Here is a 115343-nt window from a genome sequence, read left to right on the forward strand (position 1 = left end):
AATATCATCTATCGTGTAAACCCTGATTTTTTGGGCAGTAACGATCATTGGACATCGTTATATATCGATGTTCGCAAATATGTGCCGATGAACCCGGGCAAACCATTGCAGCAAAATACGCTGGCATTTTGGTCGTACCTGTGGACGGCTTTTAATGATAAGGTACCTTACCTCGATCTACCAAGTGTAGGCTGGGATCCTAACAACCGCTCGGGCAGGGGTATCGATCAAAACCGCTACCGTGGCCGCACTTTGTTTTACTTAGAGAGCGAATACCGCAGGGATATTACCGATAATGGACTGCTGGGTTTTGTAGTATTTACCAACGTAAATACGGTTAGCGGTTCGGGTACGCTTTTCAAGTCATGGCATCCGGCTGTGGGTTCGGGTCTGCGGGTTAAGTTCAATAAAGGTACCAGCACCAATATTGGTATTGATTATGGCGTAAGTAAAGGATACAACTCTATCCTGCTGAACATCGGCGAAGCGTTTTAATTTTAAGCGAATATTGACTTACTGTAAATGTTAACCCTAAGCTTAACAGCAATGGGGGCGTAACTTTACACGGCACGCTTACTTTTACCGAATGGCAGTGATAAGCAAGAGTGATGTGGTAAAGGCAACAGGTACAGGTAATTTCCCCGGCTTGGCCTCGCTTTTAATGCGGTTGATCAAAATAGATGCTTTCAACAGCATGATGGAACAAGCCGGTGATTTAGATGGCGTAGCATTTACAAACTTTGTACTCAAGTTTTTAGGTATCACTATAGAGATTGATCCCGTCGATCTTGATAATATACCGAAATCGGGCGCATTTGTGGCGGTTGCCAACCATCCTTACGGCGCTGTCGAATCACTCGCTTTGCTTAATATATTGGTTTCAAACAGGGACGATACCTTGTTTATGGGCAATTTTTTACTGAAACGCGTGCCCAACCTCGCAAACTATATTATCGCCGTAAATCCGTTCGAAGCTATAAGGGACAGTTCCAGCATCAGCGGACTTAAAACTACCCTTGGTAAATTAAAAGAAGGTACGCCTGTAGCTATATTCCCGGCCGGTGAGGTATCTGCATTTGATTTTAAAACCCGTAAGGTGAATGATAGGGAATGGCACCCGGTAGTTGGTAAATTAATTGCCAAAGCTGGTGTGCCCGTGCTGCCTGTATATTTTCATGGTAATAATGGTTTGGGCTTTAGCTTGCTTCGCTATATCCATCCATCACTTCAAACTGCTATGCTGCCTGCCGAATTATTTAACAAGAAAGGATTGGTATTGCGTGTGCGCATCGGTAAGCCTATTTGCCCGCGTGAATCTGTCGCGAATAATGGTTCCGAAAATTTGTTATCCCTCATCCGTACTCAAACCTACGCGCTTAAGGCGGCGGCTTTATAAGCCCGAAGTTTATTTTAGGTTAGTAGATAACTTATTGCTCTTTATCGGCATCGTTGTTTTTATGCGCTTCCTGCTCTTCGGCATCCTTTATCTCCGTTTGGATGATCGCCTTCTCTAATGATTTCTCATCTTTTTGGTTGCGCATAATGAGCCATACCAGCAAGCCAACGGCAAGAACAACAACAACGATAAGCAGGGGGTAATTGATCTCTTCCATGATAGGGTTTCAATTGAGGGTAGACGTCGGGAAGGGATCGAACCTTAAACCTGCTGCCACCCAGCGCCCGACTATGCAGACATCACTATCTGCGGTTTTTCATGTGTTTAACAGGTTTTACTGTTATAACCTGCCAGGGTAAGCAACGTTAATCTCAAATTTGTCGATAAAGAACGGTGGCAGGTTCCCTTGTTGACGGCGCAAAGATAAAATGGCGGTATTAGGCAAATAATAAGGTTATGTTATGAAAAAGCACTGCCCGCAATTATTCGTGCAGTACCAGTATCGCTTTAACCGATTTATTCATCACCTGGTTTATTGTACTACGGGTAAACAAGCTGTACACTACATTATGGTGGTGTTTTACCAGGCAAAGTATATCCGGATCGTGCGATTGAATATATGACATAATCCCTTGGGTAGCGCTGCTGTTTTCAATATAATTAAACTCCAGTTCAGTATGTTTAATCAGATCGCGCAGGCGGGCTTCGCCGGTTTTAAGATGTTTATTGTCTGAACCTTCTTCAACATATAACACCTGCATTTTAGCCGAGCCAAATGCCTGTATCATTTCGTTAAGCGCGTTTACATCAACAGCCGATAAGCGTGTTTCAAAATCGGTTGCCAGGGTGATCATCGGTACTCTGGCAAACTTGCTTTCCATCGGGATGATGAGGGTTGGCATCTTTATTTTATCAACCACCATGGCCGCGTTGCTGCCCACAATGCCGCTAATGCCTGTAGCGCCGGTAATACCCATCACTAACAGGTCAACCTCGTTGGCATCGGTATAGCGGGTGATCACCGTTTTAAGGTAGCCAACATCACATAGCGTAGTTACTTTAACGCTTTCATACGCCGGGTCTTCTGAAAGGGGCTTAACCCATTCTTTCAGCGCCTCTCTTTTATTATTGTAATAGCTCTCTATAAAAATAGCGTTATAGGTGCTGTTGTTAATACCTTCGGTAGGGTGTATGGCATGTATAGCGCATACCTCGCGACCAAGTATGCTGGCCAGCTCCATAGCATAGGCCATAGCGTTCGCGGCACAAGGCGAAAAATCGGTGGCAACAAGTATCTGTTTCATTTTAGGTTATTAAATGAACAAGTGGAAAAACAGGAACAATAAAAATGCTAAAATAATAGCAACCGGCAAAGTAAGTACCCATGCCAGCCCTATACTACGTAAAGTTTGGTTATTAAGGTTGCCTTTACCGCCCGAAGCTACCATAGCGCCCGCTATACCGCTCGATAATACGTGTGTGGTACTCACCGGCAAACCGAAGCCAGTGCTTAAACCAATGGTTGAGGCGGCTACAAGTTCAGATGTTAAGCCCTGCGCGTAATTAAGGTGCTCGTTACCTATCTTTTCGCCAATGGTTACTACAATGCGTTTCCAGCCGATCATGGTGCCAAGCCCCAGCGATATGGAGATGATACCGATCACCCATATCGGCGCAAAATCGGTTACGTGCTGTAATTCGGTTGAGGCCGCTTTTAGTGCTTCTTTTTCTTTGTGTGTAAGTTTCAGGTTGTCATCGGCAGCAAGTGCCTTAATATCTTTAATTACCAGTTCTACCTGTTTACGGTAGCGGTAGGTTTTAGCTACTTCTTTCTCGTTCTTTTCGGCCAGCGATGCTTTAGCCTGTTTAACGGCCGCGGTTAAGGCGATAAGTTCGGCATCGTTATTTGTACCTGCCTTGTCGGCTATAACCTGTTCGGTTTGGTGCAATGCCGCGAATACCTTATCGTTCGCTACGGCATGGTTTACCGCGAAACGTGCGGGTAAGAATGCTATCAGGATCAGCATAAATAAACCTACTCCTTTTTGGCCATCATTACTGCCATGAAAAAAGCTCACCAATGTGCAAGTAGTTACCAGCAATAAACGGATAGCAATAGGCGGACGATCATTTTCGCCTTTAGGGATATGAAACAGCGCGTGCGATTTGGTAACGTGCTTAAGAAACAGCATCAGTAAAGCCGCCACGCCAAAGCCGATAACCGGCGATAGTATAAGCGATGAACCAATTTCGCCTGCTTTTTCCCAGTTAACACCAGGGCCCTGGTAGTAAAAGGTAAAGGCCAAACCGCCGCCAATCATGGCACCTATCATGGTATGCGAACTGGAGCAGGGAATACCGAGGTACCATGTTCCTAAATTCCAGATGATGGATGAAAGCAGTACCGAAAGTACCAGGCAGGCACCCACGCTGATGGGCAAGGTCATCAGTGAATCGAGCGGTACCAGTTTAAGTATGCCCATGGCAACGGTAACACCCCCAAGGCACACCCCTAAAAAGTTCCATAAGCCCGACCATGGAATGGCGTAAGCAGGGCGCAGGGCTTTGGTATATATTACCGTAGCCACCGCGTTAGCGGTATCATGAAAGCCGTTTACAAATTCGAAACCTATAACGGCCAGTATGCAAATAATAAAAACGAATAAAAGGGAACCTCCGAGATCAATATCACCTAAAAACGGAAGCGCTGCCAAAATGGGAGAGTGCATATGTTGAATTAGTGGCGGCAGGCTGTGGTGCCCGTACCGCATTACCAAATAACAACAATACAGTTTGCTTTAATGATAAGCCGGTGTTAGCAATTTGTTACGTTATTGTTTACTTGATGCTAAGTGATATTCAGCAAGTTTCACAGAGAACGAATCGGTTAAGGCAACAGCTTCGGGTGTAACTACATAATAGTTGCCGCTTAATGATAATCCATCGGCAGTTTTTTCAACGGCAATTTTTAAAAAGCCATGCCGGTCGTCGCAATAGGATTGCAGCGTTACATTGTCGAATAAGGGGTTATTCCCCGTGTATTGCGGATTATCGGTTAAAGCAAGAGCGTTTAGTTCGTCAAACCCACCTCCGCCTGCAACAATGTAGGGTACAACTACACCATCCGCATAAATTTTGCGAAAACGCTGGTAGTTGTGCACATGTCCGCTGAACACAACATCGGGTTTAATGCCGGTTTCGGTAAAAATATCTTCCAAAAATTCGATCATTTGCATGCTCGACCCATGGTTGGTATCGGCAGAATAAGGCGCGTGGTGAATGCAGATGATCAAAGCCTTTTCCGGTCTTTCTTCATTCGCGTTAATGAGTTCCTCAATGAACCATGCCTTTTGCTCGGGAGTGATAACACCATACTTAGGCACATTACTATGCAGACCGATGATATTAGCCAGGGGCGATGTCAATGTCCAGTACACATTAGGCTGAACCATGCTCTTGCGGGTTTTGGCCGTATCAAAGGCAATATCACGTGGTTCGGTATCGCAAAACACGGTAGTAAAAGCATCCAGACTGTGGTAAGGAACCGGGTTGGCCGGGTTTATATCCGTATCATGATTGCCCGCTATGGCGAATATCGGCCCCGGGTAACATTTGTACGGAGTAAAAAACTGCTGCTCGTAGTTTTCGGCTTCGCCGTGATGATAAACGATATCGCCTAAATGGTACAAAAACTTAGGCTGATCTTCCGGCAGTTCATTATACTGTTCGGCCATGGCCGCTGCCATTAATGCCTGCATATCGGGGTTGCGTGTACCGCCGGTATCGCCCACCATGTGGAACACGAGTTTTTGGCTGTTTATTTCCGGCTGAACTGTTTCGAGCGATAAATGGTAGGGGTAAGCGCCTGTTGGTGCCGGCAGCGGCTGAAACTTGTAGGTATCATCCGGCTGGTGACGCTTAAAAACAGGTGTTGTATATTTTGATGAAGAAGATATGCCCATATTATGCCGCAAAGTTAACTTATTGATATTAACATGGAGTTAAATCAAATAGTATGCTTGAGGGTGCCTGATTGCTGTATAAAAGTATCTATCCCAATTTTTCTATTTCTTAAAACCTTACGCTCTTAAATTGTGTTAACACCCAGGTTGTTCATGTAAAGAGCTGCCTTAAAACAGATTATGAAATTATTTAAATGTACCAATTGCGGTCAGCTACTATATTTTGAAAACAGCATTTGCGAGTGCTGCAAAAATGCTTTAGGCTTTATTCCGGAAGAATTAACGCTGGTTACACTGGCGCCGGTTAATAACGGTACATATACTTTGTACGCCGGTAAAAAGTCGTTACTGGGTGGTTTGCTCAAAAATAAAAAGCAGGCATACAAATACTGCCAGAATTTTCAGTTTGGTGTTTGTAACTGGCTTATCCCGGCCGAGAGCACCAGCGTTTTTTGCAAGGCCTGCGAACTTAACCACATTGTGCCAAACTTATCCGATCCGGAACATCAGCGTAAATGGCAGCTTATTGAGATAGCCAAACACCGCGTGGTTTATACTTTGATGCAGCTGAAGCTGCCATTGGTTAGCAAATTACAGGATATACAAACCGGCCTTAGCTTCGATTTTTTAACAGATGCCGATGCCATGCAGCGGGTATTAACAGGACACGAGAACGGGCTGATCACCCTTAATATTGATGAGGCCGATGATGATAAGCGCGAACTGTCCCGTAAGGAGATGAACGAACCTTATCGTACGCTTTTAGGGCATTTCAGGCATGAGATAGGCCATTATTATTGGGACAGGCTGATAGATAACAGCCAGTTTATTGACGAATACCGCCAGTTATTTGGTGACGAACGCGAAGATTACGCGCAGGCCCTGCAACGCCATTATAACGAAGGTGATGCGGCCGACTGGAACCTGAACTACATCAGCGCCTATGCCAGCGTGCATTCGTGGGAGGATTGGGCCGAAACATGGGCGCATTACCTGCACATAATTGATACGCTGGAAACCGCTGATGCTTTCGGGATCAGCGTGGCGCCGCGCATTGCCAGCAAAAGCGACCATGCGAACGCCATGATAAAAACCAACCCATACCTACAGCAAAACTTTCAGGAACTGTTGAATATGTGGCTGCCCTTAACCTTCGCCATGAACAGCATGAATCGCAGCATGGGCAATCATGATCTGTATCCGTTTATCATTCAGCCTAAAGTGGTGGAGAAATTGAGCTTTATACACAAGGTGTGTTACGCATCGCGAGTGAATTAGTAACGCTAACGTTGATGTAAGCCGGTAATTTATATGCGGCTTACATCAACATTTACATACATCCGCTGCCCGGCACCGCTGTAAACTATGCCTTTAAGCGGTACCACGTCGGCAAAATCGCGGCCAATGGCGGTACGGATGTGGCGGTCGTTAACGAGCAGGTTATTGGTGGCATCAAACTCCGTCCACCCAACTTCGGGGATGTACAAGGCTATCCACGCGTGCGAAGCATCAGAACCAAATAGTTTTGGCTTGCCCGGCGGCGGCAGGGTTTCAATATATCCGCTTACATAGCGGGCCGCCAGGCCGATAGAGCGCAGGCAGGCTAACGAGAAATGGGCAAAATCCTGGCAAACACCTTTCCTGTGCAGAAAAACCTCTTCCAACTTGGTGCTGATATCGGTAAAGCCGGGTGTGAAATCAAAATCGTTAAATATTCGCGAATTAAGGTCGAGCATGGCATCCATAATTGGCCTACCGGGTGTAAAAGATGTTAAAGCGTACTCCTGTATCCCCGGAATAAACAATACATGGTCTGATTCGAGGTAGAACTGCCTGATGCCGTTTTCGGCGGCAGTGCTGCGCAGCCAGCTTACCACATTTTCCCAGGGCATAGTGTTTTTGGGCACAGTGTTGATCCATACGGGCTCCGCTATTTCAACCTCGCTTTTAATCTCAACACTCAACTTCTGGTGAAACTCTTCTATCGAAAAATAGATGAACTTATTATTGAAAAAGTCTTCCCGCGTAGCCAAAAAATGAGGCTCGGGGTGAATCTGGTAATGCACCTTTTCTACCTGCTGAAAATTATGATCAACCGGAACCTGGTACACCAAATTATGGCATAGCGATGCCGGGAGCTGGTATTCGTACCGGGTAATATGGGTTATCTGATATTTCATAAGCTTCGGTATCTGTTAAGTGGTTACAGGTGCAGGTTTCATAACTCGGGCAGGGTATTATTGCTTTTTACAAAACTGTACTGGCTTTGGGTAGGGCTAAAATAGCTTTCGTATATAATGGTTGATGCCTGCCCCAGCAAATTAATAAGGTGCTGTAAAAAGTGGTTAAGCTCTTTTTTATTATGGTTGTTTATGCCATTTGCCGATACCATTTTGTTTATATCGCACAGCCTTATCATCGTCAGCGCTTCCAAAAGCTTTCTGTGTGCCGGGCTTAAGCCTTCCTCACGATGACTGTCGGGCAGTTGCGAAAGGTGCTCATCTATTTTGGCTATCAGAAAAACTACCGCTTTGGGGTTGTCTTCGTTGATCAGCAATAAATTTAGCACACCCGGCAATTGCAGGGTTGAGCGGTACAGGTAGCGATAGGTAACCAAACTTTCGTTACACATTAATACCAGCTCCAGCAGTTGTTTTTCTACCTCGGGTGCTACGTTGTTAGCCAAAGCCGCCTGTAAAATAATGCAGGTATTGATGGATGACTCCAAGAAACGGCCGATATTAAGCAAGCGCCAGCTGGATGCCCTCGTCATGTTATCGTTATTGAGGCCGATAAAAGCCATGAGTTTGATAATGAACTGATCGAGATGATGGTAGATCTTCCGCAGGTCGTCGCCGTTTTCTTTCATCAGCTCAAACTCTTCGGATATGCTGTCCAAAATACGCCAGGTATCAAGGCTTAAACGGTCGCGCACGGCATAGCCGTTGGTAAGGAACGATTGCAGCGACTGTGCCAGCGAACCCGCCCGCCCGGTTTCAACCGCGAGAGAAAGCAGCTCTTTTTCAGGCTGGCGCAATTTACTCTGATCTGCCGATGCGAAACCCGGAAGGGTGCCCGTTAACGCGCTTAAGCTTTTAAGCAGTATTACAAGGGTTTGGTTGGTTTCGGGATGCACTTCGTCATCGCGCTCATTGTAAATTTTGAGCACTATGCGCATCATGCGTACATTACTTACAGCTCTGTCCAGGTAACGGCCCAGCCAAAACAGGCTTTCGCCGGTGCGGCTCGGTAAAATATTTTTAACCTTCCTTAATATAGGCTGGTTGGTAGTTTGCTTTGTTTGGGCCTGCGGCGATGGACCGAGCACCCAGGTATCTTTACTAATACCGCCCGATTGGTTGGATATAATAAATTCGCCCTTGGTAGGGAAACTGCGCGACAGGCCACCCGGCATTACATGGTAAGTTTGCTTATCCATATCGGCCACAATGTAACTCCTGAAAACCGCGTTGCAGGCCTCCAGGTTATTGCCCACCAGCGATGGTGTGGTGCTAAAGCTTACCACCTCCTGCGCCACGTATAAATACGGACGGGTGTTGATCTCTTTTCTAAGCTCGTCAATCTGTTTGCGGCTTAGCTCGCTGCCTATGTATGGCAAATTTTCGTTGCTGCGGTAAATGGAGCGCACTATCAGGAAGGGCAGGTTGTCCAGTACGTATTTCTTCTCCTTTTCCTGCCCGCACCACCAGGTAGCTACCGATGGTAATATCAGTTCTTCATTCAGCAGGTGTTTGCACAGGCGCGGCAAAAAGGCCATCAGTCCCGGGTTTTCCAATATGCGGCACCCCAGCGGATTAATAATGGTCACCTTTTTTTGCCTTACGGCCTCCATCAAACCAACCACACCTAAGTGTGAATCGCCCATAAACTCAAGCGGATCGCAAAATATATCGTCAACACGCCTCACTATTACGTCAACCTTTTCAAGCCCGCGTAAGGTTTTTAGCCAAACATAGCCATCGCTCACGGTTAAATCTTGCCCAAAGGCGAGGGGGAAACCTAATGAAGATGCAAGGTAAGCGTGTTCAAAATAGGTTTCGTTAGCCGTACCTGGCGATAGCAATACTACCCGCGGGTTTTCTTTATTTTGTAAGGATAGCTTGGTAAGCGTGTTTTTTAATGTTTGATAATACGACGAAATTTTACGCACCTGGTTCTCACGGATCAGGTCGGGGAACACCCTCGTCATGGCGGCCCTGTTTTCCAGCGTATAACCCGCGCCCGATGGTGCATCAGTACGATCGTGCAGTACCCATATTTTGCCCAAAGGGCCACGCACCAGGTCGGCAGAGTATTGCAGCAGTTGAAACTTACCCGGTATCTTTACCTTATCGGCTTGCCTTAAAAACCCCTTGTGCGAAAATATCATCTCAAAGGGAATAAAGCCCTCTTTAATAAGCTTGCGTTCGCCGTAAATATCCGCTAAAATGAGGTTCAGCAGTTCGGCACGCTGTATCAGTCCGCGTTCAATACTTTCCCATTCCTGCTGGCTAAAAACCATCGGCACAGGGTCAAGCTTCCAGGGGCGGTTAATGCCGTCAGGGTCGCTGTATACGTTGTAGGTTACCCCGTTGTCGCGCAGTTCCTGGCTTATTTCCCGGCTGCGCTGCTCCATCTTTTCAATACCCAGCTCATCGTAGGCGTGGGCAAGCTTTTTCCAATGTTCACGTACCACGCCCTCGGGCGCGGCAAGTTCATCAAAAGAAGGTTTGGCCGTATTGCGCCCTTGTTGCAGGTAAGTCTCGATCATTTTCCAAATCTCTCAAATTTCCGTTATAAATTTTTGGCATTTTTATATCGCCTTAAATCCATAGTGTACGGATACTCTGGGCTCACCACCTCATTGGTGATGGTGTATTGCGGCAGTATGTTCATTTTGGTAACAAAACGCCCGCCCGCTGTTGGCTGACTTGTAGCCGGTTCAACAAGGTTAACTGAATGACCAAAATCAAAAAAGCGTGAAATAATGCGCGATTCGGCCTCGTAGCTATTTACCGGGAAGGTATCATAACTACGGCCGCCCGGGTGCGATACATGGTATTGACACGCCGCTATGGATTTCTGCGTCCAGGTATCAAAAAGGTCGAACACCAATGGGGTATCAATACCAATAGTTGGGTGCAATGCCGATGGCGGCTGCCATGCCCGGTAACGTACCCCGGCAATGTATTCGCCCTGTACGCCGGTGCTCTTCAACGGGATTTTCAATCCGTTGCATAAAAAGGTATAGCGCGAATCTGTAAGGCCAGATATTTTTACCTGTATGCGCTCTAAGGATGAATCAACGAAGCGGGCAGTACCCGTGCTCGACATTTCTTCGCCCAGTACATGCCATGGCTCAATGGCCATTTTTATTTCAATGTTGATATCATCAACCTGCAACTCACCCAAAAACGGGAAACGGAAGCTAAAGAACGGCTCGAACCAAGAAATATCAAAGCCATAACCGGCATCGCGCAGGCTGTTAACTACCTCCGTCATGTCTTTATAACAATAATGAGGCAGCAAAAAGCGGTCGTGCAGTTCGGTACCCCAGCGTACCAGTTTATGATTGTACGGCGTTTTCCAAAACCAGGCCAGCAGGGTACGGATCAGCAGGAATTGCACCATGCTCATGCGGTAATGCGGCGGCATATCAAATCCCCTGAATTCCAATATCCCTAAACGGCCACTTGATGAATCGGGCGAGTAAAGTTTATCGATACAAAACTCCGAGCGATGTGTATTGCCCGTAATATCCGTTAAAAAATGACGGAAGATACGGTCGACCAGCCAAAAAGGCACTTCGTTCTCGCTGCGATCGGGCACCTGCTGAAAGGCGATCTCTAACTCGTATAATGTTTCCATACGGCCTTCGTCAACCCTTGGTGCCTGGCTGGTTGGGCCGATGAACTGGGTGGAGAACAGGTACGATAAACAAGGGTGATGCTGCCAGAATGTTATAAAGCTGCGCAGAATATCCGGGCGGCGCAAAAGCGGGCTATCGGCAGGTACTTCGCCACCCAGGGTTACATGGTTACCGCCGCCGGTACCGGTATGGCGGCCGTCGATATTGAATTTTTCGGTAGCGAGTTTTGATTCGGCAGCTTTTTTATAAAGTATCTCGTAATTTTTAGCCAATTCCCGCCAGCTACCAGCCGGGTGAATATTCACCTCGATAACGCCGGGGTCGGGTGTGATCATCATTTTGGTGATGCGGTTATCTGACGGCGGGTCGTAGCCCTCTATCAGCACCGGCATTTTTAGTTTTTCGGCAGTACGCTCAACGGCATTAACGAGGTATAAATAATGTTCAAAATAACTCGTAGGCGGAAAGAAGATGAACAGCTTGCCCTGCCTTACCTCAACCACCAGCGCGGTTTTGAAAATGGTTTTGCTGTTATTAAAGCGGGTGCCGGTTTGTGGTATCAGGTCGGCACCTTCGGGCAGCGCATCAACATCGGCAAATAAGCTTCTTTCGGGTAGTACTTCCTGTTCTTCAGGGTCAAAGTATTGTACCGAATCCAGAGGTAAACGCAAGCCTACCGGTGAGTTGCCCGGCACCAAAAATAGGTTTTGCCTGCGGAACGACCATTTACAACTTTGCCAGTTGCTTTTATCCAGATCCCACTTAATAGGCACAACGTAACCGACAGGTTCGTTAAGCCCGGTATTGAGAAGTTCGGCCAGTTTCTGCCTCTCCAAAGGCGATTTCAGGTCGACCTTAAGCGGATCGATATTTACGGGGGTTTTGCTCTCTTCCCACAAAAAATAGAAAGGGTCTTCGTAAGTAGGGGTAATGTTTTTAGTGTCGATGTGCAGCTCCTGCGTCAGTCCGCGCATAAAGCTTTTGGCATCTTTGGCAGTAAGACCATAATCTTTCGATAGGTCGGCCATCAGTTCATCATTGTTCCACAAAGGCACATTATCCTTACGCCAATAGCAGGCCAGCTTCCAGCGCGGTAGGGGCTCGCCCGGATACCACTTGCCCTGCCCGTATTGCATTAAAGCACCCTCGCCATATTCATTCTTTAACTTATGAAACAGGATGTTTGATAAACGGCGCTTATGCTCACCATCGGCTGCCGAATTCCATTCGGGGGCTTCATTATTATCTATCGATACAAAGGTTGGCTCGCCGCCCATGGTAAGGCGTACGTTGTTGGCCGCAAACTCTTCGTCCACCTTGTCGCCAAGGGTCATTATATCTTCCCATTGCTCATCCGAGAATGGCTTGGTTACCCTCGGTTTTTCTTCAATACGGGTGATGGTATTTTCAAAGTGGAACTCGGTTTCGCATGGCTCGGCCATACCGCTGATAGGCGCGGCACTCTGCGGATCAGGTGTACAGGCCAGCGGGATATGCCCCTCACCGGCAAATAAACCCGAAGTAGGGTCGAGCCCCACCCAGCCCGCGCCGGGTAGGTATACCTCCGTCCAGGCATGCAGGTCAGTAAAATCCTGCTCAGGGCCCGACGGGCCATCTAATGATTTTATATCCGGCTTCAACTGCACCAGGTAACCTGATGCAAAGCGCGCTGCCAGGCCGAAATGCCTCAGCAATTGCACAAACAGCCACGCGGTATCACGGCACGACCCCGATTTTAGTTCCAGCGTTTCCTCACACGATTGTACCCCCGGTTCCATCCTTATATTATAGGAGATCTCCAGGTAAAGCATCCGGTTAAGGGTTACCAAAAAATCCTGGGTGATGGCGTTCTTCTTAAGCAGGTCGCTGGCTTTTTCGGTAAGCTCCATCAACAGCGGACCGCTCTCGGTAATTTCGAGGTAGGGTACGAGGTTCTTTTTTAGCGTTTCTTCATAGTCGAAAGGATAATGGTTGGCGTACTCCTCCACAAAAAAGTCGAAGGGGTTAATCACCACCATATCGGCAATTACTTCAACATCAATAACAAATTCGTTCACCTTCTCAGGGAAAACAATACGGGCCAGGTAATTGCCAAAGGGATCTTGCTGCCAGTTTATAAAATGTTTTTCGGGTAATATTTTAAGAGAGTAGCCTTTTATCATGGTGCGCGAATGCGCAGCGGGCCTTAAACGGATAACTTGCGGTGATAGCGTGATGTGCTTATCGTATTTGTAACTGGTAAAATGACGAATTGCTACTTTTATTGACATAAATAGTGGTTTGTGTTATAAAAATACCCTATTAATAATGAAAAGTGCAATAAACTAATTTGTTTTTTATTGATTTTCAAAACAAATGGTAAAAAATGTACAATTTGTTTACATAAATATCATCTGTGGGATACGTATTGGTGCATAATGCAATACAAATAGTTTACATTTTGTTAATGAAAATAAAATAGTAGCTGAATTTTTTAATTAGTTTGAATTTAAGCATAAATAAATGACTGCATTTTATGAAATGGCATTATAAATTGATGTTTTATTAAAATAATAAATATTAGTAGGGCGGATTAAACGGAAACGTACTATTTGCGTCTATACCGGTATCATTATTAATATTTCGCCTAAATGAAACCTCTCCATCACAAACTCATGGCACTACTGTGCTTATGTTTTACCATATGCTGTAGCCAAAACGCCCAATGCCAAAATGCCGGTATCGAATACGAACCCGTAGGCGGCTACAATGCCTTTAACCAGGGCAAAGGTATAGCGTTGGTACTGCAATACGGTGCCGATATCCCTTTGGATAATCTGAGCGTTAATTACCGTTCAACATCTACATATGGTATCGGGGTTTTAAAAAAGTTAGATGATTTTACAGTCAATTTCAATATTAACTATCATGCTTACCCGATAAAGTGGAGCTCGCGCGGAATGGCGAAAAATACATTTGAGGTGATGGGTTTTTACTTTGGCGGCGCTTATGATAAGCTATTGTCGAACAACTTTAAACTTTACGGTGGGCTCGATCTTGGCGGCTGGATAAAACGGTTTGATGACCTGGTAGATACATCTACCGATTGCGGCTGCGAAACCAATAATGCCAATTACTATTTTGCCCCTAAAACCGGCTTTACTTACCTCATGAACAACAGGATAGGCCTTGGTCTGGAAGCCAAATATAACCTGCTGTTAACCGGGCACGATTATGTAACCGGCGAAAATGGCGGTAAATTATTCAACTCCTTTGCAACCTCGGTTATGATATCTTATCATTTTTAAAACTGCAATATATTGTAAGGCGCAGGGTAGCGATGAACTTACTTACTTATCTCCTGCAACATGCCCGCCGCGTTCTTGTTGTTCGGATCTATAGCCACTGCTTTTTTATAGTTAACCTGCGCGTTGGTTTTATCCTGTTTTTTAAGATAGGCTTCACCTATCAACTCATAACCATAAGCGATATCATCGGGTTTAGCTTGTAAGGCCACGGCAGTTTGAAAAACTTTGATGGCATCATCCATTTTATTGCGGCGCAGCAGGTATTTGCCCGTGCTGATGAGGTCGCCTATCTCAAAGCTAAAATCATAATTATCGTGGTGATTAGCCTTTAGTTCACGGTAATAGTCTAACCCCCGGTCAACATTGGCTAAAGCTTTTTCGCGGATCTCCAGGTAAACAGATTTTTTGGGTACGATAACCGGTTCGTTAGCCAAAGCGGCGAACAGGGCGTTTTTAATGCCATCCACCTTCATCTGCTGGTTATTGGTCATCATTACTACGGTATATCCCCGTTTCAGGTCGCTATACAATAGTGCCTCATAATTACTGTTTGAGCCCTGGTGCCGGTGCCATAGCAGCGTATCACCCGCGAAGCCGGTAGTGCCTATGCTGCTCTCGCCGTTAGGGAAGTTGACGGCCAGTTCTTTAAACGAGGCTTTATCCAGTATTTTGTAATTGTGCAGGTATACCGACCACTGGTAAAGATCTTTAGCCGTTAACCTTACCCAGCCCGTCATTGATTGCAGGTAGGGTGTGGTGCGGAAATCCTGATCGAAGGCTTTGGCCATTAGCGGGCTGCTCACCGGCAGATCAACCACCGCGCCTTTCATACCACAAGGCTTAAATATATTTTTAGTAATGAAATCGGCGTAGGGTTGCCCGCTTACTTTTTTCAACAATGCGCATTTGCAGGTATACATTATAATGATTGTATATGTAGGCGGTCCCCGGTTCAAATTTAAGGGTTTTTAAGCCTTTCAGGTTTGCCCATACCAGGCTGTCACTCTCTGCCGAAGTCGGTTCAAAACCCGGGATGCCGCTGGTATAGGTAATCAGGTGCTTTACCTTTACGGTGCTTGCCCAAGCAGGTAGCTCGGGTAAAAATTTACTGATAGGGTCGTCAAGACTAAGCTTGCCCCGTTGTTTCAGCAATAAAATTGCCGCGCCGTTAAATTCCTTACTCACCGAGCCTATATCAAATTTATATGCGGATGTTAACACATTGGCTTTGCTGCCATCGGCGTAGCCTAAGGATTTTTCATAAATGACCTTTCCGTTTCGCGATACCAGTACGTTGCCGTTAAAGATGCCGCGGGTATGTGCAAGTTGCATAACCGAGTCCAGTTGTTTTTGCACCTGAACCTGCGCATTGGCGCTTATTGAAAGCAATACGGCGACTATTGCCAAAAGATGTTTCCTGATCATACAGTAGAAATATATTACTAAATTAACCTAAAGACACCAAAAACAGGAAAACGTTACAAGGTTTTACTAATCTTCAATTGTCATTAAATTTTAATCTTATTTCTTTTCGGAACGAGTATTCCGTTATGTATCTATATTTGGACTGTTCATTCCTAAATAGAAAAATGACATGAAAAAATTAGCAGATAAAGTAGCAATCGTAACCGGCGCATCCAAAGGGATAGGCGCAGGTATAGCTAAAAGCTTGGCAGCAGAAGGCGCTGCCGTTATAGTAAATTACGCTTCGGCAAAAGAAGGTGCCGAAAAAGTAGTGGCCGACATTGTAGCCGCCGGTGGTAAAGCCGTAGCTGTACAGGCAGATGTTTCTAAAGCAGCTGATGTTGACAGATTATATGCTGAAACCAAAGCCGCGTTTGGCGAGGTTGACGTTTTGGTGAACAATGCCGGTGTTTATGAGTTTGGCGCTATAGAAGCCATTACAGAAGAGCATTTTCACCGCCAGTTCAATACCAACGTATTGGGTTTATTACTGGTAACCCAAGGCGCAGTAAAAAGCTTTGGCGACCGTGGCGGTAGCATTATCAATATCAGTTCAACCGTAACACGTATTACCCCGCCCGAAACCGCTGTTTATACGGCAACCAAAGGCGCGGTAGATTCTATCACCCAGGTATTATCTAAAGAGCTTGGGCCTAAAAAGATCCGTATTAACGCCATCAATCCGGGTATGGTTGAAACTGAAGGTACACATACCGCCGGTTTCATCGGCAGCGATTTTCAGAAACAACTTGAGCAACAGGTTCCACTGGGCCGTATCGGTTTGCCTGAAGATATCGCGCCTATCGCTGTATTTTTGGCCTCAGATGATTCAGGCTGGTTAACCGGCGAAATACTGATTGCCAGCGGCGGTCATCGTTAATCCTGAAAATCCTTAAAAAATCGATAGCTTTGTCCTGAAAAAACAGGACAAAGCTTTTGCTATTTATGGCCAGAACAAAAGAGTTTGATGAAAGTGAAGTGCTCCAGAAGGCGGTAAGCCTGTTTTGGGACAAAGGCTATAACGGAACCTCGATGCAGGATCTGGTGGAAGGACTGGGCATCAGCCGTTCCAGCTTGTACGATACCTTTGGCGATAAGCACCAGCTTTATATTAAGGCGCTCGAAACTTACCAAAAAGGTTATGGCAGCCAGATGTGCGCGTTGATCAGCGAAGCACCATCGGCAAAAGAGGCCATGCGCGCTTTGTTCGATCTTATTGTTAATAACCTACTGGACGACCAGCAACGTAAAGGCTGTTTCTTTGTTAATGCCGGTGTTGAACTGGGCGCGTACGATCAGGAAGTAAGCTCATTGATATGCCAAAATGAGCAGCAGTTAGAACAAACATTTCTAAAAGTAATTCACAAGGGACAGGAAACTGGGGAAATCGATCAGCGTAAAGACCCGCAGGCACTGGCACGTTTCCTGAGTAATACAGTAAAAGGACTACAGGTATCGGTTAAATCAACCACCGACAAAGGTTTTTTTGAAGATGTTATCCGCACGGCGTTGATTACGCTGGATTGAGTTGGGGGGATATTAAGAAGGATATTTATCTTCTATTGCATTGTATTTAATTGCTCAACCATTTCATCCTTAAGTTTTTGGTAATAGCCTGTATAACTTTTTACTATAGCGCCATCTTTATCAATTAAATAAAAGGTGGGGATGCCATCATATGGGAACATTTGTTTCACATCGCTTTCTGTGGTATAGGATAAGTATTTTACCGCGAATTTTTTATCAAATTTATCGATAGCGTCATGTTTGTCAAAAGGGTAAGCACTGATAATGACAAGATCATTGTATTGTGATTTTAATTGATTCATTAACTGGACTGCGTTAACGCAATGCGGACAGCCCAACCCGGTAAAATTTAATAAGACCATTTTACTTTTCATTGCTTCTAAAGTAATGGTTTTACCAGCGGCGTCATATAACTTAATACCCGGTGCTTTGGTGCCTTTGGCCAGCAGTTGATAGGTTTTATGAACCGGCGCTTTGAAATTAGCGGGAACACTGGTTATAGTCAGATCCGGAAACCCGGCAGGGTTTAAACTGTAATTGCTGTAAAGATGCTCCTCTACCCAGCCACCAACTTCGCCATCACCGCCAATACCCCGCACTTTGCTGGTGATGCTGTAAGGTAACAGCGTGTTTTTATTGATCAGCAATTCGGCAAAAGTATAACAATGCTGACCATTAGTTATAGCATCATAAGTAGTAATTCGTGTGTGGCTATAAACTGTATTGTTGATCAGCGTATCCTTCAGGCTTTTAACATATCCCGGTTGCTTAAGGTTTGCGCCAATATATTGCGCCCAGTAAGCTAAAGTACGGGTATGCTGCCCGCTAATGGGTTTGTCGCTTAGTGTGTAAGTAGTGTCGCTCAAGTTAAGGCTGATCAGTTTATTGCCATCGTATGAGGCGGCCATATTTTTGCCGGTGACCTTAAAGTAACCGTTGGTTTTGTTTTCGCGAGTTTTTAAGGTTATGAAGCATTTCATCGTATCGGCAGAGAACTCATTCTGAAAAGACATTTTAGATCTGATAATAACCGTGTAGCTGATATTTTTTGCAGTCTGGAGCTTTTGATACGCTTTTTCCAGTACTTGGGCATCAGCACGTATGGTAATATACGTTATGGATAGGAAAATTAAAAGCCAATGTTTCATAAACTAATTTATTAGGTAAATATACCAGGATTGTGATGCAATGAATGCTAAAGACAAGCATTTAATTATAATGGAAGATTAAATGCTTGTTATTGTAATGAATTTTATAAGTATTTACATAGATTATTTAAAACAGATTGATCTATTGGAAATTCGGAACATAGAATTATAAGCAAAAGTATATTCAGCGTATTGTCGCAGTTATCACCCTACTATTAAAAAAATAAAAACCTTCAAAAATAATTTGATGGCTCTTCAGTAGGGCCCGATGGATTCGAACCTTCGTCCAAAAATGGTATAAGTCAAGCGCTTTATATGCTTAGCTTCTGTTAAATTATCGGCCGGGGGACGAAGCCTGCTGTACCATGTTCCGTAGGTACTTTGATTGATATTAGTTAGGCCTTATACTCCTGTCATGTCCTTCCCATACTTTTTGGTATTAGCCCAATGGATTATTCGATGTTTTTAAAGTTTCTAATCGCTCTCTAATATCTATCTAATCCCATTTTAATATTAAAAAAAAACATACCATTTTTTGAAAATAATTTAAAATAAACGGGTAAAATTCAGAATTTATCCAGTATTCAGCAGGCTTTTGATCATCAACCTGCTTAATGCTGTCGATGTAATCAAAAAATCAGGTAAAAGGATTGAATCTTATTAAAGTAATCCGCTAACTTTATGTTTATGAATGCTAAACCTATCAAAGGTGTTTTTTCTGTAATTGATAGTTTTGCAATAAAAAGCAGAAATGAGTTTTATTTGATAGGTGAATTAACTGAAGGTGAAATAGAATCAACATGGTTTGTTAATATTCCTCTAAATAAATCCTTAAGTATCACCGTCAGAATTAAATCTATCGAAGATGTTGATTTTACACAGGAGAAAGGCCGATACAAATTAATTATTGTTGATAGTGATTCAGAGTCTACAGAATTACTACTCGGACTTAATATCGGAAATGAAACGGTTAACATTACCATTGATGGAGAGGCCTAAAATTTCATGATGAAAAAGCTTTCTTTTTATTGGTTGTATTTCTTTCAACACTAAAATTATTGAACTAATTATTTAGGTGTAATTTTCAAATAACGGCAGGAGTTATAGAAGGGATTTTAGAATACCTATTTTTGATTGAAAATAATACGATAAGCATCATTTAATCAGGTGGTTAATTGAATAAAAAAAGGAGATACTTTTAATTTAGTATCTCCTTTCAGTGGAGCCGGAGGGATTCGAACCCTCGTCCAAACATGGTATAAGGTAAGCTTTCTACATGCTTAGCTTCTGTTAAATTGTCGGGAAGGGGAAGGTCAGTTGCTTACCTGTACCGTCTTCCGTAGGTGCTTTATCTCGCCCGCTGTGCGCACCGTAAGCAGGCCAGTTTCATTTTTCGATGCCCCTGGTGCCGATCCAATGAAACGGAAAACCGGCGGGACAAAAGCTATGCTAATTCTAAATTAGGCAGCTAAGGCGTAGTTATTTTCGCCATTTGAAAGTTTGAGCGTTCAGATTTTAGCGCTAATTCACCCAACGCGCTGCATGCTTACTTACTTATCTCCATCCTGTCAATTCCGGTCGACCCCATTTTTGTATTTGTTGCTTGCCGGGAGCAGTATGCAATTAAATAGACTGCAAATATAGTAAATAAATTACAGTGGACGGTTTGCAGCAGCCGGTTTACATACTTAATATGCGCTAACTGCCAACCATCCACGGTAAAAGTTTATTTTCCTGCTGCCAGTTGCTCACTGTGTATCGTGCGGCCGGGGTATGCTTTCAATGCTTCTTCTAAACAAACGATGGCGGTTTTAAGATCGTCATTGTTTAAAACGTAGGCAAAACGCACCTCGTTGAGGCCGGTATTGGCGCTGCTGTAAAAGCCGGTTGCCGGGGCAAGCATTACGGTTTGGTTGTTGTAGCTAAATTCTTCAAGCAGCCATTGGCAAAACTTGTCGGCATTATCAATAGGCAGTTTAGCCACCACGTAGAATGCGCCGCCGGGATTAGGGCAGTACACGCCTTCAATGTTGTTGAGCGCTTTTACCAGGGTATTGCGCCTGCTGGTATATTCCTTATTTACTTTGGTGAAATATTCATCGGGGGTATCAACTGCTGCTTCACCTGCAATTTGCTCTACCATGCCCGGGCTTAACCTGGCCTGCGCAAATTTAAGGGCAGTGTTCCACACGTTTTTGTTTTTGGTGATGAGGCAGCCTAAACGCGCACCGCATGCACTGTACCGCTTGCTGACGGTATCCATTACAATTACGTGCTCATCTAAACCTTCGAGGTGCATGGGCGATATAAATTCGCGACCATCGTAGCAAAACTCGCGGTAGGCTTCATCGCAAAACAAAAAAAGATCGTACTTTAAGCACAAAGTTTTTAACGCCTCTAACTCTTCGCGGGTATATAAATAACCGGTAGGGTTGTTAGGGCTGCAAATAATAATGGCGCGGGTTTTATCGGTAATCAGTTTCTCAAATTCAGCAATAGGGGGCAGCGCGAAATCATTTTCAATAAAGGCTAATATCGGTTTTACCACTACATCGCTCTGGCTGGCAAAACCGTTGTAGTTGGCGTAAAACGGCTCGGGGATAATCACCTCGTCGCCCGGGTCAAGGCAGGTCATCATGGCAATGGTTATCGCTTCCGATCCACCGGTAGTAACAATGATGTTACCGGCATCAATATTATAGCCTAATTTATTGTAGTACTCCGTAAGCTTTTTACGGTATGATAGCGTGCCCTCTGACGGGGTATAGGCCCAAATATCAAAGTCGATATTTTTAACGGCATTCAGCATGCCTTCGGGCGTTTCAATATCGGGCTGGCCGATGTTTAAGTGGTAAACTTTTTTGCCTTCCTGCTTGGCCTTATCAGCGAAGGGGGTAAGTTTACGAATAGGCGAGGCGGGCATTCTGAGCCCTTTTTGCGAAATTTTTGGCATCTGCAAAGCTATTAAAACAAGTAAAGCAAACGGGTAACAATTTTGCTTATTTACAATTTTATTAATAAAACAACAAAGGGGGCACGAATGTTCGTGCCCCCTTTGTAAGCCCCCTATGCCGGGGCAATAGCATATATAAGGGAAAAGTTATCTGCTTGTAGTTTTCGCTACAACTTCCCCTATGATTATCAGGTTCTTCTGTGGTGTTTTAGCGTTCGAGGTTACAACAATGGTTTTGTTGAACGGCGATACGGCAGCAGCGTTATAAGTGATTTTGATATTGCCTTTAGCGCCTTTTTTAACCGGAGTTTTAGTGTAATCAGCAATAGTGCAACCACAGGTTGGCCTTACGTCTGATAATATCAACGGCTCTTTACCTACGTTGGTAAATTCAAATACGGTTGATACAGGGGTACCTTGCGGAACTTTACCGAAATCGTGTTTTTCTTCAACAAATTTAAATTCCGGTTTAGAGTCGTCTTCGGCCTTGGTATCTTGTGCCGAAGCTGAATATGCGAAGCCGAATATAACCGCGCAAATTAATATCAGTTTTTTCATAGTCATTCTATTGAATTGATTAAACAAATATACTTAATTATTATAAATCAAAAAGCAAATGTTAATTGTTTGAATGTAAATATTGCCAATTACAAAATAGAATTTCATAATTTTACCGCGCTAACAGAATTATATATGCCAGAAACTGCCCTTGATAATACCGGAAAGCCTGATGCTGTTGAACTTAGTTTTGATGATTTCAAAGGCATAGTTATCAATGATTACCGTGTAGGTTACGAAAGCCGACAGGCCAGCTTGCTTGGTCGTCGTGAGGTGCTTACGGGTAAGGCTAAGTTTGGTATTTTTGGCGACGGTAAAGAGGTTGCGCAAATAGCTATGGCCAAGATGTTCCGCAAGGGCGATTGGCGCGCGGGCTATTACCGCGACCAAACCTTTATGTTCGCTACCGGCATGAGCAACCTGAAGGAGTTTTTCGCGCAGCTGTATGCCCACCCCGATGTGGAGAAAGATCCGGCATCAGGCGGCAGGCAAATGAACTGCCACTACGCTACCCGCTTTATCAACCCCGATGGTACCTGGATCAACCAGGCCGAAAACATGAACTGCTCTTCAGATATGTCGACCACGGGCGGGCACATGCCGCGTTTGCTGGGTTTGGCTTATGCCTCAAAACTATACAGGCAAAATCAAGAACTGGCCGGGTTCGATAATTTTTCGGTTAACGGAAACGAGGTAGCTTTCGGTACTTTAGGTAATGGATCTACTTCCGAGGGTTTGTTTTTCGAAACTTTTAATGCGGCCGGCGTATTGCAGGTGCCTATGGCCATCTCTATTTGGGATGATGCTTATGCCATATCGGTACCCGCCAAACTGCAAACCACAAAAGAAGATATATCAGAGGTGCTGCAAGGCTTTCAAAGAATGCCGGGTACCAATGGTTACGAAATATTTAAGGTACGCGGATGGGATTACGTAGCCCTTTGCGAAACCTACGAGCGTGCTATCACGATGTGCCGCGAACAGCATGTGCCGGTATTGATCCACGTTACCGAAATGACACAGCCGCAAGGCCACTCTACTTCGGGCTCGCACGAGCGCTATAAATCAAAAGAGCGTTTGGCCTGGGAAGATGAGTATGATTGCCTGCTGCAAATGCGCCAGTGGATGATCAACTCGGCCATTGCAACTGCCGAGGAAATTGACGAACTGGAAGCTGCTGCCAAAAAGCATGTGCGCGAGTGCCAGCGCGAAGCGTGGAACGAGATCAGCAATGAAATAAAAACTGAACTTGACGAGGCTTCTAAACTCATAGATCAGCTGGCTTTATATTCCGGTAAAAACGAGGAGTTATCGGCTATTACTGCCACTTTACGTGCTTGCATTGATCCGGGTCGTAAGGATATTATGGAAGCCATTCGCAAGGCATTGCGCATTACCGTAACAGAAAATAATGCCGAAAGGCACGAACTGCTGAATTGGTATAATACCGAGAACGCCCGTAATAAAGATCGTTTCAATTCAAAACTGTTCAGCGAATCGCCGCAGTCGCCTTTAAATGTGCCGGTGGTAGCGCCTGAATATGATGAGGATGCTAAATTATTAGATGGCCGCGAAGTATTGAATGCTTGCTTTGATGCCAATTTTGAACGCGATAAAAGAATTGTTGCCTTCGGCGAAGACGTAGGTGCCATTGGCGATGTTAACCAGGGCTTTGCAGGCCTGCAAAATAAATATGGCGATCTGCGCATTACCGATACCGGTATCCGCGAAGCTACCATTATAGGGCAGGGGGTAGGTTTATCTATACGTGGATTAAGGCCGATTGCCGAAATTCAGTACATGGATTATTTGCTGTACTCCATCAACGTATTGAGCGACGATTTGGCCAGCTTAAGCTATCGCACCAGCGGCGGACAAAAAGCGCCTTTGATCGTACGTACCCGTGGCCACAGGTTAGAGGGTATCTGGCATTCGGGCTCACCAATGGGTTTAATACTGAACTCAATGCGTGGTTTACACATTTGCGTTCCGCGTAACATGACACAGGCTGCCGGTATGTACAATACCCTGCTGCGTGGCGAAGAGCCAGCACTGGTAGTAGAGTGCCTCAATGGCTATCGGCTTAAGGAGAAATTACCGGCCAACGTAGGTGAGTTCACTGTTCCTTTAGGTAAGGCCGAAGTATTGAAAGAAGGTAGCGATATTACCGTGGTATCTTACGGTTCAACCCTGCGCATTGTAATGGAAGCGGTAGATGAACTGGAGAAACTGGGTATCAATATAGAAGTGATAGACCCGCAAACGCTGTATCCTTTCGATACCGACAATGCCTGCGGAAAATCATTGGGCAAAACCAATAAACTGCTGGTGGTTGATGAAGATCTTCCGGGAGCAGGCTCTGCCTATATCCTCCAAAAAATAGTAGAAAACCAAAATGGCTACTACCATCTGGATAGTCAGCCACGTACGCTAACAGCTAAAGATCACCGCCCGCCCTACGGTTCCGATGGTGATTACTTCAGCAAACCATCACTGGATGATGTAATAGAAACAGTTTACGGCATGATGAGCGAAAGCAACCCAACCAAGTATCCGGCGATCTATTAATTGGTGAGTGAGTGAGTGAGTGAGTTTTTTAAGATTTCATAATAAATAACTTAGCTATTAATGTGCACTGATGAGTGCGGATTTGATGCTGTGCTTAAATTAAAAATTCCTAATTTCGCCCCGTTTAAAAGCACAAATATTATGGATAGCAACACTTTTTCAACTATATCAACCATCATCAAAGGTCGCCGTACTATTAAGCCCGGCATGATGAATGGTCAAAAAATTCCTAACGGACATATCGCCGCATTATTGGAGCTTGCAGACTGGGCACCAACCCACGGTTACACCGAGCCTTGGCGTTTTGTGATCTACGAAGATCCTACCCAATTTTGCGAAGCACATGCCGAGTTATACAAACAACATACCGCTGCCGAAAATTTTAAGGAAGCTACTTACAACAACCTGAAAACAATTGGCAACAATGCATCGCACGTGGTAATTGCCAGCATGAAACGCGGCAGCAACCCTAACATCCCGGTTGTAGAAGAAGTTGCGGCGGCATCGGCAGCCATACAAAACATTCTGCTTGCAGCAAGCGCGCTAAACATCGGCTCATTCTGGAGCACCGGCGGCATGACGCTTAAACCCGGCCTGAAAGAGTTTTTAGAATTAGGCGAAGAAGACCAGGTATTAGGTCTGCTTTACTTAGGTTATACCGATCAGCATCCCGAAGGTAAAAGAACTACCCCGCTGGAAGCGAAAGTTAAATGGGTTAAATAAAACTGTTTAAATAGTGTTACTTGAAATGCCATGTTTTGGGAGCTATTGCTTCCGGGATATGGCATTTTTGTTTTAGGGAAGATTAATGTAGAATATGTGATACTAATTGATAATCAGTTTGTTATAAAAAATTGTCATTGCGAGGTACGAAGCAATCTCGTCGTTTTCTGAGCTCACTAAATAAACCCGCGTCATTGCCAGCCACAAAGCAATCTCTACTTAGGCTTGAGCTTGTGCTGTTATTAAAGCCAGTCTGCTCATTGCCGCAGGGGCTACTACTTTTGGCTGTGCCCCAAAAGTAGCAAAAACGCAAGTCCAGCAAAAGGCTTCTTTGCCGCACAAGGCCTTACCCTGCAAACCGTTCAGAACTTAGGGCTGGAACTTTTGCCCCATGCTTCGCCGCTCATTCCGCCCCACATGCAACAAGTTCCTATGCCCGCCTTTGCGCTCGTGGCCTCCGCAGTTCTGCCCGCTTTCGCCCGAAGCTGTTTGCTGACGGGGGAAGGAGCCTATCCCCAAGCTGTCATTACGAAACGTAGTGAGGGATATTCTTCATTAAGTAAGTCAGCTGCTTTTATTACTCTCGAATCAAACTATTGGGTAATAAATTTTCTTAAAAATATAAATTCCTGAATTTGCTGTGACATTATTGCTTAATTTTTGCCTATCTTTGTACTATCCAATTCACAACAGCGTTTCTTGCTCAATACCTAAGTCTGTTTGCTTTTATAAATTATTGTAACTAATTTTAAAAGAATATGAAGAAATATTTTTGGTGGATAATCTGTGGTTTCTTGATATGCTCAATAAGCGTTATCAGCTGGAGGCCTGCAAATGCAGTAAAATCAAACATTAAAAACAGTACCAAAACTACTTTTACTACTAAAGAACTTTTCGGCCAGTACATCAGCGATATTTATAATACCGCGCAATTACAGCAAACAGGTATGGATATGGCCGTTCTGCAAAAAGCAATTACAGGCTACATCAATCTTAAACTGGCGCATAAGTTATCATCAAACAGCAGCGTAATTACCGTGGTTGATTTTAACAAACCCAGCCGCGAAAAACGCATGTGGATAGTTGACCTGATCTCCAAAAAATTGCTGCTTAATACCTGGGTATCTCACGGACGAGGCAGCGGCGATGATATGGCTACCAGCTTTTCTAACATTAACCATTCGCATCAAAGCAGTCTTGGTTTTTACGTAACCGACGATATTTATATTGGTAAACACGGTCGTTCGTTAAGATTGGACGGTGTAGATGCCGGTTACAACAGCAGCGCCCGTGCACGTGCCATTGTTGTACACGCCGCCGAATATGTATGCGAAAATACCATTAAGCAAATGGGCAGATTAGGCCGCAGTCAGGGTTGCCCTGCTGTATCGCCCGAAGTATCTGATATGGTGATCAATACCATTAAAGGTAAAAATATGTTGTTCATCACTGGGAAAACTAACAACTATTCATCAAAGTATTTAGATGAAACCCTGGCCGAACACTTCCTGTATCCCGACAGTGCAAGCGTTACCATGGCAAAACTTTAATTTTAAATCCAAACATAACAAAAGAGCCCTTAAGAAAAACTTAAGGGCTCTTTTGTTATTATATGTTTCGCTTGTTAAACGGCCAGCATCTTTTTCATGTGGGCATACAACACAACATCCAAACCATACACATCCGGCCTGAACTGTAACGTACCATCGGCCGCAGGCCAGCAGGTAATATAAGTAAGGTATACCGGGGTTTTGTTGGGTAATGTAATGTTGGTTGGTTCGGGGTTATCCTCCTTCATGTCCTTGGCTATAGTTTGGTATTTATTGCCTTCGCCGAATAATGACAGTGCCAAGTCCTGTGGTTTTTCTAAACGTACGCAGCCATGGCTTACAGCGCGCATGGTTTGTCCGAATGCCAGCTGCGCAGGGGTGTCATGCAAATAAACGCTGCTGCTGTTCTTAAACAGGAATTTGATCTTGCCTAACGAATTATCATCACCGGGGCGTTGTTTAAAATCATATTCGCTTTTTGAAGCGTTAGCCCAGTCGATGGTTTCCGGGTCATCTACCTTTTTACCTCCTTTGTATACATCAATGTTTTTGTTGGATAGGTAATAAGGATCCTGCGCGGCCTCCACCATAATTTCTTTATTGGCTATGCTTTGCGGAATATTCCAAATGGGGTTTACTTGCACACTGTTAATCACGCTATTTAGCTGCGGCGTTTCGCGCGAGAATGGGCGGTCTACCTTATCGCTTTCGTCATACTCCACCAAGGTATTATTGTTATCCATATTACGGCCTTCACCCACACAAACTTTCATATTAAGTGTCGATTTTCCATTCTCCATCACATCAAGCCTGTAATCGGGAATATTTACAACAACATATTTATTGGCGGTAGGCTTGTTCTTCCAACGGAGGCGCTCCAGGCTCACAATCAGGTAACGCTGGGTTTCTTCCTTGCTTATTTCGGGTGCTGTAATGCCTTCGGCCAAGGCCTTTTGCATGAGTTTGTACTGCGGATCTTTAGGCTGTATACTATCCAAATAGTTCTTTAACGCGGTAACCTTTAAGGCGTGCAGCATAGAAGTGCTGTCGGGCCGTTTGGTTTCGGTATAGTAACGGGCATATATTTTACGCGGACTAACCAGGCCATACTGCATGGCATTTGAATACTTGATCAACGAATTGGCTATCGCCAGTTCCAGCTGTGCCATGGTTTCATAAGCATCGTTTACGGTTTTAATACTTTTTTTATCATGAATCTTATCCAACAGGTTTTTCAGTTCAACCGCCTGGAATGTTTCGGGTTTGATGCCATGTTCGTTGGCGCGGCGTAAATAGTCGCTCAATACTTTCAGGTCGCCGTTTTTGAGGTGTTCCATAATCAGCACCGGGTCGTAATCATTACCCGCGTAAAACGAAGCTATGAGTTGTTGATTGCCTAAGGTCGATTTTTTTTCGGCCAGCGCTTTTTCAAATACGGGGGCGAAGCCTTCGGGGGTAACTTCTTTAAAAACTTTATTTTTGGTGATGTGGGCGAGTTCTTTGCCCATATCTGATCTGCTTTTTTTACAACTCTGAAAGGTTAGGGTAAACAGCATGGCCGCCAGTAAAAACAGGAAGCCTTTTTTATTATTTGTATAGCTTATCATAAATGGTAAATATGTTATACCGTGTATAGCAATACCTATACCATATTATAATATGAAGTATAGGTGATATATAATTACATTTAATAAATACTTGGCGCCATAAAGCTTTTTAGCTTTGCAGTATGGCAACCAACAAATTACCCGAAGTATGGCAGCGAGGCCCTGTTGATGGCATTGCGCCGTTGTTACAGCCTGTTGCGCATGCTTTATTGCAGGCACGTGAAGAACTGAACGAACTAATGACCGATTTCCCGGAGGATAAGCTACCGGAAAAACCTGCCGGATTAGCCTCGCCGGCCTTCCATTTGCAACACCTTACGGGAGTGCTCGACCGGCTTTTTACTTACGCTAATAATGAAATGCTTAACGAAGAACAGTTGCAATACCTGGCGGCCGAAGGTAAACTGCCCGAAATACCATACAGTGTTGCCCAACTTACAGCCGCTTTTAATAAACAGGTAGATAAAGCGCTGCAACAGTTGAGTAATACCAATGAAGCAGCGTTAACCGAAGTGAGGTATGTTGGTCGCGCACGTGTACCCTCAACTATGATAGGCCTGTATGTGCACGCTGCCGAGCATACCATGCGCCATTTGGGTCAGTTGCTGGTAACGGTGCGGGTATTGCAGCAGCAGTAAGGCAATCTTTCGACAAGTTACCCATACGTGTTTTTTTTAATGCTTATAAGTGGGTCATCCTGAGCTTGTCGAAGGATCGTGCGCAGAGGCCTTTACCCATGCACCCTTCGACAAGCTCAGGCTGACAGGCTATACGCGTCATTTCACCTTCATAGTTCCCCGGATTTTAAAACTCAGAATGCTCCAATATTATCTACATCAGCAATAGTTGCTTTATCTCCTGATGATTGGTGATCTGGTAATCGGCTTCGGTGGTTTTGTATTTCCTGCCGGGGTCATATAATACGGTCTTTAAACCGATGAGTTTGCCCTCGCTGATCTCCGATTCCGGGTCGTCGCCAACTATCAGTACTTCTTCTTTGCTGTAATTATACTTTTCGAGGATTTCGGTGAAAATATCTTTCTTGGTTTTGCTCGTAGTTTCGGGATCAACAATATAGATCTGCCTGAAATCTTTTTGAATATCCAGCCACTTTACCTTACTGGTTTGCATCCTGATAAAACCAGTGGTCACCAAAAACTTGTCAATCGTAAGGCTTTTAACGTAACGATAATCATCAAAGGCAGAGATAGGCTTATGATAGGTTAATCCGCTGATGAGTGTTTTGGCCTGTTGCACCAGTTCATCGCTAAAACCAAACTGATCGGCAATCTTTTGAAACGGACGGCGGGTTACCTCTTCCTTCGCCAGTTGCTTATCAGTATTGCTGATGGTATCGTCATCGTCGATCAGCTTAAACAGATCGGCAAACAACTCATCCGAAATAGATTTAACCGGATACACGGTATTGTCAAGGTCGTATATTAAGGCACGTATCATGTTATGATAACGTGGTTGAGGGAGGCTTGTTTGAAGTATGTTTAATTTGGGGGAGACTTCAAGAAAATGTCATTTCGAACGAGGTACGAGGAGAAATCTTCTTCGCTATGCCTGTAGCAGACTTGTGCGATGAAGAAGATGTCTCTCTCCGTTCGACATGACATTTTAGGAAGTTCTGAATGTCCTATTATAACACCGATGCCCTATTCCTCAGCAACTGATCGGCAAGCACCAGTGCAGCCATGGCCTCAACAATAGGCACGGCGCGTGGTACCACGCAAGGGTCATGGCGGCCTTTGCCCGATATTTCGGCGGCATCACCGGCACTGTTAATGGTGGCCTGGTTGTGCATAATAGTTGCTACCGGCTTAAATGCCACCCTGAACTCGATAGGCATACCATTGCTGATACCGCCCTGTATACCGCCCGAAAAATTGGTAACGGTTTCTACATTACCTAGGTGGTTCTTTACAAAAATGTCGTTATGTTCTGATCCGCGCATTTCACTGCCCGAAAAGCCCGAACCAAACTCGAAGCCGTGTACCGCGTTAATGCTGAGCATGGCTTTGCCTAAATCGGCATGCAGTTTATCAAATACAGGTTCGCCCAAACCAACCGGAACGCCTTTTACATAGCAGCTAACTTTGCCGCCAACGGTATCGCCATCTTTACGCACGCCATCAATAAAGGCGATCATCTCTTCGGCAGTCGCCGGATCGGCACAGCGTACGATGTTCTTTTCGCGCTCGTCGATAAACTCCTGCACATTGGCAATGCTTACGTTTGGCGCGTCTATTTTGCCTACGCTGCTCACGTGGGCCACTATCTCAATACCTTTCGCTTTTAAAAACAGCTTGGCCAAAGCACCGGCAGCTACACGTGCGGCAGTTTCACGGGCCGATGAACGGCCTCCGCCACGATGATCGCGGATACCGTATTTGGTAAAGTAAGTATAGTCGGCATGCGAAGGGCGAAATACATCCACATTATGACCATAATCCTTTGAACGCTGATCTTCATTAGGGATGATCATGGCGATAGGAGTACCTGTAGTTTTACCCTCAAACACACCCGAAAGAATCTTTACGGTATCGCTCTCTTTACGCTGAGTAGTTATTTTCGACTGGCCCGGCTTGCGCTTATCCAGTTCGGCCTGTATATAGTCAATATCAACCGGTAACTGCGCCGGACAACCGTCAACAATTACACCTATAGCCTCGCCATGCGATTCACCAAATGTTGTTATCTTGAATATTTGTCCGAAGGTATTGCCTGCCATTTTATGTTAGATGTGAGATATTAGATTTGAGTATTGAGATACTGTTTTGTTGTTTGTCATTGCGAGGTACGAAGCAATCTCGTAGTGGTTATCTAACAGAAATGCTTCGTACCTCGCTATGGCAAGTGTTTATTGGTTTATTCTATTTGTCATTTCGAACGTAGTGAGAAATCTTCTTCATGATGCACAACATGCATCCGTAGAGATTGCTTCGTACCTCGCAATGACGGGTTGGGTGTGCTTTACGCTTTTACCTTTATGCTTTCAGCTTTACGCTTTTACCTTCCCGCTTTAAGCTTTCTGCTCCTCTACCACAAACCCTACCTTTTCCAGGTCAGTCCAGAAAGCGGGGTAAGATTTTTCTACCACTTTGGCTTCTTCTACTTCCAGTTGGGGCACTATCTGGGCCAGCGGCGCAAAGGCCATAGCCATACGATGATCCTCGTAGGTGTTGATGAACATGGTTTCGGGGATGAACTTCTCGCTGCAATCCAGCTTGTAAACCTGGCCTTTTTCAATCAGCTTAACACCAATTTTAGCCAGTTCGTTCTGTAATGCTTTGATACGGTCGGTTTCCTTAATTTTTAAGGTTTCGAGCCCGGTAAAGGTAGCTTCGTGTCCTAAAGCGGCACATACAACAATTACAGTCTGCGCCAAATCGGGGCATTCTTTCATGTCGAATATTTTGCGAACAATAGGTTTTACCTCTTTTGTAAGATACACGCCGCCATCCTTAAATTGCGAAGTGATGCCAAAGTTGGCCATGATCTCGGTGATCACGCTATCGCCTTGTAAACTATACGATGTTAAACCCGGCAAAAACAGTTCGGCTTCGTCGGCCAGTGCCGCGATGGCGTACCAGTATGATGCCGCGCTCCAATCCGGTTCAACAGGCAAAGCTGTTTCGCCGAATTCCTGGTTTTCAATGCTGATCACGTTATCAGTCCAGGTATGTTGAATACCCGCCTGTTTTAACATAGCCAAAGTCATTTCCACATAAGGGCGCGATGTTAGGTCGCCCTCAATGTGCAGTTCCAAACCAAGAGGCAAACGGGCAGCAATAAGCAACAGCGCGGTAATATACTGGCTGCTGATATCACCTTTGATACTGATTTCGCGTGTAAGCTGCTCAAAACCACCCTTTATGTTGATAGGAGGGTAGCCCTCTTTTTCCACATAAGTAATATCGGCACCTAACGTTCTTAAGGCATCAGCCAAAATCCCGATTGGTCTTTGTTTCATCCGCTCGCTGCCGGTAAGGATTACCTCACCCGGCTGCAAAGTATAGTAAGCCGTTAAAAAACGCATAGCCGTACCGGCGGGGCCGATGTTGATGAGTTGTCCATGGTCTATAGTCGATGGTCCATGGGCTTCCTCACCAGCCAAAGTTTTTGAATTTTCACTTTTGACTTTTGAATTCAAAATCCCTGCCAGTGTAACCGTATCGGCAGCGTCGGACAGGTTTTTAACCTTTACCCGGCCGCCGCTTAAGGCCTCAATAACGAGTGCGCGGTTGCATTCGCTTTTTGAGCCGGTAAGGTGTATGGTGCCTTTTGCTGTTTTGCCTTGTTTTGTAAGGATGATGTTATGGCTCATTACAATTACACGTGCGTTAATTTCTCTGCCGGTTGTTCTTGTCCTTCGTTAAGTACTTCACCTTGGCGACGGATAGATTCGCTGTGGATCAATTCCAGCAGTTTCTCGGTAAACTCGGCGCTAAGTTTTAAAGCTTTACCATAGTCGGTAGTTTTCTTCAAGATCTCTTCCCAACGGTTAACCTGTAAAATGGTGATGTTGTTATCTTTTTTGTATTTACCAATTTGCTCGGCAATGGTCATACGCTCGGCTACTTTTTGAATAACCAGGTCGTCTATCTTGTCAATTTTGCTGCGCAGTTCTGCCAGTTTATCACTTATAGCAGGGCTTTTAACTTCCGGTTTGCGTAGGGTGATGTTCTCAATAATGTCAACCAAAGCAGCAGGGGTAACCTGTTGTTTAGCGTCGGTCCAGGCTACAGATGGGTCAATGTGCGACTCTATCATTACACCTTGCATATCCAGATCGAATGCTTTTTGAGCTACGTAGCCAATCAGATCGCGGTTACCGGTAATGTGGCTCGGGTCGTTGATGATAGGCAGGTCGGGCGCGTGTGTTTTCAGGCTGATGGCCAGATCCCACATTGGTTCGTTACGGAAAGTTGACGCGCCATGTGATGAGAAACCACGGTGAATAGCCGCCAGTTTAGTAATACCTGCATTGTTGATACGCTCTAAAGCGCCAATCCATAATGAAAGATCGGGGTTAACCGGGTTTTTAACCATTACAGGAACATCATGACCTCTTAAAGCATCAGCAATTTCCTGCACGGTGAAAGGGTTTGCAGTTGAACGCGCGCCTACCCATAAAATATCAACACCTGCGTTTAACGCTTCTTCTACGTGTTTAGCGGTAGCTACCTCAACAGCGGTAGGCAAGCCGGTTTCTTCTTTAGCGCGTTTTAACCACTCTAAACCAATGCTGCCAATACCTTCAAACTCACCCGGACGGGTACGTGGTTTCCAGATACCTGCACGCAGAGCGGTAATTTTACCGGTTTTGGCCAGTAAATGCGCTGTTGCAACTAATTGATCTTCAGTTTCGGCACTGCATGGGCCTGCAATTACCAATGGCTCTTTGCTTAGGTTTAACCATGAACTAAGCGGCTGTATGTTTAAATTTAGTTTCATTTTCTTTTTTATTTAGTCCGGAAGTCGGGAAGACCGAAAGTCCGGAAGTTTACTCTTTTAGTCCGGAAGTCGGTGAAAAACCGAAAGTCCGGAAGTTGATTGTATATTTTGTTAATTAATTGTTTTGTTTTTTCTTCCGGGCTTTCGGTCTTACCGACTCTCGGATGGCTCACCATACTGGTTATTTCCTTCTTTCGGACTTTCCGACTTCCGGTCTTTGCAGACTAAAGATTTTCCTCATATCTCTTATATTCTCCCAGTATGTTAAAGTTGTGCGTGTATTTCAGTATCTGGCGCAGGCTGGCATCGTATTGCTTTTGCTCGGTCCATTCTACATCTACATAAAAATTATATTCGTTGCGTTTACCTAACACGGGCATGCTTTGTATTTTGCTCATGTTAACGCCCTCCTCGGCCAAAATATTAAGCACCTTGGCCAGCGAACCCACCTCGTTACTCACCTGGAAACATAACGACGCTTTGTTGGCCTCAACCTTACCGGCATTATCATGCGTGGTCAATATCAAAAAGCGGGTGAAGTTCTTCTTGTTCGATTCTATGCGACGCTCCAGTATCTCCAATCCGTAAAGCTTCGCCGCTAAGGTGTTGGCAATAGCCACGGTATCGGTCAGTTGCTCCTCGCGGATGCGTTTGGCACAGGCGGCGGTATCGTTACTTTCTATAACCTTAATTTGCGGGTACTCGTCCAAAAAATCAACACACTGGCGTATCGCTATCGGGTGCGACATGGCCACCTTAATATCCTCAAACGCCACGCCCGGCAGCGCCATCAGGTGCAGTTGTATAGGCAGGTAAACCTCGCCCACCACCGGGAAGTTGTAGTTAAGCAACAGCGAATAGTTAGGCAACAGGCTGCCGGCAATGCTGTTTTCAATAGCCATTACCACGTAGTCGGCCTCGCCATTTTTTAGGGCCTCAAAGGTTTGTTTAAAAGAGTTGCATTCAATGGTTTGAATGTCTTCTCCAAAAAACTTGAAGGCCGCCTCTTCGTGAAAAGAAGCGCGTATTCCCTGTATTGCAACTCTTGGTGTTTTGTGTGTCATAAACCCTGTTAAAGCAAAAAGTCCCGGCTTGTTGGGCCGGGACTTTTCAGTTTCTTGTATATGTTTTGGTTATTGCATATCAGTCCCGGCTTGTACTGGTAAAGTAAAAGTAGTAGCCGTAAAAATATGCAGTGTTAAATTTCATTTGTTGTTTTTGTATTGCGCCGTAAATGTACACGTTAAAATGAAAAGTCCAAAATAAAATTTTATTTTTTTGAAATAAAAGAGGAGTAACCAAATTTAATTGGGTGGCAAGCAGTTTTTAGCCGTAGAACAGTATCTTTATTAAGTATAAGTACCACATTGCTATTTTAAATTTCGCTATGTTTAATTATAAGGCCATCGCTTTAATTGTAGGTATCGTAGTGGTTGATGTAGCGGTTTACATATTTTTAGGTATGCTGCTTGTACGGTACGATGATTTTTATACCACCGAAAAAGGCGAATACTGGGAGTGGAGCAGCCTGTCGGACCTGGATAAACTGGTGATTGTGTCCCTCAACCTTTGCAACCTCCTCAACATTGTGCTTATTGCTTCTTTAGCATTCCGTTTTATAAAAAGATTTACCGGCCGCACCCGTATGGATTCGGTCTTATAAGCGATAGCCGATAAGAGTTATTTGGGCGTTGCCTTCGGCCGGGCTTTGCAGGGCTCCGCTTCGCTGCGGTACCTCCTTCGTCGGCACTAAACCCTTCCAATCCCTAACGTGGGGAGGAAATAGGAAAGATATTGCAATGGAAACAATGCTTCGTATCGACAAGTTAAAAACTAATGATTTTTTAGAGATTATTTATTAGTGAAAGGACGTAAAAAATGAATGTGAAAAAATTGATGTGCTTTTTAATTATGTTTCGTTGTTTCAATTCCCCATCTTAAGTAGTATGCGAAAAATGGATCAGTGATATGAAGTGTTCGATCTTCTTTTTCCCAATCCAATACAGGGGTAGAGGATTCATCAGATGACGCGATATTAGACATGTGATCTAAAACCCTTGATATTTCATGCGCTGCTGGCGGTTTTTCAGAAATAATATCTCGCATTTTTGTTCGTAATTCTTCATAATCTACTTTCGCCATTCCTGGTTTTATTTCAGCAAGCGCTTGCAATACTAAACCATAAATATCTGTTTGACGCCCATCTTTTAATGTTCGTTGAATCCTATCTGATCTTTGTCTTGGTCCTTTGCTCAATTTATCAAACATGATTTTGCCCGTGCCAATTGCAACTTTTTTGAATAACATATCCATAGGTGCTTCTTCGATGCTTTTCTCTAATTTTAGTGTCTCATCGATTTGGTTTGCCGAGCACAATTCACGACAGAATTCCTGCATTAAATGTGGACTGCCTATAGCTTCGTTTGCAAAAGAGTCAATTATTTTACTGGATACCTTAACATTAAGTAAAGGAAAACCGATTCGAGCTATTTCACAAAGCTCTTCAAGCTCCCATACTGGAACTTGAATTGTTTCTACTCGTCCTGTCATTTCACGTTCAACTTTTACAGCGTCCAAACGGCGATGAGGAATAGCAAGAAATATAACAGGTGCTCCTTCATAAATAACAGCTTTTAAGGCGCGCACAATATTACCTTGACTTGTTCTAGGTATGTAATGAAAATCATCTATAACTAATGGAGTTTGTCTCTCATTCAGCGCTTCAAGGCATAAGGCCTTGGCTGAACGTTTTGTCGTTTTAGTCACAGAATTGGCGTTTGTTGTACCATCGGTTTTGGAACCATCTATTTTACCCTTTACTGGAAACAAACTAGTTTGAAGACCAGCCCCAATTACAATATTACTATTGTTTGATGTGCTCTGTGTTCTACTTTCGCCGACGCTTAATTCAAGTTGTTCAGCAATATCGTTCCATAAATCTTCCTCAGAGTTGAACGCACCGCCATCAAACCAAACAGATTTCCCTTTTTCAAACACTGTTTTTGTGAGCACTGTTTTTCCCGATTTGGTAGAACCTGTTACCATAACTAACTTACATAAATTATCGTTAGCTTTTCTTAAATGTTTTTCAAGATCAAGTGAGTTTCTAGGATTATACGTGAGTTTTGGGAGTCCTCCCGGAACGAATACTTTATTGGTTCTATGTATATTCTTTTCTTGTGATAAAACTGGCATGCTAAATCTATTATTAACAAATACAAAGTATATGAACTTTGTTTATTAACACGAATATACTTATTACTAAGTTAACTTTTATTCCATATAGGCAAGAGTAACTAATTCAAGCCCACATAATAATCCAGCGCTTCAAAAAGCTCGGGCTGGGTGCAAACGTTGTCTATGTTGAACTGGCCTATTTTGGTTAGCAGGGTGCAGTTCACCTTGCCGTCGAGGTTCTTTTTGTCTTTCAGCATGTAACCGTACATGGCTTCGTAGGCGCTTGGTTTGAGGCGGTATTTAGGGTACAGCTTCATGATAACCTCGCTGATCTCGGTCAGTTCTTCGGCGCTTAAGCCTGTTTTTTTATGGGCCAGGTAGCTCTCGCATATCATGCCCAGCGCAATGGCCTCACCGTGGGTAAGCGGGTTGTTATCGTTCATGAGCGACCATGTTTCAACCGCGTGCCCAATGGTATGGCCAAAATTAAGGCTCTTGCGTATGTTTTGCTCGGTAGGGTCTTCGGTAACTACCTTGTTCTTCAATACTACCGAAGCGTGGATCTGCCCGGCTGATGGCAAACTGAGGTCGCTGTTCTTCAGGTCGGCCCAGTAAGCGGCATCCAGTATCAGGCCGTGTTTCAGCATTTCTGCCAAGCCCGACAGGCGCTGCCTTGGCGATAATGTTTTCAGAAAATCGTACTCAATAAAAACCGCTTTGGGCTGCGCGAAGGTACCGATGATGTTCTTCACGCTATCAACATCAATACCTGTTTTACCACCAACAGAAGCATCAACCTGCGAAAGCAGGGTGGTAGGCATGTGTACAAAATCGATACCGCGCTTGTAGGTTGAGGCCGCGAAACCGCCCATATCGGTAATAACGCCACCACCTAAATTAATGAGCAGGCTTTTACGGTCGGCACCAAAATCTATCAGCATTTTCCATATACCAATGCAAAAGTCGATGTTCTTGCTTTCTTCGCCGGCGTTTATTTCAATGAGGTCGTAATTATCAATTTCGTCTACCTCTTTTTTTATCAGCGGAAAGCAATAGATGCTGGTATGCTCGTCGGTTAAAATAAAAAAACGCGAGTAATTGCCTCTTTTTATAAAGCTGATCAGCTCGGCAATGGTATTATCAAAAAAAATTGGGTAGTGGTCGGTTTGTATCGTATCCATATTAAATCACCTTGATCTTATTGTTCCTGAATTCAACAATATCACCCTGCCTTACCTTCAAACGTTTTCGGTAATCAACTGTGCCATTGTACTTTACTTCACCTTCGGTAACAACAATTTGCGCTTCGCCACCGGTTTGTACCAGGTTGGCGGCCTTTAATAACTGTATCAGCGGAATGTATTCGCCTTCTAATTTAAACTCGATCATGGATAGGCAAAAATAAAGTATTAACTTGATAATGGGTTATGTTAATGCATTTTCTACTTTTGTACCTGATATGACCTCTTCTTCTGTACAAACCACCGGCAGCGCTGCGCCCGGCAGTGAGCTGTCTTTTGATAATACCGAAATCGCTTTTCGGCATTCGTCTAACCGCGACCTTAAACGTGCCTATTGGCTGTTTAAACTCATCAATGTTAACTTTTTGGTTAAAGTAGGCCCGCCTATCACCAATTTTGCCATCAATATAGGTTTACCTATAAAGGGCATTATTAAGGCTACCATTTTCCGCCAGTTTTGCGGTGGCGAAACCATTGCCGAGTGTACGCCAACCATCAAAAACCTGCAATCGGGCGGGGTGGGTACTATTTTAGATTATTCTGTTGAGGGCGAAGATGAAGAGGAAGTGTTTGATAACACGCGCGATGAGATCATCCGCACCATTGTACGTGCCGATGGCGATGCCGCCATACCTATAACCGTATTTAAAATTACGGGCGTAGGCCGTTTTTCGCTTTTGGAGAAACTGGATGCCGAAGAAACCCTGACTGCCGACGAAGAGCAGGAATGGAAAAAAGTGCAGGCACGCGTATTGGCCATTTGCCAAAAAGCTTATGATGCCGGTGTACCGATAATGATAGATGCCGAAGAAAGCTGGATTCAGGAAACCATTGACGGCCTGGCGCTGGATATGATGCGCCGCTTTAACCGGGAAAACATCATCATTTACAATACCTACCAATTATACAGGCACGATAAGCTGGAATCGCTAAAGGCCGACCACGCCATTGCCACTAAAGAAAGCTTTATACTGGGCGCTAAAATTGTGCGCGGCGCCTATATGGAAAAAGAGCGTAAACGTGCCGAAGAACGCGGTTACATATCACCAATACAGCCTAATAAACAGGCTACAGACCGCGATTATGATGAGGCTGTAAAGTACTCGGTACAAAATATTAACAACCTTGCCATAGTGGCCGGCACGCATAATGAGCACAGCTGTCGCCTGCTGGCCGACCTGCTGAATAAGTATAATGTAGACCACAATCATCCGCACATTTATTTCTCACAATTACTCGGTATGAGCGATAATTTGAGTTTTAATTTGGCAAATGCGAGGTATAATGTGGCAAAATATGTACCTTACGGACCAATTAAGGCTGTGTTGCCTTACTTGTTCAGAAGAGCGCAGGAAAATACCGCTATTGCAGGCCAAATGAGCCGTGAGCTTGGGCTTATTGTTAAAGAAACAAAACGCAGAGGTATATAAATCGTTATTCTTTTCGGTACAGGTAACAACGCCGTTTTAATAAAAAATATTACCACACATATCCCCCTGATTAGTTGCCAAAACCGGTAAGGTAGTGATATGTATATTTATGTGCGATTCTATGTCCGAAAGGTTTAAAATTGTTGATTACCAAAGCGCGAGCCCCGAAGTAAAGGCCATCTACGAAGAAACCATGAAGGAAATGGGGATCCCATTTGTGCTGAATTGGTTTAAATGCCAGGGTAACAATGCCACCGTATTACGAGGTAACTGGGAAAAACTGCGTAACACCATGCTGCGTGGTAAAGTGCCTTTCGTTTTAAAACAGCTTATTATTTATAACATATCAAACCTGAAGGGTTGCGATTATTGCTCGCAGGCACATGGCATTATTGCCGATAGCCTGGGTAAATCGCTCACGGGTACTGATGATATTAAGCTCACTGCCGATCTGAACAGCACCTACATCCCATCGTCGTATCGCAAAGCCATAGAGGTAGTTACCAAATGTGCTCTTGCGCCGCGTAATACTACCGATGCTGATTTTGAATCGCTGCGCGATGAAGGTTATAGTTTGGAGGAAGTGCAGGAGCTGATGGCGCTGGCTGATTTGACCAATATGATCAATACCATTGCCGATATATCAGGGATACAGATCGATAATGAACTGGTAGAGCCCCGTTAAGCAGTTATGGAAGCGCTACAGGGGATAATGCAAAACGCAAAAAGACTTCGGTACGAAGCGCTGTCGGCCTTTGCGGCCGACCTTAATAAGGCTGCCAAGTATACCGAAATATGCGATGCCCTGTCGGCCCATATCAAATACATTATCGATTTTTTTCAGTTAAGGCTGCACCATTTCAACAAAGGCGAATCGGGTTGTTTTGAGATGTCGCGCGGGGAATGCGTTTTTTTTAAGCCCCGGCAGGATGGCTTGTGGAAATACGAAATGGAGGTTTTTGAAACCGGCTTGCCCGTTAACTACTTCGGCGATGCCATTCAGGAGCATAAACTGCTGGCCCGGTCGGTGTTTAACAACCCCAAGGTAGCGGCCGTGTATTCACTGCCTGTATCTTATTTTAAAGATCAGAAGATTCTCATCACCATAGCGGTAAAAAGCCAGATCCATTATATCGATATCGACTTTAAGTTTCTGAAATCGATAGCAGACTTGGTGGCCAATAAGTTAATGCAGCTTGATCTGCTTAAAAAAATTGAAAATACCAACAAGGAGCTGAAGGCCAAAAACGCGCAGATCACCAAACTGAACTACGACCTGGAGCAAACGGTGAACCTGCGCACCGCGGAACTAACCAACGCCAACGAGGAGCTCAAAACCCTGTTTTACCGTACCTCGCACGATTTTAGGGCTCCACTTGCCAACATCATGGGTTTGGCCAACATAGCCAAGCTGGTAACAAAAGATAAGGACGCGCTGAACTTATTTGAAAAATGCGAGGAGGTGGCCCACAAAATGGATGCCATGCTATCCAAGCTGAATGTGTTAAGCACCTATTCGTACGAGCACCAAATAAAGCCGGTCGATTTCAGGCAGATATTAAGGGAATTGCGCGCTAAGTTTCAGGACAAGCTGCAAGAAATAGGCGGACGTTTAATTTTTGATATCGTATTGGATGATGAGCACCTCGCCAATCCCGATACTTACGTAACCATACTCGAAAACCTGCTCGAAAACTCCATCAACTATCACAATACCAATCTAATTGTTCAGGTATACATCCTGAGGTACAAGAATGATCTGGTGATCAAATTCAGCGATAACGGACAGGGGATCCCGCTCAAAATAATAGGTAAGATATATGATATGTACTACCGCGGCAATTCCGAATCGACTGGTAGTGGCCTGGGGCTATATGTAGTACGTAAACTGGTACGTTCGCTCCATGGCAACATCTTCGCGCAAAGCAAACCTAAAAAACATACCCACTTTATTATTAAAGTGCCTTTGGTACAGCCGTCTTAAAAAGTCGTGTAATAGCACATCCGGCCTGTAGTTTAGATACACTAACGATGATTGATTTGACGGGTAATTGTAACATCTTTTATTTTATCATCATCGGCAAGCAGCAGTGCTTTACTAATGATCATCGATAAGCCACCATCCCCCTCAAAAGGTAAAAATATATTTTCGGTAAGGTTCTTTTGCGATCTGTCGGCTACTATACAAAGATATTGGTCGTTAGGCTCCATTAATATGTTGGTGCTCCCTAAGTGTATTTTATAGGTTCGTTTTTTACCTTTAATTACCAAAAACTTATCAGTAATGCTGGCAACCGGGGCTATTTTTAGCCGTGGCAATAAGCGCGTAAGTGTTTCCTTCCTGTTTTTGGCAACCTCGGTAAGGTCGCCGAAAGAATAGGAGGTCCAGTAATCGTTGTAGGCCGGTAAGCCGCCATTATCGCGCCAGTTAGGGTCGTTGCCAACGCTGGTTACTCCCACAAAAAGATCAACATCCCGCATCACTTCCGAAAATACGATCACCGGTATATCAGCCAGCGCAACCGTTTCGTTACTACGCATATTAACAAACCTAACCTGATCTGTTGAAACGTAATTAAATATACCGCTTGTGCCCGCTTCTTCTCCAATAACATTAGTCCAATATTGAGCTATGAGGTTATTTTCCGGGAGTTTTATGGTAGCTGTGCCATCGGCACCATTGTCAAACTGGCCCTGTAGCATGTATTGCCAGCCCCTAACTTTAGCCAGGGAGTTAAACTGATGCTGTTTAAGTATATGCCCGGCCATGCGATTGCTATAGTTCCGGGTATTGATCTCCGCGTCTGTAAGCAGGTAAACTTCCCGAAAGGCCTGTTTAATAGGCTGCTGAATTTGCTTATCGATAAAAAAAGCGCGCCATTGCTGCACATCATCAACAGTTGCCGTGGCGGGGTGCCACAAACACACTTCGGTAATGTTGTTTATGGCTAATACATTTTGCTGATAGCCTATCCATTCGCCGTTTAACCAATAGGCGGCCGTTACTCCATCGGCGTGGGTAAGCTGCCATATCAGTTTGTGGCTTATAATTGATATCAGTCCGTGCTGTAAATAGTACTTATCAAAATGCTCCCACAACATGTTTTTGCCTTGCTTAAAGCTAAGGTCTATGCGGTCGCGCTGGGTACTTAAGTTTACCTCGATCTGTTTGGCTGCAAGTTTTATCTCTTTAAGTTGAGCCGGGTACTTTTCTTTTATAAAAGCAGGTTCTGACTTTTGTATGCCGCCATCCTTTTTTTGCCAGGTAAGAGAAACCTTGTCCACTTTTTCAACCTGAATGATGGCCTTGCAGTCATCTATTTCAAAAATACGTGTATTGTTGATCAGGCCAAGGTCGTCAACTGCCAGATCTTCTACCACACTTACAGGTATTGCTCTGTCTGTAGCGGCCTGCACCATATACTTTTCTATAAGCTGTAGTGTGCTGTTCAGTTTGATGCGCACTTTAAGCCGCGACAGGTGCCCTATACCTTCAAGCCCCTCTGCTTTATACAAGGTGAACAGGCTGGCATTACCAATAGCGGTTGACATTTGTCCGTGGCCAGGCAGTTTGCGATAGGCACGTTCGGCTACTAAGGCTACACGTTGCAGCAAAGTGGTGTCTTTAACCGTAGCGCATAACCATATTACGCCTTTAAAGCACTCTGTTGCAGGTGCCGATAAAAAGGTGTAGGTGACATCCGTATACGTTTGGTTGCTGAAAGTGAATGTATGACGGCGCTCTTTTTCTTTAATGGTAAGGAAATGATCAAACCACGTACTTGCTACAACTTTAAACTGATCAGCCCCCAGTTTATTAATTAGCGGCCGGCCCTCGTCGAGGTATTTGTTGCTGGGTTTGGCGCCCGATGCTTTTTTACATAACGAAATTATGGCGTACCAATGCGCTTTGTCTTCATTTGGCAGCCGGGCTACATTTTGGTTGATGAATATGGTTAGTTCATCATCGCCGGGAAACAGCACAGCTTTAAGTGCATCGCCGGGTGTAGTTGGGTTTAAGATAGTGCCAATCTGTTCTGTAAGTTTGCTCTTGTCAAGTTCGGTACAAAAGTCAGCGTCGTTTTTTACTTTGTTTTGCAGCGATTTTAATGCCGACGAAATAGTTTTCGGCAAAGGTGTATCGGTGTATTTTTTTTGAATTTGATTCAAAAAGGCTTTTAAAGGAATTTTTACAGGGTAAGCTGATTTGGTGTTGTAGCGTATGGCGATGTGTATGATTTCGGCGAGGTCATCGTCGTCAAGCTCAAGTTTCATTTTAAACAAAGCCGACAAGATCGATTTCCCCATACTTATCCTGATATATTTTACATTGGTGGATGAAAATGAAGAGTGTGAATTATGGTAATGGGCAATATGCTCAACAAGATAAATGATAAAGGCCGCTTTTTCTTTATTGGTTAGGCGTACTATCTTATCATTAAAGACAGCAAGTTCTGTAACATTTACATTCCACCAGCTCGTTTGGCCAATTTGGTCAGATGCTTCTTTCAATAGTTCACCAAATGCGCTGTCGTTACCTGAATTGTTGGGCAAAAACTGCTTAATAAAACTACCTATGCCCATTACTCAACCTCCAACTAATGGGGTTAGTTTTATAAAGCTAACCGCGCTGTTACTGTTTACAAATACTTGCTCATCTAATGCTTCGGCCTGTTTATTATCGATAAGTACGAAAAAGCCATTTTTTTGGAAGGCATCCAATGCGGCATACACCTGTTTCTCGGCATCAACAAAGGCACGCTGTTTAACACGAAAGCCATTCAGCGCTACTTCCGCGTCTTTGGGTTGTACCAAACCGCGGTATATTTCCGGTAGTTTTTTATTGTATTCGGTAACTTCCGCGTTTACCCGTGCTTCAATAATATCCTTTACGGTTAAATGCTCGGTAGATACAGCTATACTTATCTCGTTAAGTATTTTACCTGCAAAGGTTTCATCGGTGATTTTGAGGCTTATGGTACTCATTTTGCTTTCTGCTAAAAACTTTTTCAAGTTATGAATAGCTTTTTAGTAAAGCAACCGGATTTATGTTAAATATTTGGTGCAACCGTCCTAATAAGCATCATCCTCCAGATAAGTAACGGGTTGTAATTGGCTTAATTCTTCATCGGTAAACAGTCGTGAGTGGATCATGAAGCGGTAGCCGGTCGGTATCTCGATAGAAAAGCTTGAGCCCCGGCCTTTGGTAATGCCTATGGTAAGCTGGGTATGCTGCCAGTATTCAAACTGATCTTTACTCATCCAAAACTCGCACCCGTCAATTTCGCCCAGGCATACATCGCTGCCGCCCAGCTTAAAATCGCCTTTGGCAAAACACATGGGCGATGAGCCATCGCAACAGCCCCCGCTTTGGTGAAACATCAGTTCGCCGAAACGGTCTTTCAAATCTGCTATCAGGTTTGATGCTTCGGGGTTTACCAGTACTCTCTTTATCATGGGGCTGTGCATAATAGTAAAAGGCACATACAAGGAAAATGTTTCCCTGCACGTGCCTTGTCCCTTTTTGTGTTTTTAAAAGAAGCCTAATTTGTTTTTGTTATATGAGATCAGCATATTCTTTGTTTGACGATAATGCGCCAGCATCATCTTGTGGTTTTCGCGTCCGAAACCCGATTTTTTGTATCCGCCGAAAGGCGCATGTGCCGGGTAAGCATGGTAATTATTCACCCAAACACGACCGGCCAGTATAGCGCGGGGCACTTCGTAAATCTCGTGCGCGTCGCGTGTCCATACGCCTGCGCCAAGACCATAAAGGGTATCGTTGGCAATGGCAATGGCTTCTTCGGTAGTTTTAAAGGTGGTAACGCAAGCCACTGGCCCAAAGATCTCTTCCTGAAAAATGCGCATTTTATTGTGGCCTTTAAACAAGGTTGGTTGTATGTAATAGCCACCTTCCAGTTCGCCGTCCAATTTTTTAACATCACCGCCGCAAAGTACTTCGGCGCCTTCTTCCTTACCTATTTTAAGGTACGATTGTATTTTTTCGTACTGATCGTTAGATGCCTGCGCGCCCATCATGGTGCTGCCGTCCAGCGGGTGCCCCATTTTAATGGCGTTGGTGCGTTCTATCACACGGGCTATAAACTTATCGTATATGTTTTCGTGCACCAATATGCGCGACGGACAGGTACAAACCTCACCCTGGTTAAGCGCGAACAGCACCGCCCCTTCAATGGCTTTGTCAAAAAACTCATCATCGGCATCGCCTACAGATTCGAGGAAGATGTTTGGCGACTTACCGCCCAGTTCCATGGTAACCGGTATCAGGTTTTCAGACGCGTACTGCATAATCAGTCGGCCGGTAGTGGTTTCGCCAGTAAACGATACCTTGGCAATGCGTGGCGATGACGCCAGCGGCTTACCTGCTTCGGGCCCGAAACCGGTAACAATGTTTAGCACGCCCGGAGGCAAAATATCACCTATTAGTTCCATCAACACCATAATAGAGGTTGGCGTTTGCTCGGCAGGTTTTACCACACAACAGTTACCGGCGGCAAGTGCAGGAGCTATTTTCCAGGTAGCCATCAGCAGCGGGAAGTTCCAGGGGATGATCTGGCCTACCACACCCAGCGGCTCGTTAAGGCAAATGCTTACGGTAAATTCGTCATGTTCGGATATGCTGCCTTCTTCGGCACGTATAACACCGGCGAAGTAACGGAAGTGGTCAATCACCAGCGGTAAATCGGCGGCGCGGGTTTCGCGGATGGCCTTGCCGTTATCAATGGCTTCTACTACGGCCAGGTATTCGAGGTTGGCCTCAATGGTATCGGCTATTTTATTTAATAGTGATGCCCTGCTTACGGCCGAGGTTTTGCCCCATGTTTTAAACGCCTCGTGCGCGGCATCTAAAGCCAGTTCTACATCATCTTTTCCCGATCTGGCGGCCTGGGTAAATACCTTGCCGTCAATAGGAGATACATTATCAAAATATTCACCTTTAACAGGCGGAACAAATTTGCCGCCAATGAAATTGTCATACCTCGCTTTAAACGAAGGTTTTGCAGGAATGCTCATAATTAGAAATATTTAGTTTTAAATGGTAGTACTAAGGTAGCCGGATGGTTATTGGGGCATTTGCATTATGGTATCAAATGGTAGCACAATGGTGTCAATTTTTTTGAGGTATTGTTTATGCTGATATATATGCCTAATTTGCTTTGAATTATGAGAGGCTATGAATAACAAGAACCTGTTATCACCTATAAACCTGTCTCACAGCAAACAAATACAAACACTGGTAGAAAACCGAAAAGCGTACACGCTTAACCACTGCGAGCTTAACGTTTTTGAGACTTATCAGCGCAGCGAAATGGTGCCCTTAACTTTTAGCGACCTGGTTATTACCAGTATGCTGAGGGGTAAAAAGGTGATGCACCTGTTTGATAAACCCGGCTTTGATTACCTGCCCGGCGAAACGGTGATAGTGCCGCCCAATATTACCATGCGGATTGATTTTCCGGAAGCTACGGCGCATCAGCCATCGCAGTGTACGGCATTGGCCATTAACCAACAGGAGATTGCCAATACGCTCGATTTTTTGAACGAGAATTACCCGCGCGAGGATAGCCGTACCTGGCAACTCAACTATAACCAGTTCCACTTTTTTAATAATTACGAACTGGCGCAGCTCATTAATAAACTCATCCGCATTAGTACCGGGGATGCCCTTACCAAAGATGTACTGGCCAACCTTACCCTGAAGGAATTGCTGATACGTATTATGCAGATGCAAAACCTGCACGATATACAGGATAACCTGCACGAGCTATCCAGCGGCAGCCGCTTTGCCTACGTGCTGGAATACATCAGGGTACATTTAAGCGATAAGCTTAATATTGACGCGCTTAGCCAGATGGCCTTCATGAGCAAGGCCAGTTTTTTCCGGGCGTTTAAGCACGAACTGGGCATATCGCCGGTTGATTATATTATAAAAGAACGTATACAACTGGCCAAGCAACTGATGAATAATCCGAATAACAGCATATCCGAAGCCTGCTTTAAGGCCGGGTTTAATAACCTTAATTATTTTAGCCGCGCATTTAAAAAGGTAGAAGGTATTACCCCGAGTTTGTTTAAAGCGCGTTACAGGGCAGTAGGTTAACCGGGTAATTTTAATTGTGGATTACTGATGGTAAATAATGGTAAAAATTAAAACCATTTTGTGCTATATTGGGTTATCCAATTAGCAATAACAGTACGATTTAGCAATAACAGTACGATCCATTTTTGTTTTTAAACTTATGCCTACTCATTTATTTAACGCCTATATTGATGCCCCCGATGGCACAACACTCGCCGGTCCGGTTACGATGGATAAAGACGAATACCTGTTTGTAAACAAGAACACGGTAGATGATATTTACTTCAACCTCAAAAAAGCTGATGACGGCTGGTATTACTCGGGCGGCCCGGTAACCCACGATGTGCCCAAACAATTTATTGACGAAGTAGGGCGGCAGATAGACGAATATCACGCCCACAAAGATAACCACTAACACGAGAGACAGAACAGGCCATGCTTAAACGTATGGCCTGTTTTGTTTATGAATAATTTACGCTGCGCCGATTTTTATTTAGCGATACTAATGCTAACTATGCATCAGCTTAGCGGGTAATGCTTTGTGTAAAAGATTATACGAATGAAAAGATCTGTCGCTATTGATATGGATGGGGTTTTGGCCGATGTGGAAAGCCACTTTTTTGAATGGTACAAACGCGACTACGGCGTAAGCCTTACCTTGCAGGACATTATCGGCAAAACCGAAGATGATGCCTTTCCCGAAAAAATGGTGATCCGCAAGTTTGCCACTACGCCCGGCTTTTTTACTACTGTGCCCGTAATGCCCGGTGCTATTGAAGCTGTTAAAAAGTTGATGGAAGATTTTGAGGTATACGTGGTATCGGCAGCTATGGAGTTTCCGCAATCGTTAAGTGAAAAGCGGATTTGGTTAACCGAGCATTTTCCGTTCATCAGTTGGCGCAATATTATTTTTTGTGGTGATAAGAGCATCATCAGTACCGATTTTATGATTGACGATCATATCAAAAATCTCGACTATTTTAAGGGTAAAACCATATTGTTCAACGCTTTTCATAATGTAAGCTACCATCACCATACCCGTGCCAATAACTGGGATGAGGTATTGGCGCTGATGCAGGAAAGTCTGCTTTAAGCCTGCCAGTTTACCGGTTAGGCAATAAAGAATATTTATTGCGTTTGTAACAAGGGATGCGGGTAACTGTCTAAACCGCGACTTTTTTTGTCATGCTTAATTGATAAAATAATTGGCTCATTTATTATTGATTATCTTTTATCCAAAATATTCATACCTTGTAACTCAATGGAAGAATACCTGAAATTATTTAAAGACTTTGTGGTTAGTTTGGGCGAAAAGCACCAGGTTGATCCATTATTGCTTGGCTGCCTTTATCTGGTAAGCAAGGTATCTTTAGTATTCTTTTTGGGCTGGTCGCTGAAAAACTTAAGAGCCAAAAAGCCATTCTCAACACAACTCATCATAGCTTCGGTAAGTTTCAGCCTGCCTTATCTTTACCTTATTATCGCCGGTCGTAACCTGTCTGTATGGGTATATGTATTTATCGGGGCGATGTTCGTATACGGTGGCTACTCCATCTGGCGCAAGATCGCTACTAAGGCTGATCCGGCAGATGCTTGATGTCTGTTAATTAAATATTATATACTTGTCATTGCGAGGTACGAAGCAATCTCCTCGCGTTTTAGCTCATTTGCTATTATCGTCGTCATTGCTGTAAAGTACGAAGCAATCTCTACTTAGGTTAAGCTTGTGCTGCAATTAACGTTAGCCTGCTCTTGGGCGCAGTGCCCCATTACTTTTGAGGGCAAAAGTAACAAAACCCTTGTCCAGCAAAAGTCTTCTTTGCCGCACAAGGCCATACCCCGCAAAACAGTCAGAACTTAGGGCTGGAACTTTTGCCCCTCCGCTCATTTCCTCCTCACATGCAACAAGTTCACTATGCCCGCCTTTGCGCTCATGGCCAACACAGTTCTGCCCGTCTTCGCCCGAAGCTCTTTGCTGACGGATGGGCAAGACTTACGAAGTTTTTTAAAAACTTTGTAAGTCTGACTCTAAAAATCACGTCATTGCGAGGCACGAAGCAATCTTTATACTATACAGAGAGGCTCTGCAAGTCGGGGATTGCTTCGTGCCTCGCAATGACGATAGTTGGATAGCGCTGTTAAGAACGCTACGAGAATTGCTTCGTGCCTCACCATAATAAAAATCATATCGCCTATTTTATTATTGTTTAAAAAACACTTAATAGATTTCTATCTAATTCCCCTCTTATTCCTTTTGCTAAATCATATTACCTGCTATTTACCTAAATATAGTATTAGAATACCATAAAATAGTTGTTTTATAAGGTTTTTAAAACCCTTAACATTGTATTATTATAAATCATATATCAAATACTAAGCAGGCAATATTCTTTTATTTAGTTGGTTTTTAGCCAAATAATAATATAAATAATTGTTGAACGCACACTATTAATTCATTGTTTGGCTATTAAAGCATCACCACTATAAACTTTACAGGTTTATTGATCGTGGCGACTCTCTTTTAACAAATCAACCATGCTTTTAATGGCTTGCGTTTTAGCATGTTATTGCTTGTATATTAAAATAAGCGTTGTATTAACACTAATTATTAAAATAAACTATCCTGATTATGGCAGAAAAACGGAGAGCATAGGCATAGCGTAAGGCATTCAAAGAAATGACCATTCCGAATCACAAAATTATTAAGAGAGACATTATATGGAAAAATTATACAAAGCATTAATTTATACTTTAAAAGTACTGCCGGCAACGGTTTTGATCATGCTCAGTTCGGCGGCAATGGCGCAAACCGTGCATGTTGAAGGTTTAGTAAAAGATAAAACCGGTCCGCTGCCGGGCGTATCAGTAATGGTAGAGGGCACAACCAACGGCCGCACTACCGACGTTAACGGTAAATACAAAATAGATATATCTAAAAGCAGTCCGTTAACATTTACATCGGTGGGGTATACCACGCAAAAAATAAACCTTAAAGATTATACACAGCTAAGCAATGGTACCTACGTTGTTGATATCGTCCTTGTGGAAAGCGAAAATTCGCTGAACGAAGTAGCGGTTGTGGCTTACGGTACTCAAAAGAAAGCCAGTTTGGTGAGTTCAATCACTACCATTAATCCTAAAATATTAAAGGGCCCATCAAGTAACTTAACTACCATGCTGGCGGGTGCAATTCCGGGTATGGTGGCTTATCAACGCAGCGGCGAGCCGGGTGCCGATAACGCGCAGTTCTTTATCAGGGGGGTAGGTACATTCGGTGCCGGTAAGGTTGATCCATTGATACTGATAGACGGTATCGAATCAACTACTTACGATCTGTCTCGTTTACAGCCGGATGATATAGCCGGTTTTTCGGTACTTAAAGACGCTACGGCTTCGTCACTATACGGTGCGCGTGGTGCCAACGGTGTTATACTGGTGGTTACCAAAAAAGGTGATCAGGGTAAGGTGAAATTCAACGTTAGGGTTGAGAATTCTATTTCGCAAAACACCAGGAACATAGCTCTTGCCGATAACATTACCTACATGACGCTCGCCAACGAGGGCGTACTTACGCGTGACGCGCTGGGCAGGCTACCTTATTCGCAAAACAAAATTGACCATACGGCCGCGGGCGATGATCCGCTGTTGTATCCTAATAACAACTGGATCGATCTGTTGATTAAAAAGCGCACTAATAACCAGCGTATCAATATGAACGCGAGCGGCGGTAGTGAAAAAGCCAAGTACTACCTGGCCATGACCTACAACATTGATAATGGTATTTTAACCGATAACAAGCTGAACGATTTTAGCAATAACATCAAATTGAGCTCGTACTCGCTGTTATCAAACACTACACTAAACCTAACCAAAACTACAGAGGTGCTGGTTAGTCTTAAAGGACAATTTGATAGTTATAGCGGACCGGTAGGCGGTGGTGCAGCGGTTTTTAACAATGCCTTGTATAGTAACCCGGTAGCATTTCCGGCCATATACCCATCAAGCTTGCTGCCTTATGCAAACCACCCGCTGTTTGGTAATGCGCCAATTGTTGAAGGCGGTAGTGCCATATTTAATAACCCTTACGCGCAGTCTTTATCAGGTTTTCAAACCTCTACCACCAGTACTTTAACAGCGCAAATAAACCTTAATCAAAATTTAGATTCGTTTACCAAAGGTTTATCAGCCAGGGTAATGGCTTATACTACCCGTTTTGCAAACTTTTTTGTAACCCGCCAATATAGCCCTTATTACTACAGATCAAACATAGTAGATGGTCAGTTTGCAGGTTTAACCCTGCTTAACGATGCTTCTCCGGGTAATCCTTTGCCTGCGCCTACTGAGTATCTTACCTATAACCAAAGACCGGAAAGTACAGGTGTTAACGCTATCTCTTATGTTGAGGCGGCTATTAATTACTCGCGCGTATTTAACGAGAAGCACAGCATTGGCGCAATGTTAATTGGTACCATGCGTCAGTTCAATACAGGTAATGCTCCCGAATTGCAATTATCGCTGCCGTCGCGCAACCAGGGCGTATCGGGCCGTTTTACCTATGGCTATGATACCCGTTACCTGGTCGAATTCAACTTTGGTTATAACGGATCGGAGCGTTTTGCCAATAATCACCGCTTTGGTTTCTTTCCTTCGGTAGGTGCCGGCTGGATCGTATCTAACGAGAAATTCTTCGCGGGGCTGCGCAACACTATTGATCAGTTAAAGTTAAGGGCAACTTATGGTTTGGTGGGTAACGATCAGATCGGTTCATCGGTAGACAGGTTCTTTTACTTGTCCCGGGTTACTCTTAACAACGGTAACAGTGGTTCATTCGGTACCAATTTCGTTGATAATCGTCCGGGAGTGGCTATCAGCCGTTATGCGAATCCTAATATTACCTGGGAAGAATCAAGGCAGCTTAACCTGGGTATGGACCTAACCGTTATGCAGAATTTTACCTTAACGCTTGATGCTTACCAGCAGCACCGCAATAACATTTTAATGGTGCGCAGTACTATACCTACCTCAATGGGTTTACAGGCCGATATATCTGCCAATGCCGGTAAGGTATTCAGTAAGGGTATTGATGTGGCTATGGATTATAAAAAGAATTTCAGCAACTCATTCTGGATCCAATCGCGCGGTACGTTCACTTACGCGGTTAACAAGGTGATTAAAAATGAAGAGCCGGAGTACAGCGATAATTTAAAATACCTGTCTCGTGTGGGTTATTCAACTAACCAGGTTTACGGTCTTATTGCCGAACGCTTATTTATTGACGATAAAGATGTGGCCAACTCACCCTTTCAGGATTTTGGCGAATACAAGGCCGGTGATATCAAATACCGCGATATGAACGGCGATGGTAAAGTAACCTCTTCGGATATTGTGCCTATAGGTTATCCGGTAGTGCCTGAAATGATCTTCGGTTTCGGTTTTTCGGTAGGGTATAAAAATTTCGATATCAGCGCGTTCTTCCAGGGCTCGGCACGGTCGGCATTTTTCATCAACCCATCTAACATAACACCATTTTACCTGAACGGCGGTTATCAGAACGGTTTACTTCAAACCATCGCCGATAGTCACTGGTCTGAAGAAAACCGCGACTCTTACGCTTTTTGGCCAAGGTTAAGCAATACCATACAAGGTAACAACGTGCAAACTTCCAGTTGGTGGATGCGTAACGGCTCATTCTTGAGGCTGAAATCGGCCGAGCTGGGTTACAATTTCCCGCAATCGCTGGCCAAGAAAATACACATCGGTAACGGCCGCTTGTATGTTAACGGTTTAAATCTCCTGTCGCTCACAAGCTTCAAATTATGGGACCCTGAAATGGGCGGATCCGGCTTGGGCTACCCAATTCAAAAGGTGTTTAACCTCGGTTTAAGGGTGGAATTGTAAACTTTTTTAAGATAGTTTTATGAAAAAGAATTTTAGTAATAACAAAATATCCGGCCGTTTACAGCAGGTAAGCGGCAAAAGCAAATGGCTGGCGTACGCGCTGTTTGTTTGCATAATAATTCCGGCTTCTTCGTGTAAAAAGTCGTTTTTAGATGTAGTGCCCGATAACGTATCAACCATTGATAACGCTTTCGTATCAAAGGCAGAAGCCGAGAAATACCTGTATACCTGCTACTCTTACCTGCCTACCAATACCGATCCTACCTACAATGTGGGGCTTACGGCCGGTGATGAGGTTTGGGTAGAAGACCCGGCAAATGCTATTCGTTCTACCAACGTATTAAGGTTGCCGCGCGGCGGACAAAGCGCATCAGACCCTATAGCTAACTTTATGAACGGCACACGCGATGCCAGCGCCAATTACAGGGCTATACGCGATTGCAATATTTTTATTGAGAACGTAAGTAACCTAAGTAAGGTGCCCGATCTGGATATTGATACCCGCGACAGGTGGATAGCTGAAGTGAAGTTTTTGAAAGCGTTTTATCATTTTGTATTGTTCAGAGCCTATGGCCCTATCCCTATTATTGATAAGAATCTGGCTATTGATGCCCCGATAGAGGAGATAAGAGTAAAACGCGAACCTGTGGATAAGGTGGTTGATTATATTGCCAACCTATATGATGAGGCTGCCGCTAAATTGCCTTTAACCATTTTAAACAAAGCCAGCGAATTAGGCCGTATCACTAAGCCTGCCGCTTTAGCTATGAAAGCTAAATTATTGGTTACTGCTGCGAGTCCGCTATTTAATGGTAACTCTGATTATGGCTCATTTAAAGATAAAAGCGGTGTGCAACTTATCAGCCCCACTTACAGTGCCGAAAAATGGAAACGTGCGGCTGATGCCTGCAAGGCGGCCATTGACTTATGTGCCGAGCAAAACATAAAACTATACAAGTTCCCTGAACCGCTGATACACCTGAGCGATACCACCATGACGCAAATGAGCATCAGAAATGCGATGAGCGAAAAATGGAATGAAGAATTGATATGGGGCCTTACGGCGAACAACAATATCAATTACAATAACTTCTTCCAGTCGATGTGTGCGGGTATGTATGATTTTGATAACCTTTCGGCCACCAAAACAGCTAACCGCCCGCTGATGGGGCCAACGCTTAAAATGGCCAAGATGTTCTATACCCAAAACGGAGTACCTATTGATGAGGATAAAACGCTTGACTTTACCAATATATCTGAATTGCGCACAGCTAAAGGCGAAGATCGCTTTAATATTAAAGAAGGCGAGGTAACGGCAAGGCTCAATTTCAACAGGGAAAACCGCTACTATGCCGACCTTGGTTTCGACCGCGGGATCTGGTATATGGAGAACAGCAAATCAAAAAGTGATGAAAATACCTTTTGGCTGATGGCCCGTGGTGCCGAGTTAAGCCAGTCGGCAACGGTACCTATAGCTGGGTTTTACATGAAAAAATGTTTGAACTGGCACTTCGAGTGGACATCGGTAACCTATACCAACTACCCATGGCCAGAAATGCGCCTGGCCGATCTGTATTTACTATACGCCGAAGCGCTTAACGAAGCCGAAGGCCCGGGTGGCGATGTGTATACCTACATTAATCGTGTGCGCGAGCGCGCCGGTTTAAAAACAGTGCAGGAAGCATGGACCACCTATAGTACCAGCCCTACAAAATATACTACCAAAGAGGGGATGCGTGCCATTATACAACGAGAGCGCGCGCTGGAGCTTTGTTTTGAAGGCGGTCGTTTTTGGGATTTGCTGCGCTGGAAAGCTGCCGGTAAAGAGTTGAACGCTAACGTTACGGGCTGGTCAATATCTGAAGATACCCCGGAGTTGTACTATCGTGAAATAAGCATATACTCAAGACAGTTTGTAGTACCGCGCGATTATTTGTGGCCTATACGAGAGAGCGATTTGCTTGTTAATCAAAACCTGGTACAAAATCCTAACTGGTAAAATGCGGCTTAATTGAGGTTTTTAACGAAAAATATAGCAAAATGAAAACAATAAAATATATACCTGTACTGGCTGCATTAACCCTGTTGATGCTGTACTCGGGCTGTAAACAGGATAGCATAAATACACCTGCCATAACCAATAAAAACCAGCCGGGGGCGGTATCAAATGTTGAAGTAGTTAATAAGAACGGGGCTGCAACGCTTACGTATTCATTACCATCGAATACCGATCTGTTATACGTAAAAGCGGTTTATGAAACAGGCCCCGGCAAAAAACGTGAGGTAATCGCATCTAACTATATCAATACCTTAACCATTGATGGCTTTGCCGATACGCTGGCTCACGAGGTGCAACTATACGCGGTTAACTCAAGCGAGGTGCTATCCGCGCCGGTAACGGTTACGGTAACGCCATTGGTGGCGCCGTTTATACTGGCTTTCCGCTCGTTAAAGGTAACACCAACTTTTGGCGGATTTAACGTGGTTTGCGCTAACCCAAGTAAGGCCGACTTAAGCATTGTACCTATGGTTGATACCGCGAATAACGGCCAACTGGTGCAACCAGCAGGTATGGAGAATATTTACGGTAAAGGATTAGAAATTAAGAAAGTACAGCGCGGGCAGCCATCGGTTGAACGTACCTATGCCTTTTTTGTACGCGACCGCTGGCTTAACCGTTCGGATACCCTGTTTGTAAAACTTACACCGTTTTACGAAGAGCGTTTTAACAAATCAGAGTGGACAACCTATACGCTGCCAGGCGATGCTACCATACTATATCCCGGTACTACCGATGTGCGTAAGATCTATGATAACGATTATACCTCGGGCTGGCCGAATACCTTGTTCACTGTTGAGGGGGTAGGTACACCGCAAATGGTAACTATCGACCTGGGTAAACAGCGCACCTTCAGCCGCTTTATCATGAATCCTTTTGTTGAATTGGGTAATGTGTATTATGTGCGTGGCAACCCTAAAGATTTTGAAATATGGGGATCAAACAGTCCTAATGTTAGCGGTGCCTTAGATGCCTCATGGACCAAAATTATGACCGTAAATATCGTAAAACCATCGGGCTCGCCTTCGGGCGTTGAAACCGCCGCCGACCAAACTTATGCCCGCGATGGCTGGGAGTTTGATTTTCCGGTAGGGGTAAGCGCTTACAGGTATATACGCATACGCAATTTGCGCAACTGGTCAAACTCTTACTTTATCAGTATGAGTGAGTTTACCTTGTTCGGTAAGTAGTTAATAGTAAATGTTTTATTTAAGTATAATTATGAAACAATATAAAATAACAGTTTGCTACCTGCTGGCATTAATAATGCTGGTGGTAGGTGCCTGTACCAAAATAGATGATTTTAAGGATAAGTTTGCAGCCGGTGGCCCGCTTACCTATCCCGGAAAAATGGATTCGGTAAAGATATATTCGGGCAAAAACAGGGTGCTTTTAAAAGGACTGTTCACCTCCGACCCGAAAATAACCAAGTATAAAGTATACTGGAGCAGTAAGCAGGATTCGGTAGAGATCCCTGTAACCAGAACCAACGGTGTTGATACCGTTAAACTGATCATCCCCAATTTACCGGAAGGCAATATGACCTTTGAGATAAGAACGTATGATAAAGACGGTCATATTTCTATCCCGGTTACGGCTACCGGTAACGTATATAGTACTTTGTATCAAAGCTCGTTAGTTAACCGGGGCGTTGCCAAGGCCGAGGTACAAGCTGATGGTTCGGCGTTAATTAACTGGGCCGATGTAAATGCCAATGCCGGGTTAATATCAATACAAATACGTTATAACGATGCCAAAAATATAGCGCACGATACTATTGTAAAATCAAGGGCTACAGAGTTTACTACCTCGCTGCCCAATTTTAAAGTGGGTAACGGCTTTAGCTATAAAACAGCTTTTAAGCCTGATTCCAGCGCTATCGATACATTTTATGTTGATTTTCAATCGCACACCGTTAAGGCCGAAATTACCAGTATTTACCTGTCAAACGCCAGCAAACCTTTTCAGCGTAACACATTTGACGGCAGGTGGGGTACATTGGCCGCGCCATGGATCACTAACGCTGCCGCTAAAAACAAAGGCGGCGTAAATGGTGGTTATAGTTCAGACGAAGGCGGCGTAATTAACTGGGAAACCTGGGGTAATACCCCTGTAGTAAACGGTATCATTTATCAGCCTACCTCGGCACCGCTTCCTGCCGGAACATACATTGTTTCGTTTGAGGCCTACTCCGAAGTGCAAAATAACTCATCCGTTTACTGTATAGCCGCCGCGGGCGGCAACGGCCTGCCAGTATTGGCCAATTTGAATACCGCTTTGGGTTATGTTGGTATGTATAACAGCATTAACGTAGGCAGCACAGGCCCAAGTACCAAAGAAACCCGAAGCTTTACATTTACACTTGCCGCGCCGCAAGTGGTATCCATTGGCTTTTTGGGCAATATAGTGGGCAATGGTAATCCTGGTAGTTACTTCCAGGTGTTTAATATTAAATTGTTCCAAAATTGATATATAAGCAACAACGCTTTAAATAAATACCTCATCACCACTACAAGCTGCATGTGTACGCATGCGGCTTGTTCACCTCCCGCTTAATGAAAACATTCACCTCCCGTGTTATATACATGAGTGTGCTTTGCTTTGCCCTAAGTTGCAGCAAAAAAGACGGTGTTATTAACCAGTCATCGTCTGGTAATAATCAGCCTGTAAAAACAACTGATAGTGTAACCGTCGCTGTTGATTCTGTTATCAGTGTCACGGCTACAACCGCCAGTGTTTATTGCAAGGTTATTGGTAAAGCCGGTAGCGCCAATGCCGAAAGAGGTTTGTGCTGGAGTCTGGCTGCTAACCCTACTATTACTGATAGCACCGTAAAAGCCTCGCTTGTACAGGGTAATGGCGGCTTTTTAGTTAATATGCTTGGTCTTAAACATGGCAGTACTTACCATGTTCGCGGTTATGTTACTAATGGAGGCAGTGTGAGTTACAGTAAAGATATTGCATTTAAAACTATGATGATGCCTGCCCCAACAGTTGTAACAGGTACCGATTTATTAGCCGGGGCGACTGCCGTATTTGTAACAGGTAAGATCACTTCGGCAGATCAGATCAAAGAATCGGGGATGCTCATCAGCGAAAACCTGCAACCGGCTGTAAGTGATATAAAGGTAACAGGCGATAAAGCCGACAAATCGCTTTTTATCCGCATTAACGATCTGAAACCCAATACCACCTATTATGTGCGTGCTTTTGCCACCAACGAAATGGATGTAACCGGTTATGGCGAAGTTGTTAAACTGACCACCATACCTAAAGGGAACCTTACCTACTATTTAAACGAAGACCCGAATGCCTCACCCACAGTTAAAGAAAACTATACCCGCATACGTGCGGCTTTAGATAAAGCGGTATACTATTACAATAATTACACTTCTATTGAAAAGAAATTGAACGTGTATTATAACCCGGGTATCCCTACCGCCGAAGGTAGTCTTTCCGGCTATATCGGTGTTGGGGCCAATGTAAGTTATCAGCGTACCGGTACCATACTCCACGAAATCGCACATACTTTAGGCGTAGGCCAGCACTGGATGTGGTGGGATGTGCTGATTCGTAATGGGGTGTATCAGGGTAAAAACGGAAACGCCGCCTTGAAATTCCTCACACGCGACCCTAATGCCGAAATACACGGTGACGGACAGCATTTTTGGCCATTCGGTGTTAATGGCGCTTTTGAAGATAGCGGCGATGAGATGCTCTACATTATAAACGTAATGCTGCTGCAAGCGATGAAAGAAGATGGCTTGCCCATTAATTAAGGCTATAACATAAATAAATGTATAAAAAACAAAGCCGCTTTCAAAATATGAAGCGGCTTTACTATTCAATATGCAGACTATCAGCTTGCCCGGCGCAATTGTACGTTGCCGCTGCTAACCATAAAATCTTTCCTGAAGTTTGATGGCGATACGCCTTTATAGCGCAAGAATTGCTTGTTAAAATTAGCCGGGGTATTGTACCCGCACCTCAAGAAAATTTCAGAGATATTTAGTTCCGATTCGATGAGTAGTTTACACGCGAAGCTTAGCCTTATCTCGTTTAAAAATTCGATATAGGTTTTTTTAACGCTCTTTTTAAAGTACTCGCAAAATGCAGGTATGCTCATGCTTACAATAGCGGCCACTTCTTGCAGGGCTATTGGCCGGGTAAATTCTTCAATGGTGAATTTGAATACCTTATCGAGCCTGTCGCGCTGCTGGCTGCAAAAGTTGTTGGTGTCGATGGTGGAGAGTAGCTGGTGCTCACTGTCGCAGGCTATGAGGTTGAGGCAGCAGCACAGGTTAATGATGCGGTCGAAGCCGGTTTGCTGTTCAAGCGCCTTTATAATGCTATAAAGCTGCGTTTTACAAGTATCGCTTACCTTGATGCCGCATTTGGCACGTTCAAACAGGTTCTTGATCTCGGCCGATTCGGGCAGGGATATAAAATCTTCGCCCCAAAAGTTCGATTTAAACTGAACCAGCACCGCGCCAGACGCGCCGCTGTCATCCTGCCTTTTAAATGTATGGGGTACATTGGCGCCTATTAAAAATACATCACCGGCTGTAAACTTGCCTGCATAATTGCCTACAAAGCAATTGCCGCCGCCCTCCAGTATCAGTATAATTTCCAATTCGTTATGATGGTGCCAGGGCACATCAAAATGCGGCGACTTTAATGTTTTGGCAAAAAACGCGGCGCCGTGTGTAATAGGCAATTTTTGTAAAACTGGTACCATACAAGTTGTTTTAGTTTAAATAATTGGTTTAAAAGAGGCATCGTAACGGCGTTGCACCCGGTGTGCAACAATCGGTTTAAAATTGGTTTATGGTATTACGATACCCGGCAACTAAATTACCCCTTGCCTTATTTTACAAAGGGGGTATAAATCTCAAATAAGGGGGATAAACTGTTAATTTAACACCGTCTTTGACTGGTTAATGCAAAAAGGTATGCCTGGTAAATTATATTTATTTAAAGATGCGGCTTAAATAAATGGTGTATATTAGCTGTTAAAGCCAATTGTCCTTTTACGCTCAACTATTAATTGCCATATAAGCCCTAAGTAAGCATGCCGTATTTTTGCCGTATTATTGTGTTTTTTACACTTATAAATAGCTGCTTACCGGTAGGTGTTTACGCGCAAAACCAGTTTTTGATTAGCAGGTTATCCATAAAGGAGGGCTTATCCAATAATTCGGTACGGTGCATTTTTAAGGATAAGAAAGGCTTTATGTGGTTTGGCACTTTTGATGGCCTCAACCGCTACGATGGGTACGATTTTAAGGTATTCCGCAATAAGTTTAATGATACCACATCGCTTCAGCACAATTACATTTATGCCATTGGCGAAGATAGCCGTCAGAATATTTGGATAGGCACCGGGCAGGGCCTGAGTATATTAGACCCGGTTTCGGGCAGCTTCAGGTGGGCGTATTACATTGATTACGTAACGCGTAAAAAGTATAAACTGCAACGCAGCATCACCCAAATTAAAAGCGACGATAAGGGCAACCTCTTTATCGGTACCAATAGTTCGGGGATGTTTATAAAACCCTTTAACAGCGATGTATGTGTTGAACTGTCCTACCAAAAGGCCAATATTAACCTGCGCGATTATACCTGCCAGGGTATCAGTATTGATGGTGATAAGCGGGTATGGATGTTCCTTTTTGATATCGGCTTGTGTTATTATGATTATACCACGGGTAAGATCAAACTTTTTGATGGTTCGATAAAAACGGTTAATACAATTGCTGCGGATAGCGAGCATAATATATGGATGGCCACTTTTAACGGACTGATCAAATATGCTATCCCCCATAAAAAAATAGTAGCCGATTACCATGCCGGGCCGGGACAGCTTTCGGGGAATAATGTGATCAGTTTGCTGGCAGGTAACAAGCATGAGCTTTATATAGGTACCGATGGAGATGGCATGAGCATACTGAACCAGGCCACAAACACCTTCAGCTATGTTAAACCGGGCGAAAACGAATGGTCGTTAGGCAGTAAGGCCGTGATGGATCTTTACCAGGATAACGAGTCGCGGATCTGGATAGCTACGTTACGGTCGGGCATTAACATTATCGATGCCCAAAAGAAGTATTTCCACACCATTAGCCACGAAAAAGGGAATAACAATAGTTTGGTAAACAACTATGTGTCCTCTTTTTGCGAACTTGACAAGAATGCCCTTTTTATAGGTACTGAAGACGGCGGCCTTTCGCTGTGGAACAGGAAGAGCAACCACTTTACCAATTTTGTACATAATGCCGCTGATGCAGGTTCACTAAGCAGCAATGTGGTTACCTGCCTGGTAAAAGATCAGCTGAATAAAGTATGGGTAGGCACATTTGCCGGCGGTATTAACCGGTATAATGCCCAAAGACGGTCGTTTGAGCATTTTGATTGTTACAATTCATCCACCCGCAAAACAGATAAGGATGTTTCATTATTGTACCGTGATAGCCGCGACAACCTTTGGGCGGGCACATTCTCTGATGGTACCTTATATAAGTTTGACCGGCGACTGCAAAAGTTTACCGTTTTCGATCAGCGCATTAGCGACCCTTACACGTTTTATGAGGACCGTAAAGGTCAGCTATGGTGTGGTACCGCCGAATATATAATCAAGCTGGATACCCTTAAAAAAGCCCATGCTTATTATAGGTTAGATAAACCCGTGCGGGCAATACACGAAGATAAGGCAGGCAACTTTTGGATAGGTACAGAAGGGGCGGGCTTGTGCCTGTTTGACAGAAGCACCGGCAAAGTGACCAAGCGTTATACCCATACCGAAGGGCTATCCAATAATGCTGTATTGAGTATCCTCGAAGATGAATCGGGTAAGTTATGGCTGAGTACCTTTCAGGGGCTCACGAGTTTCAATTATCGCGATCAAAGTATGGTTAGTTATTACGAAGGGGATGGCTTGCAAAGCAACCAGTTCTCTTTCGGCGCGGCCTTACCGTTGGGCTCGGGCGAACTGGCTTTTGGCGGTATTAATGGCTTTAACATTTTTTATCCGGATAGTATTGTCACCCGTAATTATATGCCTGCCGTTGCGTTCACCAATATCAACGTTAATAATAAAAAAATTAGCGATGCCAATACCATTGTAAATAATAATGGCGCGCGCAATATTGTAGGTTTAAGGGTGCCTTATAACGAGGCGGTGCTGTCATTTTCGTTTGCCGGGTTAGAGTACTCATCGCCTGATCATATCAAGTATGCCTATTATCTCGAAGGCTGGGACAAAAACTGGATACAGGCAGGTAACCAGCGTACCATCAACTATAATAACATCCCCGAAGGCAATTACCGGTTACATGTACGCAGCACCAATGCCTTAGGGAAATGGAGCACTAAAGAAACCACGCTGAAACTTATTATTTTACCGCCATGGTTCCGGAGCTGGTGGGCATATCTGCTGTATGTTAGCGCCGGGGCGGGGGTGATCTTCGCGTTCATCAGGTACAAAACCAACCAGGCTAAGCTTAAATATCAAATTAAGATAGAACGGATAAACAGCGAAAAGGAGCATGAACTGAATTTACGAAAGACCTCGTTTTTCACCCACGTGTCGCACGAGTTCCGTACGCCGCTGATGCTCATTATTAATCCCTTGCAGGAAGTGCTGGCGAGGGTGAACCGGCAAACCAACGCCGAGCTTGATATAGTTTACCGTAATGCCCGCCGCCTGCTTAGCCTTATCGATCAGTTATTGCTTTTCAATAAAACCGAAAATGACGGCACCGATCTGCATCTGAGCCGCATCAACTTTTACGCGCTGTGCAAATTAACCTACGAAAACTTTGTTTACCAAGCCCGCAACAAGCATGTACAGTACGAATTTGAGGCCAACAGTGAGGCTGTATTTATTTACGGCGATAAAGCCAAGCTGGAGGTGATACTGTATAACCTGCTATCAAACGCGTTTAAGTTTACAAAGGCCGATGGCAAGATCGTGTTTAAGCTAACTGAATCGGCGGAGCGTATCGAAGTATCCGTTTACGATAACGGGGCAGGCATTGCGCCCGAGGTTGGCGATCATTTGTTCGAGAAGTTTTACCGTTCGCCCGGCCAGGAATCGGCACAGAAAGCGGGCTTTGGTATCGGTTTGTATTTGGTGCACCAGTTTGTGCAATTGCATAAAGCCGAAATAAATTATAAAAGCAGCGCGGAGGCCGGGACTACTTTTTACCTGAGTTTCAGGCAGGGCATGTCGCACTTTGAGGGGATGCCTGTAGCCGCCGAGGTTGACGATGAATGCATCCTTTTAACCGAACTGGCAGGCGAGCAAGAGCTGGTATTGAATAATATTGATCGTTTAGTTAAAGCAGATGTAGCAGAGGTGCAAAATAATGCGGTAAGGACTAATGACACATCACCCGAGCTGACCGGCCAAATGGCATCTGCCCAAAAAACAATGCTGGTGATCGACGACCATCCTGATATGCGAGCATATATCAGCCAGATATTTAAAGATCAGTTTATTATTATTGAAGCATCCGACGGTAACGAGGGCGTGCAAAAGGCTAAGGAGTATATCCCCGATATTATTATCAGCGATATTATGATGGATGGAAAGGACGGGCTCGAACTGTGTAAGGACATCCGCGAGAACCCTTCCCTGACACATATTCCGCTTATTTTGATCACGGCTAATTCATCGGCAGCTATCAAGCTTAGCGGCATTAAAGGCGGTGCCGACGATTATTTTACCAAGCCTTTTGATAAGGATCTGCTAACAGCCCGTATAGCTACTTTGCTCAATAATCGTAACAATCTGCAAAACTACTTCTACAAAAAAGTAACGCTAAACGAGCAGAATGTAAAGATATCCGAAGATGAAAAGCTGTTTATTGACAGGTGCATCGCCATTATAGAAAACCGTTTGGATGATGACGATTTTACTATTGATGAGTTGGCCAAGGAGATAAACATGAGCCGCTCCAACCTTTTCAAGAAGATAAAGGCGGTATCCAGCCTGTCGCCAAACATATTTGTAAAGTACGTACGCTTGAGGCATGCCGCCGAACTGTTCATCAACACTACCCATAATGTAAACGAGGTAGCGGCTATTGTGGGCTTTAAGGATATTAAGTATTTCAGGGCACAGTTTTTTCAACTGTTCGGTCTTAACCCGTCAGATTACATTAAAAAATACCGGGATCTTTTTTCGAAGAAACTCTCCTTGAATCCCGGTCTTAAAAAAAGCAGGTAGCGGTGTTGCGTCGCGATGATTGGTTTTCGGCCTGTTTGAGCCGATAATGCCGCTTATCAGTTAATATAGTTTATAATCTTGATAAAAAAATGGTGGTAATAAATACACTTATTATCTAAACTTGCTTGTACTAAAAGTTTTTTAAAAAAAGGAAATAGAACGTCATTGCGAGGGACGAAGCAATCACGTAGTTGTACAAAGCATACTTAAAGAGCTACGAGATTGCTTCGTACCTCGCAATGACAAGTTTTTAGATTTTATTGCTACACAACATTCTTTAATTCAAAACTATACAGCATGCTTCAGCCTGCAATGAACGCATAATAATGAGCAAAATAAAAACCCACCTGTTACTAATCATATTACTGGCCACCGCCATGCTGCAACAAGCCGCGGCGCAAACCGAAAATGCTATCAGCGAATTTAAACCCGGTGCCGTATGGTACGATAAAAAGGGCGTAGCTATTAACGCGCATGGTGGCGGCATACTCTATAAAAACGGATTGTACTATTGGTTTGGTGAGCACAAGGTTGAAGGCTCGGCCGGTAATACCTCTATGGTAGGTGTGCATTGCTACTCATCTGCCGATTTGTATAACTGGAAGGATGAAGGCATAGCACTGGCCATGTCCGATGATCCGCAAAGCGATATTGTGAAAGGCTGTGTATTGGAGCGCCCGAAGGTGGTGTACAACAAAAAGACCAAAAAGTATGTAATGTGGTTCCACCTGGAGCTGAAAGGTAAGGGCTACAGCGCGGCCCGTGCAGCTGTTGCCGTAAGCGATAAGGTAACCGGGCCATATCAGTTTATAAAAAGCTACCGCCCTAATGCAGGCAAAATGCCTTTCTATCCGCAAGGTACGCCCGAAGCTGAAAAGGTAAACTGTGCTGCCGTGGCAGATAACGACAAGTTTTTTTGCCGCGATCTTGAGGGCGGACAAATGGCTCGCGACATGACCATTTTTGTTGATGACGATGGCAAGGCCTACCACGTATTCTCATCCGAAGAAAATTATACCCTGCATGTGGCCGAGCTTACTGCCGACTATACAGGCCATACCGGCAAATATTCGCGCGTATTTATTGGCAAACAAACCGAAGCCCCGGCGCTTTTTAAGAGGAACGGCATTTATTATATGATAGGTTCGGGCTGTACAGGCTGGGCGCCTAACGCGGCACGATGGTTCACGGCTAAGTCCATTTTTGGTCCGTGGGAATACCATGGCAACCCATGCGAAGGACCTAAAAAAGAGATCACCTTTGGCGGGCAAAGCACCCATGTGCTACCCATAGCAGGTAAAAAGGACGCCTTTATATTTATGGCCGATAAATGGGTGCCCGATAACGCCATTGACGGCCGGTATTTATGGCTGCCCATTACCTTTAAAGGCGATGATATATCTATTGTCTGGAAAGATAGCTGGAGACTGAACGATAAAAGCAATTTCAGTTTGGGTAATTAAACCCTATCGTATCCTGAATTAAGAAAACAAGGGAGGGCGTATGCCGAATGGTTAATTAACCCCTGTTGATTTACATATTTGTCCCCCATGCTTATTGATAAATTGGCGGATATTGCAACGTTTGATAAACTTGATCGATTAAAACGAAAATACAATTTAATGAGTTTCTCTATAAAGAAATGTACTTTGCCGGCATTGCTGGTGCTTTTAGCGCCGCTTTTTACTAATGCGCAAAAGCAGCCGTCGGCACAAAAATATACCGGCTATTTGTTCACCTATTTTACCGGTAACGATAAGGCTGATGAATCGATTCGCTTTGCTTTAAGTAACGATGGTTATAACTACAGGGCCTTAAACGGCGATAAGCCTGTGGTGAGTTCAGAAAAGATAAGCTCTACAGGCGGCGTGCGCGATCCGCATATTTTGCGTGGCGTCGATGGCAAAACATTTTACATGGTAGCTACCGATATGGTATCCGGCAAAGGCTGGAACTCCAACCGGGCTATGGTGCTGCTAAAATCGACCGATTTGATCAACTGGACATCGGCCATTGTTAATATTCAAAAAAGGTTTCCGGGGAATGATAACTTGCTGCGTGTATGGGCGCCGCAGACCATTTATGATGATAAGGCCGGTAAATACATGGTTTACTTCTCCCTTAAAAATGGCGACGATCCGGATAAAATTTATTACGCTTACGCCAATGCCGATTTTACCGATCTGGAAACTACACCGAAACAACTCTTTATCAGCCCAACCAACGGCGCTTGTATTGATGGCGATATTATTTTAAAGGATGGTAAGTATCACCTGTTCTTTAAAACAGAAGGTTCGGGTGCCGGGATAAAGGTTGCCGTATCAGATAAGCTGACTGAGGGTTACGTATTACAGGATAAATACGTGCAGCAAACCACCGACCCGGTTGAGGGCGCAGGTGTTTTTAAGCTGAACAATGGCGAAGGGTATATTTTAATGTATGATGTGTATACCAAGGGCCGCTACCAGTTCACCAAAACTACCGATCTGAAGAATTTCGCGGTGGTTGACCAAAACGTATCCATGAACTTTCACCCGCGCCATGGTACCGTTATGCCGGTTACCGCTGCCGAGATGGCTCGCCTTACAGAAAAATGGGGCGTGGCCGATGATGCCATTACCTGGGCAAACGCCAACGCCATTAAAAAGCAGAATGTTGTTTTTGATACCGCGGGCAAAAAGCTCTACCTGCCGGTTAAACCGGGTACAGCGTTACGCTCGTTCGATCCACAGTTTATACAATTCCCGGGGACAAGCATCATCCCTAAAGCTGCGAATTTTACAACAGGCACGGTAAAATATACAGTCGCTATAAAAGGGCAGGTGGCACAGCAATATGAAGTAACAGCCAGGGAAGTGCACAACCCGGTACTGGATGGCTACTATGCCGATCCGGATATTTTATATGCGGAAAAGACCGGCAAGTTCTACATTTACCCTACCAGCGATGGCTTTACCAATTGGGCGGGTACCTATTTCAAAACCTTTTCATCGGCAGATCTGGTTAACTGGAAGGACGAAGGTGTAATACTTGATTTACCGAAAGATGTAAGCTGGGGCAAACGTAATGCCTGGGCGCCTTGTATTGTAGAGAAGAAGATAAACGGTAAGTACAAGTACTTTTACTATTTCACTGCGGCACAAAAAATAGGGGTGGCCGTGGCCGATAATCCAACCGGGCCTTTTATTGACCTGGGTAAGCCACTGATTGATAAGAACCCCGAGGGTAAAGGCGGTCAGGTGATTGACCCCGATGTATTTACCGACCCTAAAACAGGTAAAAGCTATCTCTATTGGGGTAACGGGTACATGGCCGGTGCCGAATTGAACGACGATATGGTATCCCTAAAAACGGAAACCACTACCATACTAACGCCCAATGATACCTTTAGGGAAGGTACACACGTGTTATACCGCAAGGGCACCTATTACTTTATGTGGAGCGAAGATGATACCCGCAGCAAGAACTATCGGGTACGCTATGGCACTGCCACATCTCCGTTAGGGAAAATAATAGTACCCGCAAACAACCTCGTGATAGCTAAAAATAAGGCCACAGGTATTTACGCCACCGGCCACAACTCTACCATACAAGTACCGGGTACTGATGATTGGTATATTATTTACCATCGTTTTGCCTACCCTAATGGTATTCACATGGGGCAGGCGGCAGGCTATAACCGCGAGGTTTGTATCGATAAGCTGGAGTTTAATGCCGACGGTACTATCAAACAAACCATCCCTACACACGAGGGAATCAAACCTGTCCGGGTGAAGAAATAGGCGAAATATTGATTCAACCAATGTTCTTACTTGCGCTCATTTGTAATGAGTGCTTAACCTGGGTTGGCGATTGCATCGCCACCGGCATTACAAATGCCCACCCATATTAAGCACTGATCGGAGATCAGCACAAGTGGTAAGATTTCTACGTACTTGCACTCATTATAAATGAGCGTAAGTGAAAGTGCTTAACTTATATATCTTTGCCAAAACTATTATGAGTAATACCGCAATTTATACAGTGTTAACGCTTTTAAAAGTCGTGATTATAATCACAGGTATGGTGTACGTAATTTTGAATATAATTTCATGGAGAAAAACTAAGGATAATAAAAAATTAAAAAGGGCCTTGGTTATATTCGGAATGATTTTTCTGTCAATCCTTATACTTACTATAATTGAGCTTGTTATAGCATTTAATTAGGATAAACTTCTATATCATCGCCACAGTACTTACCTTGCTTTTGCCGACAGTGAAAATGGCTTATCTGCCGCTTCAATGCCTCGTTGCTCGTTAGGTTTATCACTCATTTGCAGCACCAGCGTACCGCCGTTAATAATATCGTTATAAGTGATAAAGTTATGGTTGTACACCTTGCCGTTCAGCGTGGCCGACTGGATGTAAACATTGCTCTTGCTGTTATTATTAGCCACAATGGTGAACTTTTTGCCGTTCTCTAAGGTAATGGTCGCTTTGTTAAATACCGGGCTGCCTATCACGTACTCATCGGTACCGGGGCAAACACTGTACAAGCCCAGCGCGCTAATCACATACCACGACGACATCTGCCCCTGATCCTCATCACCGGGGAAACCTTTAGGGCCGGCATTATACAGCTTATTCATAATTTGCCTTACACGGTATTGGGTTTTCCAGGGCTGGCCTATGTAGTTGTACAGGTAAGGCACGTGCATATCGGGCTCGTTGCCATGGGCATACTGGCCCATTTTGCCCAGTTGCATTTCGGTCATTTCGTGTATTTGCTGGCCATAAGTGCCCACCTTAAAGTTGCTGTTGGTGGTAAAAAAGGTATCCAGTTTGGTGGCTACTTTTTGGTCGCCGCCCATTAAATCAACCAGTCCGTTTATATCCTGAAATACCGACCAGCTATACTGCCACGAATTACCCTCGGTAAAAGGGCCGCCCCATTCAATCGGGTCAAAATTGGGGAGCCATTCGCCATTGGCCAGCTTGCCCCGCATAAAACCTACCGATGGGTCGTACAGGTTTTTGTAGTTATACATTTGGCGGGCAAATATTTCCTGGTAAAAAGTATCGCCCGTTGCTTTGGCCAGCGCGTAGGCGCAAAAATCGTCGTAAGCGTATTCGAGAGTTTTGGCACCGTACTCGTACACCTCTCCTTTGGGTACATAGCCCAGGGTGAAATAATCCTTCCATCCTTCGCGACCGTTTGAACCTCCCCAGGGGCCCTTATTGGTAGCCTCGTGCAGGTAGCCCGCCAAGGCTTGTTTAGGGTCGAAGGTACGGATGCCCTTTGCCCAGGCATCTGCCAGCAGCGAAATGGCATGGTTTCCCACCATTACACCCGACATGCCCGGGTTTGACCAAGTAGGGAAAAAGCCGAACTGTTGTTGCGCATCGATCAGGCTCTGCATGTACCGGCCCTGCATTTCGGGGTGCAAAATATTACTCAGCGGAAACTGCGCCCTAAAGGTATCCCAAAAGCCATTATCGGTATACATGTAGCCGCTATGCACCTTCTCATCATACGGACTATAATAGTAAGGCTTGCCATCCTTATCCAAATCATAAAACTTGCGCGAAAACAGGTTAGCCCTGAATAGGCACGAATAAAAAGTCGCCTTTTCCTCCTCGGTACCACCCTCAACCGCTACGCGGCCCAGCAGGGTGTTCCATACCTTGGTGGCTGCCGCCTCCGTTTCGTTGAAGTTTTTGAATTTGCCCAGTTCACGGGTAAAGGTAAGCTGCGCCTGCTCGGGGCTGATGTATGACGAAGCCATTTTAGCCTCCACCACGGCGCCTTTTTTAAACTGAATGTAAGCGCCCACAGCCGTGCCCTTATTGGTTTTAGCGCCTTTGGTAATTACACCGCCTTGCTTTTGCCATGTACCGTAAGCGGTAAAAGGCTTATCAAATTGTATAACAAAGTGATTTTTAAAGTTTTTGGGGATGAACGTGCCGTTGGTAACAAAACCGATGATCTTGCGCTCTTCGGGGATGATCTGTAGTTCGCAATTGCCCTTATAGCCATCAAAAACAATATAGCTATCCTTTGTGCGGGTAAAGGCGAAGCGCATGTGCGCGCCGCGTTCGGTAACGGTAATGCCGGTGGTAATGCCGTTATCAAACTTTACTTTGTAATAGCTGGGCTTGGCAGTTTCGTTAGCATGTTTAAATGAGGCGGCACGGTCGTTGTCGGTAACTTTTAGGGGGCCTTCCACCGGCATTAACGAAAATACGGCATAGTCGCCCATCCAGGGACTGCACTGGTGTACCTGCTGAAAGCCGCGTATTTCGCCCGCCTGGTACTGGTATTTCCAGCCCTCACCGTTTTTGTTGGTTTGGGGCGAATAAAAATGCTCGGCAAAAGGCAAACCAACGGTAGGGTAGGTGCTGCCGTACGACAAGCCAAAGTCGGAATGTGTGCCTTGCAAGGTGTTCACATACTTTACATAATCTTGCGCGCGGGCGTTAAAAAATGAAAATACCACCAATAGGGCAGTGGTTAAAATTGGCTTTCTCATTCAGGTAAATCGTTTTTCAAATAAACGATTTAATATCTGTTTTTCTAATTTAATATCAAAAAATATGGACAATATGGTTTAAAGCCAAAAATGGGCATTTGTCTGACTAATAACATATTAAATGCTTTACAACCTAAAGGAATTGTTTTTTATTTCTTATTTGTAAATATAATTGCTTACCTTTGAAGCAATGTATTCTTAAATACATTATGTGATAAGGTTTAGGTTGAAATCCCCAGGCAGCGAGTGCTCTGGGGGTTTTATTTTTTAAGCCTTTTTTATTGGGGTAGTAATTGGTGGATTATTCCAAATTGGTTAACATGATGAAAGGAGCCTGGTGTATATAGGAACTAAGAAGTAATTATCGGTTGTATGATCGTTATATATGGTTTATGTCGCTCTTTATTCTGATCTTTTCTCCGGCAGTTTCCCTGTATCATAAAATGTTCCTCTCAAATGTATCTCTTGTATCCTGATTCTCAACTCTTGACTCTAATGCATTGCTTCTAAACAAGGGCGTTGCCTTCGGCCCGTGCTGTACGCTCATACGCGCACAAGGCATTAGGCTCCGGGCCGGTATCCGCTACCATCACTAACGCGGGGGAGTATTCGGTAAGTTAGACACAGGTATTCGTAAGCAAATCACCCTTTTTATAGAAGTTATTATCTATCGCAATAATGTCTCTATATTTATAGAGACTACGAATAATTTATTTTACGATAAATCTCCTACCTAACAATATGAAGAAATGCTATATAATCTGTTTCATTATAGTTTGGTCAAACATATTATTCGGACAAAGCTTAAAGGAAAACAAAGACAGCCAAATATGTTACTGGCAAATAGAACAAGAGTATGTTAATGATGAGATTGTAAAGTATTTAAAAGAAAATGAGATTTCGGGCAGCAAGGCCGTCGCTGTAATAAAAATAGAGTATATAAAGGAAAATGAAATTAGATTTTACTTAACCTCAATTATCTATCACAGTACATTATTAAAGAATATGCCATCCTGCTATGCAATAGTTAAGGGTGAGCCGATATTGGTATATCAGCCTCAAAAAAGCTACAATGTAAAAGAATGCCAAACTAAAATAAAGAAGATTTTACGCAACAAGCTTATTGATGATTTAAATAAAAAAGGAAAGTTAAAAGAAAATTTAGTGCCTGTTTCGTTTGATCCATCAAAATATATAATACATTTCAAAGATGGCAACTTGCTCAAAAAGGAGCATGTTGGCTTTGTACCGGAATAACACACGCCGCTCGCTGGCGCACGCGTGCCGCGTGTGCCTCTGCAACTTAGCGCGTAAGGGATAGAAGTGGATACCGGCCAAGCGCCTAAGGCCTTGTGCGCGTATGAACGTATAGCCCGACCCGCAGGGATACGCCCTTAGATTAGAGGCAAGATTAAAGAATCAGGAGAAAAGATGATTGCCAGCGACAGACAGTCAGGTAACAAGAGATCCCACATTAAACATGCTACACAATCAAGACTTACGAAGTTTTTAAAACTTAGTAAGTCTATCTTACTGCTTCAACCTCCAAATCTATCCTCCCCGCTGGCGCACGTGTGCCGTGTATGCCTTTACAGCATAATTTCATCCATTAATCGAAATCAGGAGGGTTATAGGAGATTTGTTTGCTTAACTTTTATATGTTTGGCAACTTGTAGTAGTTACCGTTTAAAAAATAAAATTTCATGGTTCTAACATTAAAATCTTCATACTTTCGAATAGTCTTTGTTTTGTTAATCTGCTTATTTCTCACTACTAATACCGATGCTAAACTATTAGCATTGCCGGTGCATAACTGGTCGGCAAACTGGATAGCCATGCCGGGCAATACCGGCACGGAGTATGGCATCTATTATTTTCGTAAAAGCATAACGCTAAATGCTAAGCCATCAACTTTTAAAGTACATGTATCGGCAGATAACCGGTACAAATTGTATGTAAACGGGCAACTGGTTTCCATAGGTCCGGCACGGGGCGACAATTATTCATGGAACTATGAAACGGTTGATCTTGCACCGTACTTAAAAAGTGGTAATAATACCGTAGCAGCCCTGGTTTTTAACGAGGCCCAATTTAGGCCTGTTGCACAGGTTAGTTTCAGAACAGGTTTTATGCTACAGGGAGCAACTGCGGCTGAAGATATTATCAATACCAATAAAACCTGGAAATGTACCAATGAAAAAGCTTATCTGCCATATCCGGGTTGGTTTCCAATTGCGGCAAGCAAGGGAGAAATAGTGGATATGAATAAATTGATAACCGGTTGGAAGACAACTGACTTTGACGATAGCAAATGGACTGCTGCCGAGGAACTTTTTGAGGCGCTGCCTAAAGGAAGGGGCGACGGTTTCGGCTGGATGCTGATGCCATCGCTATTGCCGCAAATGGAACTGACCGATCAGCGTATTTCAACTTTGCGCAAAGCGACAGGTATAAATGTTCCGGCAGGTTTTCCGAAAGCCAAGGTTGCCATTACAGTACCACCTAACACCGTTGTGAAACTTTTGCTGGATCAGGACACGCTGACGAACGCCTATCTGAACCTTGCTTTTAGCGGAGGAAAAGGTAGCAGCATCACCATGCGTTATGCCGAAACGTTGTATGAGAAACGTACGGAGGGCAGGAGGCGTAAAGGGAATCGTGATGAGGTTGAAGGCAAAGATTTTTTAGGCCGTGCAGATAGCGTTATTTCTAACGGCAAAGAGGGGCAAGCCTTCACCACGTTGTACTGGCGAACCTTTCGCTACATCCAGGTCACCATCCGCACGGGCGAAATGCCGTTGACTATCAATGATCTTTACGGAACATTTACGGGGTATCCTTTCAGGCTGAAAGCTAAGCTAAACAGCGGTGATGAAGAATTGAAGAGCATTTTGGACATTGGCTGGCGCACAGCCCGCCTCTGCGCAATAGAAACCTATTTCGACTGCCCTTACTATGAGCAGCTGCAATATATTGGCGATACGCGCATACAGGCATTGGTATCTTACTACAATGCCGGCAATGATACGCTTGCCCGTAATGCAATTAACCAGATCGACGGTTCGCGTCTTCCGGAGGGGGTAACGCAAAGCCGCTGGCCGAGTAATGGCAACCAGGTAATACCGGGATTCTCCTTATGGTATATCGGTATGCTGCATGATTATTGGATGTACCGCAATGACGAAAGCTTTATCAAGGGCAAACTCGCGGGCGAACGTGCTATTCTTGGTTTCTTTGAGCAATACCAGCAGGCAGACGGTTCGCTAAAGGATGTCCCTTTCTGGACGTTTGCAGACTGGGTTAACGGCCACGGCTGGGATGGCGGCAACGCGCCAAAAGGAGCCGATGGAAGCTCGTCGGTATTGGATCTTCAATTGCTGTATGCCTATGAATGGGGTGCCGAAATGGAGGCTAAACTGGGCATGCCGGCTTATTCGGATCTGTACCGTAAAAAAGCGGATCAGCTTAAGCAAACCATCCGGAAAAAATACTGGAGCGAAGAGCAACAGCTTTTTGCAGAAACATCAGAACGAACTTCGTTCTCTCAGCATGCTAACACTTTGGCAATCCTTACAGATGTGGCTCCTGAAAAAACATGGCAGGCTTTAGGCAACAAAATAATGAATGACAGTAAGCTTGCGCAGTGCTCCATCTACTTCAAATATTATATGCATTTAGCACTCGCAAAGGCCGGCTTCGGTGATCAATACCTGTCGTGGTTGGATGTTTGGCGGGACAATATAAAGCTGGGATTAAGCACCTGGGCCGAGGAACCCGATCCACAGGTTAGTCGTTCTGATTGCCACGCCTGGGGGGCAAGCCCGAACATTGAGGTGTATCGTACACTCTTAGGAATTGATAGTGATGCTCCCGGTTTTCAAAAAGTGAAAATAACCCCGCATTTGGGTAAGATAACCAATATCAGTGGCACCATACCGCATCCAAATGGCAATATAGATGTGGCTTATTCATACACAGGCACTAAATGGAATATAACCATTGACCTTCCTCAAAAAATAACAGGTACTTTCGTTTGGAAAGGAAAAGATCATCAGCTTAAGCAGGGTAAGAATAGCTTTATACTTTAAATTATTAGCTGTTGTGTAACACCAATCAGCTTGCAACCCCGCCAGCATTGGCGCACGCGTGCCGCGTGCGCTTCATCCAACTATCCCCGCGTAAGGGATAGAAGTGGATACCGGCCAAGCGCCTAAAGCCTTGTGCGCGTATGAACGTATAGCCCGACCCGTAGGGATACGCCCGAAAATTAGAGGCAAGATTAGAGAATCAGGAGACAAGAATCAATTGTGTAAGCAAGAGTTTAGAAACAAATGTTGTGCAGAGAGTTTATTAGTTAACGAAACGAGTTGATTAGCAATATAACGGAATTTGGCTTTTAATCTTCCCCCTCTTCGTTGTTTTTCTCATCCGGCGTTTTGTAACCTTCCAGCGTTTCTTGCAATTGCTTTTTAATTTGTTTCACCAATATCCTTGGGCCAAGTACACGGAGCTTTGCGCCGAAACCTAATAGTTCCCGCTCCAGTTCAAAATTCATAATTACACGGATGCTGAATATTTTGCCTGTTTCATTTTCACTTAACAGCTTTTGCGTATGATGCAGAGGCTTGGTTATTACATAGGGGGCATTTTTGGCATCAATCCAAAACACTACTTCTACATCGCGCTGACCGGGCGATTTGGTTACGCCTATCACATCGTTATAGTAGGTTGAAAAATCTATAGTGGTATTTTCAATGTAATCATCATCGTGCGCGGTGATGGTTTGTATCCTGTCTAAAGCAAGGTTAAGCAAGGGGTTATAGCGCTGGTGCGATACCCCCAATACAAACCAGCGGTTACGGTATTCCTTAAGCAGGTATCCGCTGAAACAAAACGTGCTGGCTTCGCGAGCCCTGAACGATTGGTAGGTTACGCACATGGTTTTCCTGGCCACAATATACTTGCGTATCACCTCTATCCATTCCAGGCCTTTCAGGTTATCGTTCTTTTCAAAATCAATAACCGGCGCGCTTTGTGTTTTTTGGGTATATATCTTGTCTTCCAGCTTACTTACCATCTCGTTGAGGTCGGTAAAGTGGCTGAAGCCCTTAAATTGTTTCAGCAAGTCCGATACTTCGCCCAGCACCTGCATGTCCTGCTGGTTTAGCGGACTGTTGGTTATACTATAATTCTTATCGCTGTAAGTGTAATACTTTTTATCAACCACCACAATAGGCGCTTCGTAACCCAGCTTGTTGCTGCGCATCATCTCCATATCGGCCTGCACGGTACGCCTGCTAACACCGGTATCAATACCCTGATACTCGTAAATAGCATCGCTGCAAGCATCAATAAGGTCGTCCAGCGTCCATTTCTTGTGTCGGTTTTGCAGGCACTGGTCTATAGTGCGGTAGCGGATAAGGGCGTTGCGGTTAACGGGCATAAGGTTGTCTGAACCAGAATTTTACAGAATTAAAGAATTTACAGAATCATATATCAGAATTTACAGGATTTTAGAATTTGCTGAATTACAAAGAGGCTAATCATCACCATGCATTCTGTAAATTCTAAAATTCATCAAATTCCGGTTCCAGACAAATTACATTCTGCCAATTCTTTAATTCAATAAATTCCGGTTCCAGACGAATTTACAAATTATTTTCAACTGCGCAAATACGCTGCGCAGTTGGTGTTTCTCTTTGTGGTGTCGAAAGGCTAAACCTGTTCACAAACGCCCCCTCGCTCAATACCGGGCGAGGGGTTTTGGCCCGGCGACTATTAAATTGTTAAATTACAAGCTCACGTTTATGAGAAAGCAAAATACAAACCCATCGCCCGCCGTTCAGGGTGCAGCGGCGCAAAAAGAAAAAGTAAGCAACAGCGAATTAAACGCGTTGGGTATTAATGAAATTGATATACTGGTGAATTTTAGCCGCGTGGCCAATGGTTTGCTAAAACACGACGTAATGCCCAAGGCCGAAATACTGGCCAATTTAGAAGCCCTTATCAACGACCCTATACCTTACGCCCTTAAAAAAGGCGGCAAGTTTAAAAACCTGGCCGAAGATGTAATAGCCCTGCGTAAAGAGGGTAAATTTGTTAAGCAGCAACGCAGCAACTTTAAACTGAAGGAAGAGATAGTAGATTTCCCTGTGTGGGGATTGGAGCATATTGAGGTAGGGGCTTTAGCGCAAATGCGTACCGCTATACAGTTACCTATTGCTGTTGCGGGGGCACTGATGCCGGATGCGCACCAGGGTTATGGCTTGCCTATTGGCGGGGTGCTGGCTACTACGGCCAATACGATAATTCCGTTTGCTGTTGGGGTAGATATTGCCTGCCGTATGTGCTTGAGTGTGTTTGATATACCCGCCGAAGCTGTAGATGCAGAAACCGATAAATTGAAGGATATACTGGTTGATAATACCTACTTCGGAGTGGGATGCACTACCAAATCATACTTCGATAGTTCGTTGTTTGATAGCAAAACATGGGGCGAAACCAAGCTGATCCGCACGTTGAAAGACAGGGCTTACGCGCAGTTGGGTACCAGTGGCACCGGTAACCACTTTGTGGAGTGGGGCGAGTTAACCATTGCCGAGGGTGCTTTAGCCGGCATCCCGGCAGGCAGGTACCTGGCATTGCTTTCACACTCGGGTTCGCGCGGGTTTGGCGGGGCCGTGGCCGACTATTACAGTAAAATTGCCATCTCCAAAACCAAACTCCCTGCCGAAGCCAAACATTTGGCATGGTTAGATTTGGATAAAGATGAAGGGCAGGAGTACTGGATAGCCATGAACCTTGCCGGTGAATATGCCAGCGCCAATCACCACGAAATACACAACAAAATTGCCCGTGCATTAGGCGTTAACCCTATTACCCGTATAGAGAACCACCACAACTTTGCCTGGAAAGAGCAACTGGCCGATGGTACCGAAGTAATGGTGCACCGCAAAGGTGCAACCCCAGCCGGCGAAGGCGTGTTGGGTATTATTCCCGGCAGCATGAGCACCCCTGGTTTTTTGGTGCGCGGTAAAGGCGATGCCGCGTCAATTAATTCGGCAAGCCACGGGGCGGGCAGGGCCATGAGCCGAAGCGCCGCATTTAAAAGGTTAGATAAGGCCGCCATTGCCGCCAACCTTATCGATAAGCGCATCACCCTCATGGGCAGCGATATGGACGAAGCCCCAATGGCTTACAAAGACATCCATACCGTAATGGCCGCCCAAACAGATTTGGTAGAAGTACTGGCCAAATTTGAACCAAGAATAGTGCGCATGGCCGACGCGAGGGAGAAACCGGAGGATTGATGAGGGGAATGCATGGGCGTTCCCCTCGTACCTCGGGTCAGGCTTTACGTTCATACGCCTGCAGGCCTTAGGCGCATTGGCCGGTATCCACTCCAATCCTTAACGCAGGTGTGAGTGTCTATTGGAATACACGGATGGTACGAATGGGGAGAGAAGACACACGCCACAGGCGTGCGCCAGCGTGGGAATAAATGGTTTAGTTCTTATTTTCCAATAAATTTTCAGTGTTTTCGACAACTTTTATTCTTTTCTTATATTTTCTTTTAGGTTTGGGATCATCAATAAAAAAATACATTACATAACCGACAATAAATCCAGTTAACAATCCGCCAATATGAGCGGCATTGTCAATACCTCCAGTAAACCCTATTATTAAATTAATCCCTATAAAAATTGCGTTATTTATTAATAATCCTCTTTGGGAATTTGCATCGGTTTTTTTAGTTGTTAATAAAGCGGTTAATACTCCATATAATCCGAAGATCGCGCCTGATGCACCAACGCTTAAGGTTGCTGGATACCACCATATACTGGCAAGGCTTGCTAATAAACCACATAAAAAATAAGCAATTATAAATTTTACTCTTCCTAAAACAGGTTCGAGGAAAATAGAGACGAAAAGTAAACCATACATATTAAATATCAAGTGCATTAATCCCCCATGCAAAAAGATATTAGTCAATAAACGCCACCACTGTCCGCTAATCACTGCTGGACGGTAATTAGCTCCCCATGCAAATAGTTCTTGGCCGTCAAACGAAATAAATCCTAATCCTGCAAAGACCATAATGATAAAGACCATAATGTTTAGTCCAATAATGATAATTGCGACTGATGATTTACCAATGGTTTTTACTGATGAAATAAATTTATAGAAGGTCTCCCATTGGTTCCGAAAACTGTATTCCGGTAGCTTTTTCAACTGCACATTGTCAAACTTAGGAAAGATCAACATAATAAGCCAAATTCCAGCGCCGATGCCAAATGATTTAAATATCCAACCAAATTTATCTCCGTTTCTTGTTTCAAACGGTTCATCTTTACCTTCAAGAATTAATGGATCTGCACTATTATATTGACGTATTGACTTTATCGCTGCATAATAACCCTTGCGGCGATCATTATTGCCGATATGGTCTAAGTAGATAAATCGGTCAAGATTTTCATATTTTAATTTATTGTATGCTTCTATCCATAATTGTTTAAATGCCTGTTCTTTTTCACTATCGCTACTATGATTACTTATACCTTTTGTGTACTCCGTTCCCAGCCAAGCCACCGGCATGTTAAAGTTATTGCTGCTATCTATTTGAGAGGCTTTGTTTAAAATAGGACAAGCAAAATAGAGATGAAAAGTCAAATAATTGTTATTCCTGCCACTCACTTCCGTTTTTCGATGTACTGTCGCATGTTGTTTATCAATATAATGATTTGCAATTATGTAATATTTCGTGAGAGGTTTTTGATTTATTTCATCAATGTTTTGAATTCTTGTCAGTTTACCTGTTGCTGTTAGTAAATACTCTTGCAATACAATGGTTGGAGCTGATATTGCCAAGCAAGCCGCAGAAAAATATAGAAATGGTAAATTCCCCTTTTTATCTTTTAATACCAGTAATTTAATCCTGGGCCTCAACCAGATATAAGTAGGTATTACAGGCAGGCAAAACGGCAGCCAAAAAATAATTAAATTTTCGTTTAAGGCCAACAAAGAAAATTGGTATACGATCGCCCATATTAAAAATGAATATAATATAATAAAGCCGATGGCCACCAGCAAAAAATGCAAATAGATTAGTTTTATCTTTCTTAAAAAATTGTCCATTATAATAATTGTGATGTCGATTTAAATATATCAAAAATGTTTTTGTCAAATTACAGCCTAAGATCGGTGTTATCACCGCACCTCTTTAAATCCTTCCATCCCCTCCCTTGAGCCTCCCCGCGTAAGGGATAGAAGTGGATACCGGCCAAGCGCCTAAGGCCTTGCGCAGTATGAACGTATAGCCCGGCCCGTAGGGATACGCCCTGAAAATTAGAAGCGAGTACTCATTTTAAATGAATGCAAGTAAAGTTGGCTATTTGTTACCCTCAAATTCTGTTAGTTTAAAATTTAACTTACAGCTACCTTTTTGAATATGTATAATGCTATCTTTTCCTTTGAAAATTTGAAAGGGGTAACGCAGGTCAGATAACTTATATTTCAGGTTGTTGTGATCGATAAAAGTTAAAGTGCCGGGATTAATTTCAAATTTGTCTAAATCTTTTTTATCCTGACAAGCGATGCTTATCAGAACACCTTCATATATGAATCTTTTGGGCTTATAAAAAACGGCTCCACGTAATCCACCTCCAAAATCTTCATTTCCTGTTAAGGTGATCGGATTTATTATTTCATCACCAATTATTGGCTTATAATCACTCGACCTCCGGTTTGATATTAAGATAGCGCCAATAAATATGAGGATTGTTAAAACTATTCCTGTAGGATAATACCATGCCGGTACTTTTATAAATTCCTTGTTTTTACCAAACATCTTTGATTGCTTTTTTAAAGTTATAGAAATCAATGAATGTTCTAATAGTCATTTCTTTAAGTTTATATATTCAGCCTGCAGACATTATTATCTCCCGGCTGGCGCACGCGTGTCACGTGTGTCTATTAATTAATTCAGCCTGCGGTCGGTGTTATCACCGCACCGCTTTAAAACCTTGCCTGCTGAATATCAACCAACCCACCGAAACTTATTTTAACCTGCATTGTTAAAACATTAATTAAACCTGAAATGCTATGAAAACTTTAACAGTTCCCGGCGATCCGCATACTTTAACCGCCATAATGGTACCTCAAACAGAGGAGTTTCACGATCATGAAGTAGTGCTTATAAAATCATCGGACAGTGACGCTACTGCCGAAAAGCGCATCTTTCGCGTTGTTGACGGCGGCGAAAATAAATGGGAATTGCAGTTTGAATAGTTGATATCCGCTATAATTTAACTCATCCGGTATTTGCTTCGCCCGACAACCTTCTTTGCGCAGCAGAGAAGGTTTTTTTGTCGCGCTGCACAAAGCACGTTAGGTCTGCCTGCCTGTTTCATTGCTTTGGCTAATGAACATCTACGTTAAGGAGTACAGCCATCAACTAAATAGGTGATTACTTAAATTCTATATTATTATCTACGCAATTATCTACGCACCCCTCGACATTGCTTCGTGCGGTATCGCTTAGAGCTTTATATTTTATTTCTCATTCCCTCTTTACGAAGTAGAGAGGGTGGTCCAGCGGAGCGTAGACCGGGTGAGTTAGTTATGAGATCCGCTTATCACCAATCAAACAATACACTACTGAAAATACCATCCATTTTATAAAACCGGAAAAATAATTCAAAATAATTTCATCTACGCAAATACACTGCGCAGTGCCTCGTAATCTTTGTATCAACAATAAAGAAAAAAGGAGGTTCACAATGAAATTCAACCTGTTAAGCAAATTTAAAAACCAGATAATCAACCACGCCGGTGATAAAGCGTTTACGCTATCACCCGAAATGGAGCTGTACACCGCCGTGGTTACCTGGAGCTTAAACGATTCCTTTTACGAAAAAGACGAGGCGCGTTTAAACCGTCTGCGCAAATTGATATATGCTTCTAATCCCGTGTTTGTGGGCAAGCTGGCGGTGTATGCCCGTACAAAAATGTATATGCGTTCGGTACCGCTGGTGCTGGTTACAGAATTGGCCGCGCTGCACTCGGGCGATAATCTGGTTGCCCGGGTTACCGATGGTGTAATCGGTCGTGCCGATGAAATTACCGAGCTATTGGCCTGTTACGAGTTACTAAACAAGCGTGCCGGCACTAAAAAGCTGAACCGCTTAAGCAAGCAATTGCAAAAGGGTTTGCAGGCTGCCTTTAACCGGTTTGATGAGTATCAGTTTGGTAAATACAACCGCGATGGCGCCATTAAACTGCGCGATGCCTTGTTTTTGGTGCACCCAAAAGCAAAAGACGAATTGCAGCAAGTGCTGTTTAACAAAATAGCTAATAATGACCTGCAAACGCCATACACCTGGGAAACCGAACTATCGGCATTGGGGCAGCTGAATTTTGACAGCGAAGAGGCTAAGGCCGAAGCGTTTCGAGCTAAGTGGGAGGAGTTGATAGACAGCGGCAAGCTGGGTTATATGGCCTTGCTGCGTAATCTGCGCAACATACAGCAGGCAGGTGTAAGCTATGCCCATTTTGAAAAGGTATGTGCCCACATAGCTAATGCCGATGAGGTGGCCAGGGCTAAGCAGTTTCCGTTTCGTTACCTGGCGGCTTACCGCGAGCTGGTAAACCCTGTGGTAGCTAAAACGCCCGCTCAAAAATTGGTTAACAAGCTAACCAATTTAATAGACGGCAGTAACAATGGTTACACCGGCGAAATGCTGACTGCTTTGGAAAAAGCTGTGCAGGCCAGTGCTGCCAATATTAAAGGGTTTAACCACGAAACCCGTGTGCTGTTGGCGTGCGACGTTTCGGGATCGATGCAAAAACCGGTATCGGCCAAAAGTAAGATCTTGCTGTACGATGTGGGGCTCATGCTGGCTATGCTGTTGCAAAGCCGCTGCAAAAATGTGGAGGTAGGTATGTTTGGCGATAAATGGAAAACCATAATTGTACCGCGTAACAACATATTGGGTAACGTGCAGGAGTTTTATCGCCGCGAGGGCGAGGTGGGTTACAGCACCAATGGCTACCTGGTTATCAGGGATATTTTAAAGCGCCGTGCAAAAATGGATAAGGTATTTATGTTTACCGATGCCCAGTTATGGAACAGCAAAAACACTGCCGACGATATACAAACCTTATGGTTACGCTACAAGGCCGAGGTATCGCCAAACGCGAAACTCTACCTGTTCGATTTGCAGGGCTACGGGCAAGCGCCATTGCAAGTATTGCGCAATGATGTATACCTGATAGCCGGCTGGAGCGATAAGGTTTTTGAGGTGTTAGCCGCCATAGAAAACGGCGACTCGGCACTGGACGCTATTAATGAAATAGAAGTATAATTTGAGCTGAAAGCGGAAAGGCTAAGGCAAAAAGCTTTATGCTTTCTGCCTTCAGCTTACTAAAGCATATAAGGATGCCGTAGAAACGGGTTACTTCGCACCAAATTGAAAACGCTGCGGTCAGTACAGTGTAACTGTATGGGGTTCAACTCCTCACAAATATCCCGCGTTCGCTTGTTGCTCCTTGTAAAAATATAAAAGAAGGTGTCGTAAATAAGTCTTACTTCGATCAAGGAACCGATGCCGGGCTATGCTACGGGCGGGATGGATGACTTATTGCTTTTTACCCTTCTTTTTAAATTAAGATATTAAAAATAAAGAAGATGCCGTTAGCGGGAGTTACTTCGAAACCCGTCACGTTTTTTAACAAAAGCCTCTTGCGACTGTCGCTCTTCTTTAAAACTTACAATTACCTAAACCTTAAAAAGGTGCCGTAAACTGTGTGATACATCGGTTAGAACATGCTGCCACAAGGCAGAAAGACGTTGGTTCAACCCCAACCGGCGATTAATTTCGTTAGTAGTTTAGCAAAAAGATCACCGGTTGTTTATTGCCCTTTTTTAACAGATACTTAATGAAAGATGCCGTAGGTTTGTGATACTTCGCTGGTGAAACCGCGTAAGCGGGCAGGTTCGAATCCTGAAAGACACAGGCCGATCATTGCTTTTTCATTTTGTTATAATACCATTTATTATGAACGAGATAATACTACAAAAACTACTCGAACTGGAGCAGTACGAAAATATAACCATACTTTACGCCTGCGAATCGGGCAGCAGGGCCTGGGGCTTTGCCTCGCCCGATAGTGATTTTGATGTGCGCTTTATATATGCCCGCCCAATGAACAATTACCTGGGCATAACAGAAATGCCCGACAATGTTGGCCTGCCTGTAAACGAGGTATTGGATATAGGCGGCTGGGATCTTAAAAAAGCGTTACAGTTATTCCTGAAATCAAACAGTACATTATATGAGTGGCTGCAATCGCCAATAATATACCGGGATGATTACGGTTTTGCCGATGACTTGCGTAAGCTAATGGCTGATTACTTTTCGTTACGTTCCGGCGCTAATCATTACCTGTCAATGGCGCACAATACGCTTCGGGATGATCTGCAAACGGAACAGGTAAAGCTGAAACGCTATTTTTATGCCCTGCGCCCGGCACTGGCCTGCCTGTGGATAGTGGAGAAGCAATCAGTGTCACCAATGGAGTTTGAAAAGCTAAGGGTTATGATAACCGATAATACCGTTCAGCAAGCTATTGATGAGCTGCTGGAGAAGAAGAAAATAGCCGATGAAAAAGCATTGATAGCACCAGTGCAGCTACTCAATAATTGGTTAACGGCCACACTTAACAGGTGCAAAGAGCGTATAGCTACACTGCCATCAGAAAGAAAGCAACCCGATGCATTAAACAATATCTTCAGAAAATATATCCGGCCATGACTTACGAGGAGTTAAAGCAGCAAAAAGATTTGATATTACTGGATTGCATCAGCGGCAGTACAGCGTATAATCTTAATATAACCGGTTCGGATGTGGATAAGAAAGGAGTCTTCATTATGCCTCAAAAACAGCTATACGGTTTTGAGCGGCAAGATCAGATAGCGAATGTGACCAATGATGAGGTATACTTTGAGATAGGCCGTTTTTTGGAATTACTCACCAAAAATAACCCCAACATACTGGAGTTGTTGAGTACATCCAAAGAACATGTATTACACAAGCATCCATTAATGGAATTGATAAAACCTGAAGACTATTTATCAAAACTATGCCTGGATACTTTTGCCGGATATGCCCAAACGCAAATAAAAAAGGCGCGTGGCTTAAATAAAAAGATCAACAAGCCATTGAATGCCGAACGTAAATCGGTATTGGATTTCTGTTTTGTGGTACATAACAATGGCAGCGTTCCGCTAACCGAATGGTTAAAAGAACATGGCTTTAACCAGGAAGAATGCGGGTTGGTAAGTTTAGATCATTTCAGAAATGTGTACCTGTTATATCATCAAAAGCAATTAACGGAAGGCCGGTTTAAGGGCATTATTTCAGGTCCTGATGCTGATGACGTGCAGTTAAGTTCGGTACCTAAAGATTTGGAACATGTGGCCGTGATGAATTTCAATAAGGATAGCTATTCTGTTTACTGCCGCGAATACAAAGAGTACCGGGAATGGGAGTATAAAAGGAATGAACTGCGGTACTGGAATACGCTGTCGCACGGTAAAAGCTACGATGCTAAAAATATGATGCACACTTTTCGTCTGTTAAATATGGCCGAAGAAATAGCACTTTACCGGCAGGTAATAGTAAAGCGTGAGGATCGCGATTTTCTGTTAAAAATACGTAACGGCGAATTTGAGTTTGATTACCTGATGCAAATGGTTGAAGACAAAATGGAACGGATAAAAGAGGTGTATGAAGAATGTGCTTTGCCCGATAAACCGGATATTCAAATAGCAGAAACCATTTTGGTGGATATACGCGAAAGGTTTTATGCAGATTAAACGCTAAATCTTACCAAGTGCTTGCTATAATTTAATTTACCCGGTATTAGCTTCAAAGGTGTTGGGGATATCAAATGCTTAATCTACAATGCCGGATTTATTTCTGCACCTCATTAGAAAAGTCTCAGATAAGCAAAGTGTTTACCTTGCTCGTGAGATGCTGAAACAAGTCCGGCATGATCTTTATATAGTTTTCCCATCCTGTGGCTGTAGGCAAGTAATACTTTTATTCCGACTATGTTCTGCCGCTAATCCCGCTGGCGCACGCGTGCCGCGTGTGCCTCATCCGAATTAGAGGCAAGATTAGAGAAGCAAGAAACAAGAAGATTGTCAGCGACAGGCAACCAGAAATCACGGACTAAAACATACCGTAAAACCAAGCCTTACGAAGTTTTTAAAACTTCGTAAGGCTTTCTTTCTGTTCCAAATCCCGGCGGCCTACTCTTAACTGTTGCATGTAAACAAACATCTCCGTAATCCCATTTCTTCCTCGCATCCTGACTCCTGACTCTTAACTCTTGCATCTAACACAACTACTTGCCGGTACCGAAAAAACGCGGATAGTATGATAGCGTAGCCATAAAGTACTGTTTCAGTACGGTTTGGGTACCTGTGGTGAGGCTGTTAGCGCCGGTGTAGTTGATGATGTTGGTGTTTTGATGCAGCAGATCGAGCGCGGCCAGTTTAATTTCGGCATTGTTGCCTTTCAGCATACGGTAGGTAGCACTGGCATTCCAGATGGTGAAATTAACATTAACGTTGTTTGATGATGTGCTTTTATTGAACATAATGTTACTGCTCAAATTAAAACGTTTGGTAACGTTATAGCTAGTGCTTAGGCTGTTACTGTAATTTTTGCTGCTGTATTTAGTATTGAACAGCAACTGTTTAGAGCTTGATGGCGAGAAGGACGTAGCCGCTTCAACGGCTAATTTATCTTTAAAAGAGTAAAATATTTTCAAATTATTATCATTATTCACCGAGTTGGATACATTTAAAGCGCCGTTGATATAGTCGGGTGTTTTTCGGTAATTAATGTTGGAGTAATATCGTAATTGCAGCTGCCCTGCTTTTAAATCAAATGCTTTTCTAACCTCAAAATAACCATAAAGATTGCGCTGCCCGTTTACATTGGCGTAGAAAATTTCGCGACGGTTTTGGTTGTCAATTTTTACACTATCAACAATGGCAGCGTTCACTATTGAAGCCGATACGCTGGCATAAAGGTTAAACGCATTCTTTGTTTTTTGGTCGGAATGGTTAAAGTTTATAGATAATGAGTGCGTTTTGGCTTCCTTTAGGGCTATGTTACCGCGTATAAGGTTGTATACATTGGTGCTATCGGCCAGTGGGGCAAGCTGCCATATTTGCGGAATTTGTATGCTGGTTTCGTAATTTAAACTTAATGAGCGGTAATACTCGCCGTATTGGTAGTCGGATGCGCTGATGGATGCTTTGGGCAATAAGCGGCTGTACGAACGATCAATATTTTGGAAGGCTTTAATTGATCTTGATTTTTGGCTGGTGAAGTTTTGTACAGCACTAACGCTAATATTGAGGCTTTTATTAAACCTGTTCGACAGGCTTTTATAAAAAGACCGCTGAACGCGTAATTCGGGCATTTCTTCAATTAAATCTGTCTTTAAATCATTACTCAGGTAATCGTTATTGATAAAGGCACCGGTAAGCGTATCCAAATCGGTTACGCCGTTTCTGTTTTTGTTGGTATTTAACCTTGTATAGTTGATTAGTACTATGTCGATATTTCTGAAACCGTCTTCTTTTATCACATCGTCAACCCCCGGAAACTCCAGGTATAGTTTATGGTTTACGTCGTTAACGGTGTTGTCATATTGGCGGTTTATTTTGCGGTTGCCTGCCGTGTTAATGAACGACCGGAAATCTGACAGGTTACTGCTTTCGTTGTTTCTGTCGTTCAAAGCAAACTCGTAGTTAGCCCTTAAATTATTAAACAGCGGGAACCCTTTTCGCGGGTAATCCCAGCTGCGGCGCTGGTATTCTGCCGTAAAATTGAAGTTCTTATAATCCGAACTGTTTTTACTTTCGGTGGTGTTGCTGCTTACCATATCTCTGTTGTTGTTTAAAGAGTTGGTAATTGACTGATTGGTCGCTTCGTTGTTGCCGTAATTGTATGATTGCGAAACGTTTAAGGTTCCCTTTCGGCTATTGCGCTCATACCTGGTATTAAACTTTTGATCGTTATTAGTTTGCAGGTCGCTGTTTTGATATTCGTTATAAACCTGATCGGCATTGCCTATGGTATTTTGGGTACTGCTCAGGGTTGTGTTTTCGTAAGAGCGGTGTTGTATAAAATAATCGGCGCTTAAGGTGTTTTTATTATCCCATTTCGGGTCTTCATAAAAATCGTATTTAAAGGTGACTCCACCCGATGTAGGCTTGGTAATGCCCGTAGCCCTAAAATCGGGTTGATAATCAACATTGGCCCCTACGCCTTTAAACGTAGAGTTTTGCAGGAGACGATCAGCACTGAAAGCCGTTTTGTTTACATTATTGCTGGCACCCACTATGCCTATCTGCATTTTTGAGGTGTATATATTCAAATTGGCATCTCCCTCGTATCGTTTATCGGTACCGTAGCCCCCGCTAATTTTACCGAACATCCCGAATTTGTTGGCCTTTTTTAGTTTCAGATTCATGGTGAGGGTAGAGTCGAGCAGGTTTTTTTCGTTTGGTTCACGATACACCTGTACCTTTTGTACAGCTTGTTTAGGCAGGTTTTGCAAGGCCACTTTAGCATTACCGCCAAAAAAGGGTTTGCCATCTACATACACATTCTTTATTTCGCGTCCGTTAACGGTAATTACGCCGTCGCCCCATAGCTGCACGCCGGGAGTACGGCGCAGTACATCCTCAATCACCGCGTTAGAATCGAGCTTAAAGGCTGATGGATTTATTTCGAGGGTATCGCCATTCATAGAGATAGGAGGAACGCGGATCTTTACCTCTTCCAATGTAATATCTCGCATCTGCATAAAAATGGTTTTGAAATCAAAAACCTTGGCAGCGGCAGGTATGGTAAAGGGTTTTTCGAGCAGTGCATAGCCGGTATAGCTTACTTCCAGTTTAAGCGGTACATCAAGCGGCAGGTTATTAATATTGAACTCGGCAGACCCATTGGTGAGCTGGTAGTTTAGCAGGGTACTGTCTTTAGCGTTGTATATAGATACTGTAGCCGTGCGTAAAATATAATTGCGGGCGGTGTCTTTAAGTAAACCCTTTACGCTGCCGGGTAACAATGCTTTGGCTTGCCCATACGTGTGCTGATAGCCCGTTAGCAAAATAAGGCTAACGATCATGGTATAAATAAGGCGCATAAGGTTTAGTTGGTTTTAGGTTTAAGCTTAACTATAATAGGGTTGTCTTTACGGCTGCCTTTTTTAAAGGTCTGCGTTAAACGGTCATCGTAGGTGCGTTTTTTGTCGGCATTTTGATCTTTTACGGTATAAAGCACCAATGATGAATAGGTGGTGTAAAAATAGCCGTCTTTGTATAGCTGAAAACCACGCTGCCTAAAATCGTAACCCAGCCCTGCATCTGTTACCGGTAAAAATTGCGACAAAGTATCGGGTTGCAGATCGACCATTGATAGCAGCCTGCCATTTTTAAAATTATAAACAAAAGAGTTTTTTTGAGATTGGTTAAACTCCATTTGGTGGGTTTTAAAAAACAAGTTATCGCCTATCTGGTAGGTGTTGCCAATACCGTAAATCTTTTTGTCGTTTTTTCGGAGGTACTCAAATTTCTTGCCCTTGTATTCTTCTGCTGTTGAAAAATCGGCTGGTAAAGTAAGGCTGAACGGAAAAATAAAACGATAAGCCATGTAGAGTTTATCGGGTGTAGCCAGGTAAAGTGTATAGTCGTGCGGGCGTACAAAAAACATTTCTTTATCTGCACCATAATCAAATACACCGGTGCCGTTGCCTATTGGCGAGTCGGTTCTGAACTTATCCGGATTGTACGAAAAATATTTGCCTGTTTCTTTATTATTGTTGTAAGTTACAATTTCGTAATAGATAGAATCTTTATCCTTTTTTTCGAGGTGATAAGTTTCTACATAGGCATCCTGTGATTTGAAATAAGTTTTTGGCCTGTTATTTTTCCTTACCGGATCGTCATGCGATACCTTCTTTACCAGTTTAGCATCCAAATCAAAAAAGAACATAGTTTTTCTGGTATAGATGCCAATTCTGTCTTTACCATCTACTTGTTCTACTACGAAACCATAAAAGTTGTTTTCTTCTTTTTTACTTCTTTCCTGCGGAACTTTTTTGGCATCTATCTTTGTCTTATACTTCCCCTGGGCAGTAAAAATGTATACCGACCGGGTATCATAATCGAAAAAAACGAAATGGTCATCTACAATCTTCAGGTTTTCTATATTGCCAAATAGGCAATCTTTACTTGTTTCAAGCGGAATAAATTCTACCTCGCTAAAAACATCAGAAACAGATGCGCCGAGGGAATTAACAGGATCGATACGTAGTTTGACGAGCTTTGAGCTATCAGGCAGGCTTGCTTGCGCCAATAAGGCTAACGGAAATAAAAAAAATAGAATTATTAAAACTAAGGTTTTTTTAGGTTTCATTTAATTGTGGCTGGTTTGGTGCCACAAGTATATCAAAATAAATCGTTTAAGTGTGCTTGTGATGGTATCATTTAAATTACAGATGGACTAAAAATCATCACTCAAGCCATCATTTCGGCATATCACGAAAAAGATTTAACATTTATTAACTATTTGGCAATCAACATTGCTTTCGCATCTTCTTTCTGTAATACATCGATAAGGCCTTTTACATCTTTGCTTTCCATCATTAGCACAGGCTTTAGTAAAAAGCTTACAAAAAAGCCCGGTTTTATAACGCGTTGAGCAATCAGAAATACGTTATCGTCAATCAGTTTAATGTGTTGGGTTTTGGTATGGGCATCCTCATAAGCAAGCAGCAGCGCATTTGCCCAGGCGGCTTTGCGGGCTGCGGATATACTGAAGTTAAGTACCGCCTCTTCCCGTTTGTTGCTTATTTTGGTGAGGAAACGCAGCGGAAACCAAATCTGGCTCAGCTTTTCCTGTATGTTATTGCTGAGTACGGCGATCACCTCGTTTATCTTATTAAAATCTTTCTCCAGCCCCTTAATGCTATCGCCGGGGCAGCATTCGGCCGCGGCGATGGATAGATCGAGGTTGATGTGGGTGTTGATGCCCAATAACAGGTGCTGCAGTACAATGAGGTTACCGGTATCGCAGGCATCAAAAGCGGCACACCAGGAGTTGCTGCACGGTTTCTTGTTTTTGTAAGCATCCCATGCGCTGATGTAGCGGTTGGCAAATATTACATCAAACTTTTCCATGCGGGCGGCATCCTCAAACGCTTTATTGGTCATTCCGTTTTTAACGGCCAGGGTCATTTGCCGGTATAGTACCGCGAAATAACCTACACGGCTGTTCCGCTGCCTGCAATCGGCAATTATAGCATCAAGGCTGCTAAGTACTTCATTTATAGTAGCAGGTAACATCATATACATAGTTATAAAAAATAACGGAGAGTTTCATCGACCCAATAGTATTTACTTAATAGCGGCATGAAAGTACAGGAAGGTTAACCGCGAAAAACAAGTAGGTTTGAAGGTTATAAACCAATCGCGCTCATGAAACCTAAAAAGATATTGAATTTACCGCTTGCCATACTTGCGCTGTTTTGCTGTTATACAGCCATGGGGCAGGCTAAAAAAACGCAGCCAAAACAGCATTATGATGTAGCGGCATTTTTGTACCCGGCTTATGCTACCGGCGACCCGCGCCTGCGCCCGTTTTGGCCATTGGGTATTGGCGAGTGGGAAACCGTAACCAACATGCAGGAGCGGTATCCCGGCCATTACTGGAACCGCAAGCCGCTGTGGGGAACGGTGAACGAGGCCGACCCGGCTGTAATGTCCATGGAGATTAACCAGGCGGTTAAGCATGGCGTAAACGTATTTATTTTTGATTGGTACTGGTACGATGGCCGCCCGTTTATGGAGACTACCTTAGACAACGGTTTTTTAAAGGCCGACAATGTTGACCAAATGAAGTTTTACCTGATGTGGGCCAACCACGATGTGGTGAACACCTGGGATACCCGCCTCAATAAATACAACGAAAACAATGTGATTTGGGCAGGCAAGGTAAGCCGTGCCGAGTTTGAAAAGATTTGTAAACGCAATATTGAAAAGTATTTTAAGCTGCCGCAATATTATAAAATTGATGGTAAGCCCGTATTTATGATATACGATTTGCCCCAGCTGATTGACGGCCTTGGCGGCGTAGAGCAGGCGGTTGACGCGCTGAAATGGTTTAAGAACGAAACCAAAAAGGCCGGCTTCCCGGGGCTCGATCTGCAACTTACCATGTGGTCTATCAACGTAAATTATAGCGGGTTTGATGGCAGCAAGACTAAAAACCCCGAGAACGCCTTTGTTAAAAAGCTTGGCTTTACCAGCGCCACTCATTACCAGTTTGCGCATTTTGTAAACGTGAACGATGATTACATGAACATTATGGAAGGCGTTAAAAAGGAATGGGCCCGTATTGATACCACTTTTGAACTAACGTATTACCCGCACATTAGTGTCGGTTGGGATAACAGTCCGCGTACGGGGAGCAGCGCTGTGGTGAAGAACAATACACCTGCAAACTTTGAAAAAGCCCTGCGGGCAGCCAAAGCCTATGCCGACGCGCACCCTAAACAAGCGCCCCTCATTACCCTCAACAGCTGGAACGAATGGACCGAAACCAGCTACCTGCAACCCGACAACGTATACGGCTACGGCTATCTCGAAGCGGTGAAAAGGGTGTTTGTGGATGATAAGTAGGAAGGTGATATTTGCTTAAACGGGTTATATCAACTCACCCCGACTTTGCTTCGCTCGTCACCCCTCTCTCCGCAAGCGGAAAGAGGGGCTTTGCTTTTTTTCACCCTCTTTGCGAAGCAGAGAGGGTGGTCCAGCGAAGCGTAGACCGGGTGAGTTGACGGCTATGCTCCCAAGGGAGGGAAGCGCACATTGCCCCACGCTTTTTATGAAAGCTATTATCAAGTTACCACTTGCGCTGATCTGTGATCAGTGCTTAATAGTGATTGGCATTATAAATGAGCGAAAGTAAGATTAGTAATATTAATTTTTGTCATTTCGACGAGGAACGAGGAGAAATTTTCTTCACTGTATAAGTAGCAGACTTACAGGGCGAAGAAGATCTCTCACTACGTTTCGAGATGACAGGTGGACGATAAGCTCAACGGCCTACTACCACCACTTCAACGGAAACTGTATCTTATCTACCGAGCCTACCACCATGTCGGGTTTAAAGGCGTAGTCGCCAAGCTGACTTTGGGCGGTAATGCCCGATAGTACCAGTATGGTTTTGTAGCCCATTTGTACACCGCCTTGTATATCGGTTTCCATGGTGTCGCCAATTACGGTGGTTTCGGCGGTTTCCAGGCCTAAGAATTTCCTTGCCGAGCGCATCATTACCGGACTTGGCTTACCAGTTACAAAAGCTTTTTTACCGGTAGCTTCCTCAATCATGGCAGTGGTAGCGGCAATGCCGAGGTTGTTCCATCCCGGTTTTTTTGGGGAAGGGTCGCGGTTGGTGGTGATGAATTTAGCGCCCGAAAGTATCATGTCTATAGCACGTTGCACCATTTCCAGTGTAAAGTTGCGGCCTTCGCCTAATACCACAAATTCAGGGTCGGAGTCTACCAGGGTAATACCGTTTTCGTGCAAACTGGTAAGCAAACCGCCCTCGCCTAAAACATAGGCAGTACTGTTGGGGCTTTGGTCGCCCAGGAATTTGCCGGTGGCCATGGCGCTGGTATAAACGTGCTTGGTTTCTACGGTAATGCCCAGCCGTTTGAGTTTGCGCACAGCTTCGAGGGTAGTACGTTGGCTGTTATTAGTCATGAAGGTGAACGGTATATCTTCTTTTAAAAGGTGAGCTATAAATTTATCAGCGCCGTAAATCATTTCTTCGCCGCTGTAAATAACGCCGTCCATATCAATCAATAGTCCTTGTTTCATGGTATAGTTGTTGGTTGGTCAAATATAGCGGGAGGATTGATAAAACTATGGGTTGTTTACCGAAAAAGAATTACGGAATTTAAACATGGGCGTATCCCTGCGGGTCGGGCTATACGTTCATACGCGCACAAAGCCTTAGGCACATGGCTGGTATCCACTTCTATCCCTTACGCGGGGGAGGAGGGATGGGTGAGGTACACGCGGCACGCATACGCCAGCAGGGTGATATGTTAGCTATGCTCCTCGATAAGTAACTCCTGAATCCTCTGCCTTAAAGGTGATATACCATCTCTAACCTTATTTAGTGTTTCAGTACAAAGTTTAATACCTGTGGCTTTACGTTGTTTCAAAGATAATGCAAGATTTTTTCGACGCTGCCCCTTTAAAGATTCTTCAACTAAGACATTTTTTTTCAACGAAAGGCCAAAATCTTCAAATATTTGAACCAATAAAATATTTATAAATTTATCTAACTCGTCGATTTGTCTGTCACAATCTAAAAAATAATATGCGGCTATCCACCCATCCGTTAAATTTTTAAGTTTTGTAAGCGCCTGAAATAACCCAATTTCTTCATTTGGATACAATTCGCTTCGAGACTGCTTAGAAACCAAGCATTTAAGTTTCAAAAAAAACTCTTTTAATTTTTGTGGATGTATAGTGAATTTTTCACCATCAAATCTAACCGAAAGAAAACTAAATTCGTGTTGGCGAGGATCTACTATTCTTGTTTTACTATCGGCACCTAATGGATGAAGTTTTAGATTTAACTTATTTTGTAATTCATCTAACGCAATTTCGTAAGCATTTCCTGCTTCTTCAAATGTTTTACACATGACGATGAAATCATCAGCATATCTAATTAATTTAAACCCCGATGTTGACATTTTTTCATCGAACGAAGACAGATAAACATTTGCCAAAAGAGGCGACAATGCGTTGCCCTGAGGAATGCCAGCTTCGGAGTTTTCAAAATAGAGTTCAAATACTTTTTTACTCTTTAACTCATCAATATTACCAATTTGTTGTTTTACAGCATCTGCTAACAAAGTATTAATCGAATCATCAGGTAAGGCTGTTTGTACTTTTTTTATAAGTTCTAATGAATTAATAGTGTCAAAAAATTTAATTATATCTGCCTCCAATATGATTTTATAGCCGGTGTTAAAATACATACCCATTTTCAAGATGGCATTTTCTATCCCTTTGCCTTTTTGATAAGCAAAACTGGAATCATTCTTTAAATTAAATGCATGAGATATGTGACTTTCAATTGCAATTGCCAGTGCTTTATGTACAACCCTGTCTTTTATTTCGGGAATTCTTAAAGGTCTTAGATTTTTAAGGTGCCCCTGTGGTGATACTAACTTAGCTTGAAGATTTTTTTTCTTAATAGTTGTTCCTCGAACAGGCGAAAAACGGAATTTGCCAGACAGAAGCTCAGTAGATAGTTTTTCTAAATTGGAATCTAATCGATCTTCAAAATTCTTAATTGTTATAGAGGATATTCCACGAGAATCCCTGTTAGATTTATTTAATAACTGCCAAGCAGTTTTAAGCGCTTTAACGGATGCAACTTCCGTCAATATAGTAGTTTTTGTCATTCATATATGAATGCGGGTCCGAGCGTGCAGCTCATGCAGGTTGCAATTTATAGAAAAACCGCTACACAGAACCGGTTACCCTTAACCTGCAAGTAACTGTGTAATGGGAGGTGCACAGAAGTGAGCTTGTCAAACACAGACACCAAATACAAAACCTGGTACTAAGCCTGCCACACTCTAAGGCGTATGCAATTAATCGTTGAATTACACCAACCTCGTTTCTTCTGTCTGAAGAGGGAACCTTGTCCGACTTCAAACCTATTGTTTTTTAACTTTCATCATTTTCAAGCCAGATTGTACCAGCCTAAGCAAAGATGCATTTTTTTCGCACTTTTGCAACTTTTTTGAAAATAACTGAAGGCCGCCCGACCTTCCGCTCCTTTAAAAGTCCCAAATTCACAGAAACGGTTACCCTTAACCTGCAAGTAACTGTGTAATGGGAGGTGCACAGAAGTGAGCTTGTCAAACACAGACACCAAATACAAAACCTGGTACTAAGCCTGCCACACTCTAAGGCGTATGCATCAAGTGAACGCTATCGTTTCACACCAGCATAATCAAAGATAAATAAATCCTTGTAAAAAAAACATGGTGTTAAAAACTCATATCATTGTGCATAAGTTCTCTGATTTGTATATTTTTTATCTTGCTTAATCACACGTCCTTAGTACATCGCTGGCTACGCATGTCTCGTTCCTCTGTCCACCCGTGTATATATCTAATTAACTACCGCCCCCCGCGTTAGTGATGGCAGCGGATACCGGCCTTGCGCCTAATGCCTTGTGCGCGTATGAGCGTACAGCACGGGCCGAAGGCAACGCCCTTGTTGAGAATCAAGAAACAATCAAAGAGAAGCAAGAAATTAGAATCAGGAATCAAGAAGTCAGAGAATAGAACCGAGAAATAAAAATCAACAAACAAGAGATCGGAAGATAGAACCAAGAGATAAGAATCAAGAAACAAGAGATCGGAAGATAGAACCGAGAAATAAGAATCAAGAAACAAGAAAATATAAGTGAGGAGGAATTTTTGCATTCTCATTCATCATCTTGTTAACTATTAAAAAGCTTGATCATCAGCTTTATACCTCTATAAAGAAAGGCTGAAAAGACCAAGCCTCAACTTATTTCAACAAAAATAAACAGTAGCTTCATTTTAAAGCATTGATTTTTATTGTGTTACGTTTATTTTAATGTGTAAGATAATGTATGCTCTTGTGCATGCTATTTACATGATAAAATTTTACCTATTTTTACCACAACCAAATTATCAAACTGCTACTCTGCCGGCTTGCATACGGAAAAGAATAGGGTAACGCGTAAATTCAAAATTAGTAATGAGAGTACTGCCCGTGTTTTTATTTATTGTATCTGTATGTTTTGGCTTTAACGCGGCAGGGCAGGTATGGCAAAAAAGTGCCGGTAAACAATTCGATCCGGGTAATTACGCGCTTAAAACCTATACTATTAATGATGGTCTGCCATCAAAAAGTACTACCGCGGCGTTAAAAGATGAACGCGGCTTTATGTGGATAGGTACCGAGAACGGTTTGTGCAAGTTTGATGGTTACAGCTTCAAAACTTTCGTAAACACATCGGGCGATAGCTCAACCATTACCAACAATAACATTACCGCCCTGGCCGAAGATAAAAAAGGCCGCATTTGGGTAGGCACCATGGATGGCCTCAATATATTCGACCCGCTTACCGAAAAATTCGAACGCTTTTATCACCAGGACAATAACCGCGCCTCGCTAAGCAATAACAAAGTGTGGGCCTTACTGGCCGACAGGCAGGGCATGGTTTGGATTGGTACCGATGATGGTTTTAACCTTTTCAACGAAAAAACGCGCACGTTCACGGTATTCCGGCCCGATGCAGGCAACCCTTATGCCATGAAGGGCAAATCGGTAAATGCCATAATTGAAGATAAGGCGAACAACCTTTGGCTGGGCAACTGGAGCGGTGGTTTAAATAAGTTTGATAAACGCAGCAGGCATTTCAGCAATTACAAACAGCAACAAGCCCCGGGGCAAAAAAACCCGAACGATATATGGAGCCTTTGTTACGCGGGTGACGGGCAAATATGGGTAGGCACTTATTGGAAGGGGCTTTTTAAGTTTAACCCGGCAACTGCCGTGTTTACCGCCTGGCCCTGCGGCGCGCAAAATAATACTACCATATACAATATTGGCAACGCCGGTAAACATGAGTTGCTGGTAAGTGGCAATACCGGCTTTTACTGGCTGAACACCAATGGCAAGCAACAACAAAAAATTGAAGACCTGGCCAGCCTGTCAAACGGTGATATTTATACCGACAGGGGTGGCATCGTTTGGATATGCGCTAAAGACGGCCTTACCAAGCTCGATTTTAAGCAATATAAATTTAACCTGCTGCCATTATCGCTCAGGCAAAAAGAGGTTAAAGATTTTACCGTGCGCGATTCGGTATTTTGGATAGCTACCAATAACGGCTTGTTAAAGTTCGACTATAAAAAGGGCACCAATACCACTTTTACACACAATGCTAACCCTAAAAGTTTGGCCAGCAGCGAGATCCTTCGCCTGTATTTTGATAGCCGCAATACACTGTGGGTACTAACCGAGAACGGGTTCGACCAGTTCGACCAAAACACCAATACGTTTTTGCACCACCAGCACCACTCGGCCATTGGCAGTTTATTTAATGAGGATGTTTTTAGGGATATACTGGAAGTAAACCCCGGCGAGTACTACCTGGCTACGGATGCGGGCCTCAAAATATATAACAGCAAAACCGGCGGCTTTACCCATTATTATAACGATAGCAATAACCCGGCATCGCTAAGCAATAATCACCTGTATTGCCTGCAAAAAAATGCGGTGGGCGATGTATGGATAGGTACCAGTGGCGGCGGGCTTAACCGTTTCAACCAAAAAACAAGGCGTTTCCGTACGTACATGATCAATAATAAGGCCCGTGGCGGTATTAGCAGCAATACCGTAAATAACATATTTATGGATAGCCATAAAAACCTGTGGATATGCACGCCCGATGGCTTAAATAAGTACGATGGCAAAAGCGATTCGTTCACGGTGTACTCTAAAAACAATGGCTTTGCCAGCAACGTATTCACCAACATTACCGAAGATAAACGCGGCAACTTATGGACAACCACCGGTAAAGGCATTGCCATGTTTAACCCGGCCACGCTGGAGGTTAAAAATTTTGATGAGGCCGATGGCGTTTACGTGAACACCATATTAAGCAAAGTGCCATCGGGCGAAATGTATATAGCCGGTAACGATGGGGTAGTATATTTTGATCCGCTTAATATTAAGTATAACCGCGATGCCCCGCCTGTGTATTTTTCTGATTTCCAAGTGTTCAACAAAACGGTGTTGCCGGGTAAAAAATCGCCCTTAAAGGAAAGCCTTACCACGGCCGGTAAAATAGTGCTCAACTACAGTCAAAGTGTTTTCTCGCTGGAGTTTGTGGCGCTAAATTACAGCCATTCTGAAAAGAATGAGTACGCCTACCAGTTACAGGGCTTTGATAAAAAGTGGAATTATGTAGGTAAACAGCGTAAGGCAACCTATACCAACTTAAACCCGGGCGAGTATGTATTGCACGTAAAAGCCTCCAATAACGATGGCTTGTGGAACGAAAAAGGGCGGTCGATAACCATAATCATTACCCCGCCATGGTATAAAACATGGTGGGCGTACCTGCTGTACCTGGCTACTGTATGTGGTATTATTTACGCTTATATTTTATACCGCGATAGGCAGGCTAAACTGAAATACGAAATACAAATAGCCCACATGGAGGGCGAAAAAGAGAAAGAACTCAGCGAAAAGAAACTATCGTTCTTTACCAATATTTCGCACGAGTTTCGCACGCCGCTTACGCTGATCATTAACCCGGTTAAGGAGTTGCTTTACAAGGATGATAAAAATGTGGATACCACCAACCTCAACATTGTTTATCGTAACGCGCGTCGTTTATTGAGCCTTGTTGATCAGTTATTGCTGTTCCGTAAGGCTGATGCCGAGGCCGATAAGTTGAATATTGCCTGCCTCAACCTGGTTAATTTGGCCAAGGAGGTGTTTTTATGCTTTACGCACCAGGCACGCACCAAAAACATTACCTTTGAATTTGATTGCGCCGAAGATTATATTGAAGTATATGCCGACAGGGAGAAAATGGAGATCGTACTGTTCAACCTGTTATCTAACGCTATTAAATTTACCCCCGAAGGCGGCACGGTAAAGGTTACGGTAAGTTTATTGGCCGATGCCATACAGATAGCCATAGCCGATACTGGCTGCGGCATAACCGAAGAAGCGGGCGAAAAGCTATACAACCGTTTTTACCAGGATCAATATGGCAGCACGTCGGTAAAAGGAGGCTTTGGTATAGGGCTGTACTTGGTAAAGAGCTTTATTGAAGGCCATGGCGGCAACATCAGCTATAAAAGCAAGATCAACGAGGGTACTACATTTTCAATTACACTGCTTAAAGGACGAAACCACCTGCCCGCGGATCTCGTGCTGGACAATGCGGATACCGGCTCGGTATTTTTAAAGGAACTGATTGAGGATGAGATAACCGCCAACCAGTTAGTTGAAGCCGCCGACGAAAATTTGTACGATGAGCAGTTAGCTACCGACAACAAAAGCCTGCTCATTATTGATGATAATAACGACATAAGGGAATACATAAAGCAGGTTTTTAAGCTCGATTATATTTTATACGAGGCCGATAACGGCGAGGATGGCTACCGCATGATAAAAGAACACTTGCCCGATATTGTGATATGCGATGTAATGATGCAGGGCATGAGCGGTATTGAACTTTGCAACCTGGTAAAAGAAGACATTACTATATCGCACGTGCCCATTGTTTTATTAACCGCGAGCGCTTCGCCCGAGATAAAGCTGAAGGGTATTGAGGGCGGTGCCGATGATTATATAAGTAAACCTTTTGATAAGGAGATACTTAAGGCGCGTGTGGCGGGTATACTGAAAAGTAAGAACAACCTGCAAAAGTATTTTTATAACGAGATAACGCTCAACTCGAACAATCTGCGTATATCTGCCGAGTATAAAGACTTTTTGGATAACTGTATCCGCATAGTTGAACTGCACATTACCGAGCCCGATTTTACCATACAGGTACTTGCCGATGAAATAGGTATGTCGCGGTCAAACCTGTATAAAAAGATAAAATCGGTTTCGGGGCAATCTGCCAATGGTTTTATACGGTTCATTCGTTTGCGTAAGGCGGCGGAGATCTTTATCAATACCGATAATACCATTTTGGAAACCTCTTACCTGGTGGGTATCAACGATGCCAAGTATTTCAGGGAGCAGTTCAACAAGGTATTTAACATGAATCCGTCGCAGTATATTAAGAAATACCGCAAGCCATTCTCCAATAATCTAAACCTCAGTCCCGAATTGGCCAGGGCAGGCCGGCGATAATTTTATTTCCGGGCTCGGCTGTATTTATCTCAACAACCTGTGGTTTTGTCCGTATTGTTTGTTTTTATCGTTTTAGGGGGTGAAATTATCTGTTCACCCCTGTAATATTGCGCATTTACCCCCTGCCAAATTATTGGTTTAGCACCAATTTAGCACTTGTAAACCAGTTAAACCATGCTAATTATTTCGGAAACGATAAGTGGATATATCCATTGATCGATCAATCCAATTAATCACCGTACCGGTTTTTCTGCTTTAGCCAAACCAATTATTAAAACTAATTATTACAAAAAATGAGAAAAAATTTACTGTGTGAATTTTCGCCGCCATGGTCGTCAAAAAAGGCAATGTATGTGTGTGCCGCCATTTTACCCGGTCTGCTTTTAATGGCAGATACCGGATATGCCAATACAAGCATTAACAAAACACCGGGTCATTACAAAACGGCTAAACAGGCCGAAACAACCGTAAAAGGTACCGTAACCGATGAAAAGGGAAGCCCGCTGCCGGGTGTAAGTGTTAGCGTAAAGGGTACTACCAACGGTACCATGTCTGACGTTAAGGGCGAATATAGTATCCGTGTAGCCGGCGAGAGTGATGTATTGGTATTTTCATCGGTAGGTTATGTTACACAAGAGGTAACGGTATCTGCCAAAACTACCATCAACATACAATTACAGCCCGATTCAAAATCACTTAACGAGGTGGTAGTAGTAGGTTACGGTACGCAAAAGAAAGCTACCGTAACAGGTTCAATATCGCAGGTTAAGGGTGCCGATCTGGTGAAGAGCCCGCAGCCTAACTTATCTAACTCGCTGGCAGGCCGTTTTTCGGGTGTGGTGATCAATAACCGTGGTGGTGAGCCGGGTTATGATGGTTCAAGCATTACCATACGTGGTTTAGCTACTACAGGTAGCAACAGCGTACTGGTGGTAGTTGACGGTATCCCCGGGCAAGTAGGCGGCCTTGAACGTCTCGACCCTAACGATATTGAAAGCGTATCGGTATTAAAAGACGCGTCGGCTGCTATTTATGGTAACCGCGCCGCTAATGGTGTAATACTGGTAACTACCAAAAAAGGTAAAACCGGTAAACCAACCATTAATTACAGCTTTAACCAGGGCTTTAGCTCGCCAACACGTTTACCGCAAATGGCTGATGCTGCCACTTACGCGCAGATCATGAACGAGATCAGCTATGATTCAAGCCCGACGGGTGGCCTAAACCAATCTTATTCTGAAGAACAGATACAAAAGTTCAGGGATGGCTCTGACCCGGTATTGTATCCTAATACCGACTGGATCAAGGAAACGCTGAAGGATGTTACTACGCAAAATCAGCATAGCCTTTCTATCAACGGGGGTAATGAGGATGTAAAGTACTTTGTTTCATTGGGTACCGTTAACCAGGATGGTTTATACAAGAACGGCGCTACCAAGTACAAACAATACAATTTCCGTACAAATGTTGATGCCAATGTATCAAAACGCCTGAAAGTTGGTTTGTCATTATCAGGCAGGGAAGAAGACCGTTTCTTTCCGCAGGTAGGTGCAGGCGGTATCTTCAGGTCGATATACCGTGCTAAACCAATTATAGCGGCATACTATCCTAATGGTTTGCCAACACGTGGGCTCGAAAACGAAAACCCTGCGGTACAGGTTACTGATATCGGTGGTTCGGTAAAAAGTCCTACTCAAACGCTTAATGCTATTTTAAGAGGTAGTTTCCAAATTCCGGGAGTGGACGGTTTATCACTGGATGGTTTTTTCTCTGTGGATAAATCAAATACCTTTAGCAAAAGCTTTAACAAACCATACCTGCTTTACAATTACGACCAGGCTACAGATTTATATAAAAGTGTAATTGTAGGCGGTAATAACGAAAATGCTACTTTAACCGAAGTGCATAATAACACATCGCTAATTACCTCAAACATCAAATTGAATTTTGCACGCCGTATTGGCAAGCACGATATCAATACCTTTGTTGGCTACGAGCAAAGCGAAAACCATTACGAGTATTTTGACGCGCAACGCTTCAATTATCTGTCAACCTCGTTACCTGAGCTTTCGCAGGGTGGTACCGCGGCTACCGATTTCTTAAATTCGGGCTACAGCTCAAACTATAATCGCCGAAGCGTGATCAGCCGTTTGGCCTATAGCTTTGATGAAAAGTATTTGTTTGAAGGTCAGTTCCGTGCCGATGGATCGTCGATATTTCCGCAGGGTAAACAATGGGGCTATTTCCCTTCGGCATCAGTGGGCTGGCGCATTTCAAAAGAAAACTGGTTTGCCGATAAGGTAAAAGTTATCAACGATTTAAAGCTGCGTGCATCATACGGTTCGTTGGGTAACGATAACGTAAATGGTTTCCAGTATTTTGATAACTACACCCTCGTGGGCAACGGCTTTGCGGCCATCAATCCAAAAGACAATGCATCAGTAATACAGCCTGGTGTTAACCTGGTAAAGCTGGCCAATCCTAATATTACCTGGGAGGTAGCTAAAAAGCTTGATATAGGTGTTAACGCCGTATTCCTGAAAAACTTTACGTTGGAGGCTATTTACTTCCAGCAAAAAAGATCAGGTATATTGACCGCGCGTAACGCTTCATTACCCGGGTCATCAGGTATCGTAAACCCTTATGGGTCTGATCCGCTGGTGCCTTCAGAAAACATAGGTAAAGTAAACAGCAACGGTTTTGAAGGAACTTTGGGTTACAACCATACCGGCAGCGAGTTTAACTGGGGGCTGTCGGGTAATATTACCTATGCAAAAAGTAAAGTATTGTTTATTGACGAAGCCGCCGGTACCCTTGATTATCAGCGTAAAACAGGCCGCCCTTTAAATGCTTACCTGTTATACAATAGTATAGGTATATTCCGTACACAGGCCGATCTGGATGCTTACCCGCACGTTACGGGCGCTAAAGTAGGCGATTTGATCTATGAGGATCATAATGGCGATGGAAAGATCAATGCGGATGACCAAACACGTACCAAGTATAGTAACATCCCGCAAATTACTTACGGTTTTACCTTCAATGCGTCGTACAAAAACTTCGATATGTCGTTACTCTTTTCAGGACAGGCACAGGTAAGCCAGTATGTATTACCTGAGTCGGGTAGTATAGGTAACTTCTACAGCAGCTGGGCAGATAACCGTTACAGCGCAAGCAATACCAACGGAACATATCCGAGGGTTACCGATCGCGCGTCGAACGCTATCAGCGGCGGGCAGTTCAATAATACCTTTTGGTTAAACAACGCATCGTTTCTGCGTCTTAAAAATGCCGAGCTGGGTTACAATTTCAAATCGTCGGTATTGTCAAAACTCAAAATTGGTGGTTTAAGGCTGTATGCCAGCGGGTTCAACCTGTTTACCATTACCAAGGTTAAAGATTATGACCCTGAAGGTGACAGCGGCAGCGGACAATTCTACCCGCAACAGCGAATTATTAACATAGGCGCCAACGTTAAATTTTAACACTTAAAAATGAAATTAACATATAAAAGGCCGTTATTTTTAACGTTATGCGCCATAGCATCGTTAACGGCATGTAAAAAAGATTTCTTAAATGTGCAACCTACCGATAGGATAGCTACATCGGCCATAGAAAGTGATACCTCTGTTTTTGAGGCATTTGTAACCAACCGTTACATAGGTGCGCGTTTGCAGGACAAAGAAGCCGACGGCTCAAATCCCGGTTTTGGCCGTGGATTTGAATACAGTATGATGAGCTCATTTACCGATGAATCCATCTACAATAACGACGATGCTACCTGGTTGATTCAAAGAGGACAACTGGCGCCGGAAAATTTGGGAAGCGCCGGCGTATTATGGGGACGCAGTTACAGGGGCATTCGTGAGTGTAATTATGCCTTAAGTGTACTGCCAAAGCTTACCATGAGTGAGCTGCACAAAAAAATGCTGGAAGCCGAGCTGAAATTTGTGAGAGCTTTCCGCTACCAGGATCTTATACGTAATTATGGCGGCGTAGTGCTTATGGGCGATAGGGTAGTTAACCTTACCGATGACCTGCAAGACCCTACCTTGTTTAAACGTGCTACTATTAAAGAGAGCATAGATTATGTTTCGGCACAGCTTGATGCTGCCGCGGCTGATTTGCCTCTAAATAATAGTGAAACATGGTGGGCCGGTCGCGCCACCAAGGGCGCTGCACTGGCCTTAAAATCGCGCTTGCTGTTGTATGCCGCGAGTCCGCTTTACAACGCCGGTACCTGGACTGCCGCGGTTGATGCCGCGCAGGCGGTTATCAACCTCAATAAATATAGTATTTACACCGGCGGTTACACTAACCTGTTTTTAGTAAACGAAAATAATGAGGCTATCTTTTCGAGATACTTCACCAAAAATGCCAACCATACCCACCTCGAAATTGCTAACGGACCTAACGGCTACGGAGGGTGGGCTGGTAACACACCGCTGCAAAACCTGGTTGACGACTATGAGATGCGCAACGGTAAACCAATTACCGATCCTACATCGGGTTATGATGCCACAAAGCCTTATGAAAACCGCGATCCGCGCTTTGCTGCTACCATTTTATATAACGGCGCCGCTTATCGCGAACGTAACATAGAAACTTTTATACCGGGCGGTAAGGATAGTAAGGATGGTCAGGATAACTGGAATACTACTAAAACAGGCTATTATCTTAAAAAATTCATGAACGATTCTTATCCGCTGCAAAACCCATGGGGCAATGCAGGCTTTCAGCCGTGGATCTATTTCAGGTATGCCGAGATATTGCTAAACTTTGCCGAGGCTGCCAATGAAGCTTACGGTCCGGATGTGATCCCTACCGGATCAACTTTTTCGGCAAGGCAGGCCATTAACATGATCAGGCAGCGCCCAAGCGTAAACATGCCCGATTTGCCGAGCGGTTTAACAAAGGAGCAGATGCAAACTGCTGTACGTTATGAAAGACGCGTTGAATTAGCTTTCGAGGAGCACCGTTTTTATGATGTACGCCGCTGGAAAATAGCCGCGGTAACCGAAAACAAGCCTGCCGCCGGGGTGATTATCACCCAAACGGGCACAGGATTTACCTACACACCTAAGGTAGCTTTGGACGGCCGTAAGTTTGAAGACAAGCATTACTGGCTGCCAATTCCGCGTACGGAGATACAGGCCTCTAATAATCAGCTTCAACAAAACGACGGATACTAAAATGCCATAAATGCCGGGGAAACGCTCCCCGGCATTTTAATACTTTTTACTAAAGAATAATTATTAAGCTTAATAGGTAATTCTGTTTCATGCAAATAATAAATACACTACCACGTTACTTTTTGCTGATAGTACTTATGCTCGCGGGCTTTGTTGAGGCATCGGCACAAAACGTTAACGAAAAAGAACTGTTCAATACCGGCTGGAAATTTCATAAAGGCGACCTGAACGATGCTCAAAATGTAACCTATAACGATGCCGGCTGGCGTAAACTTACCCTGCCACACGATTGGAGCATTGAAGAACCTTTCAGCGAAAAATGGGCCAGCGCCACGGCTTACCTGCCGGGCGGCATTGGCTGGTACCGCAAAACATTTACGCTTAGCGCCGTGCAGGCAGGTAAGCGCCTGTACATCTATTTTGATGGTGTTTACATGAACAGTGATGTTTGGATAAACGGCCATCATTTAGGCAAGCGGCCTAATGGTTTTACACCATTCGAGTATGATATTACACCTTTTGTAAATAAAAGCAAGCCCAATGTGATAGCCGTAAAGGCCGATCATAGCGAGTTTGCCGATTCGCGCTGGTATACCGGTTCGGGTATATACCGTAACGTGTATTTAAAAGTTAAGAACGATGTGCATTTTAAGCTGTGGGGAGTAGGTTTTAGTACCCCCGTTGTTGGTAAAGATAAAGCGGAAGGTAAGGTGAATGTCGCCATCGCTAATAACCAAAACGCTAAAGCGTCGGTCACCGTAAAAGCCTCGCTTATTGATGCTGCGGGTAAGGTAGTGGGTCAAAAAAGCAATACGGTTACCATAGCCGCTAAAGACAGTGCCGATACCGGGCTCGATTTTGTGGTGAACAACCCGAGGTTATGGTCGGTAAATAAACCCGAGCTGTATACTTTAACCGTTAGCCTGTGGCAAAACGGAAAAAAAACAGATGAATGGAAAGATGAAGTAGGCATCCGCAAAATAGAATTTGATGCCGATAAAGGTTTCTTTTTGAATGATGAGAACCTGAAGCTGAAAGGCGTATGTATCCATGATGATGCCGGTGCCCTTGGCGTGGCCGTGCCGCCCGAAGTATGGGTGCGCCGCTTGCGTAAACTAAAGGCCGGCGGTACCAATTCTATCCGTATGAGCCATAACCCGCATGCCGATTACCTGTACAAGCTGTGCGACAAAATGGGTTTCCTGGTGATGGACGAAGCTTTTGACGAATGGGAATACGGTAAAAATAAATGGGTGGAAGGCTGGAACGTGGGTAAACCTGCCAACTTTGGTTACCACACCTATTTTAAAGAATGGGCCGAACGCGATGTGCGCGATATGGTACAGCGCAGCCGCAACCACCCTTCAATTATTATGTGGAGCATAGGCAATGAAATTGATTATCCTAACGACCCTTATACGCACCCCGTGCTTGATAGCGGGCGTAATCCGCAGATCTATGGTAAGGGTTACATGCCTGAGCATCCGCCGGTAAGCAGGCTTGGTGAACTATCAAAAAAACTGGCTAACGCGGTAAAAAGCGTAGATAAAAGCAGACCGGTAACCGCCGCGCTGGCCGGTGTGGTAATGTCAAACACTACCGATTATCCGGATAATTTGGATTTGGTAGGTTATAATTACCAGGAGTACCGATATAAGGACGACCATGCCAAATACCCTAAAAGATTTATTTACGGCAGCGAAAACGGTATGGCCATCAGTGCCTGGAACGCCGTTGACAGCAACCAATACATATCGGCCCAATACCTGTGGACGGGGATCGATTACCTGGGCGAAGCCGGTAAATGGCCATGGCGCAGTAACGAAGCCGGTTTACTGGATATGGCAGGCTTTGAAAAGGCATCCTACTATTTGCGTAAAGCGTTATGGACTAATGAACCCGTAATTTACCTGGATAGTTTTGACGGAACCGCTAATGAAAGGGCGGTGAAAAATCCGCGTGCTACCAACCGTAGCTGGAACTGGCCTGCGGGCTCGAAGATCAAAATACGTTGTTATACCAATTGCGATGAAGCCGAACTTATATTGAACGGTAAATCATTAGGTAAACAGGCGGTAAAGAACGATCATACCCTGTTTTTTGATGCCTTTGATTATGAACCGGGCGAGCTATTGGTTAAGGGATATAAAAACGGTAAAGAAATTTGTACCGATAAGCTGTTAACAGCAGGGCCCGTAGCTGCTATTAAAACCAATATTTACCACGACGCGTTAATTGCAAAGCAGACGGCTTATCAGCAAATTGAGGTAAATATTACCGATGCAAAAGGTATATTAGTAAACAATGCCGATGGCCTGCTCAATGTAAAAACAAACAAGGATGCTGTTATTATGGGTATAGAGAACGGCGATGCCACCAGTCATGATTCGTTTACGGCTGCCGAGCATAAGGTGAGGAATGGCAGTCTCATTATCTACCTTAAAAAATTAAACCCTTTAACAGCCGTCGGTATTGTGCTCACCTACCCGGGAGCCGCGCCAGTAACGGTTAAACTATAAATACGAACAAACTTTAAAACCAAGCACATATATACATGAAGTTAATTTACCGCCACTATTTTTTGCTGTTAAGCATGGCAGTGCTGCTATCGTTCAATAGTTGCAGCAACAAAGCCGAACATACCTTCGCACTTAGCGATTCAACCTTTTTGCTGGATGGCAAACCTTTCCAGATCATTTCCGGAGAGATGCATTATCCGCGTGTACCGCGCGAGGCCTGGCGTGCCCGGATGAAAATGGCCAAAGCCATGGGCCTGAACACCATTGGTACCTACGTTTTCTGGAACCTGCACGAACCTCAAAAAGATCATTTTGATTTTACAGGCAATAACGACATTGCCGAATTTGTACGCATAGCCAAAGAAGAGGGCCTGTGGGTACTGTTAAGGCCAAGTCCTTACGTATGTGCCGAATGGGAATTTGGCGGCTACCCGTACTGGCTGCAAAACGAAAAAGGTTTAGTAGTGCGCAGTAAAGAAAAGCAATACCTGAAAGAGTACCGCGAATACATAAACGAAGTAGGCCGCCAGCTTGCACCGCTGCAAATAAACCACGGCGGTAATATATTGATGGTACAGGTGGAGAACGAATATGGATCGTACGGAAAGGATAAGGAGTACCTGGCCATCAACGAAAAGATGTTTAAGGAGGCCGGTTTTGATGGTGTGCTATCTACATGCGATCCTGTAGCTGACGTAGCTAACGGTCACTTGCCGGGCTTGCTGCCGGGTGTGAACGGTATCGATGATCCGGTGAAGATTAAAGAATTGATCAACAAAAACAACGGTGGTAAAGGGCCATATTTTGTACCCGAATGGTACCCGGCCTGGTTCGACTGGTGGGGAACGCCGCACCATACCGTACCCGCCAAAGAGTATGTTAACCGTTTAGATGCCGCGCTTAAAGGCGGTATATCTATTAATATGTACATGTTTCACGGCGGTACTACCCGTGGTTTTATGAACGGCGCCAACGATAAAGATACCACACCTTACGAACCGCAGATCAGCAGTTACGATTACGATGCCCCGCTGGATGAAGCCGGTAACGCTACCGATAAGTTTATGCAGTTTAGGGAGGTGATTAAAAAGAACCTGCCTGCCGGGCAGGTATTGCCCGAAGTGCCCGCGGCTAAACCGTCGGCGGCTATGGCGGATATCACGCTGGGTAAATCGGTAAGTTTATTTGATATTTTGGGTACGCCGAAAACCAATGCCACGCCGCTTACTTTTGAAGATATGAACCAGGCTTACGGCTTTATGCTGTACCGCACCACCGTAAAAGGCGGCGCTAAAGGTCTGCTGAAAATTAAACAATTGCGCGATTACGGCATTGTATTCGTAAACGGCAAACGTGTAGGTGTGCTCGACCGCAGGCTGCGCCAGGATAGTTTGCCGCTGACATTACCGACGGGCGAAGTAACGCTCGATATATTGGTAGAGAACATGGGCCGTGTGAACTTTGGCCCCAACCTGCTGAAAAACAAAAAAGGTATCACCGAAAAGGTAACCTTTAACGGCAGCGATGTAAATGGCTGGACAATGTATCCGCTGCCTTTTGATAAGGTGAACACCGCCCAAATAAAAGGCAACAGCACCAAAGCCGACCAACCCGTATTGAAATATGGCGAGTTCGACCTTGCCAAAGCGCAGGACACCTACCTCGACATGCGTAAATGGGGCAAGGGCTTGGTTTGGGTGAACGGGCACAACCTGGGCAAATACTGGAGCATAGGTCCGCAGCAAACCCTCTACCTGCCCGCCGAATGGCTAAAAGCAGGCAGGAACGAAGTGGTGGTATTGGAGCTGCTTAACCCAGCTCAAAATGTGTTGCCAAGTTTGGCAAAGCCGATTTTGAGTGAGGTGAAGTAGGGGAAGAGTTTAACTATTTACAAAGCCGTTTTCTTTTGGAGAGAACGGCTTTGTTGTTATTAGAGATACAAACTAAATAAGGGTGTAACTATCAATAAGTATCTAAAAACTCATCTAATACATCTTCGCTATCTAACGCAAATATTGCTTCAGCAAGCTTATGTTGACCCTTTGATACTGCAATGGCAGCCAAGGCGGAACTTGCTAATGTCAAATCCCAATCTTTATTCATACTGAATTTGGCAAGCTCACCTAATGTAGCCAGTGCTTCATTATAATAAGGCAATAAAGCATTAGGTACTTTCGGGTTATCCCTATATCTGCGGACTTCAATCAATGCAACAAGCGCCAGTACATTATAATCAACTAGTTGTTTTTCAGACGCTATTCGTACCAAATGGGGAACAGCATAATAAGATGCCAAGCCTATATCACCCTGATGATGTAATTCATCCCATAATTCTTTGTAAACCTTATCATATTCCGCTAAGTTATTTGCTTTTTCAAGTATTTTTAGAGCTACAGAGGCATCGTATTTTGTATTTCTATAACCTCCCTCAAGCTTTTTCCAGATGGGGTTATCTAAATCTAATGATGGCTCGTTAATTGGTTTACCGGGAAAGAAATCTCCTAATTTAAAGGTCATACGACATATAAGCTTTATTCAAATATATTGAAATGATAGATAGGAAACTTCTTAATAAACTTAAAGATTTCTTATTCCCATACGCCTCATTCTCTTATCAATTATTTAAACTTTTATTCACACCGAAACTTTTGTTGGTTAAAAACAAATAGCTAACTTTCAGCCCGTTGCAAACGGATACCCCTCGCTGCCAATTATTAAACCATAATTAAAGCATATAACCAAAATTTAATTCAGTATGAAAAAGATACTATCAATTGATGGTGGCGGTATCAGGGGCATCATCCCGGGGCAGGTATTGGTGGCGCTCGAAAAAAAGCTTCAGGCAAAATCAAAAAATCCCGAGGCACGCATTGCCGATTATTTCGACTTTTTCGCGGGTACCAGCACCGGTGGCATACTTACCTGTATTCATCTTTGTCCGGATGAGGAAAAACCCGGGAAAGCCCTTTTTTCGGCACAACAAGCGGTCGACCTTTATGTAGAACATGGCAGCAAAATATTTGACGTCAGCCTGTATCAAAAAATTAAAGCCGCTAACGGAATCCTGGATGAAAAGTTTAACGCGGAGGCGATAGAAGCCTGTTTGAATCAGTACTTCGGGGATATTAAACTTAGTCAGTTGTTAAAGCCCTGTATTATCACCTCTTACGATATTCAAAACCGCGCGGCCCATTTCTTTGCCCAGCACGACTACCTAAAACGTGGCGACGGCGGCGATTTCCTGGTGAAAGACGTATGCCGGGCGACTTCGGCCGCGCCTACCTATTTCGAGGCGGCTAAAGTAAAGTCGTTAAGCAATGTAAGCTACCCGCTCATTGATGGCGGTGTGTTCGTTAATAACCCTGCTTTGTGCGCTTACTCGGAGGTGCGTAATTCCAACGGGTTCCCTACAGCCGAAAATATGTTTATCGTTTCCATAGGCACAGGCAGCGAGAACAAGGAGTATGATTACGACAAGGCAAAAGACTGGGGCGCGGCAGGCTGGATCCGTCCGCTTATCGATATCATGATGTCCGGCGCGTCTGAAACCACGCATTATCATCTCACAAAAATGTTTTCTGCCCAGGGGCACCAGGATAATTATATCCGCATCCAACCATCAAAAATGAAGAACGCCAAATTTGAAATGGACGATGCCCACCCCGAAAATATTGCCGCCCTGGTAGAGGTAGGCACCGTTACAGCAGAGGATTGCCCCGATCTTGATCGTATTGTAGATACTTTGCTTAATGATAAAGATTCGGTGACTTTTTAGGTGGTATTAAGTGTTGTTGGTAGTCCAATTATTTATAAGCTATCGTCATTGCGAGAATTTAATTCTTTTTTGGACTTTGAAGGTGAAATGACGATGGCTCGCACACTCTCTCCACTGTTATGCTGAGGAACGAAGCATCTATCGCCGATAAGCATAGCGAAGAAGATTCTTCACTACGTTCAGAATGACAGCTTTTTTAATTCGTCAGGAACTTTTGCCCCACCACGCTTATCCGGCCCGCATGCAACAAGTTCGCTATGCCCGCCTTTGCGCTCATGGCCATCACAGTTCTGTCCGCTTTCGCCCGAAACTGTTTGCTGACGGATCGGACACCGCATTAAATAGCTAATCGCTTATAAAAAAACAGGCACATCTCCAATGGAGATGTGCCTGTTTTTTTCGATATACCGAAACTTAAAGCTTCAATTATTATTTAGCGCTGTTGGCAGCTTCTTCAATAATGCTTGTTACTTGTTTGGCGTGCGATATCATCACAACGTGGCTGGCTTCTATTTCAGTTGTTTTGGCTTTTATTCTTTTCGCCATAAAGCGTTCCAGTTCGGGGTTAATGGCTTTGTCGCTTTTGGCTACTATGTACCAGCTTGCTTTGGTTTTCCAGGCTGGTTCACCGCTTTTGTCGCCAAATACGGTTTGTGATGCCGGGGTTTGTGTAGCATAAATGGCGGCTTGTTGTGCAGCGGTCAAATCTTGCGCGAATACGGTTTCAACACCGGTTTTCGATAGGTAGATAAAACCATCCTGTGGTTCAAAATAGTCTGCCAGTTTAACAGCCGGGCCATTTGCCGATAGGGTAGGTACGGTTTCGCCCAAATCTGGCACCAGCGCGGCAACATAAACAAGTCCTGCCACTTTAGGATCATTACCGGCCTGGGTGATCACAAAGCCACCCCATGAATGGCCTACCAGTATTACTTTTCCTTTAGCACGTGCAATAGCCCTTTTGGTAGCGGCAACATCATCGGCCAACGAAGTAATAGGGTTTTGTACCGAAATTACAGGGTAACCTTTTGCCTGAAGGGCTGTGATCTGGTCGGCCCATGAAGAACCATCGGCCCAAATACCGTGAACAAAAATGATGGTTGGTTTAGCGTTTGTTGCCTGTGCGTTTACTTGTAAACCGCCTATTAATAAGGCAAATATGATGGATAATATTCTGAAAGTTTTCATTGTTGTGATAAATTAAATATGTGTTTGTGATGAAATGATGTTGATTAATTAGCTGCGGCGAATTCTTCGGCGCTTAAAGTGGTAGTGGTTAAAGTAACCTCTATGTTACCTCGTGTAGCGTTAGAGTACGGACAAACCTGGTGAGCTTTTTCAACCAAGGCATTAGCTGTATCCTGGTCAACATCGGGCACGTTAACGGCCAAAGTAACTACAAGCGCGAAGCCACCCGCGTTGTTAGAGCCGATACCTACACTTGCCCTAACGCTGGTTGTACCGGTTGTTGCTTTTTCGTTTTTTATAACGAGGTTAAGCGCGCTATCAAAACAAGCAGAATAGCCTGCGGCAAATAATTGTTCGGGGTTGGTATATGCACCGCCCGCGCCGCCTAATTCTTTAGGCATCCTAACGTCAAGGTCGAGTACGTTATCTGATGAAACTACGTGACCGTTTCTGCCGCCTGTAACGGTGGCTGTTGCTGTATAAATTGCTTTTACTGACATGATTATTGGTTTTTGTATTATTTATTATTTTGTTTAGTTCGTTCAAGTATAATGTTGATGCTGTCGCGCAGGGCACCCATTTCTTCAATGGTAAGGCCAAGGCTGCATTTAAAAGATTCGGGCACGTTCGCCGCTTTTTCTTTTAGGTCGGCCCCGTTTTGCGTAAGGCTTATCATTACCACGCGCTCGTCTTCGCGGCTTCTGCTGCGGTTAACCAGTTTCTTACTTTCCAATTTTTTCAACAACGGGGTAAGCGTTCCCGAATCAAGCAACAGCTTTTCACCTATCTCTTTAACCGATAACTCGCGGTGTTCCCAAAGTAGCATCATCACCAGGTATTGCGGATAAGTAACATCAATACCATCTAAAATGGGTTTGTAATGTGCCGTTAGCACCCTTGATAGGGCGTA

81 protein-coding genes and 1 other RNA gene (2 of these 82 running past the window's edge) are annotated in these 115343 nt (G+C 44.0%); 41 read left to right on the plus strand and 41 right to left on the minus strand.

The window, feature by feature from the left end; genetic code table 11:
• Together ABD894_RS07365 and ABD894_RS07370 are read left to right on the plus strand one after the other, a co-directional pair.
• A protein-coding gene (locus ABD894_RS07365; RefSeq protein WP_345210359.1) for a BamA/TamA family outer membrane protein crosses the window boundary here: on the plus strand, positions 1-495 show its final stretch. It extends 726 nt beyond the left edge of the window; only the last 495 of its 1221 coding nucleotides appear in the window; its start codon lies beyond the left edge, outside the window; the stop codon is at positions 493-495.
• Between the two features lie 91 nt (positions 496-586).
• Complete coding sequence (locus tag ABD894_RS07370; protein ID WP_345210360.1) at positions 587-1396, plus strand: lysophospholipid acyltransferase family protein; 810 nt, start codon at positions 587-589, stop codon at positions 1394-1396.
• Positions 1397-1427: 31 nt separating this feature from the next.
• On the opposite strand, the gene ABD894_RS07375 is transcribed toward ABD894_RS07370, so the two are convergent.
• The 4 genes from ABD894_RS07375 to ABD894_RS07390 form a co-directional block, all read right to left on the minus strand.
• Positions 1428-1613: a hypothetical protein gene (locus tag ABD894_RS07375; protein ID WP_345210361.1), complete on the minus strand. Its 186-nt coding sequence runs from the start codon at positions 1611-1613 to the stop codon at positions 1428-1430.
• Between the two features lie 265 nt (positions 1614-1878).
• On the minus strand, positions 1879-2700 hold the full coding sequence (locus ABD894_RS07380; protein WP_345210362.1) for a universal stress protein: 822 nt from the start codon (positions 2698-2700) through the stop codon (positions 1879-1881).
• 9 nt (positions 2701-2709) lie between these two features.
• Positions 2710-4125 (minus strand): inorganic phosphate transporter, encoded by a 1416-nt coding sequence (locus ABD894_RS07385; RefSeq protein ID WP_345210363.1) that lies wholly within the window; start codon positions 4123-4125, stop codon positions 2710-2712.
• Positions 4126-4227: 102 nt separating this feature from the next.
• Positions 4228-5358, minus strand: coding sequence for a metallophosphoesterase family protein (locus ABD894_RS07390; RefSeq protein WP_345210364.1), 1131 nt, complete (start codon positions 5356-5358; stop codon positions 4228-4230).
• Positions 5359-5538: 180 nt separating this feature from the next.
• Here ABD894_RS07390 and ABD894_RS07395 point away from each other — a divergent pair, with 180 nt between their 5' ends.
• Positions 5539-6636, plus strand: coding sequence for a zinc-binding metallopeptidase family protein (locus ABD894_RS07395; protein ID WP_345210365.1), 1098 nt, complete (start codon positions 5539-5541; stop codon positions 6634-6636).
• Positions 6637-6665: 29 nt separating this feature from the next.
• Here ABD894_RS07395 and ABD894_RS07400 read toward each other — a convergent pair whose 3' ends face one another.
• The 3 genes from ABD894_RS07400 to ABD894_RS07410 are packed head-to-tail and all read right to left on the minus strand — an operon-like array spanning position 6666 to position 13497.
• Positions 6666-7538, minus strand: coding sequence for a transglutaminase family protein (locus ABD894_RS07400; RefSeq protein ID WP_345210366.1), 873 nt, complete (start codon positions 7536-7538; stop codon positions 6666-6668).
• A gap of 38 nt (positions 7539-7576) precedes the next feature.
• On the minus strand, positions 7577-10129 hold the full coding sequence (locus tag ABD894_RS07405) for a circularly permuted type 2 ATP-grasp protein (RefSeq protein ID WP_345210367.1): 2553 nt from the start codon (positions 10127-10129) through the stop codon (positions 7577-7579).
• Between the two features lie 23 nt (positions 10130-10152).
• Positions 10153-13497 carry a transglutaminase family protein gene (locus ABD894_RS07410; protein WP_345210368.1) on the minus strand — a complete coding sequence of 1115 codons (3345 nt, stop codon included), beginning with the start codon at positions 13495-13497 and terminating at the stop codon, positions 10153-10155.
• A gap of 384 nt (positions 13498-13881) precedes the next feature.
• On the opposite strand from ABD894_RS07410, the gene ABD894_RS07415 reads away from it, so the two are divergent.
• Positions 13882-14514, plus strand: coding sequence for a hypothetical protein (locus tag ABD894_RS07415; RefSeq protein ID WP_345210369.1), 633 nt, complete (start codon positions 13882-13884; stop codon positions 14512-14514).
• Between the two features lie 38 nt (positions 14515-14552).
• Here ABD894_RS07415 and ABD894_RS07420 read toward each other — a convergent pair whose 3' ends face one another.
• A complete protein-coding gene (locus ABD894_RS07420; protein WP_345210370.1) occupies positions 14553-15410 on the minus strand; it encodes a serine hydrolase in 858 nt (285 codons plus the stop codon).
• Positions 15367-15939 carry a serine hydrolase domain-containing protein gene (locus ABD894_RS07425; RefSeq protein ID WP_345210371.1) on the minus strand — a complete coding sequence of 191 codons (573 nt, stop codon included), beginning with the start codon at positions 15937-15939 and terminating at the stop codon, positions 15367-15369. Before ABD894_RS07425 ends, ABD894_RS07420 begins: the two co-directional genes overlap by 44 nt.
• A gap of 169 nt (positions 15940-16108) precedes the next feature.
• Here ABD894_RS07425 and ABD894_RS07430 point away from each other — a divergent pair, with 169 nt between their 5' ends.
• Both ABD894_RS07430 and ABD894_RS07435 read left to right on the plus strand, forming a co-directional pair.
• Entirely contained in the window at positions 16109-16858 is a 750-nt protein-coding gene (locus ABD894_RS07430; protein ID WP_345210372.1) for an SDR family NAD(P)-dependent oxidoreductase, read from the plus strand.
• Positions 16859-16923: 65 nt separating this feature from the next.
• Positions 16924-17505, plus strand: a complete 582-nt coding sequence (locus ABD894_RS07435) for a TetR/AcrR family transcriptional regulator (protein WP_345210373.1) — start codon at positions 16924-16926, stop codon at positions 17503-17505.
• 32 nt (positions 17506-17537) lie between these two features.
• Here ABD894_RS07435 and ABD894_RS07440 read toward each other — a convergent pair whose 3' ends face one another.
• Positions 17538-18653, minus strand: coding sequence for a TlpA family protein disulfide reductase (locus ABD894_RS07440; RefSeq protein ID WP_345210374.1), 1116 nt, complete (start codon positions 18651-18653; stop codon positions 17538-17540).
• Positions 18654-19340: 687 nt separating this feature from the next.
• On the opposite strand from ABD894_RS07440, the gene ABD894_RS07445 reads away from it, so the two are divergent.
• Positions 19341-19652, plus strand: coding sequence for a hypothetical protein (locus ABD894_RS07445; protein ID WP_345210375.1), 312 nt, complete (start codon positions 19341-19343; stop codon positions 19650-19652).
• A 218-nt stretch (positions 19653-19870) separates the two neighbouring features.
• On the opposite strand, the gene ssrA is transcribed toward ABD894_RS07445, so the two are convergent.
• The 3 genes from ssrA to ABD894_RS07460 all read right to left on the minus strand — a co-directional run bounded on the left by ssrA (position 19871) and on the right by ABD894_RS07460 (position 22164).
• Positions 19871-20239: a transfer-messenger RNA gene (gene ssrA / locus ABD894_RS07450) on the minus strand.
• A gap of 140 nt (positions 20240-20379) precedes the next feature.
• Positions 20380-21606, minus strand: a complete 1227-nt coding sequence (locus ABD894_RS07455) for a pyridoxal phosphate-dependent aminotransferase (RefSeq protein WP_345210376.1) — start codon at positions 21604-21606, stop codon at positions 20380-20382.
• A gap of 147 nt (positions 21607-21753) precedes the next feature.
• Positions 21754-22164, minus strand: a complete 411-nt coding sequence (locus ABD894_RS07460; protein WP_345210377.1) for a DUF1573 domain-containing protein — start codon at positions 22162-22164, stop codon at positions 21754-21756.
• 135 nt (positions 22165-22299) lie between these two features.
• Here ABD894_RS07460 and ABD894_RS07465 point away from each other — a divergent pair, with 135 nt between their 5' ends.
• The 3 genes from ABD894_RS07465 (at position 22300) to ABD894_RS07475 (ending at position 27005) form a co-directional block, all read left to right on the plus strand.
• The gene (locus tag ABD894_RS07465; RefSeq protein WP_345210378.1) at positions 22300-24732 is read left to right on the plus strand and encodes an alpha-ketoacid dehydrogenase subunit alpha/beta; all 2433 of its coding nucleotides are present in this window, start codon (positions 22300-22302) and stop codon (positions 24730-24732) included.
• 141 nt (positions 24733-24873) lie between these two features.
• Positions 24874-25455 (plus strand): nitroreductase family protein, encoded by a 582-nt coding sequence (locus ABD894_RS07470; protein ID WP_345210379.1) that lies wholly within the window; start codon positions 24874-24876, stop codon positions 25453-25455.
• Between the two features lie 758 nt (positions 25456-26213).
• Positions 26214-27005: a murein L,D-transpeptidase catalytic domain family protein gene (locus ABD894_RS07475; RefSeq protein ID WP_345210380.1), complete on the plus strand. Its 792-nt coding sequence runs from the start codon at positions 26214-26216 to the stop codon at positions 27003-27005.
• A gap of 74 nt (positions 27006-27079) precedes the next feature.
• On the opposite strand, the gene ABD894_RS07480 is transcribed toward ABD894_RS07475, so the two are convergent.
• Positions 27080-28612 (minus strand): L,D-transpeptidase family protein, encoded by a 1533-nt coding sequence (locus tag ABD894_RS07480; RefSeq protein WP_345210381.1) that lies wholly within the window; start codon positions 28610-28612, stop codon positions 27080-27082.
• A 122-nt stretch (positions 28613-28734) separates the two neighbouring features.
• Here ABD894_RS07480 and ABD894_RS07485 point away from each other — a divergent pair, with 122 nt between their 5' ends.
• Positions 28735-29250: a DinB family protein gene (locus ABD894_RS07485; protein WP_345210382.1), complete on the plus strand. Its 516-nt coding sequence runs from the start codon at positions 28735-28737 to the stop codon at positions 29248-29250.
• Positions 29251-29443: 193 nt separating this feature from the next.
• Here ABD894_RS07485 and ABD894_RS07490 read toward each other — a convergent pair whose 3' ends face one another.
• The 5 genes from ABD894_RS07490 to ABD894_RS07510 all read right to left on the minus strand — a co-directional run bounded on the left by ABD894_RS07490 (position 29444) and on the right by ABD894_RS07510 (position 35139).
• Positions 29444-30070 carry an HAD family hydrolase gene (locus tag ABD894_RS07490; protein WP_345210383.1) on the minus strand — a complete coding sequence of 209 codons (627 nt, stop codon included), beginning with the start codon at positions 30068-30070 and terminating at the stop codon, positions 29444-29446.
• A 187-nt stretch (positions 30071-30257) separates the two neighbouring features.
• The gene (aroC, locus tag ABD894_RS07495; RefSeq protein WP_345210384.1) at positions 30258-31349 is read right to left on the minus strand and encodes a chorismate synthase; all 1092 of its coding nucleotides are present in this window, start codon (positions 31347-31349) and stop codon (positions 30258-30260) included.
• Positions 31350-31640: 291 nt separating this feature from the next.
• Positions 31641-32945: a 3-phosphoshikimate 1-carboxyvinyltransferase gene (gene aroA, locus ABD894_RS07500; RefSeq protein ID WP_345210385.1), complete on the minus strand. Its 1305-nt coding sequence runs from the start codon at positions 32943-32945 to the stop codon at positions 31641-31643.
• Between the two features lie 5 nt (positions 32946-32950).
• Positions 32951-34075, minus strand: a complete 1125-nt coding sequence (locus ABD894_RS07505; protein ID WP_345210386.1) for a chorismate mutase — start codon at positions 34073-34075, stop codon at positions 32951-32953.
• 224 nt (positions 34076-34299) lie between these two features.
• Positions 34300-35139: a prephenate dehydratase gene (locus tag ABD894_RS07510; protein ID WP_345210387.1), complete on the minus strand. Its 840-nt coding sequence runs from the start codon at positions 35137-35139 to the stop codon at positions 34300-34302.
• Positions 35140-35462: 323 nt separating this feature from the next.
• On the opposite strand from ABD894_RS07510, the gene ABD894_RS07515 reads away from it, so the two are divergent.
• Positions 35463-35738 (plus strand): hypothetical protein, encoded by a 276-nt coding sequence (locus ABD894_RS07515; RefSeq protein WP_345210388.1) that lies wholly within the window; start codon positions 35463-35465, stop codon positions 35736-35738.
• Between the two features lie 242 nt (positions 35739-35980).
• Here ABD894_RS07515 and ABD894_RS07520 read toward each other — a convergent pair whose 3' ends face one another.
• From ABD894_RS07520 to ABD894_RS07530, 3 genes are all read right to left on the minus strand, one after another.
• Positions 35981-37270: a hypothetical protein gene (locus ABD894_RS07520; RefSeq protein WP_345210389.1), complete on the minus strand. Its 1290-nt coding sequence runs from the start codon at positions 37268-37270 to the stop codon at positions 35981-35983.
• Positions 37271-37371: 101 nt separating this feature from the next.
• Positions 37372-38433: a 3-dehydroquinate synthase gene (gene aroB, locus ABD894_RS07525; RefSeq protein ID WP_345210390.1), complete on the minus strand. Its 1062-nt coding sequence runs from the start codon at positions 38431-38433 to the stop codon at positions 37372-37374.
• A gap of 1 nt (position 38434) precedes the next feature.
• Positions 38435-38641 carry an RNA-binding S4 domain-containing protein gene (locus tag ABD894_RS07530; protein ID WP_345210391.1) on the minus strand — a complete coding sequence of 69 codons (207 nt, stop codon included), beginning with the start codon at positions 38639-38641 and terminating at the stop codon, positions 38435-38437.
• 70 nt (positions 38642-38711) lie between these two features.
• Between ABD894_RS07530 and ABD894_RS07535 the strand changes: the two genes are divergently transcribed.
• From ABD894_RS07535 to ABD894_RS07545, 3 genes are all read left to right on the plus strand, one after another.
• A complete protein-coding gene (locus tag ABD894_RS07535; RefSeq protein WP_345210392.1) occupies positions 38712-39923 on the plus strand; it encodes a proline dehydrogenase family protein in 1212 nt (403 codons plus the stop codon).
• Between the two features lie 121 nt (positions 39924-40044).
• A complete protein-coding gene (locus ABD894_RS07540; RefSeq protein WP_345210393.1) occupies positions 40045-40608 on the plus strand; it encodes a carboxymuconolactone decarboxylase family protein in 564 nt (187 codons plus the stop codon).
• A 27-nt stretch (positions 40609-40635) separates the two neighbouring features.
• Positions 40636-41907, plus strand: a complete 1272-nt coding sequence (locus tag ABD894_RS07545) for a sensor histidine kinase (RefSeq protein ID WP_345210394.1) — start codon at positions 40636-40638, stop codon at positions 41905-41907.
• A 41-nt stretch (positions 41908-41948) separates the two neighbouring features.
• Here ABD894_RS07545 and ABD894_RS07550 read toward each other — a convergent pair whose 3' ends face one another.
• From ABD894_RS07550 to ABD894_RS07565, 4 genes are all read right to left on the minus strand, one after another.
• Positions 41949-44477, minus strand: coding sequence for a DUF4132 domain-containing protein (locus ABD894_RS07550; RefSeq protein WP_345210395.1), 2529 nt, complete (start codon positions 44475-44477; stop codon positions 41949-41951).
• Between the two features lie 33 nt (positions 44478-44510).
• Positions 44511-44909: a hypothetical protein gene (locus ABD894_RS07555; RefSeq protein WP_345210396.1), complete on the minus strand. Its 399-nt coding sequence runs from the start codon at positions 44907-44909 to the stop codon at positions 44511-44513.
• Between the two features lie 87 nt (positions 44910-44996).
• Complete coding sequence (locus tag ABD894_RS07560) at positions 44997-45380, minus strand: DUF779 domain-containing protein (protein ID WP_345210397.1); 384 nt, start codon at positions 45378-45380, stop codon at positions 44997-44999.
• Positions 45381-45455: 75 nt separating this feature from the next.
• Complete coding sequence (locus tag ABD894_RS07565) at positions 45456-46958, minus strand: aldehyde dehydrogenase family protein (RefSeq protein ID WP_345210398.1); 1503 nt, start codon at positions 46956-46958, stop codon at positions 45456-45458.
• 160 nt (positions 46959-47118) lie between these two features.
• On the opposite strand from ABD894_RS07565, the gene ABD894_RS07570 reads away from it, so the two are divergent.
• The 9 genes from ABD894_RS07570 to ABD894_RS07610 all read left to right on the plus strand — a co-directional run bounded on the left by ABD894_RS07570 (position 47119) and on the right by ABD894_RS07610 (position 59760).
• Positions 47119-48045 carry an AraC family transcriptional regulator gene (locus ABD894_RS07570; protein ID WP_345210399.1) on the plus strand — a complete coding sequence of 309 codons (927 nt, stop codon included), beginning with the start codon at positions 47119-47121 and terminating at the stop codon, positions 48043-48045.
• A gap of 139 nt (positions 48046-48184) precedes the next feature.
• Entirely contained in the window at positions 48185-48439 is a 255-nt protein-coding gene (locus tag ABD894_RS07575; RefSeq protein WP_345210400.1) for a hypothetical protein, read from the plus strand.
• A 144-nt stretch (positions 48440-48583) separates the two neighbouring features.
• The gene (locus ABD894_RS07580) at positions 48584-49117 is read left to right on the plus strand and encodes a 5' nucleotidase, NT5C type (RefSeq protein WP_345210401.1); all 534 of its coding nucleotides are present in this window, start codon (positions 48584-48586) and stop codon (positions 49115-49117) included.
• A gap of 168 nt (positions 49118-49285) precedes the next feature.
• Positions 49286-49621, plus strand: coding sequence for a hypothetical protein (locus ABD894_RS07585; RefSeq protein ID WP_345210402.1), 336 nt, complete (start codon positions 49286-49288; stop codon positions 49619-49621).
• A 1121-nt stretch (positions 49622-50742) separates the two neighbouring features.
• Positions 50743-53922: a SusC/RagA family TonB-linked outer membrane protein gene (locus tag ABD894_RS07590; protein WP_345210403.1), complete on the plus strand. Its 3180-nt coding sequence runs from the start codon at positions 50743-50745 to the stop codon at positions 53920-53922.
• Between the two features lie 19 nt (positions 53923-53941).
• Entirely contained in the window at positions 53942-55921 is a 1980-nt protein-coding gene (locus tag ABD894_RS07595; protein ID WP_345210404.1) for a RagB/SusD family nutrient uptake outer membrane protein, read from the plus strand.
• Between the two features lie 41 nt (positions 55922-55962).
• Positions 55963-57171, plus strand: a complete 1209-nt coding sequence (locus tag ABD894_RS07600; RefSeq protein ID WP_345210405.1) for a DUF5000 domain-containing lipoprotein — start codon at positions 55963-55965, stop codon at positions 57169-57171.
• A 31-nt stretch (positions 57172-57202) separates the two neighbouring features.
• Entirely contained in the window at positions 57203-58450 is a 1248-nt protein-coding gene (locus ABD894_RS07605) for a DUF4998 domain-containing protein (protein ID WP_345210406.1), read from the plus strand.
• A gap of 86 nt (positions 58451-58536) precedes the next feature.
• Positions 58537-59760 (plus strand): hypothetical protein, encoded by a 1224-nt coding sequence (locus tag ABD894_RS07610; protein WP_345210407.1) that lies wholly within the window; start codon positions 58537-58539, stop codon positions 59758-59760.
• A gap of 80 nt (positions 59761-59840) precedes the next feature.
• On the opposite strand, the gene ABD894_RS07615 is transcribed toward ABD894_RS07610, so the two are convergent.
• On the minus strand, positions 59841-60719 hold the full coding sequence (locus ABD894_RS07615) for an AraC family transcriptional regulator (RefSeq protein WP_345210408.1): 879 nt from the start codon (positions 60717-60719) through the stop codon (positions 59841-59843).
• Positions 60720-61052: 333 nt separating this feature from the next.
• Here ABD894_RS07615 and ABD894_RS07620 point away from each other — a divergent pair, with 333 nt between their 5' ends.
• From ABD894_RS07620 to ABD894_RS07630, 3 genes are all read left to right on the plus strand, one after another.
• Positions 61053-65210, plus strand: coding sequence for a two-component regulator propeller domain-containing protein (locus tag ABD894_RS07620; RefSeq protein ID WP_345210409.1), 4158 nt, complete (start codon positions 61053-61055; stop codon positions 65208-65210).
• A 326-nt stretch (positions 65211-65536) separates the two neighbouring features.
• Positions 65537-66673 (plus strand): glycoside hydrolase family 43 protein, encoded by a 1137-nt coding sequence (locus ABD894_RS07625; protein WP_345210410.1) that lies wholly within the window; start codon positions 65537-65539, stop codon positions 66671-66673.
• 159 nt (positions 66674-66832) lie between these two features.
• Complete coding sequence (locus tag ABD894_RS07630) at positions 66833-68992, plus strand: glycoside hydrolase family 43 protein (RefSeq protein ID WP_345210411.1); 2160 nt, start codon at positions 66833-66835, stop codon at positions 68990-68992.
• Between the two features lie 453 nt (positions 68993-69445).
• Here the strand turns inward: ABD894_RS07630 and ABD894_RS07635 are convergent, their stop codons facing one another.
• On the minus strand, positions 69446-71719 hold the full coding sequence (locus ABD894_RS07635) for a GH92 family glycosyl hydrolase (protein ID WP_345210412.1): 2274 nt from the start codon (positions 71717-71719) through the stop codon (positions 69446-69448).
• Positions 71720-72460: 741 nt separating this feature from the next.
• Here ABD894_RS07635 and ABD894_RS07640 point away from each other — a divergent pair.
• Positions 72461-72976, plus strand: a complete 516-nt coding sequence (locus tag ABD894_RS07640; RefSeq protein ID WP_345210413.1) for a hypothetical protein — start codon at positions 72461-72463, stop codon at positions 72974-72976.
• A 491-nt stretch (positions 72977-73467) separates the two neighbouring features.
• Complete coding sequence (locus ABD894_RS07645; protein ID WP_345210414.1) at positions 73468-75807, plus strand: alpha-L-rhamnosidase-related protein; 2340 nt, start codon at positions 73468-73470, stop codon at positions 75805-75807.
• A 308-nt stretch (positions 75808-76115) separates the two neighbouring features.
• On the opposite strand, the gene ABD894_RS07650 is transcribed toward ABD894_RS07645, so the two are convergent.
• Positions 76116-77162 carry a helix-turn-helix transcriptional regulator gene (locus ABD894_RS07650; RefSeq protein WP_345210415.1) on the minus strand — a complete coding sequence of 349 codons (1047 nt, stop codon included), beginning with the start codon at positions 77160-77162 and terminating at the stop codon, positions 76116-76118.
• A 364-nt stretch (positions 77163-77526) separates the two neighbouring features.
• Here ABD894_RS07650 and ABD894_RS07655 point away from each other — a divergent pair, with 364 nt between their 5' ends.
• Positions 77527-79029 carry an RtcB family protein gene (locus ABD894_RS07655; protein WP_345210416.1) on the plus strand — a complete coding sequence of 501 codons (1503 nt, stop codon included), beginning with the start codon at positions 77527-77529 and terminating at the stop codon, positions 79027-79029.
• Between the two features lie 196 nt (positions 79030-79225).
• On the opposite strand, the gene ABD894_RS07660 is transcribed toward ABD894_RS07655, so the two are convergent.
• Both ABD894_RS07660 and ABD894_RS07665 read right to left on the minus strand, forming a co-directional pair.
• On the minus strand, positions 79226-80854 hold the full coding sequence (locus ABD894_RS07660) for a rhomboid family intramembrane serine protease (RefSeq protein WP_345210417.1): 1629 nt from the start codon (positions 80852-80854) through the stop codon (positions 79226-79228).
• 253 nt (positions 80855-81107) lie between these two features.
• Complete coding sequence (locus tag ABD894_RS07665) at positions 81108-81566, minus strand: hypothetical protein (protein WP_345210418.1); 459 nt, start codon at positions 81564-81566, stop codon at positions 81108-81110.
• A gap of 254 nt (positions 81567-81820) precedes the next feature.
• Between ABD894_RS07665 and ABD894_RS07670 the strand changes: the two genes are divergently transcribed.
• The 4 genes from ABD894_RS07670 (at position 81821) to ABD894_RS07685 (ending at position 86594) form a co-directional block, all read left to right on the plus strand.
• Complete coding sequence (locus ABD894_RS07670; RefSeq protein ID WP_345210419.1) at positions 81821-82006, plus strand: hypothetical protein; 186 nt, start codon at positions 81821-81823, stop codon at positions 82004-82006.
• Positions 82007-82497: 491 nt separating this feature from the next.
• Positions 82498-84081: a TROVE domain-containing protein gene (locus ABD894_RS07675; RefSeq protein ID WP_345210420.1), complete on the plus strand. Its 1584-nt coding sequence runs from the start codon at positions 82498-82500 to the stop codon at positions 84079-84081.
• A gap of 693 nt (positions 84082-84774) precedes the next feature.
• Entirely contained in the window at positions 84775-85530 is a 756-nt protein-coding gene (locus ABD894_RS07680; protein WP_345210421.1) for a nucleotidyltransferase domain-containing protein, read from the plus strand.
• Complete coding sequence (locus ABD894_RS07685) at positions 85527-86594, plus strand: DNA polymerase beta superfamily protein (protein WP_345210422.1); 1068 nt, start codon at positions 85527-85529, stop codon at positions 86592-86594. Before ABD894_RS07680 ends, ABD894_RS07685 begins: the two co-directional genes overlap by 4 nt.
• A 533-nt stretch (positions 86595-87127) precedes the next feature.
• On the opposite strand, the gene ABD894_RS07690 is transcribed toward ABD894_RS07685, so the two are convergent.
• The 3 genes from ABD894_RS07690 to ABD894_RS07700 form a co-directional block, all read right to left on the minus strand.
• Entirely contained in the window at positions 87128-89950 is a 2823-nt protein-coding gene (locus tag ABD894_RS07690; protein ID WP_345210423.1) for an outer membrane beta-barrel protein, read from the minus strand.
• A 5-nt stretch (positions 89951-89955) separates the two neighbouring features.
• Positions 89956-91221: a 6-bladed beta-propeller gene (locus ABD894_RS07695; protein WP_345210424.1), complete on the minus strand. Its 1266-nt coding sequence runs from the start codon at positions 91219-91221 to the stop codon at positions 89956-89958.
• A 149-nt stretch (positions 91222-91370) separates the two neighbouring features.
• Positions 91371-92153, minus strand: coding sequence for a DUF5995 family protein (locus ABD894_RS07700; protein WP_345210425.1), 783 nt, complete (start codon positions 92151-92153; stop codon positions 91371-91373).
• Positions 92154-92282: 129 nt separating this feature from the next.
• On the opposite strand from ABD894_RS07700, the gene ABD894_RS07705 reads away from it, so the two are divergent.
• Positions 92283-93485 carry a glycosyltransferase WbsX family protein gene (locus ABD894_RS07705; RefSeq protein WP_345210426.1) on the plus strand — a complete coding sequence of 401 codons (1203 nt, stop codon included), beginning with the start codon at positions 92283-92285 and terminating at the stop codon, positions 93483-93485.
• Positions 93486-93914: 429 nt separating this feature from the next.
• On the opposite strand, the gene ABD894_RS07710 is transcribed toward ABD894_RS07705, so the two are convergent.
• Both ABD894_RS07710 and ABD894_RS07715 read right to left on the minus strand, forming a co-directional pair.
• Positions 93915-94688, minus strand: coding sequence for an HAD-IIA family hydrolase (locus tag ABD894_RS07710; protein WP_345210427.1), 774 nt, complete (start codon positions 94686-94688; stop codon positions 93915-93917).
• 230 nt (positions 94689-94918) lie between these two features.
• Positions 94919-96292 (minus strand): reverse transcriptase domain-containing protein, encoded by a 1374-nt coding sequence (locus tag ABD894_RS07715; RefSeq protein ID WP_345210428.1) that lies wholly within the window; start codon positions 96290-96292, stop codon positions 94919-94921.
• Positions 96293-97628: 1336 nt separating this feature from the next.
• On the opposite strand from ABD894_RS07715, the gene ABD894_RS07720 reads away from it, so the two are divergent.
• The 5 genes from ABD894_RS07720 (at position 97629) to ABD894_RS07740 (ending at position 111341) form a co-directional block, all read left to right on the plus strand.
• Entirely contained in the window at positions 97629-101759 is a 4131-nt protein-coding gene (locus ABD894_RS07720; RefSeq protein WP_345210429.1) for a hybrid sensor histidine kinase/response regulator transcription factor, read from the plus strand.
• 293 nt (positions 101760-102052) lie between these two features.
• On the plus strand, positions 102053-105244 hold the full coding sequence (locus ABD894_RS07725; RefSeq protein ID WP_345210430.1) for a SusC/RagA family TonB-linked outer membrane protein: 3192 nt from the start codon (positions 102053-102055) through the stop codon (positions 105242-105244).
• Positions 105245-105253: 9 nt separating this feature from the next.
• Entirely contained in the window at positions 105254-106951 is a 1698-nt protein-coding gene (locus ABD894_RS07730) for a RagB/SusD family nutrient uptake outer membrane protein (protein ID WP_345210431.1), read from the plus strand.
• An 89-nt stretch (positions 106952-107040) separates the two neighbouring features.
• Positions 107041-109470, plus strand: coding sequence for a glycoside hydrolase family 2 TIM barrel-domain containing protein (locus tag ABD894_RS07735; RefSeq protein ID WP_345210432.1), 2430 nt, complete (start codon positions 107041-107043; stop codon positions 109468-109470).
• Positions 109471-109505: 35 nt separating this feature from the next.
• The gene (locus ABD894_RS07740; RefSeq protein ID WP_345210433.1) at positions 109506-111341 is read left to right on the plus strand and encodes a glycoside hydrolase family 35 protein; all 1836 of its coding nucleotides are present in this window, start codon (positions 109506-109508) and stop codon (positions 111339-111341) included.
• Positions 111342-111432: 91 nt separating this feature from the next.
• On the opposite strand, the gene ABD894_RS07745 is transcribed toward ABD894_RS07740, so the two are convergent.
• The gene (locus ABD894_RS07745; RefSeq protein WP_345210434.1) at positions 111433-111987 is read right to left on the minus strand and encodes a hypothetical protein; all 555 of its coding nucleotides are present in this window, start codon (positions 111985-111987) and stop codon (positions 111433-111435) included.
• Between the two features lie 238 nt (positions 111988-112225).
• Between ABD894_RS07745 and ABD894_RS07750 the strand changes: the two genes are divergently transcribed.
• Complete coding sequence (locus tag ABD894_RS07750; protein ID WP_345210435.1) at positions 112226-113245, plus strand: patatin-like phospholipase family protein; 1020 nt, start codon at positions 112226-112228, stop codon at positions 113243-113245.
• 179 nt (positions 113246-113424) lie between these two features.
• Here ABD894_RS07750 and ABD894_RS07755 read toward each other — a convergent pair whose 3' ends face one another.
• The 4 genes from ABD894_RS07755 to ABD894_RS07770 form a co-directional block, all read right to left on the minus strand.
• Entirely contained in the window at positions 113425-113583 is a 159-nt protein-coding gene (locus ABD894_RS07755; RefSeq protein ID WP_345210436.1) for a hypothetical protein, read from the minus strand.
• Positions 113584-113674: 91 nt separating this feature from the next.
• A complete protein-coding gene (locus ABD894_RS07760; protein WP_345210437.1) occupies positions 113675-114433 on the minus strand; it encodes an alpha/beta fold hydrolase in 759 nt (252 codons plus the stop codon).
• 44 nt (positions 114434-114477) lie between these two features.
• The gene (locus ABD894_RS07765; RefSeq protein ID WP_345210438.1) at positions 114478-114933 is read right to left on the minus strand and encodes an organic hydroperoxide resistance protein; all 456 of its coding nucleotides are present in this window, start codon (positions 114931-114933) and stop codon (positions 114478-114480) included.
• A gap of 17 nt (positions 114934-114950) precedes the next feature.
• Positions 114951-115343, minus strand: partial view of a MarR family winged helix-turn-helix transcriptional regulator gene (locus ABD894_RS07770; protein ID WP_345210439.1) — the 3' portion only. The gene runs 42 nt beyond the window's last position; only the last 393 of its 435 coding nucleotides appear in the window; its start codon lies off the right edge, out of view; the stop codon is at positions 114951-114953.

The organism is Mucilaginibacter gynuensis, assembly GCF_039541195.1.
GTDB lineage: Bacteria > Bacteroidota > Bacteroidia > Sphingobacteriales > Sphingobacteriaceae > Mucilaginibacter > Mucilaginibacter gynuensis.

Bases quoted from the DNA above. Each gene is read 5' to 3' on its own strand.
- ABD894_RS07370 (WP_345210360.1), top strand. From the start codon at position 587: ATGGCAGTGATAAGCAAGAGTGATGTGGTAAAGGCAACAGGTACAGGT.
- ABD894_RS07375 (WP_345210361.1), bottom strand. From the start codon at position 1,613: ATGGAAGAGATCAATTACCCCCTGCTTATCGTTGTTGTTGTTCTTGCC.
- ABD894_RS07380 (WP_345210362.1), bottom strand. From the start codon at position 2,700: ATGAAACAGATACTTGTTGCCACCGATTTTTCGCCTTGTGCCGCGAAC.
- ABD894_RS07385 (WP_345210363.1), bottom strand. From the start codon at position 4,125: ATGCACTCTCCCATTTTGGCAGCGCTTCCGTTTTTAGGTGATATTGAT.
- ABD894_RS07390 (WP_345210364.1), bottom strand. From the start codon at position 5,358: ATGGGCATATCTTCTTCATCAAAATATACAACACCTGTTTTTAAGCGT.
- ABD894_RS07395 (WP_345210365.1), top strand. From the start codon at position 5,539: ATGAAATTATTTAAATGTACCAATTGCGGTCAGCTACTATATTTTGAA.
- ABD894_RS07400 (WP_345210366.1), bottom strand. From the start codon at position 7,538: ATGAAATATCAGATAACCCATATTACCCGGTACGAATACCAGCTCCCG.
- ABD894_RS07405 (WP_345210367.1), bottom strand. From the start codon at position 10,129: ATGATCGAGACTTACCTGCAACAAGGGCGCAATACGGCCAAACCTTCT.
- ABD894_RS07410 (WP_345210368.1), bottom strand. From the start codon at position 13,497: ATGTCAATAAAAGTAGCAATTCGTCATTTTACCAGTTACAAATACGAT.
- ABD894_RS07415 (WP_345210369.1), top strand. From the start codon at position 13,882: ATGGCACTACTGTGCTTATGTTTTACCATATGCTGTAGCCAAAACGCC.
- ABD894_RS07425 (WP_345210371.1), bottom strand. From the start codon at position 15,939: ATGATCAGGAAACATCTTTTGGCAATAGTCGCCGTATTGCTTTCAATA.
- ABD894_RS07430 (WP_345210372.1), top strand. From the start codon at position 16,109: ATGAAAAAATTAGCAGATAAAGTAGCAATCGTAACCGGCGCATCCAAA.
- ABD894_RS07435 (WP_345210373.1), top strand. From the start codon at position 16,924: ATGGCCAGAACAAAAGAGTTTGATGAAAGTGAAGTGCTCCAGAAGGCG.
- ABD894_RS07440 (WP_345210374.1), bottom strand. From the start codon at position 18,653: ATGAAACATTGGCTTTTAATTTTCCTATCCATAACGTATATTACCATA.
- ABD894_RS07445 (WP_345210375.1), top strand. From the start codon at position 19,341: ATGAATGCTAAACCTATCAAAGGTGTTTTTTCTGTAATTGATAGTTTT.
- ABD894_RS07455 (WP_345210376.1), bottom strand. From the start codon at position 21,606: ATGCCAAAAATTTCGCAAAAAGGGCTCAGAATGCCCGCCTCGCCTATT.
- ABD894_RS07460 (WP_345210377.1), bottom strand. From the start codon at position 22,164: ATGAAAAAACTGATATTAATTTGCGCGGTTATATTCGGCTTCGCATAT.
- ABD894_RS07465 (WP_345210378.1), top strand. From the start codon at position 22,300: ATGCCAGAAACTGCCCTTGATAATACCGGAAAGCCTGATGCTGTTGAA.
- ABD894_RS07470 (WP_345210379.1), top strand. From the start codon at position 24,874: ATGGATAGCAACACTTTTTCAACTATATCAACCATCATCAAAGGTCGC.
- ABD894_RS07475 (WP_345210380.1), top strand. From the start codon at position 26,214: ATGAAGAAATATTTTTGGTGGATAATCTGTGGTTTCTTGATATGCTCA.
- ABD894_RS07480 (WP_345210381.1), bottom strand. From the start codon at position 28,612: ATGATAAGCTATACAAATAATAAAAAAGGCTTCCTGTTTTTACTGGCG.
- ABD894_RS07485 (WP_345210382.1), top strand. From the start codon at position 28,735: ATGGCAACCAACAAATTACCCGAAGTATGGCAGCGAGGCCCTGTTGAT.
- ABD894_RS07490 (WP_345210383.1), bottom strand. From the start codon at position 30,070: ATGATACGTGCCTTAATATACGACCTTGACAATACCGTGTATCCGGTT.
- aroC (WP_345210384.1), bottom strand. From the start codon at position 31,349: ATGGCAGGCAATACCTTCGGACAAATATTCAAGATAACAACATTTGGT.
- aroA (WP_345210385.1), bottom strand. From the start codon at position 32,945: ATGAGCCATAACATCATCCTTACAAAACAAGGCAAAACAGCAAAAGGC.
- ABD894_RS07505 (WP_345210386.1), bottom strand. From the start codon at position 34,075: ATGAAACTAAATTTAAACATACAGCCGCTTAGTTCATGGTTAAACCTA.
- ABD894_RS07510 (WP_345210387.1), bottom strand. From the start codon at position 35,139: ATGACACACAAAACACCAAGAGTTGCAATACAGGGAATACGCGCTTCT.
- ABD894_RS07515 (WP_345210388.1), top strand. From the start codon at position 35,463: ATGTTTAATTATAAGGCCATCGCTTTAATTGTAGGTATCGTAGTGGTT.
- ABD894_RS07520 (WP_345210389.1), bottom strand. From the start codon at position 37,270: ATGCCAGTTTTATCACAAGAAAAGAATATACATAGAACCAATAAAGTA.
- aroB (WP_345210390.1), bottom strand. From the start codon at position 38,433: ATGGATACGATACAAACCGACCACTACCCAATTTTTTTTGATAATACC.
- ABD894_RS07530 (WP_345210391.1), bottom strand. From the start codon at position 38,641: ATGATCGAGTTTAAATTAGAAGGCGAATACATTCCGCTGATACAGTTA.
- ABD894_RS07535 (WP_345210392.1), top strand. From the start codon at position 38,712: ATGACCTCTTCTTCTGTACAAACCACCGGCAGCGCTGCGCCCGGCAGT.
- ABD894_RS07540 (WP_345210393.1), top strand. From the start codon at position 40,045: ATGTCCGAAAGGTTTAAAATTGTTGATTACCAAAGCGCGAGCCCCGAA.
- ABD894_RS07545 (WP_345210394.1), top strand. From the start codon at position 40,636: ATGCAAAACGCAAAAAGACTTCGGTACGAAGCGCTGTCGGCCTTTGCG.
- ABD894_RS07555 (WP_345210396.1), bottom strand. From the start codon at position 44,909: ATGAGTACCATAAGCCTCAAAATCACCGATGAAACCTTTGCAGGTAAA.
- ABD894_RS07560 (WP_345210397.1), bottom strand. From the start codon at position 45,380: ATGATAAAGAGAGTACTGGTAAACCCCGAAGCATCAAACCTGATAGCA.
- ABD894_RS07565 (WP_345210398.1), bottom strand. From the start codon at position 46,958: ATGAGCATTCCTGCAAAACCTTCGTTTAAAGCGAGGTATGACAATTTC.
- ABD894_RS07570 (WP_345210399.1), top strand. From the start codon at position 47,119: ATGAATAACAAGAACCTGTTATCACCTATAAACCTGTCTCACAGCAAA.
- ABD894_RS07575 (WP_345210400.1), top strand. From the start codon at position 48,185: ATGCCTACTCATTTATTTAACGCCTATATTGATGCCCCCGATGGCACA.
- ABD894_RS07580 (WP_345210401.1), top strand. From the start codon at position 48,584: ATGAAAAGATCTGTCGCTATTGATATGGATGGGGTTTTGGCCGATGTG.
- ABD894_RS07585 (WP_345210402.1), top strand. From the start codon at position 49,286: ATGGAAGAATACCTGAAATTATTTAAAGACTTTGTGGTTAGTTTGGGC.
- ABD894_RS07590 (WP_345210403.1), top strand. From the start codon at position 50,743: ATGGAAAAATTATACAAAGCATTAATTTATACTTTAAAAGTACTGCCG.
- ABD894_RS07595 (WP_345210404.1), top strand. From the start codon at position 53,942: ATGAAAAAGAATTTTAGTAATAACAAAATATCCGGCCGTTTACAGCAG.
- ABD894_RS07600 (WP_345210405.1), top strand. From the start codon at position 55,963: ATGAAAACAATAAAATATATACCTGTACTGGCTGCATTAACCCTGTTG.
- ABD894_RS07605 (WP_345210406.1), top strand. From the start codon at position 57,203: ATGAAACAATATAAAATAACAGTTTGCTACCTGCTGGCATTAATAATG.
- ABD894_RS07610 (WP_345210407.1), top strand. From the start codon at position 58,537: ATGAAAACATTCACCTCCCGTGTTATATACATGAGTGTGCTTTGCTTT.
- ABD894_RS07615 (WP_345210408.1), bottom strand. From the start codon at position 60,719: ATGGTACCAGTTTTACAAAAATTGCCTATTACACACGGCGCCGCGTTT.
- ABD894_RS07620 (WP_345210409.1), top strand. From the start codon at position 61,053: ATGCCGTATTTTTGCCGTATTATTGTGTTTTTTACACTTATAAATAGC.
- ABD894_RS07625 (WP_345210410.1), top strand. From the start codon at position 65,537: ATGAGCAAAATAAAAACCCACCTGTTACTAATCATATTACTGGCCACC.
- ABD894_RS07630 (WP_345210411.1), top strand. From the start codon at position 66,833: ATGAGTTTCTCTATAAAGAAATGTACTTTGCCGGCATTGCTGGTGCTT.
- ABD894_RS07635 (WP_345210412.1), bottom strand. From the start codon at position 71,719: ATGAGAAAGCCAATTTTAACCACTGCCCTATTGGTGGTATTTTCATTT.
- ABD894_RS07640 (WP_345210413.1), top strand. From the start codon at position 72,461: ATGAAGAAATGCTATATAATCTGTTTCATTATAGTTTGGTCAAACATA.
- ABD894_RS07650 (WP_345210415.1), bottom strand. From the start codon at position 77,162: ATGCCCGTTAACCGCAACGCCCTTATCCGCTACCGCACTATAGACCAG.
- ABD894_RS07655 (WP_345210416.1), top strand. From the start codon at position 77,527: ATGAGAAAGCAAAATACAAACCCATCGCCCGCCGTTCAGGGTGCAGCG.
- ABD894_RS07660 (WP_345210417.1), bottom strand. From the start codon at position 80,854: ATGGACAATTTTTTAAGAAAGATAAAACTAATCTATTTGCATTTTTTG.
- ABD894_RS07665 (WP_345210418.1), bottom strand. From the start codon at position 81,566: ATGTTTGGTAAAAACAAGGAATTTATAAAAGTACCGGCATGGTATTAT.
- ABD894_RS07670 (WP_345210419.1), top strand. From the start codon at position 81,821: ATGAAAACTTTAACAGTTCCCGGCGATCCGCATACTTTAACCGCCATA.
- ABD894_RS07675 (WP_345210420.1), top strand. From the start codon at position 82,498: ATGAAATTCAACCTGTTAAGCAAATTTAAAAACCAGATAATCAACCAC.
- ABD894_RS07680 (WP_345210421.1), top strand. From the start codon at position 84,775: ATGAACGAGATAATACTACAAAAACTACTCGAACTGGAGCAGTACGAA.
- ABD894_RS07685 (WP_345210422.1), top strand. From the start codon at position 85,527: ATGACTTACGAGGAGTTAAAGCAGCAAAAAGATTTGATATTACTGGAT.
- ABD894_RS07690 (WP_345210423.1), bottom strand. From the start codon at position 89,950: ATGCGCCTTATTTATACCATGATCGTTAGCCTTATTTTGCTAACGGGC.
- ABD894_RS07695 (WP_345210424.1), bottom strand. From the start codon at position 91,221: ATGAAACCTAAAAAAACCTTAGTTTTAATAATTCTATTTTTTTTATTT.
- ABD894_RS07700 (WP_345210425.1), bottom strand. From the start codon at position 92,153: ATGATGTTACCTGCTACTATAAATGAAGTACTTAGCAGCCTTGATGCT.
- ABD894_RS07705 (WP_345210426.1), top strand. From the start codon at position 92,283: ATGAAACCTAAAAAGATATTGAATTTACCGCTTGCCATACTTGCGCTG.
- ABD894_RS07710 (WP_345210427.1), bottom strand. From the start codon at position 94,688: ATGAAACAAGGACTATTGATTGATATGGACGGCGTTATTTACAGCGGC.
- ABD894_RS07715 (WP_345210428.1), bottom strand. From the start codon at position 96,292: ATGACAAAAACTACTATATTGACGGAAGTTGCATCCGTTAAAGCGCTT.
- ABD894_RS07720 (WP_345210429.1), top strand. From the start codon at position 97,629: ATGAGAGTACTGCCCGTGTTTTTATTTATTGTATCTGTATGTTTTGGC.
- ABD894_RS07725 (WP_345210430.1), top strand. From the start codon at position 102,053: ATGAGAAAAAATTTACTGTGTGAATTTTCGCCGCCATGGTCGTCAAAA.
- ABD894_RS07730 (WP_345210431.1), top strand. From the start codon at position 105,254: ATGAAATTAACATATAAAAGGCCGTTATTTTTAACGTTATGCGCCATA.
- ABD894_RS07735 (WP_345210432.1), top strand. From the start codon at position 107,041: ATGCAAATAATAAATACACTACCACGTTACTTTTTGCTGATAGTACTT.
- ABD894_RS07740 (WP_345210433.1), top strand. From the start codon at position 109,506: ATGAAGTTAATTTACCGCCACTATTTTTTGCTGTTAAGCATGGCAGTG.
- ABD894_RS07745 (WP_345210434.1), bottom strand. From the start codon at position 111,987: ATGACCTTTAAATTAGGAGATTTCTTTCCCGGTAAACCAATTAACGAG.
- ABD894_RS07750 (WP_345210435.1), top strand. From the start codon at position 112,226: ATGAAAAAGATACTATCAATTGATGGTGGCGGTATCAGGGGCATCATC.
- ABD894_RS07755 (WP_345210436.1), bottom strand. From the start codon at position 113,583: ATGCGGTGTCCGATCCGTCAGCAAACAGTTTCGGGCGAAAGCGGACAG.
- ABD894_RS07760 (WP_345210437.1), bottom strand. From the start codon at position 114,433: ATGAAAACTTTCAGAATATTATCCATCATATTTGCCTTATTAATAGGC.
- ABD894_RS07765 (WP_345210438.1), bottom strand. From the start codon at position 114,933: ATGTCAGTAAAAGCAATTTATACAGCAACAGCCACCGTTACAGGCGGC.